General features: G+C 69.2%; 94 protein-coding genes, 1 tRNA gene, 2 pseudogenes and 1 riboswitch. Of the genes and pseudogenes, 52 read left to right on the top strand and 45 right to left on the bottom strand.

What is annotated here, in order from left to right; all coding sequences use genetic code 11:
- A pseudogene (locus VKQ35_RS04880) lies at nt 1-226 on the bottom strand (DUF350 domain-containing protein); the annotation flags it as partial.
- A gap of 72 nt (nt 227-298) precedes the next feature.
- On the bottom strand, nt 299-1468 hold the full coding sequence (gene rlmN, locus VKQ35_RS04875; RefSeq protein ID WP_324359100.1) for a 23S rRNA (adenine(2503)-C(2))-methyltransferase RlmN: 1170 nt from the start codon (nt 1466-1468) through the stop codon (nt 299-301).
- A 138-nt stretch (nt 1469-1606) separates the two neighbouring features.
- On the opposite strand from rlmN, the gene VKQ35_RS04870 reads away from it, so the two are divergent.
- From VKQ35_RS04870 to VKQ35_RS04850, 5 genes are all read left to right on the top strand, one after another.
- Nucleotides 1607-2164, top strand: coding sequence for a TetR-like C-terminal domain-containing protein (locus tag VKQ35_RS04870; RefSeq protein ID WP_324359098.1), 558 nt, complete (start codon nt 1607-1609; stop codon nt 2162-2164).
- 68 nt (nt 2165-2232) lie between these two features.
- On the top strand, nt 2233-3063 hold the full coding sequence (locus VKQ35_RS04865) for a transporter (RefSeq protein WP_324359096.1): 831 nt from the start codon (nt 2233-2235) through the stop codon (nt 3061-3063).
- A 109-nt stretch (nt 3064-3172) separates the two neighbouring features.
- A complete protein-coding gene (locus VKQ35_RS04860) occupies nt 3173-4174 on the top strand; it encodes an NADPH:quinone oxidoreductase family protein (protein WP_324359094.1) in 1002 nt (333 codons plus the stop codon).
- Between the two features lie 53 nt (nt 4175-4227).
- Nucleotides 4228-5079: a glucose 1-dehydrogenase gene (locus VKQ35_RS04855; protein WP_324359092.1), complete on the top strand. Its 852-nt coding sequence runs from the start codon at nt 4228-4230 to the stop codon at nt 5077-5079.
- Nucleotides 5080-5180: 101 nt separating this feature from the next.
- On the top strand, nt 5181-5960 hold the full coding sequence (locus VKQ35_RS04850) for an SDR family NAD(P)-dependent oxidoreductase (RefSeq protein WP_324359090.1): 780 nt from the start codon (nt 5181-5183) through the stop codon (nt 5958-5960).
- Here VKQ35_RS04850 and VKQ35_RS04845 read toward each other — a convergent pair.
- Complete coding sequence (locus VKQ35_RS04845) at nt 5957-6925, bottom strand: alpha/beta hydrolase family protein (protein ID WP_324359088.1); 969 nt, start codon at nt 6923-6925, stop codon at nt 5957-5959. The two genes, VKQ35_RS04850 and VKQ35_RS04845, sit on opposite strands and share 4 nt — an antisense overlap.
- A gap of 64 nt (nt 6926-6989) precedes the next feature.
- Between VKQ35_RS04845 and VKQ35_RS04840 the strand changes: the two genes are divergently transcribed.
- The 3 genes from VKQ35_RS04840 (at nt 6990) to VKQ35_RS04830 (ending at nt 13912) form a co-directional block, all read left to right on the top strand.
- A complete protein-coding gene (locus VKQ35_RS04840) occupies nt 6990-7589 on the top strand; it encodes a TetR/AcrR family transcriptional regulator (RefSeq protein WP_324359086.1) in 600 nt (199 codons plus the stop codon).
- 84 nt (nt 7590-7673) lie between these two features.
- Entirely contained in the window at nt 7674-8840 is a 1167-nt protein-coding gene (locus VKQ35_RS04835; protein ID WP_324359084.1) for an AI-2E family transporter, read from the top strand.
- Between the two features lie 233 nt (nt 8841-9073).
- Nucleotides 9074-13912 (top strand): NAD-glutamate dehydrogenase, encoded by a 4839-nt coding sequence (locus VKQ35_RS04830; RefSeq protein WP_324359081.1) that lies wholly within the window; start codon nt 9074-9076, stop codon nt 13910-13912.
- On the opposite strand, the gene purH is transcribed toward VKQ35_RS04830, so the two are convergent.
- The 4 genes from purH to VKQ35_RS04810 all read right to left on the bottom strand — a co-directional run bounded on the left by purH (nt 13909) and on the right by VKQ35_RS04810 (nt 19424).
- Entirely contained in the window at nt 13909-15501 is a 1593-nt protein-coding gene (gene purH / locus VKQ35_RS04825; RefSeq protein WP_324359079.1) for a bifunctional phosphoribosylaminoimidazolecarboxamide formyltransferase/IMP cyclohydrolase, read from the bottom strand. The genes VKQ35_RS04830 and purH overlap by 4 nt on opposite strands.
- A 23-nt stretch (nt 15502-15524) precedes the next feature.
- Nucleotides 15525-15612, bottom strand: a riboswitch (ZMP/ZTP riboswitch).
- Between the two features lie 5 nt (nt 15613-15617).
- Entirely contained in the window at nt 15618-17372 is a 1755-nt protein-coding gene (locus tag VKQ35_RS04820) for a heparinase II/III family protein (protein ID WP_324359077.1), read from the bottom strand.
- A gap of 20 nt (nt 17373-17392) precedes the next feature.
- Nucleotides 17393-18061, bottom strand: coding sequence for a ribulose-phosphate 3-epimerase (gene rpe, locus VKQ35_RS04815; protein ID WP_324359075.1), 669 nt, complete (start codon nt 18059-18061; stop codon nt 17393-17395).
- A 46-nt stretch (nt 18062-18107) separates the two neighbouring features.
- The gene (locus VKQ35_RS04810) at nt 18108-19424 is read right to left on the bottom strand and encodes an RsmB/NOP family class I SAM-dependent RNA methyltransferase (RefSeq protein ID WP_324359073.1); all 1317 of its coding nucleotides are present in this window, start codon (nt 19422-19424) and stop codon (nt 18108-18110) included.
- Between the two features lie 76 nt (nt 19425-19500).
- Between VKQ35_RS04810 and VKQ35_RS04805 the strand changes: the two genes are divergently transcribed.
- The gene (locus VKQ35_RS04805) at nt 19501-19698 is read left to right on the top strand and encodes a DUF1674 domain-containing protein (RefSeq protein ID WP_324359071.1); all 198 of its coding nucleotides are present in this window, start codon (nt 19501-19503) and stop codon (nt 19696-19698) included.
- Between the two features lie 7 nt (nt 19699-19705).
- Here the strand turns inward: VKQ35_RS04805 and pyrF are convergent, their stop codons facing one another.
- Nucleotides 19706-20428 (bottom strand): orotidine-5'-phosphate decarboxylase, encoded by a 723-nt coding sequence (gene pyrF / locus VKQ35_RS04800; RefSeq protein WP_324359069.1) that lies wholly within the window; start codon nt 20426-20428, stop codon nt 19706-19708.
- Nucleotides 20429-20503: 75 nt separating this feature from the next.
- Between pyrF and VKQ35_RS04795 the strand changes: the two genes are divergently transcribed.
- A complete protein-coding gene (locus VKQ35_RS04795) occupies nt 20504-21187 on the top strand; it encodes a MarC family protein (protein ID WP_324359067.1) in 684 nt (227 codons plus the stop codon).
- Nucleotides 21188-21225: 38 nt separating this feature from the next.
- On the opposite strand, the gene VKQ35_RS04790 is transcribed toward VKQ35_RS04795, so the two are convergent.
- Entirely contained in the window at nt 21226-22026 is an 801-nt protein-coding gene (locus tag VKQ35_RS04790) for an SDR family oxidoreductase (protein WP_324359065.1), read from the bottom strand.
- A gap of 188 nt (nt 22027-22214) precedes the next feature.
- On the opposite strand from VKQ35_RS04790, the gene VKQ35_RS04785 reads away from it, so the two are divergent.
- From VKQ35_RS04785 to VKQ35_RS04775, 3 genes are all read left to right on the top strand, one after another.
- Entirely contained in the window at nt 22215-24134 is a 1920-nt protein-coding gene (locus VKQ35_RS04785; RefSeq protein ID WP_324359063.1) for a potassium transporter Kup, read from the top strand.
- Nucleotide 24135: 1 nt separating this feature from the next.
- Entirely contained in the window at nt 24136-24468 is a 333-nt protein-coding gene (locus VKQ35_RS04780; protein WP_324359062.1) for a hypothetical protein, read from the top strand.
- Between the two features lie 90 nt (nt 24469-24558).
- Nucleotides 24559-25788 carry an argininosuccinate synthase gene (locus VKQ35_RS04775; RefSeq protein ID WP_324359060.1) on the top strand — a complete coding sequence of 410 codons (1230 nt, stop codon included), beginning with the start codon at nt 24559-24561 and terminating at the stop codon, nt 25786-25788.
- On the opposite strand, the gene VKQ35_RS04770 is transcribed toward VKQ35_RS04775, so the two are convergent.
- Nucleotides 25789-25995: a KTSC domain-containing protein gene (locus VKQ35_RS04770; protein ID WP_324359058.1), complete on the bottom strand. Its 207-nt coding sequence runs from the start codon at nt 25993-25995 to the stop codon at nt 25789-25791. It lies immediately after the preceding gene.
- Between the two features lie 138 nt (nt 25996-26133).
- Here VKQ35_RS04770 and VKQ35_RS04765 point away from each other — a divergent pair, with 138 nt between their 5' ends.
- Complete coding sequence (locus VKQ35_RS04765) at nt 26134-26541, top strand: MAPEG family protein (RefSeq protein ID WP_414692309.1); 408 nt, start codon at nt 26134-26136, stop codon at nt 26539-26541.
- 112 nt (nt 26542-26653) lie between these two features.
- The gene (locus tag VKQ35_RS04760; RefSeq protein ID WP_324359056.1) at nt 26654-27235 is read left to right on the top strand and encodes a CC0125/CC1285 family lipoprotein; all 582 of its coding nucleotides are present in this window, start codon (nt 26654-26656) and stop codon (nt 27233-27235) included.
- A 3-nt stretch (nt 27236-27238) separates the two neighbouring features.
- Here VKQ35_RS04760 and VKQ35_RS04755 read toward each other — a convergent pair whose 3' ends face one another.
- The 5 genes and pseudogenes from VKQ35_RS04755 to VKQ35_RS04735 form a co-directional block, all read right to left on the bottom strand.
- A complete protein-coding gene (locus VKQ35_RS04755; protein ID WP_324359054.1) occupies nt 27239-27805 on the bottom strand; it encodes a DUF4337 family protein in 567 nt (188 codons plus the stop codon).
- Between the two features lie 149 nt (nt 27806-27954).
- Nucleotides 27955-28056, bottom strand: a pseudogene (locus VKQ35_RS22025) (PEPxxWA-CTERM sorting domain-containing protein); the annotation flags it as partial.
- 783 nt (nt 28057-28839) lie between these two features.
- Nucleotides 28840-28914 (bottom strand) — tRNA-Gly (locus VKQ35_RS04745).
- Between the two features lie 90 nt (nt 28915-29004).
- Nucleotides 29005-29757 (bottom strand): DUF6065 family protein, encoded by a 753-nt coding sequence (locus tag VKQ35_RS04740; RefSeq protein ID WP_324359106.1) that lies wholly within the window; start codon nt 29755-29757, stop codon nt 29005-29007.
- 141 nt (nt 29758-29898) lie between these two features.
- Nucleotides 29899-30582: a PEPxxWA-CTERM sorting domain-containing protein gene (locus VKQ35_RS04735; protein WP_324359050.1), complete on the bottom strand. Its 684-nt coding sequence runs from the start codon at nt 30580-30582 to the stop codon at nt 29899-29901.
- A 106-nt stretch (nt 30583-30688) separates the two neighbouring features.
- On the opposite strand from VKQ35_RS04735, the gene VKQ35_RS04730 reads away from it, so the two are divergent.
- The 5 genes from VKQ35_RS04730 to VKQ35_RS04710 all read left to right on the top strand — a co-directional run bounded on the left by VKQ35_RS04730 (nt 30689) and on the right by VKQ35_RS04710 (nt 33583).
- A complete protein-coding gene (locus VKQ35_RS04730; RefSeq protein WP_324359048.1) occupies nt 30689-31198 on the top strand; it encodes a prolyl-tRNA synthetase associated domain-containing protein in 510 nt (169 codons plus the stop codon).
- 84 nt (nt 31199-31282) lie between these two features.
- The gene (locus VKQ35_RS04725; RefSeq protein ID WP_324359046.1) at nt 31283-32185 is read left to right on the top strand and encodes a co-chaperone YbbN; all 903 of its coding nucleotides are present in this window, start codon (nt 31283-31285) and stop codon (nt 32183-32185) included.
- A gap of 9 nt (nt 32186-32194) precedes the next feature.
- The gene (locus VKQ35_RS04720; protein WP_324359044.1) at nt 32195-32854 is read left to right on the top strand and encodes an LON peptidase substrate-binding domain-containing protein; all 660 of its coding nucleotides are present in this window, start codon (nt 32195-32197) and stop codon (nt 32852-32854) included.
- A gap of 29 nt (nt 32855-32883) precedes the next feature.
- Complete coding sequence (locus VKQ35_RS04715; protein WP_324359042.1) at nt 32884-33099, top strand: Trm112 family protein; 216 nt, start codon at nt 32884-32886, stop codon at nt 33097-33099.
- Nucleotides 33089-33583 carry a hypothetical protein gene (locus VKQ35_RS04710; RefSeq protein WP_324359040.1) on the top strand — a complete coding sequence of 165 codons (495 nt, stop codon included), beginning with the start codon at nt 33089-33091 and terminating at the stop codon, nt 33581-33583. The genes VKQ35_RS04715 and VKQ35_RS04710 overlap by 11 nt, the downstream gene beginning before the upstream one ends.
- 98 nt (nt 33584-33681) lie before the next feature.
- On the opposite strand, the gene VKQ35_RS04705 is transcribed toward VKQ35_RS04710, so the two are convergent.
- Both VKQ35_RS04705 and VKQ35_RS04700 read right to left on the bottom strand, forming a co-directional pair.
- Nucleotides 33682-34956, bottom strand: a complete 1275-nt coding sequence (locus VKQ35_RS04705) for a UbiH/UbiF/VisC/COQ6 family ubiquinone biosynthesis hydroxylase (RefSeq protein ID WP_324359038.1) — start codon at nt 34954-34956, stop codon at nt 33682-33684.
- 4 nt (nt 34957-34960) lie between these two features.
- Nucleotides 34961-35782 (bottom strand): enoyl-ACP reductase, encoded by an 822-nt coding sequence (locus VKQ35_RS04700; RefSeq protein WP_324359036.1) that lies wholly within the window; start codon nt 35780-35782, stop codon nt 34961-34963.
- 128 nt (nt 35783-35910) lie between these two features.
- Here VKQ35_RS04700 and VKQ35_RS04695 point away from each other — a divergent pair, with 128 nt between their 5' ends.
- On the top strand, nt 35911-37689 hold the full coding sequence (locus tag VKQ35_RS04695) for a chloride channel protein (protein ID WP_324359034.1): 1779 nt from the start codon (nt 35911-35913) through the stop codon (nt 37687-37689).
- A gap of 174 nt (nt 37690-37863) precedes the next feature.
- Here VKQ35_RS04695 and fabB read toward each other — a convergent pair whose 3' ends face one another.
- The 3 genes from fabB to VKQ35_RS04680 form a co-directional block, all read right to left on the bottom strand.
- The gene (fabB, locus tag VKQ35_RS04690; protein WP_324359032.1) at nt 37864-39075 is read right to left on the bottom strand and encodes a beta-ketoacyl-ACP synthase I; all 1212 of its coding nucleotides are present in this window, start codon (nt 39073-39075) and stop codon (nt 37864-37866) included.
- A gap of 26 nt (nt 39076-39101) precedes the next feature.
- Nucleotides 39102-39617, bottom strand: a complete 516-nt coding sequence (gene fabA, locus VKQ35_RS04685) for a 3-hydroxyacyl-[acyl-carrier-protein] dehydratase FabA (RefSeq protein ID WP_324359030.1) — start codon at nt 39615-39617, stop codon at nt 39102-39104.
- A gap of 76 nt (nt 39618-39693) precedes the next feature.
- Nucleotides 39694-40227 (bottom strand): SH3 domain-containing protein, encoded by a 534-nt coding sequence (locus VKQ35_RS04680; RefSeq protein ID WP_324359027.1) that lies wholly within the window; start codon nt 40225-40227, stop codon nt 39694-39696.
- 141 nt (nt 40228-40368) lie between these two features.
- Between VKQ35_RS04680 and VKQ35_RS04675 the strand changes: the two genes are divergently transcribed.
- The gene (locus VKQ35_RS04675; protein ID WP_324359025.1) at nt 40369-41355 is read left to right on the top strand and encodes a D-glycerate dehydrogenase; all 987 of its coding nucleotides are present in this window, start codon (nt 40369-40371) and stop codon (nt 41353-41355) included.
- Nucleotides 41356-41504: 149 nt separating this feature from the next.
- The gene (locus VKQ35_RS04670) at nt 41505-43469 is read left to right on the top strand and encodes a S9 family peptidase (RefSeq protein WP_324359023.1); all 1965 of its coding nucleotides are present in this window, start codon (nt 41505-41507) and stop codon (nt 43467-43469) included.
- On the opposite strand, the gene VKQ35_RS04665 is transcribed toward VKQ35_RS04670, so the two are convergent.
- Entirely contained in the window at nt 43466-44206 is a 741-nt protein-coding gene (locus tag VKQ35_RS04665) for a molybdopterin-synthase adenylyltransferase MoeB (RefSeq protein ID WP_324359104.1), read from the bottom strand. The genes VKQ35_RS04670 and VKQ35_RS04665 overlap by 4 nt on opposite strands.
- A gap of 133 nt (nt 44207-44339) precedes the next feature.
- Here VKQ35_RS04665 and VKQ35_RS04660 point away from each other — a divergent pair, with 133 nt between their 5' ends.
- Entirely contained in the window at nt 44340-45200 is an 861-nt protein-coding gene (locus VKQ35_RS04660; protein WP_324359021.1) for a DUF4440 domain-containing protein, read from the top strand.
- On the opposite strand, the gene VKQ35_RS04655 is transcribed toward VKQ35_RS04660, so the two are convergent.
- Nucleotides 45197-45670, bottom strand: coding sequence for a DUF2244 domain-containing protein (locus tag VKQ35_RS04655; RefSeq protein ID WP_324359019.1), 474 nt, complete (start codon nt 45668-45670; stop codon nt 45197-45199). The two genes, VKQ35_RS04660 and VKQ35_RS04655, sit on opposite strands and share 4 nt — an antisense overlap.
- 82 nt (nt 45671-45752) lie before the next feature.
- Here VKQ35_RS04655 and nth point away from each other — a divergent pair, with 82 nt between their 5' ends.
- The 7 genes from nth to VKQ35_RS04620 all read left to right on the top strand — a co-directional run bounded on the left by nth (nt 45753) and on the right by VKQ35_RS04620 (nt 50558).
- The gene (nth, locus tag VKQ35_RS04650) at nt 45753-46448 is read left to right on the top strand and encodes an endonuclease III (RefSeq protein ID WP_324359017.1); all 696 of its coding nucleotides are present in this window, start codon (nt 45753-45755) and stop codon (nt 46446-46448) included.
- A 72-nt stretch (nt 46449-46520) separates the two neighbouring features.
- A complete protein-coding gene (locus tag VKQ35_RS04645) occupies nt 46521-47510 on the top strand; it encodes an adenosine kinase (RefSeq protein ID WP_324359016.1) in 990 nt (329 codons plus the stop codon).
- Entirely contained in the window at nt 47511-48101 is a 591-nt protein-coding gene (hisB, locus tag VKQ35_RS04640; RefSeq protein WP_324359014.1) for an imidazoleglycerol-phosphate dehydratase HisB, read from the top strand.
- A 9-nt stretch (nt 48102-48110) separates the two neighbouring features.
- Nucleotides 48111-48749, top strand: a complete 639-nt coding sequence (hisH, locus tag VKQ35_RS04635; RefSeq protein ID WP_324359012.1) for an imidazole glycerol phosphate synthase subunit HisH — start codon at nt 48111-48113, stop codon at nt 48747-48749.
- Nucleotides 48746-49468, top strand: a complete 723-nt coding sequence (gene hisA, locus VKQ35_RS04630; protein WP_324359010.1) for a 1-(5-phosphoribosyl)-5-[(5-phosphoribosylamino)methylideneamino]imidazole-4-carboxamide isomerase — start codon at nt 48746-48748, stop codon at nt 49466-49468. The genes hisH and hisA overlap by 4 nt, the downstream gene beginning before the upstream one ends.
- Nucleotides 49468-50238: an imidazole glycerol phosphate synthase subunit HisF gene (gene hisF, locus VKQ35_RS04625; RefSeq protein ID WP_324359008.1), complete on the top strand. Its 771-nt coding sequence runs from the start codon at nt 49468-49470 to the stop codon at nt 50236-50238. Before hisA ends, hisF begins: the two co-directional genes overlap by 1 nt.
- Entirely contained in the window at nt 50235-50558 is a 324-nt protein-coding gene (locus VKQ35_RS04620) for a phosphoribosyl-ATP diphosphatase (protein WP_324359006.1), read from the top strand. Before hisF ends, VKQ35_RS04620 begins: the two co-directional genes overlap by 4 nt.
- Here the strand turns inward: VKQ35_RS04620 and VKQ35_RS04615 are convergent.
- Genes VKQ35_RS04615 through timA form a run of 3 tightly spaced genes read right to left on the bottom strand, consistent with a single transcriptional unit; the run spans nt 50555 to nt 52816 of the window.
- Nucleotides 50555-51061 carry a Smr/MutS family protein gene (locus VKQ35_RS04615; protein ID WP_324359004.1) on the bottom strand — a complete coding sequence of 169 codons (507 nt, stop codon included), beginning with the start codon at nt 51059-51061 and terminating at the stop codon, nt 50555-50557. The two genes, VKQ35_RS04620 and VKQ35_RS04615, sit on opposite strands and share 4 nt — an antisense overlap.
- Entirely contained in the window at nt 51058-52191 is a 1134-nt protein-coding gene (locus VKQ35_RS04610) for an MltA domain-containing protein (RefSeq protein ID WP_324359002.1), read from the bottom strand. The genes VKQ35_RS04615 and VKQ35_RS04610 overlap by 4 nt, the downstream gene beginning before the upstream one ends.
- Before the next feature lie 7 nt (nt 52192-52198).
- The gene (timA, locus tag VKQ35_RS04605) at nt 52199-52816 is read right to left on the bottom strand and encodes a TIM44-related membrane protein TimA (RefSeq protein WP_324359102.1); all 618 of its coding nucleotides are present in this window, start codon (nt 52814-52816) and stop codon (nt 52199-52201) included.
- A gap of 185 nt (nt 52817-53001) precedes the next feature.
- On the opposite strand from timA, the gene secB reads away from it, so the two are divergent.
- Entirely contained in the window at nt 53002-53493 is a 492-nt protein-coding gene (secB, locus tag VKQ35_RS04600; RefSeq protein WP_324359000.1) for a protein-export chaperone SecB, read from the top strand.
- A gap of 294 nt (nt 53494-53787) precedes the next feature.
- Here secB and dnaQ read toward each other — a convergent pair whose 3' ends face one another.
- From dnaQ to VKQ35_RS04575, 5 genes are read right to left on the bottom strand one after another with little or no spacing between them, the layout of a single operon-like run.
- Nucleotides 53788-54495, bottom strand: coding sequence for a DNA polymerase III subunit epsilon (gene dnaQ / locus VKQ35_RS04595; protein ID WP_324358998.1), 708 nt, complete (start codon nt 54493-54495; stop codon nt 53788-53790).
- Nucleotides 54496-54552: 57 nt separating this feature from the next.
- Nucleotides 54553-55170, bottom strand: a complete 618-nt coding sequence (gene coaE, locus VKQ35_RS04590; protein ID WP_324358996.1) for a dephospho-CoA kinase — start codon at nt 55168-55170, stop codon at nt 54553-54555.
- The gene (locus VKQ35_RS04585) at nt 55167-56015 is read right to left on the bottom strand and encodes a shikimate dehydrogenase (RefSeq protein WP_324358994.1); all 849 of its coding nucleotides are present in this window, start codon (nt 56013-56015) and stop codon (nt 55167-55169) included. The genes coaE and VKQ35_RS04585 overlap by 4 nt, the downstream gene beginning before the upstream one ends.
- Nucleotides 56012-56623 (bottom strand): Maf family protein, encoded by a 612-nt coding sequence (locus VKQ35_RS04580; RefSeq protein WP_324358992.1) that lies wholly within the window; start codon nt 56621-56623, stop codon nt 56012-56014. Before VKQ35_RS04580 ends, VKQ35_RS04585 begins: the two co-directional genes overlap by 4 nt.
- Nucleotides 56620-57471, bottom strand: coding sequence for a pyruvate, water dikinase regulatory protein (locus tag VKQ35_RS04575; RefSeq protein WP_324358990.1), 852 nt, complete (start codon nt 57469-57471; stop codon nt 56620-56622). Before VKQ35_RS04575 ends, VKQ35_RS04580 begins: the two co-directional genes overlap by 4 nt.
- Nucleotides 57472-58001: 530 nt before the next feature.
- On the opposite strand from VKQ35_RS04575, the gene hemE reads away from it, so the two are divergent.
- From hemE to rho, 4 genes are all read left to right on the top strand, one after another.
- Nucleotides 58002-59051, top strand: coding sequence for a uroporphyrinogen decarboxylase (gene hemE / locus VKQ35_RS04570; RefSeq protein WP_324358988.1), 1050 nt, complete (start codon nt 58002-58004; stop codon nt 59049-59051).
- Nucleotides 59048-60085 carry a ferrochelatase gene (gene hemH / locus VKQ35_RS04565; protein WP_324358986.1) on the top strand — a complete coding sequence of 346 codons (1038 nt, stop codon included), beginning with the start codon at nt 59048-59050 and terminating at the stop codon, nt 60083-60085. Before hemE ends, hemH begins: the two co-directional genes overlap by 4 nt.
- The gene (locus VKQ35_RS04560) at nt 60082-60540 is read left to right on the top strand and encodes a CopD family protein (protein ID WP_324358984.1); all 459 of its coding nucleotides are present in this window, start codon (nt 60082-60084) and stop codon (nt 60538-60540) included. Before hemH ends, VKQ35_RS04560 begins: the two co-directional genes overlap by 4 nt.
- A 231-nt stretch (nt 60541-60771) precedes the next feature.
- A complete protein-coding gene (gene rho, locus VKQ35_RS04555) occupies nt 60772-62223 on the top strand; it encodes a transcription termination factor Rho (RefSeq protein WP_324358982.1) in 1452 nt (483 codons plus the stop codon).
- A gap of 90 nt (nt 62224-62313) precedes the next feature.
- Here rho and VKQ35_RS04550 read toward each other — a convergent pair whose 3' ends face one another.
- Nucleotides 62314-63282, bottom strand: coding sequence for a quinone oxidoreductase (locus tag VKQ35_RS04550; RefSeq protein ID WP_324358980.1), 969 nt, complete (start codon nt 63280-63282; stop codon nt 62314-62316).
- Complete coding sequence (locus VKQ35_RS04545) at nt 63282-63992, bottom strand: dienelactone hydrolase family protein (protein WP_324358978.1); 711 nt, start codon at nt 63990-63992, stop codon at nt 63282-63284. The genes VKQ35_RS04550 and VKQ35_RS04545 overlap by 1 nt, the downstream gene beginning before the upstream one ends.
- 94 nt (nt 63993-64086) lie before the next feature.
- Between VKQ35_RS04545 and VKQ35_RS04540 the strand changes: the two genes are divergently transcribed.
- The 7 genes from VKQ35_RS04540 to VKQ35_RS04510 all read left to right on the top strand — a co-directional run bounded on the left by VKQ35_RS04540 (nt 64087) and on the right by VKQ35_RS04510 (nt 70554).
- Complete coding sequence (locus tag VKQ35_RS04540; RefSeq protein ID WP_324358976.1) at nt 64087-64326, top strand: DUF6489 family protein; 240 nt, start codon at nt 64087-64089, stop codon at nt 64324-64326.
- Nucleotides 64323-65627: a tRNA uridine-5-carboxymethylaminomethyl(34) synthesis GTPase MnmE gene (gene mnmE, locus VKQ35_RS04535; RefSeq protein WP_324358974.1), complete on the top strand. Its 1305-nt coding sequence runs from the start codon at nt 64323-64325 to the stop codon at nt 65625-65627. The genes VKQ35_RS04540 and mnmE overlap by 4 nt, the downstream gene beginning before the upstream one ends.
- A 218-nt stretch (nt 65628-65845) precedes the next feature.
- The gene (gene mnmG / locus VKQ35_RS04530) at nt 65846-67696 is read left to right on the top strand and encodes a tRNA uridine-5-carboxymethylaminomethyl(34) synthesis enzyme MnmG (RefSeq protein WP_324358972.1); all 1851 of its coding nucleotides are present in this window, start codon (nt 65846-65848) and stop codon (nt 67694-67696) included.
- Nucleotides 67671-68351 carry a 16S rRNA (guanine(527)-N(7))-methyltransferase RsmG gene (rsmG, locus tag VKQ35_RS04525; protein ID WP_324358970.1) on the top strand — a complete coding sequence of 227 codons (681 nt, stop codon included), beginning with the start codon at nt 67671-67673 and terminating at the stop codon, nt 68349-68351. Before mnmG ends, rsmG begins: the two co-directional genes overlap by 26 nt.
- A gap of 7 nt (nt 68352-68358) precedes the next feature.
- Nucleotides 68359-69147 carry an AAA family ATPase gene (locus VKQ35_RS04520; protein WP_324358968.1) on the top strand — a complete coding sequence of 263 codons (789 nt, stop codon included), beginning with the start codon at nt 68359-68361 and terminating at the stop codon, nt 69145-69147.
- Between the two features lie 11 nt (nt 69148-69158).
- Nucleotides 69159-70022, top strand: coding sequence for a ParB/RepB/Spo0J family partition protein (locus VKQ35_RS04515; RefSeq protein ID WP_324358966.1), 864 nt, complete (start codon nt 69159-69161; stop codon nt 70020-70022).
- Between the two features lie 10 nt (nt 70023-70032).
- On the top strand, nt 70033-70554 hold the full coding sequence (locus VKQ35_RS04510) for a GNAT family protein (protein ID WP_324358964.1): 522 nt from the start codon (nt 70033-70035) through the stop codon (nt 70552-70554).
- A 160-nt stretch (nt 70555-70714) separates the two neighbouring features.
- Here VKQ35_RS04510 and VKQ35_RS04505 read toward each other — a convergent pair whose 3' ends face one another.
- The 5 genes from VKQ35_RS04505 to VKQ35_RS04485 form a co-directional block, all read right to left on the bottom strand.
- Nucleotides 70715-71815, bottom strand: a complete 1101-nt coding sequence (locus VKQ35_RS04505) for a hypothetical protein (protein ID WP_324358962.1) — start codon at nt 71813-71815, stop codon at nt 70715-70717.
- Between the two features lie 84 nt (nt 71816-71899).
- On the bottom strand, nt 71900-72952 hold the full coding sequence (holA, locus tag VKQ35_RS04500; protein WP_324358960.1) for a DNA polymerase III subunit delta: 1053 nt from the start codon (nt 72950-72952) through the stop codon (nt 71900-71902).
- 8 nt (nt 72953-72960) lie between these two features.
- Entirely contained in the window at nt 72961-73551 is a 591-nt protein-coding gene (gene lptE, locus VKQ35_RS04495) for an LPS assembly lipoprotein LptE (RefSeq protein ID WP_324358958.1), read from the bottom strand.
- The gene (leuS, locus tag VKQ35_RS04490; protein WP_324358956.1) at nt 73552-76149 is read right to left on the bottom strand and encodes a leucine--tRNA ligase; all 2598 of its coding nucleotides are present in this window, start codon (nt 76147-76149) and stop codon (nt 73552-73554) included.
- Between the two features lie 87 nt (nt 76150-76236).
- Nucleotides 76237-76689, bottom strand: a complete 453-nt coding sequence (locus VKQ35_RS04485; RefSeq protein WP_414692308.1) for a DUF3576 domain-containing protein — start codon at nt 76687-76689, stop codon at nt 76237-76239.
- Between the two features lie 298 nt (nt 76690-76987).
- Between VKQ35_RS04485 and VKQ35_RS04480 the strand changes: the two genes are divergently transcribed.
- Nucleotides 76988-77407 carry an NtrZ family periplasmic regulatory protein gene (locus tag VKQ35_RS04480; protein WP_324358952.1) on the top strand — a complete coding sequence of 140 codons (420 nt, stop codon included), beginning with the start codon at nt 76988-76990 and terminating at the stop codon, nt 77405-77407.
- Here the strand turns inward: VKQ35_RS04480 and VKQ35_RS04475 are convergent.
- Entirely contained in the window at nt 77397-77999 is a 603-nt protein-coding gene (locus tag VKQ35_RS04475; protein WP_324358950.1) for a thiamine phosphate synthase, read from the bottom strand. The two genes, VKQ35_RS04480 and VKQ35_RS04475, sit on opposite strands and share 11 nt — an antisense overlap.
- A 16-nt stretch (nt 78000-78015) precedes the next feature.
- On the opposite strand from VKQ35_RS04475, the gene VKQ35_RS04470 reads away from it, so the two are divergent.
- Nucleotides 78016-78672, top strand: a complete 657-nt coding sequence (locus tag VKQ35_RS04470; protein WP_324358948.1) for a YggS family pyridoxal phosphate-dependent enzyme — start codon at nt 78016-78018, stop codon at nt 78670-78672.
- Here the strand turns inward: VKQ35_RS04470 and VKQ35_RS04465 are convergent.
- Together VKQ35_RS04465 and VKQ35_RS04460 are read right to left on the bottom strand one after the other, a co-directional pair.
- Nucleotides 78669-79115, bottom strand: a complete 447-nt coding sequence (locus tag VKQ35_RS04465) for a hypothetical protein (protein WP_324358946.1) — start codon at nt 79113-79115, stop codon at nt 78669-78671. The genes VKQ35_RS04470 and VKQ35_RS04465 overlap by 4 nt on opposite strands.
- A gap of 229 nt (nt 79116-79344) precedes the next feature.
- A complete protein-coding gene (locus VKQ35_RS04460; protein WP_324358944.1) occupies nt 79345-79851 on the bottom strand; it encodes a L,D-transpeptidase family protein in 507 nt (168 codons plus the stop codon).
- A 60-nt stretch (nt 79852-79911) separates the two neighbouring features.
- On the opposite strand from VKQ35_RS04460, the gene VKQ35_RS04455 reads away from it, so the two are divergent.
- The 3 genes from VKQ35_RS04455 to VKQ35_RS04445 are packed head-to-tail and all read left to right on the top strand — an operon-like array spanning nt 79912 to nt 81463.
- Nucleotides 79912-80595: a response regulator transcription factor gene (locus VKQ35_RS04455; protein WP_324358942.1), complete on the top strand. Its 684-nt coding sequence runs from the start codon at nt 79912-79914 to the stop codon at nt 80593-80595.
- Nucleotides 80596-80651: 56 nt separating this feature from the next.
- The gene (locus VKQ35_RS04450; protein ID WP_324358940.1) at nt 80652-81059 is read left to right on the top strand and encodes a DUF7662 domain-containing protein; all 408 of its coding nucleotides are present in this window, start codon (nt 80652-80654) and stop codon (nt 81057-81059) included.
- Nucleotides 81056-81463: a type II toxin-antitoxin system VapC family toxin gene (locus VKQ35_RS04445; protein ID WP_324358938.1), complete on the top strand. Its 408-nt coding sequence runs from the start codon at nt 81056-81058 to the stop codon at nt 81461-81463. The genes VKQ35_RS04450 and VKQ35_RS04445 overlap by 4 nt, the downstream gene beginning before the upstream one ends.
- Here VKQ35_RS04445 and xth read toward each other — a convergent pair.
- The 3 genes from xth to VKQ35_RS04430 all read right to left on the bottom strand — a co-directional run bounded on the left by xth (nt 81460) and on the right by VKQ35_RS04430 (nt 83931).
- A complete protein-coding gene (xth, locus tag VKQ35_RS04440; RefSeq protein WP_324358936.1) occupies nt 81460-82266 on the bottom strand; it encodes an exodeoxyribonuclease III in 807 nt (268 codons plus the stop codon). The two genes, VKQ35_RS04445 and xth, sit on opposite strands and share 4 nt — an antisense overlap.
- A gap of 244 nt (nt 82267-82510) precedes the next feature.
- Complete coding sequence (locus VKQ35_RS04435) at nt 82511-83170, bottom strand: outer membrane lipoprotein carrier protein LolA (RefSeq protein WP_324358934.1); 660 nt, start codon at nt 83168-83170, stop codon at nt 82511-82513.
- Between the two features lie 68 nt (nt 83171-83238).
- Nucleotides 83239-83931, bottom strand: coding sequence for a ribonuclease T2 family protein (locus VKQ35_RS04430; protein ID WP_324358932.1), 693 nt, complete (start codon nt 83929-83931; stop codon nt 83239-83241).
- Nucleotides 83932-83994: 63 nt separating this feature from the next.
- On the opposite strand from VKQ35_RS04430, the gene VKQ35_RS04425 reads away from it, so the two are divergent.
- Nucleotides 83995-84327, top strand: a complete 333-nt coding sequence (locus VKQ35_RS04425) for a metalloregulator ArsR/SmtB family transcription factor (RefSeq protein WP_324358930.1) — start codon at nt 83995-83997, stop codon at nt 84325-84327.
- Nucleotides 84320-84769, top strand: coding sequence for an SRPBCC family protein (locus tag VKQ35_RS04420; protein WP_324358928.1), 450 nt, complete (start codon nt 84320-84322; stop codon nt 84767-84769). The genes VKQ35_RS04425 and VKQ35_RS04420 overlap by 8 nt, the downstream gene beginning before the upstream one ends.
- A gap of 195 nt (nt 84770-84964) precedes the next feature.
- Here the strand turns inward: VKQ35_RS04420 and VKQ35_RS04415 are convergent, their stop codons facing one another.
- Nucleotides 84965-87310 carry a DNA translocase FtsK gene (locus VKQ35_RS04415; protein WP_324358926.1) on the bottom strand — a complete coding sequence of 782 codons (2346 nt, stop codon included), beginning with the start codon at nt 87308-87310 and terminating at the stop codon, nt 84965-84967.
- A 138-nt stretch (nt 87311-87448) separates the two neighbouring features.
- Here VKQ35_RS04415 and VKQ35_RS04410 point away from each other — a divergent pair, with 138 nt between their 5' ends.
- The gene (locus VKQ35_RS04410) at nt 87449-87838 is read left to right on the top strand and encodes a hypothetical protein (protein ID WP_324358924.1); all 390 of its coding nucleotides are present in this window, start codon (nt 87449-87451) and stop codon (nt 87836-87838) included.
- On the opposite strand, the gene VKQ35_RS04405 is transcribed toward VKQ35_RS04410, so the two are convergent.
- Nucleotides 87835-88710, bottom strand: coding sequence for a dienelactone hydrolase family protein (locus tag VKQ35_RS04405; protein WP_324358922.1), 876 nt, complete (start codon nt 88708-88710; stop codon nt 87835-87837). The genes VKQ35_RS04410 and VKQ35_RS04405 overlap by 4 nt on opposite strands.
- 344 nt (nt 88711-89054) lie before the next feature.
- Here VKQ35_RS04405 and VKQ35_RS04400 point away from each other — a divergent pair.
- Nucleotides 89055-89738 (top strand): Hsp70 family protein (locus VKQ35_RS04400; RefSeq protein WP_324358920.1); only part of this gene is annotated, 684 nt, incomplete at its 3' end.

Raw genomic sequence — 89738 nt, 5'->3', positions numbered from 1 at the left:
AGCGACACCGCCAGCGGTATGGCGAGCCCCACCAGCACCCCGCCCAGGGACACGGCCCGGCGGTGTTGCCGTCGCGGATCAGGGTGATCTCCTTGTGCGGCGTCAGCATGACGTAGACCGCCGCGGCGGCGAACAGGATGGTCACAGTGATCGCGGCGTGCAGCAGGGTCACCGGGAAGCCGGTGGCGAAGGCCTGGATTTCCGGCGACTGGAGAGGAAGGGTCATGGCGGGCGGCTCCGGTGGGCGGCCCTCCTCGATAGCACGTCGCGGCGCCGCAACAACGGGCGGGCGCGCGACCTAGTCCGCGTCGGCCTGCGCCCGCTCGGCCCGGCGCCGCGCGCTGGCCCGGACCTTCTCGCTCTCGCTCTTCAGCTGGCCGCAGGCGGCGAGGATGTCGCGGCCGCGCGGCGTGCGGATCGGGCTTGCGTAGCCGCCGCGGTTGAGGATCGCGGCGAAGGCCTCGATGGTCCCCCAGTCGGAGCATTCGTAGGGGCTGCCCGGCCAGGGATTGAACGGGATCAGGTTGATCTTGGCCGGAATGCCCTTGAGCAACTGGACGAGCGCCTTGGCCTCGGCCGGGCTGTCGTTGACGCCCTTCAGCATGACGTATTCGAAGGTCACTCGCTTGGCGTTCGAAAGCCCCGGGAACGCCCGGATGCCGGCCATCAGCTGCGCCAGCGGATACTTCTTGTTGAGCGGCACCAGCTCTTCGCGCAGCGCGTCATTCGTTGCGTGTAGAGATATGGCCAACATGGCCTGGGTCCGCTCGCCCAAGGCCTGCAACTCGGGCACGACGCCGGAGGTCGAAACCGTGATCCGCCGGCGCGAGATGGCGATGCCTTCGTTGTCGGCGATGATGTCGATGGCGCCGGCGACGCTGTCGAGATTGTAGAGCGGCTCGCCCATGCCCATGAAGACGATGTTGGAGAGGCGGCGATCCTCCTTGGGCGAGGGCCATTCCCCCAGGTCGTCGCGGGCCACCTGCACCTGGGCCACGATCTCGGCGGCCGTCAGGTTGCGGACCAGCGCCTGGGTGCCGGTGTGGCAGAAGGTGCAGTTCAGCGTGCAGCCCACTTGCGACGAGACGCACAGGGCGCCGGCGCGGCCGACGTCGGGGATGTAGACGGTCTCGATCTCGATGCCCGGCGCGGTGCGGATCAGCCACTTGCGCGTGCCGTCCTTGGAGACCTGTCGCTCGACGATCTCGGGCCGGGCGATGGTGAAGGCCTCAGTCAGGCTGGCGCGCATCTCCTTGGCTACGTCGGTCATCTGACCGAAGTCGGTGACCCCGTAGTGGTGGATCCAGCGCCACAGCTGGCTCGCCCGCATCCTGGCCTTTTCCGGCCGCACCACGTCGGCGGCGACCAGAGCGTCGGCCAGCTCGGCCCGCGTCAGCCCCGAGAGGTTCGGGACGGCGGCCGGGCGCGGGCGGGCCTGCGCGTGCGAAAGGTCGAGGGTCACGCCCACGGGGACAACATCCTGTCTGGAGATCCCGCTATATAGGCGAGACCCGCACGCGGGCCAAATCGACCGCTTGCCGCAGGCGCTTCGCGCCCGGCGTTGGCGGGTCTATAAACGCAAATAAGTTTGCATTAAGGAGTGCTTTTGCCTGCGAGAACCCGTCCCGGCGGCCGCAGCGCGCGCACCAAGGCCGCGGTCTTCGAGGCCGCCGCCGCCTTGGTCGCCGAGCAGGGTTGCGAGGCCATCGCCATGACCGACATCGCGGCGCGCGCCGGCGTCGCGGCGACCAGCCTCTACCGCCGCTGGGGCGACGTGCGGACCCTGCTGCTGGAGGTGGCTGAGGCGCGGCTGACGGCGGAGGCGGCGCTGCCGGACACCGGCTCGCTGCGCAGCGACCTGCGCGCCTGGGCGCGGCGGATCGCGGCCGGCCTGCGCGCGCCCGGCGGCTCGCCGTTCTTCCGCGCGATGATCGCGACCCGTCCGCCGCCTGGGCGGGACGACCTGCAGCAGGTCGCAGCGTTCGGGCCCCGGGCGCAGCAGATCGCCACCATGCTCGACCGCGCCGCAGCCCGCGGCGAGGCCGTCCCGCCCTTGATGGACGTTATCGACCACCTGCTGGCGCCGCTCTACATGCGCGCCCTGTTCGGCGGCCCGATCAGCGCGGCCATCGCTCACGACCTGGCCGATCGCCTGCTGGCCTGAGCATCGAACAGCCACGCCGGCTTCCCAGAATTAATCGGTTCTTGACCGGCGCGGTTTTGAACAAGGCCATGCGAACCGTTCTCCTCTCCGTCCTCGCCCTGCTGGCCGCCGGCGCCACGCAAGCTCAAACCCAGGCGCCGGCGCCGGCGGCGCCCGCCGCCTCGGCGGACGCGCCCTCCGACGGCCGCGACTTCTGCGCCCAGCGCCCCGGCCGCGTCACACCGCCCTGCGTCATCGACGCCGGCCGCCTGCAGATCGAGACCGGCCTCGTCGACGCGGTCTTCCAGCACAGCGACGGCGTGCATTCCGACCTCTACGCCGTGGGCGCCACCGAACTGCGGCTTGGCGTCGCCAAGCGCGTCGAACTCGAGGCGTCCTGGACGCCGGTGGTCGTCAACCAGACCCGCGGCCAGCCGCACGAGAGCGGGACCGGCGACGCCAGCCTCGCCGTCCTCGTCGCGCTCACCGATCCCGACAAGATGGGGGTCGCGGTCTCGGCCCAGCCCTTCGTCACCTTGCCGACCGCCACCCATGGCCTGGGCGCCGGCGGCTGGACGGGCGGTGCGCGCCTGCCGATCGCCGTGCCCCTCAACGACGGCTTCGCCCTGGGCCTGACGCCGGAGGTCGACGTGCTGCGCAACGCCGGCGGCGGCGGAACACACGCCGCCTGGATCGGCGCCGCCAGTCTCAGCCGCGGCTTCGGGCCCCTGACGCTCGGCGCCGAACTCTGGGGCCAGGTCGAGGACGATCCCGCCGGGACCGTGCGTCGCGCCACCGCCGACCTGATCGGCGCCCTGATGGTCGGCAAGACCCTGCAGTTCGACGCCGGCGCCAACTTCGGCCTCAACCGGCAGACGCCCGCCGCCGAGGTCTATTTCGGCATCTCAAAGCGGTTCTGACCGCCCAAACCTGACGATTTCAAACGTCCGTTAGGTTTCCGCCTTCCGCCTCCGGAGCCGCTGGGCTAGCGTCCCGCAACTTCGAAGAGACGACACCGGGAGAGCGGACATGAAGGCGCTGTTGAGCAAGGTCGTTGGCGGGCCCGACAGCCTCGTCCTGGAGGACGTGCCTTCGCCCGTGGCCAAGCCCGGCCACGCGGTGATTTCGGTCAAGGCGATTGGCGTCAATTTCCCCGACGTGCTGATCATCGAGGACAAGTACCAGTTCAAGCCGGAGCGGCCGTTCGCGCCGGGCGGCGAACTCTCCGGCGTGGTGAAGTCGGTGGGCGAGGGCGTGACCAACGTCAAACCGGGCGACCGCATTCTCGCCAACACCGGCTGGGGCGCCATGGCCGAAGAGGTGGCGCTGCCGGCCAACCGGCTGTGGAAAATCCCGGACGCCATGCCGCACGACGTGGCCGCGGCCTTCATCCTGACCTACGGCACCTCCTATCACGCCCTGCATGACCGGGGTCACCTGAAGGCCGGCGAGACCCTGCTGGTGCTGGGCGCGGCGGGCGGCGTCGGCCTCTCGGCGGTCGAGCTCGGCAAGGCGGTCGGCGCTCGCGTCATCGCCGCCTGCTCCACGCAGGAGAAGGTCGACCTAGCGATCGCGCACGGCGCGGATTCCGGCGTGGTCTATGGCCGCGGCCCCTTCGACAAGGAGGGCCAGCGGGCGCTGAGCGCGCTGTTCAAGGAAGCCTGCGGGCCAGGCGGCGCGGACGTGATCTATGACGCCGTCGGCGGCGACTACGCCGAGCCGGCGCTACGGGCCATCGCCTGGGAAGGCCGCTATCTGGTGATCGGCTTCGCGGCGGGCGAGATCCCGAAGATTCCGCTGAACCTCGCCCTGATGAAGGGCTGCGACATCGTCGGCGTGTTCTGGGGGACTTGGACGCAAAAGAACCCGGCCGCCTTCGCCGCCAGCATCGACGACCTCCTGGCGCTCTACGCCTCGGGCAAGATCAAGCCGCATGTCTCGGCCCACTTCCCGCTGGAGAAGGGCGCCGACGCCATCGCCCACCTGGGCGGACGCCACGCCATGGGCAAGGTCGTCATCACCGTCGACTGACCCAGCGGCGCCGGGCCCTGGGGCCTCGCTTCCAAGTACTGAGGAGAGCATGCATGGCGGGACGTCTGGACGGCAAGGTCGCCGTCATCACCGGCGGCGTGTCCGGAATTGGCCTGGGAACTGTCGAGCTGTTCGTCGCCGAGGGCGCCAAGGTCATCGCCGCCGACATCCAGGACGAGAAAGGCCGCATGCTCGAGCAGCGGTTTGCGGGCGCGGTCCGCTACGCCCGCTGCGACGTCACGGTGGAGGCCGACATCGCCGCCGCCGTCGGGCTGGCCAAGGACGAGTTCGGCGGGCTGGACGTGCTGTTCAACAACGCCGGCATCTCCGACATGATGCGCGAGATCGCCGACATCCAGGCCGAGACCTGGAGCTGGATCTTCGATGTCCTGGTGCGTGGCCCGGCGCTCGGCATGAAGTACGCCGCCCCGCTGATGGTCGAGCGCGGCGGCGGTTCGATCGTCAACACCGCCTCGATCGCGGGCCTGCAGGCCGGCTGGGGCCCGATCGCCTATTCGTCGGCCAAGGCCTCGGTGATCCACATGAGCCGCTGCGCCGCCGCCCAGCTCTCGCCGCAGAAGATCCGCGTCAACGCCATCTGCCCGGGCCTGATCGCCACCTCGATCTTCGGGGCGTCGCTGGGCCTGCCGCGCGCGGTCGCCGACCAGATGGCCGCCCGCGTCGCCGAGACCGGCGCCAAGGTCCAGCCGATCCCCAAGGCCGGCGCGCCCGACGACATCGCCAAGGCCGCCCTCTATCTGGCCAGCGACGATTCCGTCTTCGTCACCGGAACCCACATCGTCGTCGACGGGGGCATCACCATCGGCAGCCGGCACAGCTGGGACACGTCGGGCCCGTCGCCGTTCGCCGAGCTGTTCAGCGAGTTCGGCGCTCCGGAGGGCTGAGCCCAAGTTTCCGTTTACGTAAGGTGACGCTTTTTCGCGCCCGCGCTTGGGGCTAAAGGCTCGCCCAAGGACACACACCTCAGAACCGGGAGCGCTACGCCATGCAACTCAATTCCTCCGTCGCCGCGGTCGTCACCGGCGGCGCCTCGGGCCTGGGCGGCGCCACGGTGCGCGCGCTGGCCGCCCAGGGCGTCAAGGTCGCCATCTTCGACATGAACGAAGAGAAGGGCGAAGCCATGGCCAAGGAGGTCGGCGGCGTCTTCTGCAAATGCAACGTCACCAGCGAGGAAGAGGTCGACGCGGCCTTCGCCAAGGCCCGCGCGGCCAACGGCCAGGAGCGCATCCTGGTGAACTGCGCCGGCACCGGCAACGCCATCAAGACCGCCAGCCGCGACAAGCAGACCGGCGAGACCAAGCACTTCCCGCTCGACGCCTTCAACCTGATCATCCAGATCAACCTGGTCGGCACCTTCCGCTGCATCGCCAAGTCGGCGAAGGGCATGCTGGACCTGGAGCCGATCGACGGCGAGCGCGGGGCCATCGTCAACACCGCCAGCGTCGCGGCCGAGGACGGCCAGATGGGCCAGGCGGCCTATTCGGCGTCCAAGGGCGGCGTGGTCGGCATGACGCTGCCCATCGCCCGTGACCTGGCCGGCGACGGCATCCGGGTGAACACCATCCTGCCCGGCATCTTCAACACCCCCTTGATGCAGTTCGCCCCGCCGCAGGTGAAGGACGCGCTCGCCGCTTCGGTGCCGTTCCCCAAGCGCCTCGGCAACGCCGAGGAATACGCCCAGCTGGCGCTGACCATGATCACCAACGGCTACTTCAACGGCGAGGACGTCCGCCTCGACGGCGCCATCCGCATGGCGCCGCGCTAGGAGCCCAGCGTCGTCCGGAAGAACCGGACGACGTCTGAGTTGAAGGTCTTGTGGAAGGCCGTGCGGTCGATGTTGTCGACGCAGATCGACGGCGCGACCTTCGCGAGGTTGGCGCTGCACGGCGCCATGAAGTCGAAGTGCTCGGCGGCGGGGACCACATGGTACTCCGCCTTGGGCAGCAGGCCGTGGACCGCCTGCGCGTAATAGGGCTGCGGCAGGACCGTGTCCCATTCGGCGCGCCAGAGCTGCACGGGGATCGCCACCCTGGAGAGGCCGTTTGGCGCGAAGGCGAAGCCAAGGGCCGGGGCTGCGACCACCGCGGCCTTGATGCGCGGATCGTGCGCCACCGCCGCGGGATTGGCCGGCGTGGCCGCGGCGCCGCCCAATTGGCGTTGCAGGGCGCAGTCATAGAAGTGCGGATGCTCGGCGCAGTGCCGTGCGAGCGTCGTCAAGTCCGGCTCGCCGCCGATGGCCGCCAGCACCGTGAAGCCGCCCGACGAGAAGCCGAAGGCGCCGATCTTCGCCGGATCGACCGCGTCATGGCCGCGCCAGTCGCGGGTCACATAGTCGATCACCCGCGACAGCTCCGCCGGGCGCTCGGTGATCCGCATGGAGCGGCTGCGGTCGCCCTGGGTGTCGCCGGTGTGGGTAAGCGCGGCCACCACGAAGCCCGCCGCGGCCAGGGCGCGGGCCGTGTCGTAGTGGTCTGCGTTGGCGCCGCCGGTGCCGTGCGAGATCACCACCAGGGGATGGCCGTGGCCCGCGGGCGCCGCGCCGGTGGCGACGGACTGGACGTAGAGCGAAAGCGGGACGGCGCGCTCCGGCGCGTCGGTGGGATACCAGATCGTCAGCGCCAACGGCTTGTCGCTGGCGACAGGCGCGCTCGCCGTCTCGAACCCCACATTCGCCGCGCGCGCCTGGCCCGCAAGAGCCAGGATCGCCGCCATCGCCGCGAGAGCTTTCATGGTCGCCTCCTATGTAAGCGGCACTTACATTGCGACTCGATGTTAGCTGTGTCAACATTCCGGCATGGCGAAGCGTGGCGGCTATCATCATGGCGACCTGCGGGCGGCCCTCGTCGCCGCGGCGCAGGCAGCTATCGAGACCGGCGGGCCGGACGCGGTCTCGCTGCGCGACCTGGCGCAGTCGCTTGGCGTCTCGACCGCCGCGCCCTACCGGCATTTCCCCGACCGCCGCGCCCTGCTCTCGGAGGTCGCGGCCCGCGGCTTCGCCGACCTGGGCGAGGCCTACGCCCGCGCCCAGGCCGCGGCGCCCGATCCCCTGACCGCGCTCCGCGAAACCGCCCGCGCCTACCTCACCCTGGCCTTCGGGCGGCCCGGCCTTTTTCGGCTGATGTTCGCCAGCGACCTGGTCGACGCCGCCGACGCGCCCGCCAGCCTGCTGCAGCCGGCGGCGGCGGCCTGGGAGGGCCTCTACCGCGCGGTGGCCGCCGCCGATCCCGGCGCGGACCTGGCGACCGTGAAGCGGCGCGCGATCACCGGCTGGTCGACGCTGCACGGCTTCATCACCCTGGTGCAGGGCGCCCGTCTGAAGGGTTTCATGACCGAGCCCCTGACCGAGGCCGAGCTGCTGGAGGCCGTCCTCGACAAGACCCTGAAGCCGGACTGAAGCGCGCCTCAAGCGTAACCGGGCCCCAAGCCTCTCCCCTTCGCGGTCGAAGCGAGGTAGGGATCGCGGACGCGAAAGCTCCGCATGACCGCCTCTCCATCCCCGCCCGAGCCCACGGTCGCCCGCAACGCCCAGGTCGTCCTGGCCGTGCTCGGGGGCGGCACCGCGCTCTACTATCTGGCCGGCATCCTGACGCCGCTGGCGCTCGCCATGTTCCTGGCGGTGATGATCGACGGATTCGCGCGGGTGCTGGAGCATCGCCTGCCGCACGTCTCGCGCAAGGCGGCCCTGCCGCTGGCGATCCTGCTGTCGCTCCTCTTGTTCGGCGGCACGGCGATGTTCGTGACCATGAACGGCGCGGGCTTCGTGACCCAGCTGGTGACCTATGGCCCCAAGCTCGACGGGATCATCGCCCAGGTCGCCACCATGGCCCACATCAAGGACCCGCCGACGGTGGTCTCGATCGTGCGCGGCCTCGACGTCAGCAAGTACCTGGGCCTGGCCGCCCGCGCCCTGCAGGACTTCGCCTCCACCGCGCTCTTCGTGATCGTCTACCTGGCCTTCATCATCGCTTCCCGCCGCGGCTGGGAGCGCAAGCTCGTGGGCCTGTTCCCGCAGCGCGAGGAGCGGCAGGAGGCGATGGTCGCCTTCCTGCGCATCCGCGACGGGGTGGAGCAGTATCTGTTCGTCCAGACCATCACCGGCCTGATGGTCGCGGTGCTGTCCTGGATCGCCATGGCCGCCGTCGGCCTGCACGACTCGCTGTTCTGGGCCTTCCTGATCTTCCTTGCGGTCTACATCCCGGTGGCCGGCGGCGTCTTCGCCGGCGTCGCCCCGCCGATCTTCGCGCTCGTCCAGTTCGACGGCTATGGCCACGCGCTCGTGCTCTTCATCCTCCTGCAGCTGATCGGCGTGATCATCGGCAATGTGGTCTATCCGCGGATGCAGGGCCGCAGCCTGAATATCGACCCGGTGATGATCCTGCTGTCGCTGGCCTTCTGGAGCGGCATCTGGGGCCTGACCGGCGCCTTTCTTTCGACGCCGCTCACCGTCATGGCCATGGTCATCCTGGCGCAGTTCGACGGCAGCCGCTGGATCTCCGTCATCCTCTCGGCCGACGGCGATCCCCAGCAGCTGAAAAACAAGCGCCCCAACGAGCCGCCCGACCAGAAGCTGCCGCCGACCTCCAAGTCGGCTCTGGCCCGGCGGCGGCTAGCCAAACTCATGGGCCGCCGCGCCAAACAATCCTGATCCGCCTAACCTCAGCTGAGGGTCTTCAAGTTGCGAAATCTGTTCCTATCTATGTTTGGCCCCGGGCGCTTTCAGTCCGGCGGCTGGGTCCGCAACCCCCCAAGCCAGCGGGCCCGGCGAGCAGAGAGCGTTCCGCCGCCCCCCCACGGCGGAACCACACGGCGCCGGACACTCTCCTCCGGCGCCGTCCTCGTATCTGAAGCCTCCGCGTCCGACATCTGGGGAGCCGCCCGATGACCCGCGTGCTCAACCCTTCGCTGCAGAAAGCCATTCTCTCCTCCCTGAAGGGCGACCTCGCGGCGAAGGCCGCGAGAAGCTTCGCCGACCAGTCCGCCGCCGACGCCGCGCCGGACGAACTGCCCGACGTGTCACCGGCCCAGTTGGCGGCCAACCTCGCCGACTTCTGGCGCTTCGGGGAACGCCGCCGCGGCCGTGGCGCCACCATTCGGGTGACCCCGGTGATCGGCCACGAGAAGCGGCTCGACCGGCTGGAGATCATCCAGGACGACGCGCCCTTCCTGGTCGACTCGATCATGGGCGAGATCGCCGATCAGGGCCTGTCCGTCCGCGCGCTCTTCCATCCGATCGTCGAGGTGCAGCGCGACCGGGCGGGCCTGCGCGGATCCACCGGCGCGCCGCAGCGCGAGTCGATGATTCAGGTCATCCTGGATTCCGTCGGCGGCGACCGCGAAGGCGCGCTGGTCGCCGGCGTCGGCGAGACGCTGAAGGACGTTCGCGCCGCCGTCGAAGACTTCCCGGCCATGCTCGAACTGATGGCCAAGACGCTGGCGGAGCTGAAGCTGAGCGGCGAGAAGGCGCGGCCCGAGGAGATCGACTTCCTCACCTGGCTGCAGGCCGAGCAGTTCGTCTTCCTGGGCGGCCGCGTCTACGAATATCCACGCACCAAGAAGGGCGACTACGCCGCCGAGGAGCCGCTCTATCAGCCGAAAGACGGCCTGGGCGTGCTGCGCGACCCGAGCCGCCACGTCCTGCGCCGCGCCAACGAGCCGGCGATCCTGCTGGCCGACGTCAAGGACCGGCTGCTGTCGGACCCGGCCCTCACGGTCGCCAAGTCCAACGTCAAGAGCCGGGTCCACCGCCGCGGCTACATGGATTACGTGGGGATCAAACGCTACGACCAGCACGGTCGGCCCTGCGGCGAGGTCCGCTTCGTCGGCCTGTTCACAGCCGAGGCCTACGACGAGCCGGCCACGCTCGTGCCGCTGATCCGCGAGAAGGTGGCCAACGTCCTGGCGCGGGCCGAGACGGCGCCGGGCAGCCACAACGAAAAGCGGCTGCGCAACATCGTCGAGAACTATCCGCGCGACGAACTCTTCCAGATGAGCGAGGACGAGCTGCTGAGTCAGGCGCTCGGCATCCTGCACCTTTACGACCGGCCGCGCGTGCGGCTGTTCGAGCGCAAGGACCCCTTCGAGCGGTTCGCCTCGATCCTGCTGTTCCTGCCGCGCGACCATTACGACTCGGAGCTGGCGGCGCGCGCCGGCCGCATCCTGGCGAGCGCCTACCGCGGCCGGGTCTCGGCCAGCTATCCTAGCTTCACCGACGCGCCGCTCGCGCGCATCCACTACATCATCGGCTTCGCGCCGCGGGACCACGAAACCCCCGACCTGAAGGCGCTGGAAGCGGCGATCGCGGAGGCGGCGCGCACCTGGGAAGACCGCTTCGAGGACGCCGTTCGCGCCTCGGGCCGCGCGCCCGGCGACGTCGCCGAGACGTTGGGCCGCTACCGCGAGGCCTTCCCCGCCGGCTACCGCGACCGCTTCTCGCCCGCCGAGGCGCTGGCGGACCTCGCGGTGATCGACAGCATGGCGCCGGACCAGCAGATCTGCGTTCGCGCCTATCGCCTGCCCAGCGATTCGAAGCTGCAGTTCCGCTTCAAGCTCTATCGCCAGGGGCCGCCGGCGCCGCTCTCCGACGTCCTGCCGATCCTCGACAACATGGGGCTCAAGGCGATCGCCGAGGCCGGTTTCCCGGTCTGCCGCCCACGCACGCCGGCGGTCTGGGTGCACGACTTTGAGATCGAGGACCCCAACGGCGCGCGCCTGGTCTTCGCCGACCTGAAGGCCGCCTTTGAGGACGCGGTGGTCGCCGTCTGGACCGGCAAGACCGAGAACGACGGCTTCAACCGCCTGGTGCTCGAACTCGCGCTCCCCTGGCGCGAGGCGGCGCTGATCCGCGCGCTCGCCAGGCACCGCCAGCAATCGGGCCTCGACCCCAGCCAGCGGGTGCAGGAAGAGGCGCTGGCCGCCCATCCCGAGGTCGCCCGACTGATCCTCGACCTCTTCCGGGCCAAGTTCGATCCGGCCACCAGGGTCAGCCTGGACACGCGGCGGCGCGACGCCGACGCCCTGATGGTCAGGATCGTCGAAGCCCTGCAGGAGGTCGAAAGCCTCGACGAAGACCGCGTCCTGCGCCGCCTCGCCCTACTGGTCCAGGCGACCCAGCGGACCAATTTCTACCAGCCGGGCGCGGACGGGAATCCCAAACCCTACATCTCCTTCAAGGTCGCCTCGGGCGAGCTGGCCGACCTGCCGGCGCCCAAGCCCTACCGCGAGATCTTCGTCTGGGGGGTCAATGTCGAGGGCGTCCACCTGCGCTTCGGCCCGGTCGCGCGCGGCGGCCTGCGCTGGAGCGACCGGCGCGACGACTTCCGCACCGAGGTGCTGGGCCTGGTGAAGGCGCAGCAGGTCAAGAACGCGGTCATCGTGCCGGTCGGCTCCAAGGGCGGCTTCTATCCCAAGCAATTGCCCAAGGGCGGGTCCCGCACCGAAGTGCAGGCCGAGGGGATCAACGCCTACAAGACCTTCCTCTCCGGCCTCCTGGACATCACCGACAACCTGTCGCCCGACGGCAAGGTGATCCCGCCCAAGGACGTGGTTGTCCATGACGGCGACGACCCCTATCTGGTGGTGGCCGCCGACAAGGGCACGGCGACCTTCTCCGACATCGCCAATTCCATGGCCGAGGCCTACGGCTTCTGGCTGGGCGACGCCTTCGCGTCCGGCGGCTCGGCCGGTTACGACCACAAGGTCATGGGCATCACCGCCCGCGGCGCCTGGGAGGCGGTGAAGCGCCATTTCCGCGAGCTCGGCAAGGACATCCAGACCGAGCCCTTCACCGTCGTCGGCTGCGGCGACATGTCGGGCGACGTGTTCGGCAACGGCATGCTGCTGTCGCAACAGACCAGGCTGCTCGCCGCCTTCGACCACCGCCACATCTTCTTCGATCCGGACCCCGATCCGGCCACCTCGTGGGCCGAGCGGGCGCGGATGTTCGCCCTGCCGTCGTCCTCCTGGGACGATTACAACAGGAAGCTGATCTCCAAGGGCGGCGGCGTCTTCGCCCGCACCCTCAAATCGATCCCGCTGACCCCGCAGGTCCGCGCCATGCTGGGCGTCACCGCCGAGGCCATGGCGCCCACCGACCTGATCCACGCCATCCTCAAGGCGCAGGCCGAACTGCTCTACCTGGGCGGCATCGGCACCTATGTGAAGGCTGAGGGCGAGGCCAACGCCGACGTGGGCGACAAGGCCAATGACGCGGTGCGCATCAACGGCAAGGAGCTACGGGTCAAGGTGGTGGGCGAGGGCGCGAACCTGGGCCTGACCCAGGCCGGGCGCATCGAATACGCGCTCGCCGGCGGCCGTATCGACACCGACGCCATCGACAACTCCGCCGGCGTCGACACCTCCGACCACGAGGTGAACATCAAGATCCTCACCGGCATGCTGGAGCGCACCGGCGAACTCACCCGCAAGAAGCGCGACACCCTGCTGCAATCGATGACCGACGACGTGGCGCGCCACGTGCTGGCGCACAACTACGACCAGACGCTGGCGCTTTCGCTGATGGACATGGACGCGGCGGGCGAGCTTCTGCCCTACGCCCTGTTCATGGCCGACCTGGAGGCCAAGGGCCGGCTCGACCGGGTGGTCGAGGGCCTGCCGGACGGCAATCAGATCGCGGAGAGGGCCCAGGCCGGCAAGGGCCTGACCCGGCCGGAACACGCCGTGCTGCTGGCCTACGGCAAGCTGGAGCTGAAGCGCGAGATCGTCGCCAGCGACGCGCCGGACGATCCGTTCTTCGAGCGCCTGCTGGAGGCCTATTTCCCCAAGCCGATGCGGAAGTGGGCCGAGCCCATGCGCCGCCACCGGCTGCGCCGCGACATCATCGCCACCGTCGTCGCCAACGACATCATCAACCGCTGCGGGCCAAGCTTCCCCAGCCGGTTGATGCCGGCGGCGGGCGCCGACGCCCAGGCCTTCACGGCGGGCTATGAGGCGGCCAAGGCGGTGCTGGGCATCCCGGCGCTGTGGGACAGCGTCGCCGCCCTGGACGGCAAGGCGCCGGCGGCGGGGCAGATGGCGCTGTTCCGGCGGATCGCCGCGGCGCTGCGCGGCTCGACCTTCTGGCTGACCCGGCGGGCCGCCCGGGACAAGCTGGATGTCGATGCCCTGGTGACGGCCTACGGGTCCGCCTTCCAGGGGCTGCTGAAGCTGATGCCCGGCATATTGTCGCCGATCGAACAGGCCTCGGTCGAGGCGCGCATCCGCCAGCTGACCGAAGCCGGGGCGCCGGCCGACAAGGCCCGCGCCGTCGCCATCCTGCAACCCATGACCATCGCCGGCGACCTGGTCGACCTGGCCGAAGCCTCGAGCTGGCCGCTGGCGAATGTGGCCCGGCTCTACCACGCGGTCGGCGAGGCCTTCGGCTTCGACCGGGTGCGCCAGGCGGCCGGCGCCTATGCCGTGGGCGACAACTTCGAGCGGATGGCGCTGCGCCGGCTAATCGAGGACCTGCTGTCCCAGCAGGCGGACCTGACCCGCACGGTGATGGCCTTCGCCGGCGGCCCGCAGGCCGGCGATGACGCCGCGCACGCCCGCGACGCCGCCCAGTCCTGGACGACGCTGCGCCGCGACAAGGCCGAGGTCGCGCGCCGCACGGTGGACGACATCGAAGCCTCCGGCGGCGCCTGGACCTTCGCCAAGCTCACCATCGCCAACGCGGCGCTCCGCGAACTGGCCACGGAGGGCGCCAAGCGGAAGCGTTAATGCCGGAACACCCGCACGCCGGTGAAGACCATGGCCATGCCGCGTTCGTCGGCGGCCTCGATCACCGCCTTGTCGCCGATGGAGCCGCCAGGCTGGATCACCGCGGTGCAGCCGGCGTCGGCCGCCTGGATCAAGCCGTCGGGGAAGGGGAAGAAAGCCTCGGACGCGCAGGCTGAGCCCTTCAGGTCCAGGCCGAAGTCGGCGGCGCGCAGGGCCGCGATGCGGGCGCTGTCCTTGCGGTTCATCTGCCCCGCGCCGACGCCCAGGGTCTGGCCGTTCTTGGCGTAGACGATGGCGTTCGACTTCACGTGCTTGGCGACAGTGAAGGCGAACAGCATGTCGCGCACCTCCTCGTCGGTGGGCGCGCGCTTGGTCACCACCTGCAGATCGGCCGGCGTCAGGCGCGCGTTGTCGCGGCCCTGGATCAGGAAGCCGCCGGCCACCGACTTGAAGGTCAGGCCCGAGGCCATCGGGTCGGGCAGGCCGCCGGTGGTGAGCAGCCGCACGTTCTTCTTTTTCTTGAACATCGCCACGGCGTCGTCATCGGCCTCGGGCGCGATCACCACCTCGGTGAGCAGCTTCAGGATCTCTTCCGCCGTCGCCGCGTCCAGCTTGCCGTTCAGGGCGATGATGCCGCCGAAAGCGCTCACCGGATCGCAGGCCAGCGCCCGCTCATAGGCCTCCAGCATGGTCTTGCCGGTGGCCAGGCCGCAGGGATTGGCGTGCTTGATGATCGCGCAGGCCGGGCCCGCCTTGGGATCGAACTCGGCGATCAGCTCGAAGGCGGCGTCGGTGTCGTTGATGTTGTTGTAGCTGAGCGCCTTGCCCTGCAACTGGGTGGCGGTGGCCACGCCGACGCGGGGGTTGGCGAACCTGTAGAAGGCCGCCTTCTGATGCGGGTTTTCGCCATAGCGCATGGTCTGGACGAGCTCGCCGGCGAAGGCGCGCCGTTTGGGCGCCTCATCGCCCAGAGCCTCGGCGAACCAGGCGCTGATCGCGGCATCATAGGAGGCGGTCCGGGCATAGGCCCGCGCCGCCAGCGTCTTGCGAAGGTCCAGGCTCGTCGTCCCATCCGCTTGCAGCTCGGCCAACACCTCTTCCAGATCGGCGATCTCGGTGCAGACGGCGACGTAGCCGTGGTTTTTGGCCGCCGAGCGGATCATCGCCGGGCCGCCGATGTCGATGTTCTCGACGCAGGTCGCGAAATCGGCGCCCGACGCCACCGTCGACTCGAAGGGGTAGAGGTTCACATAGACCAGATCGATGCCGCCGATGGCGTGCTCAGCCATGGCCTTGGCGTGCTCCGGCGCGTCGCGCACGCCGAGCAGACCGCCGTGCACCACCGGGTGCAGGGTCTTCACCCGACCGTCCATCATCTCCGGGAAGCCGGTAAGCTCGGAGATGTCCTTCACCGGCAGGCCGGCATCGGCGATCGCCTTGCGCGTGCCGCCGGTGGAGACCAATTCGACACCGAGGCCGGCCAGCACGCGGGCGGCGTCGATGAGGCCGGTCTTGTCGGAGACGGAGATCAGCGCGCGTTTGACAGGCGCGCGGTCGGGAGCGGCGGGGAAATCTGGAGCGGCGGGCACGGCATTCTCCTCATAGGGTTTGAGAGAAATGCCCAGGCGAGCGGCGTAGACTATGGTTCCGCGCTCCCCGGTGGTCGCCCACCTGTAGTTTCGCCAGTCACGCGGAATGGGCCCGCTTAGGCCGACCCCGGCGCTTCGTCAACGTTCGCGGGCTCAGTACGATCCTGTGACGCAGCCGACAACTTCCAGCGCAGCTTGGCGCCGGTGTCGAGGCGGGCCTGGCCGCGCAGCACGAGCTGCTGGCCGTGGCGGATCACGCCATCCTGGTGCTGGGTCGAGGGCGCGAGCGTCACCTCCAGCGCGTCGGTGCGCAGCCACCAGCCGGCGCCCTCGCCCTCGGCCTTCAGCAGGGCGCTCTTGCGGTCCTGGGCGATCAGGGCGCTGACCTTGGGCGGTAGGTGGAAGCGCACGACGAACGGCACGAAGCGGCGGCCGTCCCGCCGGCCTTTCGGGCCCACCGGGGTCAGGGCATCCTCGCCACGCAGCTCGTCGCCCTCGACGTCGAGGAACAGCTTGCGGTCGTGGCGCAGGCCGAAACGCCGCGCCCAGCCATCGTGACTGGCTTCCAGCCATGTTGCGCCGCGGGAGTCGTCCTGGCGGTGGACATCGCTGACGGCGTAGGCGTCGCGCAGCCGCGGGCCGAGCGCACGCGCCGCGAACCCGCTCAGGGGCGCGCCGCAGGACGCCTCGGACACCGACGCCGTCGACGCGGCATCCACCAGGCGCAGCGCCTGCGGCCCGTGCGCCTCGGGCGACCAGCCGGCTCCGACGATCAGCGGCTCTCCACCGGCCAGGACGGTGATCGCCAGCGGCTGAGCGCAGGCCGTGACGCTCCAGGGTCCCGGCGCCGGCGAGGCGGCATCGGCCATCACCTGCAGCGAGCGGCCTTCCATCCGGTGATAGCCGCCCCGGGTGACCGGTGCGGCCCGTTCGCCCGCCTCGTCCATCACCCGCGCCGCGGCGACGTAGGGCGCGGCCTGTGACGCGCCGCCCTGGAAGCCCGCGAGGCGCCCATCGCGCAGGGTGAAGAACCGCACGGCCCCGGCCAGCCGATCGAGCGCGCGGGCCATCTCCTCCGGCGCGGCGACGCCGAGCTGGGCAAGCGCGTCGTCCAGCGCGGTCAGGTCGAAGAACAGCTCCAGCGCCGCCTGCGGGCTGCGGCTCGCGTGGCCGCCGTCCGGCGTCACCGTTTGCTCGAGCGCGGACGACAGGTGGCCGAGCGCCCGCTCCAACAGGCCCTCGCCCGCCACGCCGCCCAGCGCCGCGCCCGCCACCGCCGCGGCGGCCGCCCGCTCCGCGGCCCGGGCCGGACCCTCGTCCATCGCCAGCAGGCAGCGGGCCTGCAGCGCCAGGTCGCCGGCGATCTGGTCGGCCTCGGCGTCGGACGCCGGCCCGGAGATAGCCGAGATGGCACAGGCCAGGTTGAACACCCGGCGCTCCAGCACCGGGGGGCTCCAGGAAAAGCTGTTCCAGCGCCCGAAGAGCCTGCGCCACGCGAGCGTCAGCCGCAGCCCTTCCCAGGCGCCGGCGTCGCCATGCGCCGTCAGGTCCTTCAACCAGGAAAAGCCGTGCAGTTGCTCGGCGAACCGGCGGCTGGGGCTGGCCCGGTCCCAGGGATCGCCGCGCGGACCCATGGCCAGGCTCTCACCGGCGAACACGAAGCCACCCGCCAGGATGCGCCGGCCGGCCTCGGGATCGGCGGGCCGCAGGTCCCTTGGCGTCGCGGCGAGGCCATCGGGCGGCGGCTGGCTGTAGAGCAGGCGGTTGAGGCGGGAAGCGCGCCACTCGATGGCGGGACGGCGCACCGCCGTCCGCACCGCCGCGAACAGGGGCCAGGCGCCGGGGATATTGTCGAGAGCCGAACCCGGCATCGGCGCCCCGCTTTTGCCGCTCAGACGCCGCGCAGGGCGGCGATGTTGGCGGCGTAGGCGCTGGGTCCGCCTCGGAACACCGCGGTGCCGGCCACCAGCGCCGTGGCGCCTGCCGCCACGCAGAGCTTCGCCGTCTCCGGGTTTACCCCGCCATCGACTTCCAGCGAAATGTCACGCCCGCTGGCGTCGATCATCTTGCGGAGCGCGGTGATCTTGGCGAGCTGCGAGGGCATGAAGCTCTGGCCGCCGAAACCGGGGTTGATGGTCATCACCAGCACATGGTCGACGTCGTCCATCATCCACTGGATGACGCTGGGATCGGTCGAGGGATCGAACACCACCCCGGCCTTCGCCCCGATCGAGCGGATGTGCTTCAGCGACCGGTTGAGATGCGGCCCGGCCTCGGGATGGATGCTGATCATGTCGGCGCCCGCATTGCGGAAGGCGTCGAGGTAGGGGTCGGCCGGCGCGATCATCAGGTGCACATCCATCGGGATCGAGACGTGCGGCCGCAGCGCCTTGACCACGTCCGGCCCGATGGTGATGTTCGGCACGAAGTGGCCGTCCATCACATCGACGTGCAGCCAGTCGGCGCCGGCGTCCTGCACCGCGCGCGCCTCCTCGCCCAGCCTGGCGAAGTCCGCCGACAGGATCGAGGGCGCGATGATCGGGGTCGTGCGGGCGGCCATGGCGTCCGCATAACGTGATGCGGCCTTTCGGGCCAGAGGGTGGGTCTCAGGCCTTCCTGAACCGCGCCACGTAGAACCCGTCCGTCCCGCCCTCGATATGATGCGGCAGGATGCGAAGCGTCCCGTCCCGCCGCACGCTGGCGTCCGGCGCGCCGCCTTCGCCCGCGGCGATCGGATCGAGCGTCATCCCGGGCGTCCGGCCCAGGAAGGCCGCGACCTGGCCCTCGCCCTCTTCCGGCTCCAGGGAGCAGACGCAATAAACCAGCCGCCCGCCCGCCTTGGTGCGGCGCGCCGCGGCGTCGAGCAGCTTGGACTGCACCGCGGCCATGCCCGCCACATCGCTGGGCTTGGCGGCCCAGAGCACGTCGGGATGGCGGCGGAAGGTGCCTGTCGCCGAGCAGGGCGCGTCCAGCAGGACAGCGTCGAAGCTGCGCTTGTCCGGCCAGGTCGCCGCGTCGGTCGCCGCCACCTCGGCGGTGAGTTCCATACGCGCCAGGTTCTCGGCCACCCGTTTCAACCGCACGGCGGAGCGGTCCAGCGCCACGGTCTTCGCGCCCGCCGCCGCCAGCTGCAGGGTCTTGCCGCCGGGCGCGGCGCACATGTCGAGGGCGGTCTCGCCGGCCCGCACGCCCAGCAGCCGCGCGGGAATCGCGGCGGACGCGTCCTGCACCCACCATGCGCCCTCGGCGAACTCCGGCCATGTGGCGAGGTCGCCGCGCCGTTCGGTCCGCAGGGTCCCGCCGGGCAACACCTTGGCCTCCAGCTTGGCGGCGAGCGCCTCGCCGCGCGCGGGGTCCTTCAGCGACAGATCGGTGGCCGGCTCTTGGGCGATCACCGCGGCGATCTTGCGCGCCTCGTCCGGGCCGAACGCCGAGCGCCAGCGGGCGTAGAGCCAGCTCGGCGCCATCGACTCCGGGTCATCAAGTTGCGGCGGCTCGCGCAGCAAGCCGCGCAGGACTGCGTTCACCAGTCCCTTGAACATCTGCAAGGATCGGTCCTGCGCCACCAGGTCGACCGAGGTCGTCACCGCCGCATGCGCAGGGGTCTTCAGCACGAAGGCCTGGGCGACGCCGAGCCGCAGGATCTGCACCACCTTGTCCGGCGGCGGCTTCTTGACGCGCGCCTGCAGGGCGGAATCGATCGGCCCCAGATGGCGCAGCGTCGCCATGACCAGCGCGCGGGCGAAGGCGCGGTCGCGGCCGTCGAGAGCGGCCAGCGCCGGATGGCTCAGGCCCTCGTCCATGCCGGCGCGGCCGCTGAGCGCGGCGGTCAGGAGGTCGAGGGCGGCGGCGCGGGCCGGCAGGCCGCCTACATCACGAAGGGGCGCGTCGTTGGGGGTCGCTTGGGAGGAAATATCGGTCACGCGGCGGGGCGTGCCCTTATCGGAGACCCGACGCAAGCAGTTTGCAGGGTCCGCGGCGGCGGCCTACATCAGGGTCATGGACGATCTCCCGCCCAACGCCGCGCCTGATAAGCCGCTGACGCCCGCCGCCCGCCGCGCCCTGGAAGAGGCCGCCCAGCGGCATGCGCAGGAGGCCCAGGACGCCCAGCGTCCGCCCGAGCAGGGCGGTCCCAAAGGCCTCGAACCCACCCGCTTCGGCGACTGGGAACGCAAGGGCATCGCCAGCGACTTCTAGCCGGCTCCTAGCCGGCCTGCGCCATCTCCGCCGCCACGCGCAGGGCCGCGGCGTGGGGATCGTTGGCGGCGGTGATCGGCCGCCCGCAGACGATGTGCGAAGCGCCGGCCTTCAGCGCGTCGAGCGGAGTCGCGGCGCGGGCCTGATCGTTCTTCGCCGACCAGTCCGGCCGCACGCCAGGTGTCACCACCAGGAAGTCCTTGCCGCCGAGCGCGCGCGCCAGGGCCGCCTCGTGCGGGCTCGCCACCACCCCGTCGCAGCCGGCGGCGATCGCCTGGTGGATGCGTCGTTCGACGAGCGCGCGGGCCGTTTCGGCGTAACCCATCTCTTCCAGATCGGCGTCGGTCAGGCTGGTGAGCACCGTGACGCCCAGAATCTTCATCGACGAGGCGCCGCGCCCGCGCACGGCGGCGGCCATCACCTGGGGCTCGGCGTGGACTGTGATGAAGTCGCAGCCGGCCTGGGAGATGGCGGCAGCCGCCCGCTGCACGGTGGTCCCGATGTCGTGCAACTTCCAATCGAGGAAGACTTGCTTGCCCTGGCCTTTAAGCTCGCGGGCCAACGCCATGCCGTCCGTGGCGAAGAGTTCCAGGCCCACCTTGTAGAAGCTGACCGCGTCGCCCAGCCCCGCAACCACCGCGCGGGCTTCGTCGGCGGTGGGGAAGTCCAGTGGCACGATCAGGCGGCGATCGGCCTTGGTCTCGGGTTCGGCGAGCACAGCTTCAGCCATGGCGAAGACTCCGGGCAGGCGGTCGCGCAAAGCCGGGGGGTCGGCTGGCGCAGCGATTTGGGCTAAGGCCCGTGGATGATCCATTGGGACTTCGCGGTCAACTTCTTCGTGGCGCTGTTCGCCCTGCTCGATCCCATTGGGAACGTGCCGGTGTTCGTCGCCTCGACGGCGGGCGCCAAGAGCGGCGAACGCGCGCAGATCGCGCTGGTGATCTCGCTGTTCGTCATGGGCTTCCTGACCTTCTTCTATTTCTCGGGTCTGAGCCTGCTGACCTTCTTCGGCATCTCGCTGCCGGCCTTCCGCATCGCCGGCGGGGTGATCCTGTTCGTGCTGGGCCTGAAGATGCTGGGCGACGACTTCACCGCCGGTTTCGCCGACGCCGCCGAGAACGCCGACGACAAGCGCACCTATGTGCGCCGCCGCGTCGAGCAGATGATCGTGCCCTTCGCCATGCCGCTCCTGATCGGCCCGGGCGCGATCTCGACGGTGATCATCTACGCGAGCCAGGCCAAGGAGTACGGCCTGCCCGGCGCGGCGCTCGGCATCGGGGCCATCGCGGCGGTGTCTGTGGCGACCCTCTTGTCATTCCTGGCCACGCCGATCATCGGCAAGCTCTTGGGCAAGATCGGGCTGTCGATCATCGTGCGCGTCCTGGGCCTGATCCTCTGCGCCATGGCCGTGCAGTTCCTGCTGGCCGGCATCGCCGATTCCACCCACGGGCTGATCCGGCCCGAGGCCGCCTGGCCTTACGCCAAGTGAGCGCGTAGCGACCCATCCCCGCGAAGGCGGGGATCGGCCTACAGCTTACGAAACCGCGGCCCCTGTGACGCCATCAGCGCCAGCGCCCAGTCGTCCGGGATCAGCTTGACGGCCGCGGCGATGGCCTTGTTGGGCGCGCCCGGTACGCAAATCGGGCGGTTCGCCTCGACAGCCTCGTAGCCGGCGGCGGCCACTTCGTCGGCGCCGAGCCACAGCCAGGGCGGCGTCGACTGGGTGATCTGGGCCCGCGTGCCAGCCACGTCGTGGAACTCCGAGAAGGTGAAGCCGGGGCAGAGCGCGCTCACATGGACGCCCTGGCCCTGCGTCTCCAGGTGCAGGCTCTGCGAGAACCGCACCAGGAAGGCCTTCACCGCCCCATAGAGGGTGTGGCCCGCCGCGCCCGGCACCAGACCCGCCAGCGAGGCCACATTGACGATCCGCCCGAAGCGGCGGTGCAGCATCCCCGGCAGCACCCGGTGCGCCAGCTCGGCCGGCGCGGTCATCATCACCTGGATCACCGCGCGCTGATCCTCCCAGCGGGTGTCGGCATAGGCGCCGGGCAGGCCGTAGCCGGCGTTGTTGACCAGCGCATCGACCGTGCGGCCATGCGCGGTGAGGAAGTCGAGGATCTGGCCCGGCGCCTCTGGTTCGGCCAGGTCGGCGGTGACGCTCAACGCCTCGACGCCGTAGCGCAGGGAAATCTCCTCGGCGAGCTGGTCCAGCCGCTCGGCGCGGCGCGCGGTGAGCGCCACATCGTAGCCGTGGCTCGCCAGGATGCGGGCGAACGCCGCTCCGATGCCGGCCGAGGCGCCTGTCACCAGCGCCAGTCTGCGGTCCATGCAAGGCCTCCACGTCGTCCCGGTGAAACTAGGGCCGACGCCCAGCCATTCAAGGAAAAGCGTGGCTGCGGCCACAACGCCTAAGGTGGCGTGCTGTTGAATGGGGTATTGATTGGGTGTATCGCCGCCGCCGCGAGACGGCATCGGGCCGGCAAAGGCGCCAGTGTTGATGTCGCCGGAGAGATTGGATGGCTGATACGGCCGGCGGCGCCCCCGAGGCGTCCGAGGAGTCGCATCACTCCCCGCATTCCGAGAGTTTCTGGGCCCTGGCCCTGGGATCCATGGGCGTTGTGTTCGGCGATATCGGCACCAGCCCGCTTTACGCCATGCGCGAGGCGCTGCGTCACACGCGCGCGACGGTCTCGCCGGAGCTCGCGGTGCTGGGCGTCGTCAGTCTCGTGGCCTGGGCGCTGATCCTCATCGTCACCGTCAAGTACGTCGTCTTCCTGATGCGGGCGGACAACAAGGGCGAGGGCGGCACCCTGGCGCTCATGGCGCTCGCCCAGCGGTTCGTGCCGCGCAGGTCCGGCTGGGTGCTGCTCTTGGGCATGGCCGGCGCGGCCCTGTTCTACGGCGACGGCATCATCACGCCGTCGATGACCGTGCTCTCGGCGGTCGAGGGCGTGCGCGACGCGCCCGGCGTGCCGCACGAGATGGCGAGCCTCACCGTGCCGATCTCGGCCGGGATCCTGATCGCGCTCTTCCTGGCGCAGGCGCGGGGCACCGCCAGCGTCGCCAGGCTGTTCGGGCCGGTCTGCGCGGTCTGGTTTCTCGTCCTGGCGGGGTTGGGCGTCTATCATATCGCCGAGGACCCGACGATCTTTCGGGCGCTCTCGCCGCACTACGGGATCGTCTTCCTGTGGGACAACGGCTTCCTGGGGTTCGTGATCCTGGGCAGCGTCTTCCTGGCGGTCACCGGGGCGGAAGCGCTCTATGCCGACATGGGCCACTTCGGCCGCAATCCGATCCGCGCGGCCTGGCTGATCTTCGTGCTGCCGGCGCTGCTGCTCAACTACCTGGGCCAGGGCGCGCTGGTGATCCACCACCCGGCGGCGCGCGGCAATCCGTTCTTCGAGATGATCCCGCAGGCGGTCTATTGGCCGGTGCTGATCCTGGCCACCCTGGCGGCCATCATCGCCAGCCAGGCGGTGATCACCGGCGCCTTCTCGCTGACTCAGCAGGCGGTGCAGCTCGGCCTCTTCCCGCGCATCGCGATCCTTCGGACGTCGGAGACCCAGGCTGGCCAGATCTATGTGCCGCAGGTGAACCGCGCCCTGATGATCGGGGTGCTGGTGCTGCTGTTCGTGTTCCGCAAGTCCGACAACCTGGCCGCCGCCTACGGCATCGCGGTGACCGGGGCGATGTTCGTCGACACCCTGCTGTTCTTCGTCATCGTGCGCTGGATGTGGAAGCGGCCGCTATGGCAGGCGATCGGCGCGGCCAGCGGGTTCGCCATCCTCGACATCACCTTCATCTCCTCGAACCTCTTGAAGATTCCGGACGGCGCCTGGATGCCGCTGGCGCTGGGCGCAACGATCGTGGTGATCATGTGGACCTGGACCCGCGGCGCGCAGATCCTCACCGACAAGACGCGGCGGGATTCAGTGCCGCTGATCGAGCTGTCGGAGATCCTCAAGGCCCGCGCACCATACCGCGCGCCGGGCACCGCGATCTTCCTGACCTCGGACGCGTCGATGGCGCCGGTGGCCTTGATGCACAACCTCAAGCACAACAAGGTCCTGCACGAGAAGAACATCATCCTGACCCTGGAGACCACCGAGACCCCGCGCGTCCCCGACAGCCAGCGGGTGCGGATCGAGCCGGTGAACGACGACTTCAAGAAGATCATCGTCTCCTACGGCTTCATGGAGAGCCCGAATCTGCCCAAGGCGCTGGGGCTGTGCCGCAAGCTGGGCCTGAAGTTCGACATCATGGCGACGAGCTTCTTCCTCGGCCGCCGCTCCGTGGTGCCGTCCGCCCAGTCCGGCATGCCGCTTTGGCAGGACAAGCTGTTCATCTTCCTGATGAAGAACGCCGCCAACCCCACCGACTTCTACAAGATCCCGCCGGGCCGGGTTGTGGAGCTCGGCACTCAGGTGACCATCTAGCGTGCTCGACAGCGTCTCCTGGCCGACGATCTTCGCCTATGTGGGCGACGCCATGTGGGTGATCGCGCTGGCCATCATGTTCGGCGCCTCGCGGCAGGCCTGGGGCCAGACGGAGGGCCGCGAAAAGCTGCCGTTCCTGGGCGGGCGGATGTCGCGGCCGGTCGCCTTGTGGTTCCTGCCGGTGACCGCCTTCATCGCCAGCCTCTGGCTCGCCTTGCAGGCCCGCGACGGCGACCCCGACACCTCGATGATCGTCTTCGGCGTGCGCGCCGTCAGCGCGCCGCTGCTGGCGCTTCTGCACCTGCGATGGCTCAAGGACGCGCTCAGGCACTAGGCCGCGCGACGCTAGACTTGAAACTGTCGCCCGTTCGCCCTTAAAGGCGCGAACCTTTTCTCCTCCAACTTCGTCAGGACGCTTTGCGCCATGGCCGACAAGCCCATCAAGAAGGTCGTGCTCGCCTATTCCGGCGGCCTGGACTCTTCGACCATCGTCAAGTGGCTGCAGACCGAGCTCGGCGCCGAGGTGGTGACCTTCACCGCGGACCTCGGCCAAGGCGAGGAGATCGAGCCGGCCCGCCAGAAGGCCATGACGCTGGGCGTGAAGCCCGAGAACGCCTTCGTCGAGGACGTGCGCGAGGAGTTCGTCCGCGACTACGTCTTCCCCATGTTCCGCGCCAACACGGTCTATGAGGGGCAGTACCTGCTCGGCACCTCGATCGCCCGGCCGCTGATCGCCAAGAAGCAGATCGAGATCGCGCGCAGGACCGGCGCCGACGCCGTCGCTCACGGCGCCACCGGCAAGGGCAACGACCAGGTCCGCTTCGAGGTCGCCTACTATGCGCTCGAGCCCGACATCCGGGTCGTGGCGCCCTGGCGCGAATGGAGCTTCAAGAGCCGCGAGGCCCTGCTGGAGTTCGCCGAAAAGCACCAGATCCCGATCACCAAGGACAAGCGCGGCGAGGCGCCGTTCAGCGTCGACGCCAACCTGCTGCACTCCTCCTCGGAGGGGAAGGTGCTGGAAGACCCCGCGGTCGAGGCGCCGGAGTTCGTCCACCAGCGCACGATCTCGCCGCAGGACGCCCCGGACAAGCCGACCGTCTTCACCATGGACTTCGAACAGGGCGACCCGGTCGCCATCGACGGCGTCAGGCTGACGCCCGCCGCGCTCCTGACCAAACTCAACCAGCTCGGCCACGACAACGGCGTCGGCCGCCTCGACCTGGTGGAGAACCGCTTCGTCGGCATGAAGTCGCGCGGGGTCTACGAGACCCCCGGCGGCACGATCCTGTTGGCCGCGCACCGGGGCATCGAGAGCATCACGCTCGACCGCGGCGCCATGCACCTGAAGGACGAGCTGATGCCGAAATACGCGCAGCTCATCTACAACGGCTTCTGGTTCTCGCCGGAGCGCGAGATGCTGCAGGCGGCCATCGACCTCTCCCAGAAGATGGTCACCGGCCAGGTGCGGGTGAAGCTCTACAAGGGCAACGTCACCGTCATCGGCCGCACCAGTCCCTACTCGCTCTACGACCAGGAACTGGTGACCTTCGAGGAAGGCGCGGTCGCCTACGACCATCGCGACGCCGCCGGCTTCATCAAGCTGAACGCGCTGCGCCTGCGCGTGGCCGCGCAACGGGACAAGCGGGTCAAATAGCTAGCCGTCGAGGCGGTTGAACGGATAGCGGTTGCGGATTTCCGCCTGGAAGAAGCGGCCTTTCGAGTCCGCTTCGACGAAGGAGCGGTGGACCTCGCCCGGCACGCCCACATAGACGTAGCGTTCGCCACTGACGAAGCGCACCAGCAACTTCGTGCGCTCGGCGTCGTAGTCGATGTCGCTGATCGCGGTGGAGTCCACGTCCATGGGCGTCTCCCGAAGTCTGCGCACCCGGTCTCGCCGCTCTTAACGTGCGTCCGCGCATAGGCGGTTCCCGGCGAACCCCGATACGTGGCAAGCTCACCCCCAAGGCGAAGCTTCGTTCGCCACTGAGGGGAAACTCACATGATGATGGAACATCGCTGGACCGCGGTGGTCAGCCTTCTGGCGCTGCTGGCCTATTTCTGGATGGGCCTCAACGTCGGCCGCGCGCGCGGCAAGACCGGCATCGCCGCGCCGGCCATGACCGGCGATCCGATCCTGGAGCGCGCCGTGCGCGTGCAGTCCAACACCCTGGAATGGCTGCCGATTTTCCTGGTGAGCCTGTGGCTGTTCGCGATCTACTGGAGCGAGCTGGTCGCGGCCGCGGTGGGCGTGGTCTGGATCGTCGGGCGCCTGGTCTACGCCACAGGCTACATGGCCGATCCCGGCAAGCGCAGCACCGGCTTCCTGATCCAGCTGGCGGCCGTCGCGGTCCTGCTGTTCGGAGCGCTCGGCAAGATCGTCTGGAGCCTGGCAACTGGCGGGACGTGACCTTGCCTTTGCCCGGCTTCGCACCTCAAAGGCCGGGCAACCACATTTCAGGCCATGTGTTGTGCGGACTGGGAGGGGAGCCCCGGGCGGGCCGCCCCTATGAGACCGCACGATGAGCAAGCTTGCCTTTGCCGCCGCCGCCGTGGTTCTCGCCGCCGGGATCTCGGGCTGCGTTTCGCCGACGCCCTACCAGCCGCTGACCCGCGGCCACGCCGCGCAGGGCGGCTATTCCGAGATCCGCATCGAGCCGGACCGCTGGCGCGTGACCTTCGCAGGCAACGCGGTGACGTCGCGCGAGACCGTGGAGGGCTACCTGCTCTACCGCGCCGCCGAACTGACGCTGCAGAACGGCGGCGACTGGTTCGCCATGGTCGACCGCCAGACCGACCGCGACGCGCGCACCTACGTCGACCCTGACCCCTTCTATCGTCCCTGGTATGGGGCCCGGTTCACCTACTGGCGGCCGGCCTGGCGCTATCGCGGCCGGGGTTTCGGCTGGCGCACCTGGGACCCGTTCTTCGGCGATCCGTTCTTCGCCGACACCGTCGACGTCCACACCATCGAGACCTTCGAAGCCTCCGCCGAGATCGTCACCCACAAGGGCGCCAAGCCGGCCGACGACCCGCGCGCCTTCGACGCCCACGCCGTGGCCGAGACCCTGAAGCCGAAGATCCTCTATCCGGCCAGCCGATAGGCCCTAGAGGACGAAGCCGACCGCGGCGACCACGAGCCCCACTGCGCCCAGGCCCATCGAGCCCAGCCAGAAGGCCTTGCGCCGCGTGATGATCGCCACGGTGCAGATGGCGATGCCGATCTCCAGCAGGGTTGCGCCGGCGGTCAGCCAGTGGTGGTGGTGCTCGTGCGAGCGGCTGGCGGCCAAGAGCTTGTCGCGCTCGGCCTCATTCTCCGTCGCCTGCTTCTTGACCTCCGCCTGCTTGGCGACCTGCTCCTTGGCGGTGTCGGCGTATTTCTGGGCCTTGGGACCGCCCGCGTCGGCGGCGATGCCGTAGATGTGCTTCTTCAGGCTGTCGGCCTGGTACTCGTCCCAGGCGTCGGTGGCCTTGTCCTGGCTCAGCACAGCCTCGCTGGACGAGGTGATGGCGCCGCCCGCCTCGATGGTCTCCAGACTGCCCACCGCCGCCGCCAGCACCGCCAGCACCGCGATGGTGATCGAGACCCGGTTGATGAACGGGTCGTGCTCGTGGGCCGCGTGTTCGGCGTGCTCGGCATGTTCGTGGGCTTCGAGCGCTGGATCGTGGGTCATGAGAGTTCCCTTGGGCGGCCTCTGCAAGCTGTCGGCGGCTGGTGTAGCCGACCCGCGCGGTTCGAAAAACACCCAAGAAAAAACCCTGGCCGCTCGCGCGGACCAGGGTTCGTTCTCATCGCGAGGGCCCGAGTGCCCCGGCGCGCGGTCTAGGCGGTGAGCGCCAGACGGCGCTTGCCGCGCAGCATGGCGCCCGCCGCGCCGAAGCCCACGATCATCAGGGCCCAGGTCGCCGGCTCCGGAACGGAGATCCCGGCTAGGTTGTCGAACTCGAACGATCTGCTGGTTGAAGCGAACGTCAGCGAATGAACCGTGTTCGGCGCGAACTGGTAGGTCACGAGAAAGCCAGTGCTCTGATCACCGTGGAACTCGCCGCCGCCCCAGATATCGGTTCCGTTGAGGACGATAGGGTTGAGGCCGCCGTTAATTGTCAGGGCTACTTGGTTATAGTCGTCGGGGGAGCCCATATAGAAACTGATCGCCGTCAAGGCGCCGTGGGTGTCGATCACCGTGAACGGATTGTTGCTGTCTTCCACGGACTCAAAACTCGTCGTGTCGCCGGGCGGCTCCGCGTCGCAGCAGCTGGCGCCGGGGGCGGGGATTATATTTCCACCCGAAACCAGGAAACCGGCCGCAGCCGGCGAGTCAAAGTCGTCGATCATCGTAAAGCCGGCGGGCATGAGTTCGGACGCGAAGCCCGCAAAAGGCGGGTTCGGCTGCAACTGCACAGAGCTGATCGTCACGGACTCGGTGTTGTCCGAATTATAGATGGTGGTGGACGCTAGCGCCGAGCTGGCGCTCAGAGCCATCGCCCCGAAAGCCGCGGCTGTAACAAGCTTGGTCTTCATCACAATCCCCCATTGGACAGCACTCTCCAAATGCGAGCGCCGACGTCAGACTAAGCATTAACCTTTATGGGAACGCTATGGGGAGTCGATTCGCCTGTTACGCGAATCTTATTTACGCCGTCAGGCCAACCTCGGCCGCCGCCGGCCAAAGCCGGGGCGCCTAGTGTCTGGAATCGTGCGGAAATTTGGAGCGGGCGAAGAGATTCGAACTCTCGACCCCAACCTTGGCAAGGTTGTGCTCTACCACTGAGCTACGCCCGCGCTCCTCGAGGCCGAAAGACGCCCCGAAAATTCGAGAGGCGGCTTATGGCAGACGCCCCACCCCTTTGCAATGGGGCATCGCAACGCGCTTCAGCGCCTGAATCTCGGTTCCTTCAGGCGGCGCTTGTTGACGTGGTCTTCGCGCGCGGGCGCGATCTCCTCCGGATACTCGCCCTTGAAGTAGTAGCGCTGCCAGGCCTCCTTGGTGGCCTCCGGATCCTGGCGGAAAATCCGCTGGTTGAACTCGGTGCGGTGCTTCTCCCAGACCCCGTACTGGTGGGCGAGCTCGGGGTTGGAATCGAGCTGTTTGATCACCGGCTGGATGTCGTGCAGGAACTTGTCCTGGATCAGCGTGATGAAGCAGAAGGGCTCGCCCTTCTCGAAGCGCACCTTGCCCGGACGGGTGAACAGCCAGTTCATCGTGAAGGGAAACGGCAGCCAGTCGGTCTCCACCACCCCCGACAGCGCCTGGATGCCGTCCTTGATGTGGTTAGGCGACCCCATAGCCATCATCGACCAGCCCGGCGGCGTCTTGAACATGTAGCCGGTGTGCATGGTCACCACGCCATGGCTGAAGTGGCTCTTGGCGAAGCGGCTGAAGTGCGGGTGCGGCGTGTCGGTGGAGAGCTTGATGTCGTCCTGGTGGATGCCGCCGTTCCATTCGGCGGTGAAGGCCATCGGGCAGAGGATTTCCCAGCCCGAGGTGTTGGCCATGTTCATCGGCAGGCAGCGGTAGGCGTGGCGGGCGTGGAAGGCGTCCATCCAGGCGCGCGGCTGGCGGCCCGGCACGATCTCCGGCGGCGTCACGCCCGGCTCGACCGTCGGATAACACTCCAGTTCCAGGGGCGGCATGGTTCGGTTCGACCTCGTCGGGGCAGGCTCGCCAAGACCTAAAGCAGCGGCCCGCCGCAAAGAAAAGCCCCGGCCGCACGTGGCGGCCGGGGCATGAGGTCTTCCGTCTAACCGTTCGTGGCCGAAGAGGCCTTAGGCGGCGATGGTGCCCGCCATGCGCCGGCGGCCGCGCAGAGCCGCGCCGGCCCCGCCGAAGCCGATGATCATCAGGGCCCAGGAGGCCGGTTCCGGCACGCCGCCGGCCAGCTTGTCGAACTCGAAGGCGTTCTGATTGCCCGAGGTGAAGTTCACCGTCTTCACCGCGTCGTTGAAGTGGTAGCTGACGGTGAAGCCTTGCGACTGGTCGCCGTTGCCGTCGGGGTTGCCGCCCCAGATCGCCTTGCCCTGCAGGGTCAGCGGCGTGGCGCCGTCGGCGAAGGTGAAGACGACGCGGTTATAGTCGTCGGGCGAGCCCATATAGAACTGGAAGTTGTAGATGCCGGTGTCGGCGGTCAGGGTCGCCGAACCGCCGTTGCCCAGCACGGTCTCGTAGAAGGCGCCGGGAACGAGGTTGTCGGCGGGCGGCGGGGCGCTGACGCCAGAGGCCAGGCCCAGGCCGCCGTCGCGGGTGAACGCCAGGCCCTCGGGGCCCTGGTCGAAGGAATAGCCGGGCGCGAGCGCAAGCCCGCCGCCGTCGGCGCTGTTGAAGTCGGTGATCAGCGGCTGGCTGATGTGCACGCCGGCCAGGGTGCTGATCGAATAGGTAGCCGCCGAAGCGCCGCTCGCCACGAGGGCGGTCGCAGCGGTCGCGGCCAGGGCCAGGAGGCGAAGCTTCATAGGTCCAGACTCTCGAATTGGGCCGGGCAGGGCGAAACCGTCCCGCCTTGATGCAAAACGGCGCAGGGGTTTGCCGCCGTGGCCCAAGCTGTGCAATCGAGGGGCCATGAAGAGCCGCGCCGACCTGATGGCCCTGCTGGCGAGCCTGGGCGCCGAAACCACCACCGTCGAGCACCCGGCGGTCTTCCGGGTCGGCGAGGGCGAAGAGATCAAGGCGGCGATCGCCGGCGCCCACACCAAGAACCTGTTCCTGAAGGACGCGAAGGGGCAGCTGTGGCTGATCTCGGCCGCCGACCGCACGGCCATCGACCTCAAGCGCCTGCATCATGTGATCGGCTCGGCCAGGCTGTCGTTCGGCTCGGCCGAGCTGATGGAAGAGACGCTGGGCGTCACTCCCGGCTCGGTCACCGCGTTTGCGCTGGTCAACGACCAGGCCGGCCACCGCGTGCGCTTCGTGCTGGACCAGGTGCTGGCGCAGGCCGGGCGGGTCAACTTCCATCCCCTGACCAACACCGCGACCACCGGCATCGGTCAGGCGGACTTCCGCAAGTTCCTCGCCGCGGTCGGCGTGACGCCGCTGGTGGTGGATTTCTCGGCTATGGCGGTCGTCGGTTAGCCGCCGGACGTTGAAGCCGTCGCGCGACGGGACCATCTTGGCGCGCAACACGTTGTTTGACTGCAGTTCGAGGACTTGGACGCCATGAGCCTGATCGGGGAAACCGCCGGACCGCCGGCCGGCGACATCATCAAGGACGCCACCGACGCCAGCTTCATGGCCGACGTGGTCGAGGCGTCGCGCGAGACGCCGGTGATCGTCGATTTCTGGGCGACCTGGTGCGGCCCCTGCCGGCAGCTCGGCCCCGCGCTGGAAAAGGCGGTCGCCGCGGCCAAGGGCAAGGTCAAGCTGGTCAAGGTCGATATCGACAAGAACCCGGCCTACGCCGGGCAGCTGCGCGTGCAGTCGATCCCCGCGGTCTTCGCCTTCATCGATGGCAAGCCGGTGGACGGCTTCATGGGCGCGCTCCCCGACAGCCAGGTGCGCGACTTCGTCGACAAGCTCGCCAAGGCCGGCGCGGGCGGGCCCTCGCCGATCGACGAGATGCTGCAGATGGCCAAGGAGTCGCTGGAGTTGGGCGACATGGGCGGCGCGGCCCAGGCCTACGCCCAGGTGCTGCAGGCCGATCCGCAGAACGCCAAGGCGCTGGGTGGGCTCGCCAAGGTCTACATGGCCTCCGGCGACGCCGAGCGGGCCGGGGAGGTTGTCGCCATGGCCGCGCCGGACGCCAAGGACGCCGACCTCGACAGTGTCCGCGCGGCCCTGGCGCTGGCCGCCGAGGCGCCCTCGGAGACCGCCGCGTTCGAAAAGCGCCTGGCCGCCGACCACGACGACCACGAGGCTCGCTTCGAGCTCGCCAAGGCGCTGGCCGGCAGCCACCGGCTGGCCGACGCCGCCGATCAGCTGCTGACCATCATCGAGAAGGACCGCGCCTGGAACGACGAGGCGGCCCGCAAACAGCTGCTCACCGTCTTCGAGGCCGCCGGCCAGATGTCGGAAATCTCCCGCAACGGCCGCCGTCGCCTCTCCGCCATCCTGTTCAGCTAAGGTCGCCACATGGCGCCCTACCGCCGCATCGCCGATCTGCCGCAGATGATCCCGGTGTTTCCGCTGGACGGCGCCCTGCTGCTGCCGGGCGGCGACCTGCCGCTGCAGATCTTCGAGCCGCGCTATCTCAACATGATCGACGATGTCATGGCCGGCGACCGGATCATCGGCATGATCCAGACCCGGCCCGGCGGCGACCGCGAGCGGCCGAAGCTCTCCGACGTCGGCTGCGCGGGCCGGGTCACCAGCTACGCCGAGACCTCGGACGGGCGCTACCTGATCACGCTGACCGGCGTCTGCCGCTTCGACGCCGGCGCTGAGCTGACGATCCTCACGCCCTACCGGCAACTCCGCGCCCGGTATGACCGGTTCGAGGCCGACCTCGCCGAGGACGAAGCCGCCCAGGCGCCGGCCGCGGCGCGCAGCCGCTTCGCCAAGGCGCTCAAGCGCTACCTCAACCGCCGCGAACTCGACATCGACTGGGAGACCGCCCAGTCCGCCCCGCTGGAGGCGCTGGTCAATTCGCTGGCCATGGGCTTGCCCTTCGAGCCGGCGGAGAAACAGGCCCTGCTGGAGGCCCCCGACCTCGCGGGCCGCTTCGAGACGCTCTCGACCCTGCTGGAGATCGACGGCGAGGACGGCGATGACGAAGGCCATTCCTTGCAGTAGCTCTTGGCCGTGCAGTAGGACTGCGCCCCATGAGTGAGCCCGTCGCGCCAGCCGCCCCCGACAGCCCCGATGTCGATCCGCGCCTGCTGGAAATCCTGGTCTGTCCGGTGACCCACGGGCCGCTGGAGTACGACCGCGCCAAGGCCGAGCTCGTCAGCCGCGGCGCGCGCCTGGCCTATCCGATCCGCGACGGCGTGCCGATCATGCTGCCGGAAGAGGCGCGAGAGCTGGGCGATGGCGAATAGGCCGCGCGACCGGGACCCGCGGGACCTGAAGGGCAAGGCCGGCTTCAGCATGGTGCATGTGGTCAGCGCCGTGGTGGTGCTGACCGCCGGCGCGGGCCTGATCACCTTCCAATTGATCAAGGACCGCCAGTCCTCCGTAGCGATCGCCAAGGCCTGGGAGGTCAAGGGCGCGCCCTGCCCGGCTTTAAGCGAGGCCGACTTCCAGGCCAAGCGCGAGACGGCGCCCAAGACCTTCGACTATGACGGGACCACCATCGGCCGCTACGCCGGCGACGCGAACTGCCAGGACGTCAAGTCCGGCGGCGGCAAGGGCTTTTCCACCGACAAGGTCTGCCAGTTCACCAGCCCCGCGACGCTCACCGTCAGGTCCAAGGCCGGCATGTATTATTTCGTGCCGGGCGTCGGCCAGCCGGCGAGCCTCTACATCCACCACGATGTGCCGCGCTGCATCATGGCCTCGAACTTCACCCTGCAGACCGAATAGGGCGGCGGCAGAGGCGCGGCTTCGATAGCCGTTCCCTCCCCCTCGCGGGAGGGGTCAGGAGCGGGGACGTCAGATGACCAGATAGGAGGGGCCTGGCGCTACAGCGCCTCGCCCCGCAGCAGCCGCGGCAAATCCCCCACCGCGCCGCCCGCCTCCTGCATGAAGAACCGCCGCGCCGGCCCGATCCGGTTCACCGCCGCCATGCCGGCGCCTCGCGCCAGGCGCAGGAGCGGATGGTCGTTGGAGAACAGGCGGACGAAGGCGTCGGCGGCCAGCGAGATGCTGACGGTGTCCAGCCGCCGCCAGGCCGCGTAGCGCTCCAGCACCACCTCCGAGCCGATGTCTTCGCCCAGCCGCAACGCCTCGACCAGGGTCTCCGCCAGCGCCGCGGCGCCCTTCAAGCCAAGGTTCAGCCCCTGGCCGGCGATCGGGTGGATGCCGTGGGCGGCGTCGCCCAGCAGGGCCGCGCGGGGCGCCGTGAAGCGCTCGGCGAGCTGCAGGCTGAGCGGATAGGTGAACACCGGTCCCTCGACGCGGACCTGCCCTAAGAAATCGCCGAACCGCCGGTCCAGGTGCGCCTGGAAGATCTCCGGCCGGGCGGATTTCAGGGCGGCGCCCCGCGCGCGGCTCTCGGTCCAGACCAGGCTCGCGCGGTTGTCGGTCAAGGGCAGGATGGCGAAGGGGCCGCCGGGGAGGAAATATTCGTGCGCCACGCCCTCGTGCGGCCGCTCGAGGCGCACGGTCGCCACCACGCCGGTCTGCGGATAGTCCCAGCCGACCGCGCCGATCCCCGCCTCGCTGCGGATCACCGAACCCCGGCCCTCCGCGCCCACCGCCACCGGCGCGCTCAAGGTCCGGCCGTCGGCCAGCGTCACCACCGCCTCGCGCGACCCGAACGCGGCGCGCGCCACCTTGGCCGGCGCCAGGACCGTGATGCCCGCGTCGATCACGCCCTTGGCCAAGGCGGCGCGGATATGGCGGTTCTCCAGCAGGTAGCCGAGCGGTTCGCCATCGGAGCTGTCGGCGATCTCACCTGAGTCGAAGCGCAGGAAGAACGGTCCGGTCCCGTGGCTCGCCGCGCCCGGCGTCTGGCCGTCGGTCACCAGGATCTGCTCGATCCGCTGGGCGTGCGGCTCCAGCGCCGCGCCGACGCCCAGCGCCTTCCACTGCCGAAAGGCGGCGTAGGCGATGGCCGAGGCGCGGCCGTCGAAGGTCGGCGCCACCTGGGCGTCGAAGACGATCGGGTCGATCAGAACCGGCTTGAGGCCGGCCTGGTGCAGGGCGAGCGCCAAGGTCGCCCCGGGGATGCCGGCCCCGGCGATGATGACGTCGATGTCTTTCGGGATGTCTTTCGGGACCTCGCCGGCCGCCATGCGTCTAGCCCTCCGCCGCCTCGTCCTCGCGGAAGCCCATGATGTGGAAGCCCGCGTCCACGTGCACCACCTCGCCGGTGGTCGAGAGGCCGAGGTCCGACAGCAGCCAGAGCGCCGCGCCGGCGACGCCCTCCATGGAGGTGTCCTCCTGCATGGCGCTGAGCGCGCGGCCCTTGGCCAGCATGCCGCGGCCGCCGGAGATGCCTGCCAGCGAGAGCGTCTTCATGGCCCCGGGCGACAGCGCGTTCACCCGGATGCCCTTGGGCCCCAGGTCGCGGGCCGCGTAGCGCACGGCGGCCTCCAGCGCGGCCTTGGCCACGCCCATGGTGTTGTAGTTCGGGATCGCCCGCTCCGAGCCCATGTAGGTCAGGGTCAGGATCGAGCCGCCGGTCTCCGGCATCATCGCCGCGGCGCGGCGGGCGCAGTCGACGAAGCTGAAGGCCGAGATTTCCATGGCCCGCAGGAAGCTCTCGCGGCTGGTGTTGTCGACGAAGGAGCCTTTCAGCTCGTCCTTGTTGGCGAAGGCGATGGCGTGGACGAAGAAGTCGATGGTCCCGAACGCCTTCTCGACCACCCCGAACGCCTGATCCATGGCCGCGTCGTCGGTCACGTCGACCGGGGCCAGAACCTTCACCCCGATGCTGTCGGCCAGCGGCTGCACGCGCCGCTCCATGCCCGGCAGGTGCAGGAAGGCCATCTCCGCGCCCTGGGCGGCCAGCTGGCTGGCGATGCCCCAGGCGATCGACTGGTGGTTGGCGACGCCGGTGACGATCCCGCGCTTGCCGCGCATGAGCTCGCCCTTGGGCATCTGGTAATCTTCGGCCACGTCAGCGTCTCCCTCGCCGTTTTCGCCATCCGGGAGAGGGTTGTGGCCGCCCGTCTCGCCTTAGGCAAGCCGCCATCCGGCCCTTCATTTTTGGCGCAGGCGCGCTCATACCGGTCGCCGGAGCCTGGATGATCGACGTTTCCCTCCTTGCGCCGCCCAGGCGGTGGCCAGTGCGGCTGCTGAGCGCGCTTCGCCGGCGGCTGAGGACCAGCGAGCTGTGGCTGATCCTGCTGTCGGTGGCGGTGGGGGCCGCGGCCGGCCTGCTGGCGGTCTTCCAGAGCCGCATCGCGCATGCCATGCAGAGCGCCCTCTACCATATCGGCCCGAACGACCACTTGAGCGCGGTCGCGGCCATTTCGCCCATGCGCGCGCTTTGGCTGGCGGTCGGGGGCCTGGCGCTCGGGCTCTTCACCTGGGCGGTGAGCCGGCGGCGTTCCACCCGCCTGGTGGACGTGGTCGAGGCCAACGCCCTGCACGGCGGCGTCTTAGGGCTCGCCGACAGCGTCATCGTCTGCATCCAGACCATCATCTCCAACGGCTTTGGCGCCTCGGTGGGGCTGGAGGCGGCCTACGCCCAGGCCGGCGGCGCGGCGGCCTCCTACGCCGGCGGGCGGCTGAAACTGCGCCGCCACGACATGCGCATTCTGGTGGGCGCGGGCGCGGGCGCCGCCATTGGCGCGGCGTTTGGGGCCCCGCTCACCGGCGCCTTCTACGCCTTCGAGATCGTCATCGGCTCCTATACGCCCTCCGCAATCGCCCCGGTGGCGGCGGCCTGCCTGACCAGCGTCATGGTCGCCAAGGGGGTCGGGGGCCTCCCCTATTCCATCGAGATCAAGGCGCAGCATTCGCCCGACGCCATCGGCTATGCGCTCTACTCGGGTCTCGGCCTGATCTGCGCCCTGGCGGGCGTGGCGATCATGCAGCTGGTGGCCGGCGCCGAGCGGCTGGTGCGCCGTTCGCCGATTTCGCAGGCGATGCGCCCGGCGGTCGGCGGGCTTTTACTGGGCGGCCTGGCGCTCGTCTCGCCGCAGACGCTCTCGGCCGGTCACGGGGCGCTGCACCTGGACCTGGCGGTCGGCATGCCGGTCGCCCTCCTGGCCGTCGTGCTGTTGCTGAAGACCAGCGCCTCGATCGTCTCGCTCGGCTTCGGCTTCCGGGGCGGCCTGTTCTTCGCCTCGCTGTTCCTGGGCTCGCTGCTGGGCCAGATCTATGCGGGCCTGTTGGACCTGACGCCGCTCACCGAGAAGCTGACGCCGGAGAACGCCGCCTTGGTCGGCATGGGCGCGCTGGCGGTCTCCATCGTCGGCGGGCCGCTGACCATGAGCTTCCTGGTGCTGGAAACCACCAGCGACTTCGGCGTCGCCGCGGCGACCTTGGCCGCCGCCCTGATCGCCTCGACCGTGGTGCGCGAGCGGTTCGGCTATTCCTTTTCCACCTGGCGGCTGCACCTGCGCGGCGAGACGATCCGCAGCGCCCGCGACATCGGCTGGATGCGCGCGCTGACCGCCGGGCGGATGATGCGGCCCGACCCGCAGACCGTGGCGGCGGCGACCCGGGTCGAAGCCTTCCGCCAGCGTTTCCCGCTGGGCTCCACCTCGCGGGTGATCCTGCTGGACGCCGACGCCCGCTATCAGGGAATCCTGGTCACCTCCGACGTCTTCGCCGAGGGCGTCGACCCGCAGGCCGAGGTGGCGACCCTGGCCATCAGCAAGGACCTGGCGCTATCGCCGGAGACCGATGTCGCGGCGGTGATGAAGATCTTCGAGGCCAGCGGCACGGACGAACTCGCCGTCATCGACGCCGAGCGCCACGTTCTGGGCCTGCTGGCCGAAGCCTATGTGGTGCGCCGCTACGCCGGCGAACTCGAACGCCAGCAGCTCGAATTCTACGGCGAAAGCCGGGAGTAAACCGGCGAAGCGGCAATTTCCGACTTCGACACGAAGGACACGAAGACCACAAAGATCACGAAGACGCTCGCCCTGCCGCGCCGCGGCTCGACCGGTCCCTTCGTGATCTTCGTGTCCTTGGTGGTCTTCGTGTCAAAGATCGAGCCTCCGCCACGCGAAGTCTCGAAAAATGGCTCAGACCCGCGCCATCACCAGGCAGCCGTTCGTGCCGCCGAAGCCGAAGCTGTTGGACATCACCGTTTCCAGCGGCCTGTCCGACCGCTCCAGCAGGATCGGCAGGTCGGCGAATTCGGGGTCGAGGTTTTCGATATTGGCGCTCTTGGCCGCGAAGCCGTTGTTGAGCATCAAGAGGCAATAGATCGCCTCCTGCGCGCCCGCCGCGCCCAGGCTGTGGCCGGTCAGCGACTTGGTCGACGAGATCAGCGGCGGCTTGCCGCCAAAGACGCCGCGCACCGCCTCCATCTCGCGAGAGTCACCCACCGGCGTCGAGGTGCCGTGCGGGTTCAGGTAATCGATGGTCCGCCCGCCGATCGTCGACATGGCGAGCTTCATGCAGCGCACCGCGCCCTCGCCGGACGGGGCCACCATGTCGTAGCCGTCGGAATTGGCCGCATAGCCGATGATCTCGCCATAGATCTTGGCCCCGCGGGCCTTGGCGCGTTCGTATTCTTCCAGCACCACGATCGCGCCGCCGCCGGCGATCACGAAGCCGTCGCGGTCCTTGTCGTAGGCGCGGCTGGCGACCGCCGGGGTGGCGTTGAAGTTGGAGCTCATGGCGCCCATCGCGTCGAACATGACGCTCAAGGTCCAGTCCAGCTCCTCGACGCCGCCGGCGAAGACCACGTCCTGCTTGCCCATCAGGATCTGCTCGTAGCCGACCCCGATGCAGTGGGCGGAGGTGGCGCAGGCCGAGCTGATCGAGAAGTTCAGGCCCTTGATCTTGAACCAGGTGGCCAGCACCGCGCTCGCGCCCGAGCTCATCGCCTTGGGGACGGCGAACGGGCCGACCCGCTTGGGGCCCTTGGTGCGGGTGATCTCGGCGGCCTCGACGATGGCGCGGGTGGAGGGGCCGCCGGAGCCGACGATCAGGCCGGTGCGCTCGTTGGAGACCTCGGCCTCGTCCAGGCCGGAATCGGCGATCGCCTGCTCCATGGCCAGATGCCCAAACGCGGTGCCCTGCGCCAGGAACCGCGCGGCGCGGCGGTCGACCATCGACTCCCAGTCGATCTGCGGCGGCGCGTGCACCTGGCAACGGAAGCCGAGCTCGGCGTATTCCGGCGCGGCCACCACACCCGAGCGGGCGTCGCGCAGGGAGGCCAGCACTTCATTGGCGTTATTGCCGATCGAGGAGACGACACCCATCCCGGTGACGACGACGCGACGCATGGTTTCCTTCCGAATACGCGGCCGTCTCAGGACCGCTGAAAGAGGCCGACGCGGAGATCGAGCGCCGTATAGATGGGGGTTCCGTCGGCTTCCAGAACCCCGTCGCCGATTCCCATCACCAGACGTCGGTTTATGACGCGCTTCATGTCGATCTTGTAGGTGACCTTTTTTATGGCCGTGGTCACCTCGCCGCCGAACCTGGCTTCACCGCAGCCGAGCGCCCGGCCGCGGCCCTTGCCGCCGATCCAGCCCAGGTAGAAGCCGACCAGTTGCCAGAGGGCGTCGAGGCCCAGACTGCCCGGCATGACCGGATCGCCGATGAAGTGGCAGTGGAAGAACCAGAGGTCGGGATTGATGTCGAACTCGGCTTCGATGTAGCCCTTGCCGTGGGCGCCGCCGTCGTCGTTGATCTGGGTGATGCGGTCGAACAGCAGCATCGGCGGTGACGGCAGCTGGGCGTTGCCCAGGCCGTACATCTCGCCACGCGCGCAGGTCATCAGCTCATCGAAGCTGAACTGGTGCTGGGCCTTGGGGTCGCTCATCTGCGGTTCCGATTCTTCTTGAGGTTGGCCCTAGCAGAGCCGCTCCCGCCGCTCAATGGCGACCGCCGGCCCGCGTTCAAGACCCGCCCTGGCGGCATTGCGGGCCGTCCGTGGTTCCCCAGAGCGCGCCTTCGCGCACCCAGCCGGAAGCGTGGTCCGCCTTGACCTTGCACCAGCCCTTGTCGCAGCGGTCCAACGTGGCCAGCGCCTTGGGGTTCAAATAGGCCGCCGCCTTGAAGCCTTCCTTGGGCCGTTTCAACAGCTCGACCGGTCGAGTGGACATGTTGATCGTGGTGCGTCGTCCGTCGGTCACCCGCTTGTGCACCCAGGCGAGCGCGCCCTCCGGATCGCAGACCCGGCGCCACTCGCTGGTCTCGGCGATCACCTGCAGCGGCAGGCCGCGCACGCGGTAGACGAACAACAGCTTGTGGTCGTCGCCGGGCCCGGCCCGGGCATTCACCTTGTCGAACTTCAGCGAGACATAGCGTGGCACCGGCATGCCTGACGGCGTCTGGCGCTCGGCGGCCTTATCCGGCGCCTTGGGCCCCGCTTCGGCCTGCGCCGCCAGCATCACGACGACCGTCAGACCCAGCGCCGCGTTTTTTAGCAAACCACGCTCCACCCCTGCCAATTGCCGCGCCTCGCTTGGCCGTACCTGACGCCTTTGCTAGAGGTTCTAGCAACACGGAAGCGCCGGTGAAGCGGCGTTTGGAAACGCGCCCTCTTCACGGCCCCCAATCTCAAGTCACACATGGCCGCCCGCAAGCCGAAAGTCATCGTCACCCGCAAACTCCCCGATCCGGTGGAGACGAGGATGCGCGAGCTGTTCGACACCGAGCTCAACCATACCGACGAGCCGATGAGCCGCGCCCAACTGGCCGACGCCGTCTCCCGCGCCGACGTGCTCGCGCCCACCATCACCGACAAGATCGACGAGGCCCTGCTGGAAAAGGCCGGGCCGAAGCTGAAGCTGATCGCCAGCTTCGGAGTTGGCGTCGACCACATCGACGTCCCCGCCGCGAACGCCCGCGGGATCACCGTCACCAACACGCCGGGCGTGCTGACCGAGGACACCGCCGACCTGACCATGGCGCTGATCATGGCGGTGGCGCGCCGCATCGTCGAAGGCGCCAACGTCGCCGAGGCCGGCGATTTCCACGGCTGGACGCCCACCTGGATGATGGGCCACCGGATCACCGGCAAGCGGCTGGGGATCATCGGCATGGGCCGGATCGGCCAGGCGGTCGCCCGCCGCGCCCGCGCCTTTGGCCTGCAGATCCACTATCACAACCGAAAGCCGGTCTCCTCGCGCATCGCCGACGAGCTCGAGGCCACCTACTGGGAAAGCCTCGACCAGATGCTGGCCCGGATGGACATCGTCTCGGTCCATTCGCCGCACACCCCGGCCACCTATCACCTGCTGTCGGCCAGGCGCCTGAAGCTGCTGCAGCCGCACGCGCTGCTGATCAACACCGCCCGCGGCGAGATCATCGACGAGACGGCGCTGGCCGACCTGTTGCGCTCTGGGGCCATCGCGGGCGCCGGCCTCGACGTCTTTGAGTTCGAGCCGAAGATCAATCCCAAGCTGCTCGGTCTGAACAACGCTGTCCTGCTGCCTCACCTCGGCTCGGCCACCATCGAGGGCCGCATCGACATGGGCGAAAAGGTGATCATCAACATCCGCACCTGGATGGACGGCCACAAACCGCCGGACCGCGTCATCCCGTCGATGATGTGAGCGCCTAGCGACCGATAGCGGCGGCGGCCGGAGCCAGCCCGTTGACGCCTGAGGCTGTCACGGACACAACAATCGCATTGGTTGCAGCATTGGGGGCGAGGGTGCGACTGACACGCCGGATTCTGCTGGCTGCCGGCGCGTGCGCGCCGTTGACGGCCCCGGTCTTGGCCTACGCCGAGAGCACCGAGGCGGCGACGCCTAGCGTCGACGAGCTGTTGGGCGAACCCGACGTGCTGGATGTGGACTTGTCGCCGAACGGGCGGCAGCTGGCGATCCTGCGCCAGGACATCAAGGACAAGACCCGCACCGCCTACGTGACCCTGGCCAAGGTCGACGATCTGAGCGCCACGCCGGCGGTGGTCTCGCTGGGCGACCGTCAGGTCGACGGCGTCAAATGGGCCAACGATGAGCGTCTGCTGGCTTGGCTGACTTTCTGGAAGGATGAGAAGGGCCGCCCGAACGGCTATTGGATAGGCGACTATTTCGTCCACCTGCCGGTGAAGCGGGTTCTGTCGATCGGGGTCGACGGCAAGAACGCCATCGTCCTGTTCGGCCAGAACAAGGCGATCACCAACGCCGATTTCGACACCTCGCTCGTCGTCGACTACCTGACTGATGAGCCGGGCCATATCCTGATGCAGGTCTGGGACGCGCGGCACAACGCCTTCGCCCTGCACAAGGTGGATGTCTACACCGGTGCTTCGACCCTGGTCGAAGTGGGCGTGCCCGCGACCGACTTCTGGCTCACCCAGCGGGGCGTGCCTGTGCTGCGGATGGATTCCAATAGCCGTGGCACGGTTGGCTCGGTCTACGGCCGCGCGCCCGGCGCGACGGAATGGAAGCTGATCCGCCAGTCCCGCCTCAACGAGATGAAGAAGCTGCCGGACTTCGACATTGTCGCCATGACGGCCAAGGCCGGTGTCTTCCTGGTCTCCACCCGCGCCGACGGCCTCGACGCCAAGGCGATCCGCGCCTTCGACATCGCCAGCATGCAGTTTGGCGAAACCCTGGGCGAGCAGCCGGGCCACGACATGGATGGCGCCTTCGTGGATCAGGACAACAAGCTCGTGGCCACCGCCTTCTATGGCGATCGGCTGGAATACAAATTCACCGAGCCGGCGCTGGCGGCCCACTTCAAAGGCGTGAACACCTACTTCCGCAACGAGTGCAATGTCCAGATCGTCAACATCGACACCGGCCACAACCGCTTCGTCTTCAAGGCGAGCGGCCCGCGCGACCCGGGCTCGTACCACCTCTACCACCGCGAGGCGGCGCGGCTGGAGCAGGTGGCGGCTCGCTATCCTTCGCTGACCTCCGATCGCCTCGCTCCGATGTCGGCGATCAAGATAAAGACCCGCGACGGCGGCGAAATCGGCGCGTACCTGACGCGCCCCAGGGGTGTCGAGCCGAGCACGATGACCCCTCTTGTGGTCTATCCGCATGGCGGCCCGGAAGTGCGCGACCAGTTGGATTTCGATCCCCACATCCAGGCCATGGCCGCGCGCGGCTGGTCGGTGCTGCAGCCTAACTTCCGCGGCTCAGGCGGCTACGGCAAGGCCTTCGCCGACGCAGGCCGCCGCCACTGGGGGGACCGGATGCAGGAAGACGTCGAGGATGCCGTGGCGCAACTCATCGCGTCGGGACGGGCCGATCCGAAACGCATCGCGATCTGCGGCGGGAGCTATGGCGGCTATGCGGCCTTGATGGGCGCGGTGCGTCAGCCCGGCCTCTACAAGGCGGTCGTCGCCATCGCCGGCGACTGCGATCTCGTCGAGACCCTGGCCTTCGCCAAGCGCGAGGAAGGCGACGACTCGCCGGCCTATGCCTATTGGTTGGCCTCGATCGGCGACCCCAAGAGCGACCAGGCCATGCTGGCCGCGGCCTCTCCGGCAAAACGCGCCCGAGAAATCGCCGCGCCGGTCCTGCTGATCCACGGTACGCGCGACATCATTGTCGACCCCCAACAATCCAAGATCATGGCGAAGGCCCTGAAGGACGCGGGCAAGCCCTTCCAATACCTCGAACTCAAGGGCGAAGGTCACCGCAACTGGGCGAAGGAGACCTGGAAGACGGTGATCGAAACCTCAAACGACTTCATCGGCCAGCACATCTAGCCGCCGCCACACACCGGACACTCCGGATCGGCCCCGACCTTCACGGTCCGCGTCTCCGCCGCCAGCGCGTCGTAGATCAAGAGCCGCCCGGCCAGCGGCTCCCCCGCGCCGACGAGCAGCTTGACGGCCTCGACCGCCATCATCGAGCCCACCACGCCGGCCAGCGCGCCGACCACGCCGACCGCCACGCAGGTCTCGGCGTCGGGCGGTATCTCGGGCACCAGGCAGCGGTAGCAGGGCTTGGACCCGAACACGCCGACCTGGCCCGTCCAGCGGCCGATGGCGCCGGAGACGAGTGGCTTGCCGTGCCGCACGCAGGCGGCGTTGACCTCATAGCGGACGGCGAAGTCGTCGGTGCCGTCGAGGACGAGGTCGACGCCCTCGCACAGTTCGTCAGCGGTCGAAGCGTCGAAGGTGCCGCTATAGCCGGCCACGAAGATGTGCGGATTGAGCGCCGCCAGCCGGTCGGCGCCCGCCTCGGCCTTGGGCCGGCCGAGGTCGTCCTCGGTGTAGAGCACCTGGCGCTGCAGGTTGGAGAGCTCGACGCTGTCCGGGTCGACGAGGATCAGGGTTCCGACGCCGGCCGCCGCCAGGTAGAGCGCGGCGGGCGAGCCCAGGCCGCCGGCGCCGACGATCAGCGCGCTGGCGGCTTTGAGCTTCTGCTGCCCCGGACCGCCGACCTCGCGCAGCACCAGATGGCGGGCGTAGCGCTCGATTTCCGTGTCGTTGAACAGCATGGCCGGCATCTTGGCCTTAAGCGGCCTCGTCGCAAGGGGGCGGCTGTTCGTCGCTCTGGATCGCAGGGGGCTGGATCGCGACGGCCTGGCTGGGTTAGGCCATAGGCAGCCGAGATGCCGTCGGGGTAAAGCCGTGCCGAAGATGATCTGGGCGTTCGCCGCCCTTAGCCTGTTCGCCATCCCGGTTCAGGCCGCGCCCGCGAACCGCGCCGATCCGGCCCCGGTGATCGCCGCGGAGCGGGCCTTCGCCGCCCGCGCCGGCGTCGTCGGCGTCGCGCCGAGCTTCCTGGAATACATGACCGACGACGCCATCGTCTTCTCGCCCGACCCCCTGCTGGCCAAGGCGGTCTACAGCGTGCGTCCGCCGCCGAAACTGCCGAAGGACGGTGGGACACTGCTCAACTGGTGGCCGGTCTTCGCCGGCGTTTCGCGCTCCGGCGACCTCGCCTTCACCACGGGACCGGCGACCGTCAACGGCGGCAAGCCCGGGATCTTCTATTTCACCGTCTGGAGCCGCCAGAAGGACGGCGGCTGGAAATGGGTCTTCGACGGCGGCGTCGATGCCGATGGCGCTTCAGCGCCCGGTCCAGAGGTCACGCCGCTCGCCCTGCCGCCGGGGGACGCCAAGCCGCTAGCGCCCGACGTCGCCATGAACCAGGTGCGCGCCGCGGAGATCGCGCTCGCCGCGCAAGCCAAGACCGGGACGGCCGCCGCCTACAGGACCGTGCTGGCCAAGGACGCCCGCGTTCAGGGCTCGCCCGCCGCGCCGGCCGCGAGCCCAGACGCCGTGGACCGGGAACTCGCCACCCGCGCCAGGACCATCGCCTTTGGCCCGCTCGGCGGCAGCGCGTCCAAAGCCGGCGACCTCGCCTGGACCTACGGCGACGCGCGCTGGGAGGGCGGCCGCGGCCACTATGTGCGCATCTGGCAGCGCCGGGCCGGCAAATGGGCGCTGGTCTTCGATCAGATCGTCGCGGTGGAGAAACCGGGCTAGCCCCGCTCGCGCCGGGCTTCCCAGATCGCCTTTTCCAGCGCCTTGGCGAACTCGCCCCGTTCGCGCGGCGAGAGCGCCTGGGCGACCGACACCTCCTTGCCGGAGAGCGCCAGGCGCAGGCCGACCGTGCGGTCCTCCTCGCGCACCACCGCGACGCGGGTGAAGGCGGTCGGGCTTTCCCAGACGGTGCGCGTCCAGTTGGGCGCCTCGTGGGTCACCACGACCTCGCGCGCGGTGATGGTCACCCGCTCGATGCGGCGCGCGGCCCGGTAGCTGACGATGAAGGCCACCAGGATCGCGGCGACGTCGATGCCGAGGAAGAACGGCACATAGATCGCGCCCATGTGCACGAACACCGCCGCCGAGCAGCAGTTGGCGAGCGTCACCACGGTGATCAGGATGATGAACCCGCGCTCGGACAGCGAGCGGTGCGGGGTGATCACCGCGTCCATGTAGGTCTGGCCGAGCATGCGGGCTGAACCATAGGCCCAGAAAGCGCTTCGATGAAACCGCCTTGGCGGAAGGGGCCTCGACCGCCATCTTGCGCACCGCATGGCCAAGCCTCCCGTCCGCAAGAAACCCAGCCCCCGCAAGAAGCGCCTCGCGCCCGCCGAACAGGCGCGGATCGCCGAGATCTTCCGACGCTTCGAGGATCAGGAGAGCGACCCGCGCACCGAGCTCGACTACGCCAGCCCCTATGAGCTGGTGACCGCCGTCGCGCTCTCCGCCCAGGCGACCGACGTCTCGGTGAACAAGGCGACGGCGAAGCTCTTCAAGGTCGCCGACACACCGCAGAAGATGCTGGCGCTGGGCGAGGCCGGGCTGAAGCCGTTCATCTCGTCCATCGGCCTCTACAACATGAAGGCCAAGAACGTCATCGCCGCCGCCCGCATCCTGGTGGAGCAGTACGGCGGCGAGGTGCCGCTGGACCGCGAGAAGCTGCAGGCCCTGCCCGGCGTCGGGCGCAAGACCGCCTCGGTGGTGCTGAACGAACTGCGCATCGAGCCCGCCATCGCCGTCGACACCCACGTCTTCCGGGTTTCCCATCGCCTGGGCCTGGCGAGCGGCAAGACCCCGGACCAGGTCGAGGCCGAACTGATGGCCATCGTCCCCGACCCCTTGAAGACCCGCGCCCACCACTGGCTGATCCTGCACGGGCGCTATGTCTGCGTCGCGCGACGGCCGAAGTGCGAAGAGTGCGTGGTGGCGGACCTTTGCCCCAGCCGCCATCTGTTCATCGGGCGCTAGCGAAGACGCTGGTATTTCGCTAAGCCCCCTTCGCCCAACTGGGCCTCACCGTCGCCGCCTGAAAGCCCAGCAATGCCAGACCTCTACGACGTCGCCGCGATCGGCAACGCCATCGTCGACGTGATCGCCCCGGCCGACGACGCCTTCCTGATCGCCAACGGCCTCGACAAGGGCGCGATGATGCTGGTCGACGCCGAGCGCTCGGCGGCGCTCTACGGCAAGATGGCCAAGGGCGTGGAAGCCTCCGGCGGCTCGGCCGGCAACACCATCGCAGGCGTCGCCTCCTTCGGCGGCAAGGCGGCCTATCTGGGCAAGGTGGCCGAGGACCGGCTGGGCGCGACCTTCACCAAGGAGATGCGCGCCATCGGCGCCCATTTTGAGCCGATCCCGCTGGTCGGCGGCCCGGCGACGGCGGTCTCGATGATCAACGTCACGCCGGACGGCCAGCGCACCATGTGCACCTTCCTCGGCGCCTCGGTGGAATTCACCGACGCCGATGTGACGCCCGCCGTCATCGAGGGCGCCAGAATCGTCTACCTGGAAGGCTACCTGTTCGACGCCGAACCGGCGCGGAAGGCCTTCGCCAAGGCCGCGGCCCTGGCGCGCGGCTCTGGCCGGATGCTGGCGATCACGCTGTCGGACGGCTTCGTGGTCGACCGCCACCGCGCGGGCCTCTTGGCCTTCATCGAAAGCCAGGTCGACCTGGTGTTCGCCAACGAGGTGGAGATCTGCTCGCTGTTCGAGACCGACAGCTTCGAAGCCGCCATGGGCGAGATCACCCTGCGCGCCAAGCTGGCGGCGGTGACCCGCGGCGAGCAGGGCTCGGTCATCGCCACCAACGCCGAGACCTATGCCGTCCCGGCCTATCCGGTGGAGAAAGTCGTGGACACCACCGGCGCCGGCGACCAATACGCAGCCGGGTTCATGTTCGGCCTCGCCCGCGGCCGGCCGCTGCCGGATTGCGCGCGGCTGGGATCGCTGGCGGCGTCGGAGGTGATCTCGCACTATGGGCCGCGCCCGCAGGTGTCGCTGCAGGCCCTGGCCGGGGAAAAGGGACTTTAGATGAGCCGCAAGGCGGAGGTTGTCCGCAACACCAAGGAGACCCAGATCCGGATCGTGCTCGATCTGGACGGGACGGGTGAATCCAAGGTCTCCACCGGCATCGGCTTCTACGACCACATGCTGGAGAGCTTCATCCGCCACGGCGGGTTCGACGCGACGATCGAGACCAAGGGCGACCTGCACATCGACATGCACCACACGGTGGAGGACACCGGCATCGTGCTCGGCCAGGCGTTCAACCAGGCGCTGGACGGCTTCAAGGGCGTGCGCCGCTTCGGCCACGCCTATATCCCGATGGACGAGACCCTGACGCGCTGCGCCATCGATCTCTCCAACCGGCCCTACCTGATCCACAACGTGGCCTACAAGACGCCGAAGGTCGGCGACATGGACACCGAGCTCTTCAAGGAGTTCCACCACGCCTTCGCCATGAACTGCGGCGCCTGCGTGCACCTGGAGACGCTCTACGGGGTGAACTCGCACCACATCGCCGAGAGCGGATTCAAGGCCCTGGCGCGGGCGCTGCGCCACGCGGTCGAGCTCGACCCCAAGACGGGCGGCCATGCCCCGTCCACCAAGGGCGTGCTCTAGGGTTTTCCCATGCAGAGCGTCGCCCTGATCAATTACGGGTCGGGCAACCTTCGCTCGGCCGAAAAGGCCCTGATCCGCGCCGCGGACGGGAAGAGCGAGATCGTGGTCACCGACGACCCCGACGTCATCGCCAACGCCGACCGCATCGTGCTGCCGGGCGTCGGCGCCTTTGCCGCCTGCATGGCCGCCTTCGAGGCCCGGCCCGGCGTGTCGGAGGCGCTGACCGAGGCGGTGCTGGGCAAGGGCGCGCCGTTCCTGGGCATCTGCGTCGGCATGCAGCTGCTCGCCTCGCGCGGCCTGGAGTTCGGCGAGACGCCGGGGCTCGACTGGATCGCCGGCGATGTGCGCAAGCTGAGCGACGGCGGCGACCCGGCCATCAAAATCCCGCACATGGGCTGGAACAGCCTCACCGACGTGGCCGACCATCCGGTGTTCGGGGGCCTGAGAAACGGGCAGCCGATCTATTTCACCCACTCCTTCGCCTTTTTCCCCAAGGACGAAGGCGACGTGGCGGCCTATGTGGAGCACGGCGAGCGGTTCCCCGCGGCCGTGGCGCGGGGCAATGTGGCCGGCGTACAGTTCCACCCGGAGAAATCGCAGGCCGTGGGCCTCGACCTCCTCGCGCGCTTCCTGGAGTGGCGACCTTGATCCTCTATCCCGCCATCGATCTGAAGGACGGCCAGTGCGTGAGGGTGGTCCACGGGGACCTCTCCACCGCGACGGTGTTCAACACCTCGCCTGGCGCCCAGGCCCGCGCCTGGGCCGACGGCGGCTTCCACTGGATCCATGTGGTCGACCTGAACGGCGCGGTCGCCGGCGCGGCGGTGAACCAGGCCGCCGTCGAGGAGATCCTCAACGCCGTCTCGGTGCCGGTGCAGCTGGGCGGCGGCATCCGGACCCTGGCCGACATCGAAGGCTGGATCGAGGCCGGCGTTTCGCGGGTGATCCTGGGCACGGTGGCCGTGCGCGACCCGAAGATCGTACTGGAGGCCGCCAAGGCCTGGCCCGAGCAGATCGCGGTCAGCGTCGACGTGCGCAAGGGCAAGGTCGCCGTGCAGGGCTGGACCGAGGACAGCGACCTGGAGGCGATCACCGTGGCCAAGCGGTTCGAGGACGCCGGCGTCAGCGCGCTGATCATCACCGACATCGACCGCGACGGCACGACCATGGGCTTCAACGTCGAGGCCTTCGGGGCCATCGCCGACGCGGTGGCGATCCCGGTGATCGCCGCGGGCGGCCTCGCCACCGTCGACGACATCGTGCGGCTGAAGGCCCGCAAGGGGACCAAGATCGCCGGCGCCGTGCTGGGCCGCGCCCTCTACAATGGCGACATCGTGCCCGGCGCGGCCCTGAAGGCCGCCGCCTGATGTTGAGGGTGCGCGTCATCCCGTGCCTGGACGTCAAGGACGGCCGGGTGGTGAAGGGCGTGCAGTTCGTCAGCCTGCGCGATGCGGGCGATCCCGTGGAGCAGGCCCGCGCCTACGACGCCGCCGGCGCCGATGAGCTGATGTTCCTCGACATCACCGCCAGCCACGAGAACCGCGGCACCATCCTCGACGTCGTGGCCCGCACGGCCGACGTCTGTTTCATGCCGCTGTCGGTGGGCGGCGGCATCCGCAAGGTCGAGGACGCGCGCCGCCTGCTGCTGGCCGGGGCCGACAAGATCTCGATCAACACCGCCGCCGTCGAGAACCGCGACCTGATCGCCGCCTGCGCCGACGCCTTGGGCAGCCAGGCGACCGTGGTGGCCATCGACGCCAAGCGGGCGCCGGATGGCCAGTGGCGGGTGTTCACCTACGGCGGGCGCACCGACACCGGCCTGAACGTGGTCGACTACGCCGTCGACGCCGTGCAGCGCGGCGCGGGCGAGATCCTGCTGACCTCCATGGACCGCGACGGCGCCAAGACGGGCTATGACCTGGAGCTGTTGAAGGCGGTCAGCTCGGCAGTCTCCGTGCCGGTGATCGCGTCCGGCGGCGCCGGCAAGGCGCAGCACATGGTCGACGCCGTCACCCAGGGCGGCGCGGACGCGGTGCTGGCGGCCTCGATCTTTCACTTCGGCGAGGTGTCGATTGGCGAGGTCAAGCGCGCCTTGGCCGACGCCCGCATTCCGGTCCGCCTGACGGAGGCCGCATGAGCCGTTTTGCCGAGGTCCTGGAGCGCCTGGTTTCGACCATCGAAAGCCGTAGGGGTGGAGACCGGTCGACGTCCTATACTGCCAAGCTGCTGACAGACCCTTCGCTTGCGGCCAAGAAGCTCGGCGAGGAGGCGGTCGAGGCGGTGATCGCCGCGACGCAGGGCGACAAGGATGCGCTGGCCGCCGAGAGCGCCGACCTGATCTACCACTGGCTGGTGGTGCTGGCCGCGGCCGGGGTGTCGCTGGACGAGGTGGCAGCCAAGCTCGCGGCCCGCGAGGGGACCTCGGGCCTGGCCGAGAAGGCCTCGCGGAAGCCCTAACTCCGCGCCTTGCGCTTCAGCGCCACATAGAGCGCGCCTTCGCCGCCATGGTGACGGGCGGCGTCGGAGATGCCGGCGACGATGTGGGCGAGATGCGGAGCGGCGAGCCATTCGGGCGCCCGGCGCTTCAGGATTCCGTCGCCCTGCACGCCCTTGCCGGTGATCACCAGCACCGCGCGCCAGCCTTCGTGGAAGGCGTTGGCGAGGAAGCCTTCCAGCACCGCGCGGGCGCGGACCTGATCCATCCCGTGCAGGTCGAGGCGGGCGCCGATGTCCTCGCGCTCGCGGGCGATGCGGTGGCGGCGGTTGGGCTCGATGGCGTCGAGCTGTTCCCGCAGCCTGGCCTTGAGTTCAGAGGGCTTGGGCGGGGCGATGCGCGCGGCGGTTTCGTGCTTGGCGGCTTCCTGGCTGGCGGTTGGCGTGCCGCGCCCGGGCAGCGGGTGGACGGTCGAGGAGACCATGCCCCAGATGTGCCGCTCCTCGGGTTTCAGGGGCCGCTTCATGGCGCGGCGTCCTTGGGCACCAGGCGGTAGAGTTTGAGCGTATGGCGCACCCGCCCGGCCTCGGCGCCCGCGGCCTGGCCCTGGCCCATGAACAGGTCGGCGCGCACGTCGCCCTTGATCGCGCCGCCGGTGTCGAGCGCCAGCGCCAGGCGCCGATAGGCCGGGAAGGCGCCGGCCAGGATCGGCGACGAGGCGTCGACCCAGTAGAGCTCGCCCATCTGGTGGAAGCCCGGATCGATGGCCAGCGACCGGCCGCCGGGCAGGGGAACGTTGGCCGAGCCGACCGGGGGCTTGCCGTCGTCGAGGCCGAGGCTGAAGAAGGCGTATCGCGGATTGAGCCGCATGATGGCGTCGGCGTCCGGGCCGCGATGGGCGGCGAGCCAGGCGCGGATCGCCTCGGCGGAAATCCCGTCGGCGGGCAGCAGCCCCTTGTCGCGCATGGGATTGGCGACGCCGACGAAGGGGCGGCCGTTGTTGCCGGCGTAGAGCGCCTTCATGCGGCGGCCGTCATCGAAGGTCAGCACGCCCGAGCCCTGGATCTGCAGGAAGAACAGGTCCTCCGGCCGCATCCAGGCGAGCGGCTTGCCGGCCGGCAGCGCCTCGATCGCCGTGCGGTCGAGATAGGGCGTCTGGCTGGTGTCGCCCAGATCGGCGGGCCTGGCGCGCACCGGGGCGGTGAACTCGTCGTCGGCCTTATGGCGGGCGGGATATTCCGGGGCGAAGTAGGCGGTCAGCACGCCCTCGCCATGGGTCTGCTCGGCGCGGAAGTGGGCTTCGAAGAAGCGCTTCGACTGGTCGCGGTCGAGCGGGCCGATGGCGCGGGCGTCGCGGCAGATCTGCGCCAGCGCCGGATCGCGCGCCGCGCCGCACGCATCGCGGAAGGCGGCGAGCGCCGCGGCATGGTCCTCGCCCTCCCAGCCGCGAAGCCCGGTGAGCGGCAGGACGCGGTCGGTGGGAACCTCGGGTTCGGCGGAGCGAGGCGTGGGCGGTGGACGATAGGCCGGCGGACGAGACGCCGTCCGCTGTTCGGTACGGGGTTCACGGACCGGGGCTGGGCCCAGTGGCGGTGTCGAGGCGCAGGCGGTGACGATGAGCGCGGCGAGGCTCGCGCCAAGAACGCCCCCTCGCATCCGGCCTCTAAGCCTCCGCGGCGTCGACGTGGATCAGCAGCCAGTTCGGATCGCGGCTCTTGAGGTGGCGCTCGAAGGTCCAGAGCTCGGCGGTGCGCCGGTCCTCGACGCCCTCGCCTTCCGGGCCCTTGGTGCGGCTGCGGAACTCGGCCAGGAAGCGCACGGTCACGCGGGCGAGATCGGAGCCCACCACCTCGGCCTTTTCCAGGTCGGCGCGGGGCGGATGGTTGAATTCCACGGTCTCGGTGCGGTTTTCGGCCTCGCGGGCGGCGATGGCGGTGTCGAACCCGGCCATCACCGGCGGGGCGAGCAGGCTGCGCAGCTGGGTGCGGTCGCCGGCGGCGAAGGCCTTGACGATCATCTCGTAGGCGCCCTTCGCGCCGCCGAGGAAGCGGCTGACGTCGAAGCTGGGGTCGGTGGCCTTGACGGCGGCGAGCCCGCTCAGCGCGACGCCTTCGGCGGCTTCCGCCTGCTGACCGGTCTCGCTGGCGCGTTCGATCGGCGTGGCGGTGGCCGGCACGGCCGGGCTGTCTTCCGGCTGGCGGCCCACGCGTCGGCCCAGCACCGCATAGAGCTGGTAGAGGACGATGGCGGCGAGGCCTGCGAGGATGATCAGCTCAAGCACGGGCAACGATGGGCCTTCCAAGGTTCGGCGGACGCGCCGCGGCGGCCAATATAGGCGCAATCCCCATATAGACCGAAGCAACGCCCGCGTCAGGGGCGGCGTTGCATCGAGGGGGGCGCCATGTTAGCCCGCCGCCCGACAAGACGCGTACCCTTCGCAGTCTCACCACGGATTCAAGCCGAACTATGACCGATACCGACGCTGGCGCCGGCGCGCCCGAGACCACCGCTCCGCAAGAAGGCGGCGGCATTCGCATCCTCGCCCAGTTCATCCGCGACCTCTCTTTCGAGAACCCGCATGCGCCGGAATCCCTGCGTGGCGGCGCGGCCCAGCCGCAGATCGACCTGGGCGTCGAGATGAACGCCCGCAGCCGCGAGGACGGCTTTTTCGAAGTCGACCTGAAGCTGTCGGCCAAGGCCAACCGCGAGGAGGGCGCGATCTTCGTGGTCGAGCTGCTCTACGGCGGCGTCTTCCAGATCGCCGGCGTCGCGGCCGAGGACCTGGAGCCGGTGCTCCTGATCGAGTGCCCGCGCTATCTGTTCCCCTTCGCGCGCAAGATCATCGCCGACGTGACCTCGGACGGCGGCTACCCGCCCTTCATGCTCGATCCCATCGACTTCGCCGGCGTCTACACCGCGCGCAAGGCGCAGGAAGCCGAGCAGATCGGGCACGCCTAGGAGGCGGCGTTCCCCACCCTCCTCCCCTTGTGGGAGGAGGTGGCCTGCGAAGCAGGTCGGAGGTGGGGTCGCGCCAGCCTCTCCGACGCCGCGCAGCGGCAACGCCGATTTGGAACCACGGAAAGACACGGAAAGAGCACGGAAGGCGGGCCGATCCCCTTTCCGTATCTTTCCGTGTTTTTCTTTTCTTCCGCTTCGCGGAATCGCGCGGATGGCGGAGTGTGACCCCACCTCCGTCAGCCTTCGGCCGACACCTCCTCCCACAAGGGGAGGAGGCTGCCTAGAGCCCGGCGCCTAGACCGCGAATTTCTCCCAGAGCGCCTCGCTCTTGACCACGTCGCGGATGAAGGCGGCGTGGATCGCGCGTTCTTCCTCGGTCGAGCGCGGCGCGAGCGGTCTCGGGCGCGCGCCATATTCGTTGCGGGTCGCGGCGTGGACGGCGGCGGCCCTGGCGACCGAGCTGGTCAGCTCCAGCCGGCGCTCGCGGCCGCCCTTCAGTTCCAGATAGACCGCGGCCAACAGCTTGGCGTCGACGAGCGCGCCGTGCTTCTCGCGCTCGCTGAGCGAGATCTTGAAGCGCTTGCAGAGCGCATCGAGCGAATTGTGCATCCCCGGAAACCGCACGCGGGCCAGGCCGAGCGTATCGATCCAGCGGTCCTCGTGCAGCGGATGGCGGTTCACCACGCCCAGCTCGTGATTGATGAAGTTTCGGTCGAAGGCGGCGTTGTGGGCGATCAGCGGCGCGTCGCCGACGAACTCCAGGAAGGCGTCGACCACCTGCGGATGTTCGAACTTCGGCTTCCCTTTCAGGAAGGCGCCCGACAGCCCGTGCACCCGCTCGGCGTCCGGCGGCATGTCGCGGCAGGGGTCGATGTAGGTGTGGAAGCTGCGCCCGGTCGGGATGAAGTCGTCGATCTCCAGGCAGGCGATTTCCACCAGGCGGTGGCCTTGCGTGGGCTCGAAGCCGGTGGTTTCCGTGTCGAGAACGATCTCGCGCGCCATGACCCTTCATGTGCCCGTTCGGGCGCAGGTTTCAACCGCGCGGAGCGTCGCGGCGTCCTATTGGCGGGGAGAAGCCGGCCTTTGCTGTGGATCGCGCATGACCGCGATGATCTCGGCGACTTGCTGCCGCGCCGGCTCCAGGCCGCGCGAGGTGTCGACCACGAAGTGGGCGCGGGCGCGCTTTTCGGCGTCGGCCATCTGCTGGGCGAGGATGGCGTCGAGGCGTTCCGGGGTCATGCCGTCCCGGGCCAGCACCCGCTCGCGCTGCATCTCCGCGGGCGCGCTGGCCACCACCACGGCGTCGACATTGGCGTGGCCGCCGGTCTCGAACAGCAGCGGGATGTCCAGCACCACCATGTCGGCGCCGTCGGCCTGCGCCTTCGCGAAGAAGCCGACCCGGTCGCGGCCGACCAGCGGGTGGACGATGGCGTTCAGGCGCTTCAGTTCCTCGGGCTTGCCGAGCACCGCATTCCGCAGCGCCTCGCGGTCCACCCGGCCGGCCTTGACCACGCCCGGAAAGGCCGCGCCGACCGGTTCCACCGCCGCGCCGCCTTGGTCATAGAGATCGTGCACCGCGGCGTCGGCGTCATAGACCGGCACGCCCGCCTCGCGGAACATGGCCGCCGTCGTCGACTTCCCCATGCCGATGGAGCCGGTGAGGCCGATCAGGATCACTGGCCGAGCGCCTTCAGCGCGATGGCGCGGACGTCGAGGTCGGCCGGCGGCGGCGCGCCATAGAAGGCCTCGAACGAAGGCCGCGCCTGGCCGATCAGCATGGCCAGGCCATCGACGGTCGGGCGGCCGAGCGCCTGGGCCTGGGCCAGGAACGGGGTGATCAGCGGCTTGTAGACCATGTCCATGACGACACAGCCGTCAGGCGTCGCAGCCAGTGGCAGGTCGAGCGTCTCGCCATTCGCCACGCCCGCCGAGGTGGTGTTGATGACCGCTGTCGCGCCGAAGAAGACCGCTTCCGCGTCCCGCAACTCGTAGGCTTCACCCCCAAGTTCAGCCGCGAGCGCCTCGGCGCGAGCCGGCGTGCGGTTCATGATGCGGATTTCCGGGCAGCCGGCGTCGAGCATGGCGCCGAGTGCGCCGCGAGCCGCGCCGCCTGCGCCGACAATCACCACCGGTCCGGCCTTTGGATCGAACGCCGGCGCCTGCTCGGCGAAAGCCGCCAGGAGGCCCAGACCGTCTGTGTTGTCGGCCCGGATCACGCCGTAGTCATCGAAGGTCAGAAGGTTCGCGGCCTTCGCGCGCCGCGCCCTGGGGTCGGCGTCGTGGGCTGCGGCGAGCGCGGCTTCCTTATAGGGCAGGGTGACGTTCAGCCCAGCCAGAGAGGTGGCGCGCAGGCCGTTGATGAAGTTGGCGAAGCCCAACGCATCAACCTCCAGCGCCACATAGACCCCGTCGATGCCGGCCGCTTCCAGCCAGGCGTTGTGCAGGATCGGGCTGAGCGAGTGGGCGATCGGGCTGCCCACGACACCAGCCACGGCGGTTTTTCCGGTGATGGGGCGGCTCATGGGGTCAGGATCCCGCGCCGGCGCAGCAGATCGAGCAGGCCCATCAGCGGCAGGCCCAGGATGGTGAAATAGTCGCCCTCGATCTTGGAAAACAGCTGCACGCCCAGGCCTTCCAGGCGGTAGCACCCCACCGAGCCCAGCGCCGCCTCGCCCTCGGCGGCGAGGTAGTCCTCGAGAAAGCCGTCGGAGAAATCCCGCATTCTGAGCGTCGCGCTCTGAGTCTCGCGCCAGGTCACCGCGCCGCCCTGGGCGACCACCACCGCCGAATGCAGCATGTGCGGCTTGCCGCGCAGCAGTTTCAGCCGCTCCCGGGCGGCCTCGACGGTTTCAACCTTGTCGTAGAGCCCGCCCTGGAACTCCAGCGTCTGGTCGGCGCCGATCACCAGCTGCGGCCGCCCAACCGACACCGCCAGCGCCTTGTCCTCCGCCAGCGCCTCGGCGATCTGGCGCGGATTGGCCTTTTTCGCGAACAGCGCCGCCTTGGCGACGTCCTCGTCGACGCCGGAGCCCACGGCTTCATAGGCCACGCCCGCGCCGTCGAGCACCGCGCGCCGGGTCGCGCTCTTCGAGGCCAGGATCAGGCCAAGGCTCCCCTGTGTGGGACTCACCCCAGCACCTCGACCTGGCCATGCCCGCCATGCAGCAAATTCAGCACCGCCGCAGCGGTCTCCTCGACGGAACGGCGGGTCACGTCGATCACCGGCCAGCCCTGGCGCTCGTAAAGGCGCCGGGCCTGGACGATCTCATCGCGCACCGCGTCGACGTCGATGTAGGTCGACTCGCGGTTTTCCTTGAGGCTGAGCAGGCGGTTGCGGCGGATCTGGATCAGCCGGTCCGGCGAGATCGACAGGCCCACCACCAGGGTGCTGTTGAGGTTGAACAGCTTTTCCGGCGGCGGGCGGCCCGGCACCAGCGGCACATTGCCGGCCCGCACGCCGCGGTGCGCCAGGTAGATGCAGGTGGGCGTCTTCGAGGTCCGCGAGACGCCCACCAGGATCACGTCGGCCTGTTCCAGGTCCTGGCCGCCCTGGCCGTCGTCGTGGCCGATGGCGTAGTTGAGCGCGTCCATGCGGTTGAAATAGTCGTTGTCGAGCCGCAGGTGCGCGCCGACCCGGGTGGTCGTCGAATAGCCGAGATAGCGCGACATGGCCGAGACCAGGGGGTCGAGCGCCGGGATGCAGGGCATGTCGAGCTTGCGGCAGCCTTCCTCCAGCGCCTCGCGCAGGCCGTCGTCGACGATAGTGTGGATGACGACGCCCGGCGCCTCTTCGATGTCGCCCAGCGCGCGGTCGAGCTGGCGCTGCGAGCGGACCAGCGCATAGATGTGCTCGATCGGCAGGACATTGTCGAAGCGGGCGCAGACCGCGCGCGCCATGGCGTTCAGGGTCTCGCCGGTGGAGTCCGACACCAGGTGGACGTGGAAGTAGGTGGCGAGCCTTGGGGCGGTCGTGGTCACGGGCGGCCTTGCTGAAACGCTTGGGCTCGAAAGAAAGCCTGGGGACGATTCCTGTGGAGCAGTCTTAGCGAACACCGGCCGGAATGGGGATAGATCGCGTGCGCGGGCGGCGCGCGCACTATCCCCATGTATGGGCGGGACGAAAAGGGCCGTTAACGGAGCATTAACCCACCGGCGCGCGGACCGGTGGAAAGCGTCATCCCCGGTTGTCGACAGGATCGCGCGCGGCGTCCGCGGCGCCCCGCGTCGTCCCCGAAGGTCTTAACGAAAGCTTAATTCCCTCAAGGGGGTTTGGGCGGACATCCCCGCTATCCACACCCTTGGTATAACCCGGTAGGGCCGCGGCGGACGGCCTGGGGAGAAGGCCGGAAACGCCACGGCGCCCCGCCGGTCATCCACCGTCTCGACAGGCTCTACCGCCACCTTCGCCACCTATTTTCTAGATTCTTAGAATGAAGAAGAAGGGCAGACCGGGTGAAGGGTTGGGCCGCGCACTTGAGACTTGGGCCGAGAGGCGATTTAAGGCCTGCATGAGCGAGACCCCGCGCCTCTTGAGAGCCCTGGCCGGCGAAACCCTGGACCGTCCGCCGGTCTGGTTCATGCGCCAGGCCGGCCGTTCGCTGCCGGAATACCTGGAGCTGCGGACCCGGGCGAAGGACTTCATCTCCTTCTGCCACAATCCGGAGATGGCGGCGGAGGCGACGCTGCAGCCGATGCGGCGGTTTCCGATGGATGCGGCCATCGTCTTCGCCGACATCCTGCTGATCCCGGGCGCGCTGGGCCAAAAGGTCTGGTTCGAGGCCGGCGAGGGCCCCAGGCTCGGCGAGTTGCCCGACATCGCGCGGATGGCCGACGAGGTCGAGGCCTCCACCGGACGGCTCGCGGCGATCGGCGAAACCCTGGCCCGGGTCCGCGCCGAGCTGGAGCCGGAGCGGGCGCTGATCGGCTTCGCGGGCGGGCCTTGGACGGTGGCCACCTATATGATCGAGGGCCGCGGCTCGCAGCGCGAGGAAGCCCGCACCTTCGCCTACGAGCATCCGGAAAAGCTCGACGCCCTGCTGCAGGTGCTGGTGGATTCCACGGCCCGCTATCTGATCATGCAGGCAAGGTCGGGCGCCCAGGCGCTGAAGATCTTCGAAAGCTGGGCCGAAAGCCTGGCCGAGGACGTGTTCGAACGCCTCGTCATCGCGCCGCACCGGGCCATCGTCGAACAGGTGCGGGCGGCCGGCGTCACCGCGCCCTTCATCGGCTTCCCGCGCGGCGCCGGCGCACTGGTGGAAAACTACGCTCGCGCCGTGCCGGTGGAAGGCGTCGCGCTCGACACCCAGGCCAGCGCCGCGCTCGGCCAGCGCCTGCAGGCCGGCGGCAAGACCATCCAGGGCGCGCTCGACAACCTCTTGCTGCGCGCCGGCGGCCCGGCGCTCGACGCCCGGGTCGAGACCCTGCTCGAGCAGTGGGGCGACCGGCCTTACATCTTCAATCTCGGCCATGGGGTGATCCCCGACACGCCGATCGAGAACATCGCCCGCGTGGTGGCGCGTGTGACCGGCAAGCCGGTGAAGGCGATGGCCGCGGAGTGACCAAGCTTGCGGTGGTCCTGTTCAATCTCGGCGGGCCGGACAGTCTGAAGGCCGTAAAGCCGTTTCTTTTCAATCTGTTCCGTGATCCGGCCATCATCACCCTCCCAGCGGTGGCGCGCCTGCCGCTGGCGGCGATGATCTCGACGACGCGGGCGCGGATGGCGCAGGCCAACTACGCCATGATGGGCGGCGCCTCGCCGCTGCTGCCGGAGACGCAGGCTCAGGCGCGAGCGTTGGAAGCCGAGCTCAAGGCCATGGACCTCGACGTCGAGGCCCGCTGCTTCATCGCCATGCGCTACTGGAAACCGTTTGCGAAGGAGGCGGCGGTGCAAGTCGCGGCGTTCGGCCCCGACGAGATTGTGCTGCTGCCGCTCTATCCGCAGTATTCGACGACGACGACGGCCTCGTCGCTGAAAGACTGGCTCGCAGTCTATAAGGGGCCGGGCCGCACGCGCACGGTCTGCTGCTATCCGACGGCGATGGGCCTCATCGACGCGCACGTGGCGGCGATCCGCCGGGTTTGGGAGGACGCCGGCAGACCTGAGGGCCTACGCCTGTTGTTCTCCGCCCACGGCCTGCCGCAGCAGATCGTCGACGATGGCGACCCCTACGAAGCGCAAGTCGAGGCCACAGCGGCGGCGATCGCGCAGCGCCTGCCCGAGTTCGCCGACTGGCGGGTCTGCTACCAGAGCCGGGTCGGGCGGCTGAAGTGGCTGGGACCCTCGACCGACGACGAGATCCGCCGGGCGGGGTCCGAGAGCAGGGGCGTGCTGATCGCGCCCATCGCATTCGTCTCCGAGCACGTGGAGACGCTCGTCGAGCTCGACCACGACTACGCCAAGGTCGCCAGGGCGGCGGGTTGCGCGCCCTACCTGCGCGCGCCGACGCCCGGCGTGCAGGAGGCCTTCATCGCCGAGTTGGCCCGCGCGGCGCTCGACGCGGCCGGCCGGGACGCGGGGCCCGCGCCGCACGGGCCTTGGCGCTGTCCCGCGGGCCATGCGAAATGCGCGCTCCGGAGCGGGAGCGGGGCATGACCGGCGCCTACAATCTGCTGATTGGCCTGCACATCGTCGCGGTCATCGCCTGGATGGCCGGGCTGATGATGCTGCCGAGGCTCTTCGCCTACCATACCGAGACCGCGCCGCCCGGCAGCGAGTTCGACGCCCATTTCACCCGCTGGGAAGGTAAGGTGATCAAGATCATCCTGCTGCCGGCCATGGGGCTTGTCTGGGGCCTGGGTCTTTCGCTGATCTATGTGGATAGCCAGATAAGGGGCGTCGGCTTCCTCGCCGAGCCCTGGATGCTGACCAAGATCGCCGGCATCGTCTTCGTGACCGGCTGGCACGGCTTCATCAGCGACGCCCACAGGGGCTTCGTCGCCGGCCGCCGCGACCGGACCGCGAAGTTCTGGCGGATGACCAACGAGCTGCCGTTCCTGGTCGCCATCGTCATGGTGCTCGCCGTCACCACCAAGTTCGGCAACCACTAGGCCGCACCCGGCCATCGGGCTGGAATCCTTGACCCGAAGCGGTCTTCGTGGTTCGGATCACCTCGCGTGTTCCCGACAAGGACACGTCCCGCCTTATCTCCGGCCCTCGCGTGCGTCTCGCCGCAAGCGGTCCGGCTCCCAAAGAAGACGAACCACAACGGCGTCCGCGCCCACATCTTAAGACCAGCCCGCGCCCGGACTCCGTCCGGCTCCGTGGGCGAACACGAGTGAATGCCCATGCAAGACGAAAACGAAACCCCCACCGAAGACAACATCGGCGAAGACGCCGCGCCTGAAACCGCCGCGCCGGACCTGGAGGCCGCTGAGGCCGAGGCTGCCGAAGCCATCGCCGAGGACGAGGCCGCCCACGAGCCGGAAGAGCCCTCCGAGGTCGCCAACACCATCGCCAAGATGGGGCTGACCCGGATGAGCCTGCAGGAGCTGAAGGACAAGGCCCCGGCCGACCTCCTGGCCTTCGCCGAGCTCTTCGAGATCGAAAACGTGAACTCCATGCGCAAGCAGGACATCATGTTCGCGATCCTCAAGGTGCTGGCCGAGGAAGGCGTCGAGATCTCAGGCTCCGGCACGCTAGAAGTGGTGCAGGACGGCTTTGGCTTCCTGCGCTCGCCGGAAGCCAACTACCTGCCGGGCCCCGACGACATCTACGTCAGCCCCTCGCAGATCCGGAAGTTCGGCCTGCGCACCGGCGACTCGGTCGACGGCGCCATCCGCGCGCCCCGCGAGGGCGAGCGCTACTTCGCGCTCGTGAAGGTCGACCTGACCAACTTCGAGAACCCGGAGAACGTCCGGCACAAGGTGCTGTTCGACAACCTGACGCCGCTCTACCCGGACCAGCGCCTGAAGATGGAGATCGACGATCCCACCCTGAAGGACCGCTCCGGCCGGGTGATCGACATCGTCGCGCCGCTCGGCAAGGGCCAGCGTTGTTTGATCACCGCGCCGCCCCGCGTGGGCAAGACGGTGATGCTGCAGAACATCGCCAAGTCGATCGAGACCAACCACCCCGAGTGCTACCTGATCGTGCTGCTGATCGACGAGCGCCCCGAGGAAGTCACCGACATGCAGCGCACGGTGAAGGGCGAGGTCATCTCCTCGACCTTCGACGAGCCGGCCACGCGGCACGTGCAAGTGGCTGAAATGGTTATCGAAAAGGCCAAACGCCTGGTCGAGCACAAGCGGGACGTGGTGATCCTGCTGGACTCCGTGACCCGCCTGGGCCGCGCCTACAACACCGTGGTGCCGTCGTCCGGCAAGGTGCTGACCGGCGGCGTCGACGCCAACGCCCTGCAGCGCCCCAAGCGCTTCTTCGGCGCGGCGCGGAACATCGAGGAGGGCGGCTCGCTGACCATCATCGCCACGGCGCTGATCGACACCGGCAGCCGGATGGACGAGGTGATCTTCGAAGAGTTCAAGGGCACCGGTAACTCGGAAATCGTGCTCGACCGCAAGGTCGCCGACAAGCGCGTCTATCCGGCCATCGACGTGATCAAGTCCGGCACCCGCAAGGAAGAGCTGATCACGCCCAAGGAACACCTGACCAAGACCTACATCCTGCGCCGGATCCTGGGCCCGATGGGCGCCCAGGACGCCATCGAGTTCCTGCTCGACAAGCTGCGGTCTTCGAAGACCAACGATGAGTTCTTCCAGTCGATGAACACCTAGAGCGGGCGGCGCTACCGGCGCTACCAGTTCTACTTGTGTTTCACGTGAAACAAGCGCCGTCGCTTCAGCCGAAGCGGCGGTGCTTTTCGTTCAGGGAATGAGCAGACTGGAGCCCGTCGTGGCCCGGCTCTCCAGCGCCTCGTGCGCCTTGGCCGCGTCGGCGAGGGGGAAGGTCTGGCCGATTTCGATCGTGACCTTGCCCGAGCCGATCATCTCGAACAGCGCCGCGGCGCTGGCGTCCAGCTCCTCGGTGGTCAGCTGATAGTCGGCCATGGTCGGGCGGGTGAAGAACAAGGAGCCGTTGATCATCAGCTGGCGGCCCTCCACCGGCGGCGGCGGGCCCGAGGCGTTGCCGAAGCTCACGAAGACGCCGCGTTTGCCAAGGCTCTTCAGCGTACCCTCGAAGGTGTCCTTGCCCACCGAGTCGTAGGCCACCGGCACGCCCTTGCCTTCGGTGATCCGGCGGACCTCCGCGGCCACGTCCTGGTCGCGGTAGAGGATGACGTGGTCGGCGCCCAGCTCACGCACGCGCGCCGCCTTCTCCTCCGAACCGACGGTGGTGATCACCGTCGCGCCCAAGGCCTTCAGCCACTGGACCGCGATCTGCCCGACCCCGCCGGCGCCGGCATGCCAGAGCACCGTTTCGCCGGGCTCGACCTTGTGCAGCCGCCGCACCAGGAATTCGACCGTCATCCCCTTGAGCAGGGCGGCCGCGGCGGTCCTGAGGTCGACGCCATCGGGAACCGCCACCGCGCGCTCGGCGGCGACGACCGACTTCTCAGCGTAGGAGAAGGTGGTCCCGGCGGCCGCCACCCGGTCGCCGACCTTGAAGCGGGTGACGCCGTCGCCGAGGGCCTCGACCACCCCGGCCGCCTCGCCGCCCAGGCCGGAGGGCAGCTTCATCGGATAGAGGCCGGAGCGCAGGTAGGTCTCGATGAAGTTGATGCCGATCGCCTCGTGGCGGATCAGCAGCTGGCCAGCACGGGGCTGCGGGGCGTCGATCTCGACGAGCTTCAGGACCTCAGGCCCGCCGGTCTGTTCGAAGCGGATCGCGCGCATCAGCCCTCTTCCCCAGCTTTCAGGGTCCGTTGGAAGAAAGTGAGGGTGCGGCCGTTGGCGAGCTTGGCGGCCGCGGCGTCATAGTGCTCGCCGCCTTCGCGGGCGAAGGCGTGGTCGCAGCCCGGGTAGGTGTGGATCTCGATCTGCGGATGGTCCTTGAGTGCGGCGAGGATCACCGCCTGCGCCGGCTTGGGCACGAACTGGTCCTCCTCGGCGATGTGCATCAGCAGCGGGTGGGTCAGCTTCTCCGCCTCTGCCACCCGGTTTTCCAGGCCCACGCCATAGTAGGAAACGCTCGCGTCGGCGTCGGTGCGGGTGGCGGTCAGGAAGGCGAGCTGCCCGCCCAGGCAGTAGCCCACCGCGCCGACCTTGCCGTTGCAGCCGGCATCCTTGCGGATGTGGGCGATGGTGGCGGCGATGTCGCCGACGCCGGCCTCCACGTCGAAGGCGTTGAACAGTTCGAAGGCCCGTTTCCACTCGGCTTCCGACTTGTCGGTGATGTCGATGTCGGGCTCGATCCGCCAGAAGAGGTCGGGGCAGATCGCCAGATAGCCCTGGGCGGCCAGGCCGTCGGTGATGTCGCGCATCACCTGGTTCACGCCGAAGATTTCCTGGATCACAACGACCGCCGGCGCGTCAGGCTTGGCGGGTCTGGTGACATAGGCGCTGAAGGTCCCGTCCGTTGTCGCAATCGTCGTCCGCTCGCCCATGGTCGTCTCCGGTTTCCGTAAGCTTCGATGTCTGCGCTACTAGCGCGCGGGGCCGTCACGCGGCCATATGCAATCCGAAGCGGGAGCTTGCGGCATGAAGATGACGATCGAGGTGGACTGCACGCCCGAGGAGGCCCGCCGGTTCATGGGCCTGCCGGATGTCAGCGCGCTGAACGAGCACCTGGTCAATGAGATGAAGGGCCGGATCGAGGCCAACATGTCGATGATCTCGCCCGACGAGCTGGTGAAGAACTGGATGAGCTTCGGGGCCGGCGCCCAGGAGCAGTTCCGCAAGCTGATGGAAGTCGGGATGAGCGCCGCGACCCGCAAATGACCGACAGCATCTTCGCGCCCGCGACGGCGGCGGGCCGCGCGGCGGTGGCGGTGGTGCGGCTTTCGGGACCTGAGACACGGGCGGCGATCCGCGCGCTGGCCGGGCGGCTGCCGGCAGCGCGGCGGGCCAGCCTTCGCTGGCTGAAGGATGCGCAGGGCAGGGCGATCGACGAGGCCCTGGTGCTCTGGATGCCCGCGCCCGCGAGCTACACCGGCGAAGACAGCGCCGAATTCCACGTCCACGGCGGCCCAGCCGTGGTCGCCGCCCTGGTCGAGGCGCTCGCGGGCCTCGGCCTGCGGCTGGCCGAGCCCGGGGAATTCACGAGGCGCGCCTTCGAGCACGGCAAGCTGGACCTCGCCCAGGCCGAGGGGGTCGCCGACCTGGTGGATGCCGAGACGGAGGGCCAGAGGCGCCAGGCGCTCGCCCAGCTGGGCGGGCGGCTCTCCGGCGTCCAGGCCCGCTGGCGCGACGGGCTCGTGCGCGCCTCGGCGATGCTGGAGGCGGCGGTCGATTTCCCCGACGAGGAGCTGCCGGCCGACGTGGCGGGGCGGGCGCGGCCGATCCTGGAGATCCTGGCCGACGAACTGGAGGCCGCCGCCGCCGACGTGGCGCGGGGCGAGCAGGTGCGGGAAGGCTTCCGCATCGCGCTGCTGGGCGCGCCCAACGCCGGGAAGAGCACGCTGTTGAACGCGCTTGCCAAACGCGAGGCGGCCATCGTCTCGGCGACGCCGGGAACGACGCGGGACATCATCGAGGTCCCCATGGTGCTGGGCGGCTACAAGGCAGTCATCGCCGACACCGCGGGCCTGCGCAAAACAGACGACGAGATCGAGGCGGAGGGCGTGCGCCGCGCCGAGGCCTGGGCGGAGAGCGCCGGCCTGCGCGTCTGGCTGGTCGACGGCTACGGCGACCCCGACCCCGAGGTCCCGGCCTCGCTGCGCAAGGGCGACATCGTGCTCCTCACCAAGCGCGACCTGGGCGAGGGCCTCGACGGCCTGCCGGGCGAGCCCTTCACCGCCAGGAGCCCCAACGACGTCGCCTGGCTGGAGCGGTCCCTGACTGAAACGGTCGTCGAGTCACTCGGCGGCTCCGAATTCCCCGCGGCCACCCGCCTGCGCCATCGCGAACTGCTCACCGAGGCGGCCACTCGCCTGCGCCACGCGCTCGCCGAGGACAACGCCCTCGAACTGGCGGCGGAGGATGTCCGCCTGGCCGCCCGGGCGCTCGACCGCATCACCGGCCGGATCGACCCGGAGGAGGTGCTGGGGCGGATCTTCGCGACCTTCTGCATCGGGAAGTGAGCGCGCCTCGTTGTTTCACGTGAAACACCCAGTTCCTCACCCGCTTCAGCGGGGGAGGGGGACCACGAAGTGGCGGAGGGGGCGCTGGTCCAGGCTCTGAGCACGACCCCAGCGCCCCCTCCGTCAGGTTCGCTGCCACCTCCCCCGCACGCTGCCGCTACGGGGGAGGAACTGGAGGCCGTGACCCCAGCGCTTCGATCCCTTATATGCAGCCGCCTATGACCTGGGACGTGATCATCATCGGGGGCGGGCACGCCGGCTGCGAGGCCGCGGCGGCCGCGGCGCGGTTCGGCGCGCACACCCTGCTGCTCACCCACAAGCTCGAGACGATCGGCGAGATGAGCTGCAACCCGGCGATCGGGGGCCTGGGCAAGGGGCATCTGGTCCGCGAGATCGACGCGCTCGACGGGCTGATGGGCCGGCTGGGCGACCAGGCCGGGATCCAGTTCCGCCTGCTCAACCGCTCCAAGGGCGCCGCCGTGCGCGGGCCGCGCTCACAGATCGACCGCAAGCTCTATCGCGAGGCCATGCAGGCGGAGCTCGCCGCCACGCCGAACCTGGAGATCGTCGCGGAAGCCGTCGAAGACCTGATTCTCGACGATGGCGTCGTCGTGGGCGTGCTGGGCCAGAGCGGGACGGCCTATCGGGCCGCCCGGGTGGTGCTGACCACCGGCACCTTCTTCAAAGGGGTGATCCACCGGGGCGACGAACGGATTCCCGCCGGCCGAGTGGGCGATGCGCCCGCCATCGGGCTTTCCGACCGGCTCTATGCGTCTGGCCTGAAGATGGGCCGGCTGAAGACCGGCACGCCGGCGCGGCTGGACGGCCGCACCATCGCCTGGGACCGGCTGGAGATGCAGGCGGCGGACGCCGAACCCGTGCCGTTCTCCTTCCTGACCGAGCGCATCGACGTCCCGCAGATCGAGTGCGGCATCACCTACACCACCGCCGAGACCCACAAGATCATCGCCGAGCGCCTGGGCGAGAGCGCGGTCTATGGCGGCAAGACCACCGGCATCGGCCCACGCTACTGCCCCTCTATCGAGGACAAGGTGGTTCGCTTCGCCGACAAGACCAGCCACCAGGTGTTCCTGGAGCCCGAGGGCCTGGACGATCCGACCGTCTATCCGAACGGCGTCTCCACCTCGGTGGCCGAGGACACCCAGGACCTTTTCCTGCGCACCATGCCGGGGCTCGAAGCCGTGCAGGTGTTCCGCTACGGCTACGCCATCGAATACGACTATGTGGACCCCCGCGAGCTCTATCCGACCTTAGAGGCCAAGCGGCTGCCGGGTCTGTACCTGGCCGGCCAGATCAACGGCACCACCGGATATGAGGAGGCGGGCGCCCAGGGGTTGGTGGCGGGCCTGAACGCGGCCCGCGCGGCCTCCGGCGCCGATCCGGCCGCCTTCGCCCGCGACGAGGCCTATATCGGCGTGCTGATCGACGATCTGGTCACCCGCGGCGTCACCGAGCCCTATCGGATGTTCACCAGCCGCGCCGAGTTCCGCCTGATCCTGCGCGCCGACAACGCCGACCAGCGGCTGACCGCCAAGGGCGAGGCCCTGGGCGTGGTGGGGTCGATCCGCGCCAAGGCGTTCGGCGCGAAGGCCGCGGCCCTGGCCGAGGCTCGCGCGATGGCGATCAGCCTGACCCTGACGCCCTCGGCGGCCGAAAAGGCCGGCCTGCCGGTCAAGGCCGACGGCCAGCGGCGGAACCTGATCGAACTGCTGGCCTATCCGACGATCGGCTTCGACGATCTGGCCCGCATCTGGCCGCAGATCAGCGCCTGGGCGCCTGCGGTGCGCGAGCAGATCGAGATCGACGCCTCCTATGCCGGCTATCTCGACCGCCAGGCCGCCGACGTCGCCGCCTTCCGCCGCGACGAGGACCTGACCCTGCCGGCCGGCCTCGACTACGCGACGGTCGGCGGCCTTTCCAACGAGGCCCGCGAAAAACTCAATGCCGTCAAGCCCTTGACCTTGGGCCAAGCGGCCCGGATCGAGGGCGTGACCCCCGGCGCGCTCACCGCCCTGCTGGCCCATGTCCGCCGCCGCGCCGCCGCCTGATCTGGCGGAGAATGGGGCGCCCGCCGTCCCGCTGATGGATGCGGCCGGCTTTCAGGCCGTCAGCGGGGCTACGCCCGCCCAGATGGCCGACCTGGAGCGCTTCCGGCTGATGCTCGCCGAACGCAACGAGGTGATGAACCTGGTCGGGCCGGCGAGCCTGCCCGACTTCTGGTCGCGCCACGCCTGGGATAGCGCCCAGCTGCTCAAACTGGCCCCGCAGGCGCGCGCCTGGGCGGACCTGGGAGCCGGCGCCGGTCTGCCCGGCCTGGTGCTGGCCATACTCGGAAAAGGCGTCATCGGCTTCCACGTCGACCTCGTGGAGAGCATGACCAAGCGGTGCAAGTTCCTCTCCGAAGTGGTTGCGGAACTGCAGCTTCCGGCCACAGTCCACAACGCGCGTGCGGAAAACCTCGATCTAACTGTGGAGATCGTCACCGCGCGGGCTTGTGCGCCGCTTCACCGCCTGTTGGGGTATGCCCGGCCCTACCTTCAGGGCGGCGCCACCGGCCTGTTCCTCAAAGGACAGGATGTGGTAGCCGAGATGAAGGAAGCCGCTAGATATTGGGAATATGAGGCTGACGTCGTGCCATCCAAAAGCGACCCTCGGGGCCGCATCGTTCGCGTGAAAAGGCTCGGCCGTGCCCGCAAGGTCTGACCACCCGATGAGAGTGCTGGTCGTCGCCAACCAGAAGGGCGGCGTCGGCAAGACCACGACCGCGATCAACCTGGGGACCGCGCTGGCCGCCGTGGGCGAACGCGTGCTGCTGATCGACAGCGATCCGCAGGGCAACGCCTCGACGGGCCTGGGCATCGGCCGCGCGCTGCGCAAGCACACCCTCTACGACGTGCTGATGGGCGAAAAGACCCTGGCCGAGGGCGTGGTGAAGTCGACGGTGCCGGGCCTTGACGTCGTGCCGTCGGATCCAGACCTCTCCGGCGTCGAGATGGAATTGGCCCAGGAAGCGCGGCGTTCCTACAAGCTGCGCGATGCGCTCGACGCCGTGCGCGAGGCCCAGACCTACAGCTACGTCCTGATCGACTGCCCGCCGTCGCTGAACCTCTTGACCGTCAACGCCATGGCGGCGGCCGACGCGGTGCTGGTGCCCCTGCAGTGCGAGTTCTTCGCGCTGGAGGGCCTGACCCAGCTGATGCGCACCATCGACCTGGTCCACACCAGCCTCAATCCGAAGCTGGAGATCCAGGGGATCGTGCTGACCATGTTCGACCGCCGCAACGGTCTCTCGGCCCAGGTGGCCAACGACGTGCGCAACCACTTCGGCGAGACGGTCTATCAGACGGTGATCCCGAGGAACGTGCGGGTCTCCGAGGCGCCGTCGTTCGGCAAGCCCGCGCTGGTCTACGATCTGAAATGCGCGGGGAGCCAGGCCTACCTGCGGCTCGCCCGCGAGGTGGTGCTGCGCGAACGCGCCCGCCGCAAGCAAGCGGCGTAAGGGAGCTATCGATGGCCAGAGGTCTCGGCCGGGGGCTTTCCGCCCTGTTGGACGACGCGAGCGACGGCGACCCGCCCGGCGGCCCGGGCGAGGGTGTGCGCGAGATCCCCATCGAGCTGGTGCACCGCAATCCGGAACAGCCGCGGCGGCACTTCCCGGAGGCGGAGATCGCCGAACTCGAGGCTTCGATCCGCGACAAGGGCGTGCTGCAGCCGATTCTGGTGCGGCCCTCGCCCAAGACCCAGGGCGAATATGAGATCGTCGCCGGCGAGCGCCGCTGGCGCGCGGCGCAGAAAGCAGGCCTCAAGGCCATACCGGCGCTGGTGCGGGTGCTGGACGACGACAAGGCCTTCGAGATCGCCATCGTCGAGAACGTCCAGCGCGAAGACCTCAACGCCATGGAGGAGGCTCAGGCCTACCAGACGCTGATGCGGCGCATGGCCTACACCCAGGACAAGGCCGCCGCGGCGGTTGGCAAGTCGCGCAGCCACGTGGCCAACACCCTGCGCCTGCTGCAGCTGCCCGACAGCGTGCAGGACCACGTGCTGTTCGGCCGCCTGACCGCGGGCCACGCGCGGGCGATCCTCAGCGCCGCCTTCCCCGAGGTCCTGGCCCAAACCATTGTCGACAAAGGACTTTCCGTCCGCGACGCCGAGGCGCTCGCCAAGCGCAAGGACGGCGGGGCGGCCAAGAAGGCGTCCGGCCCGCGCCGCGCGGGCAAGAACACCGACACCGCCGCGCTGGAGGTCGATCTGGAGGATGCGCTGGGCATGAGCGTCGACATCGTCGACCGCGATGGCGCGGGGGAACTGCGGATCAAATACGCCACCCTCGAACAGCTCGACGAGCTCTGCCGCAGGCTGACCCGCCGATGATGCGCCTCTCATGATCCTGGCGAGCGGCAACCGCGTGCGTCTGCGCACCATCGGCGTGCGCGACCTGAAGGCCGCCACGGCGCACAGATATACGCTCTCGATCACCGAGCCGATGACCGATCCGGACCATGCGCGCCGCGCGCTGGACCAGACCGGCTTCTGGCAGCCCAAGGCCGGCGCCTGCGCCATCGAAAGCCTGGTCGAGGGCGACAATGGCCGCCTGATCGGCACCCTGCAGTTCTATGGCGCGGGGCCGGGCATCCATGGCCTGGAGATCGGCTATGTCCTGCACAGCGAGGACGACCGGGGTAAGGGCTATGCCTCTGAGGCGCTGCGGCTGTTCTCCGACCTGCTGTTCGCCGAGCACCCGGAGTGCCACCGCCTGCAGCTGATCATCGAGACTTGGAACGACGCTTCGGCGCGCCTGGCCGAGGCCTGCGGCTACGCGAGCGAAGGCATATTGCGCAAGGCCGGCTATTCCAGCCCCGACCAGCCATCGGATTGTTTCGTATATTCAAGGGTTAGGGACTAGCTCCCCGGTGTCATCCCGGTTTCGCGAAGCGAAGACCGGGACCCAGGATCACCGAGCCGCCGGAAGAACGCGACCGCGCCGCAGGCTCAAATCCCACGGCGGAGATCATGGGTCCCGGACAAGCGCTAGGCGCTTTCCGGGATGACCCAAGGCCGGGTGATCAGCCCTCGCCGTCGTCGTCGGCGGCCTTGGCCTTCTGGTCGATGTTGGTGGGCGCGGTCTTGTGGCCGGTGCGGTCCTCTTCGCGCGCGCCCTGCAGGATGCCGACGAGGCCGTAGTTCCCTTCGTGGCAGGCGTATTCGTAGACCTGGCCGGTGATCTTGGAGAACTCGTACTCGCCGCCCCAGGGCTGGGCGAAGACGGTGGGGTCCTCCACCCAGAACGAATAGTGCAGGCGGTCCTTGGCGGTGCGCGTGAAGCGCTCAGTGACCTTCAGGTGCTCCGACGCGCCGCGGAACACCTGTTCCGGGTTGAAGTTGGTGGTCTCGACCACCAGCGAATTGCCCTCCCAGTGGCCGATGGAGTCGCCCATCCAGGGCCGCACGGACGCCGGGATATGGGTCGAGGTGTTCAGCCGGATGTGGCGGATGTCGTGGACCATCTCCACGTCGATGGCGACCTCGTCCTTGGTCTGCACGAACTGGTAGGTGTTGTTGTAGAGCCCCGGCAGCATCACCGGGCCTGAGGAGTTGCCGAACGAGAGCAGGCAGCGCTCCCCGAGCGCGCGGGTCTCGGGATTATCGCTGGGGCCGGCGCCGGGCTTCAGCGTGCGCTGGCCGAACTGATTGACCTTCACGTCCTTGCGCATCGGCACGCGGCCGTCGGAGGTGGTGGTGATGAAGCCGTTGCGGGGCTGGCCGTTCACCCGCATGACCACGCTGCCCGGGTCGGTCCAGGCGGCGTTGTAGTTGCAGTTGGTGCCGCGGCCGCCGGAGCAGTCGGCCGGCAGGTCGGTGACCTTGGCGTTGGGATCGGTGGGCTTGTTGCCGAGATCGATCTGGGCCTTGGTCTTGCCCTCGATCTTCTGGGTCTGGGCCTCGGTCAGCACCAGGCTCGCCCCGTCGCGCGGGTTGCGCTCCAGGCGGGTGACCGTGGCGCTGGTCCAGACGCCCTGCAGGTCGGGATGGCCGTCGGCGGCCAGCGGCGCCTTGTAGCCGGTCTTCGGTGGCGTCGGCGGCTGGGCCGACGCCGGGGCCGCGGGCAGGACCAAAGTTCCCAGAACCGTCGAAAAGACTAACGCCTTCAGTCCCTTGGCCGACATGACACGCTCCCGGATGTCTTTGCAGTCATTGCTGCTTATGGGCGCAAGTATCCGGGCCTTCGGCGCTCACCGCAAGTGCGGCGCTTACAGCCCCAGCCGCCGCGCCCTGGCGGCCACCGCCAGCGCCAGCCGCTCGGCGATCAGCTGGTCCGGCGAGCCCGCGGTCTTGCACAGGCGGTCGGCGTTGAGGATCTCCGGCTGGATGCGGTCGAGCTCGTCGAGGTTCCACGACCGCGCCTGACGCAGGAACTCCCGCTCCTGCTTCCAGAAGACGCCCGCCGCCTTCGCCGCCTCCTGCATCCCGGCGCCGTTCTTGGCCAGCGTCAGCGCGCGGCGCAGGCGGCCCAGGTGCATGCCCATGGCGCGCACCGCCGCGGGCCCGCCTTCGCCCTCCTGCGCGGCGCGCCGCAGGCCCGCCTGCGCTTCGCCCAGCCGTCCGCCGAAGGCGTCGACGGCGGCGTCGGAGAGCGAGGCCTCCGGCTCGACGCCCAGGAACGGCTCCAGATCGGCCGGCGTCGCCGTCGCCCCGCTGCCGGGGCCGAGGTAGAGGGCCAGGCGCTCGATCTCCTGGCGCGCGACGCCGCGCTCCTTGGGCATCCGCGCCACGAACATCGCCAGCGCCTCGCCGGTCAGCGAGAGGTTGTCCTTGGCCAGGCTGTCCCGCACCTGGCGCGCGACATCGCCGGGTTCGTCCTCGTAGCAGGGGATGGTCGCGACGCCATTGGCCTTCTCCGCCGCCTTGCGCAGCGCCGAGTCGCGGCCAAGGGCGCCCGCCTCGATCAGCAGGAAGGCGTCGGGATTGAGCTCGCCGGCGGCATGCCTGGTCAGGGCCTCGGCGGCCAGCTTGTCGAGGGCCGCCTTCTCGGTGGCGAACCGCAGGCGCACCAGCCGCCGGCCGCCCATCAGCGACTGTGCCGCAAGTTCGCCCTCAAGGCGGCCCGCATCGGCGTCCAGGTCGCCGTCGGTGAGCTGGGCCACGTCGAAGGGATCGTTGGGGTCCTTGGCGATCTTGCCGGCCAGCTGCTGGCCGCGCTCGCGCACCACGCCGAGGTCACGGCCGTAGATCAGGGCGGCGCGGACGTCGCCGTCAGGTCGGCTCAGGAACCGCTCGATGTCCGGGCGCTTGCCGAGGATCATCTTGAGCCTCAGTCTCCGGTGGGCAGGCCCGTCGGGGTCACCGAATTGGCCGGCGGCGGGACCACCTTGGGCGCGGTCTTGGCGTGCGGCTCGCCGGTCGCCAGCCAGGCGGCGACCTCCAGCTGGATACGGCGCGCGGCCTCCTGCGCCACCCGGTCGGCGGCGTCCTGCTCCTCGGCGATCGAGCCGTAGGGCTGGTCGGGGGAATCGTAGGTGACCTCGGCCCGGACCCGGCCCTTCTTGACGATCTCGCCGGACGGCATACTGGCCAGCGTATAGTCGGCGGTCAGCACATATTCGTAGCGGCTGGCGACGTTGTCGGTGCGGATGCCGCGCGGGTAGCGCGCCTCGGACATGGCCAGGCGCATGGTGTAGGCGGCCGGCGCGTTGTGGTCCTTGGCGAAGGCGTCGTCGAGGTGCTGGCGGATCAGGAAGCCGGTGCGGCCCTGCGGCGCCACCACATTGATGCTGGCCAGCTTCGAATTGACCCCCGGCGCGGCGTAGAGCGGCGTGAAGCCGCAGCCGCCGAGCAGCAGGCTCGCGCCGAGCGCGGCGCCAACCGCCAGGAGCGTGCGGGCATGTTTGCGGACGGGGGCCACCTAGGCGGCCACGATATTGACGATGCGGTCGGGCACCACGATCACCTTGCGGATAGTCAGGCCCTCTAGGCGCCGCGCAATCTCGGGATCGTCAAGCACCATCTTCTCCACATCGGCCGCCGAGGCCCCGGCGGGCGCCGATATTTCGCCCCGCCGCTTGCCGTTCACCTGTACCGGCAGGGTGCGCATGGCGTCCTCAGTGAGCGCCGGATCGAAGGCCGGCCAGGGGGCCATGGCCGCCATGCCCTGGCCGCCGACGCGGATCCAGCACTCCTCCGCCAGGTGCGGCGTGAAGGGGGCGATCAGCCGGGCGAAGGCCGACAGCGCCTCGTGGCGGGCGGCCAGCAGGGCGGGCGAGGCGCCCGCCGCGGGGTTGGCCTTCAGCAGGTTCAGGAACTCGTACAGCCGGGCGATGCCGGAGTTGAAGCGGAAGCCGTCGATGGCCTCGGTGACCTGCTTGGTCAGCTTGTGGGTGGCGCGGCGCACGGCGGTGGCCGCGTCATCGTCGCCCCCCTTGGCGTTCTCGGCGCCGGCCTGCGCGCCCGCCGGCTGGCTCTCGAACTCTTCCCAGACGCGGTTGACGAACCGCCAGGCGCCCTGGACGCCGGCGTTGGACCACATGGCGTCGCGCTCCGGCGGGCTGTCGCTCAGCACGAAGAGGCGCGCGGCGTCGACGCCGTAGACGTCGAAGATCTCCTCCGGCGCGACGGTGTTGCGCTTGGACTTCGACATCTTCTCGACGTCGCCGATCACCACCTCGGCGCCGGTCTCGATCAACTTGGCGCGGCGCGACTTGCCCTCCGCGACGATCTCGACGTCCTTGGGCTCGACCCATTCGCCGCTCTGCTTGCGGTAGGTCTCGTGGGTGACCATCCCCTGCGTGAACAGGCCCGCGAAGGGCTCGCGCATGCTCAGCTGGCCGTCGTCGGCCAGCGCCTTGGTCACGAACCGCGCATAGAGCAGGTGCAGCACCGCGTGCTCGATGCCGCCGATGTACTGGTCGACCGGCAGCCAGTAGTCGGCCGCGGCCTTGTCGATCGGCTGGGCGAAGTCCGGATTGGCGAAGCGGGCGAAGTACCAGGACGAGTCCACGAAGGTGTCGAGCGTATCGACCTCCCGCGTCGCCGGTCCGCCGCAGGCCGGGCAGGTGGTGTGCTTCCAGGTCGGGTGGCGCGCCAGCGCATTGCCGGGCTTGCCGAACTCCAGATCGTCGGGCAGCGCGATGGGGAGCGCCGATTTCGGCAGCGGGACGACGCCGTCCCTGTCGCAATGCACCACGGGAATCGGGCAGCCCCAGGCGCGCTGGCGGGCCACGCCCCAGTCGCGCAGGCGGAAGACCGTCGCGCCGACGCCCTGGCCCTGGGCTTCCATCTGGGCGATGGCGGCGGCCTTGGCGGCCTCCACGTCCAGGCCGTCCAGGAACTGCGAGTGAAAGATGGTCCCCGGGCCCACATAGGGCTCGTCGCCGATGGCGAAGGTGGCGGGATCTTCCCCAGGCGGCAGCACCACCGGGATCACCGGCAGCTTGTATTTGTGGGCGAAATCCAGGTCGCGCTGGTCGTGCGCCGGGCAGCCGAAGAGGGCGCCCGCGCCATAGTCCATCAGCACGAAGTTGGCGATCCAGACCGGCAGCTCCCAGCTGGGATCGAAGGGGTGCTTGACCCTAACCCCGGTGTCGAAGCCCAGCTTCTCGGCGGTGTCGATCTCGGCCTGGGAGGCCCCGCCCTTGCGGCATTCCTCGATGAAGGCCTGGGCGGCGGCGTTCTTCGCCGCGACCTGCTGGGCTAGCGGGTGATCGGCGGCGATGGCCACGAAGCTCGCGCCGAACAGGGTGTCGGGCCGGGTCGTGTAGACCTCCAGGCCGTCCGCGAAGCCCACGGGCGGCTCGCCGGCGAACGCGAACGAGAACGTCAGGCCCTTGGAGCGGCCGATCCAGTTCTCCTGCATGACACGGACCTTCTCCGGCCAGCGCTCCAGGGTCTCCAGGTCGTCGGTCAGCTGGTCGGCGTAGTCGGTGATGCGGAAGAACCACTGGTTCAGCTTGCGCTTCTCGACCACGGCGCCCGACCGCCAGCCGCGGCCGTCGACCACCTGCTCGTTGGCCAGCACGGTCATGTCGACCGGGTCCCAGTTCACCATCCCCTCGCGGCGATAGACCAGGCCGCGCGCATAGAGGTCCAGGAACAGCGCCTGCTGCTGGCCGTAGTAGTCGAGGTCGCAGGTGGCGAACTCGCGGGACCAGTCGATGCTGAGGCCCAGCTCCTTCAACTCGGACCGCATGCGGGCGATGTTGTCGTAGGTCCAGCCCTTGGGATCGACGCCGCGCTCCATGGCGGCGTTTTCGGCGGGCAGGCCAAAGGCGTCCCAGCCCATGGGATGCAGGACGGAGAAGCCGCGGGCGCGCTTGAAGCGGGCGATCACGTCGCCCAGCGCATAGTTGCGCACATGGCCCATGTGCAGACGCCCCGACGGATAGGGGAACATCTCCAGCACATAGTACTTGGGCTTGTCCGGATCGATCACCGCGCGGAAGGCGTCGGCGTCCGCCCAGGCCTTGCGCCACTTGGGCTCGGTCTCTTTGGGATTGTAGCGGGCCATCGTCAGGGAGGCTTTGGACTGGAGTTGAAGGTCCGGTCAACGCCTCTTGGGAAGACGCGCCGACTCACGAAGGATCAGAGGGGCTGATTAGCCCTTGATGTTCGAAAGTCGAAGCTGGCGCGCGCGGGTCAGGATGGCGTTTTCGAGGTCCGTCTCGGTCTGGCTGGCCGAGGGGGCGTCGATCCATTGACCGTCGGGGGCCTTGTTCTGCTTGAACACCGCCACGTTCAGCCCGTCGGCGCGCAGGCGCGCGTCCAGGATGTAGACGGTGACCTTCAGACGCTCGTTCGGCGCTTCCGGGTTCGCATACCAATCGGTGATGATCACCCCGCCGTAGGGATCGGCCGAGGCCAGCGGCAGGAAGGACAGGGTGTCCAGGGTCGCCCGCCACAGATAGCCGTTCACGCCGATGGAGGCGGCCGAGTCAGGATTGGTCACCTGTTTCGGGCCGTCGCCGCCGCCGAGCGGATGCATGATGTGGGAACAACCCGCCACGCCCAACGCGGCGCAGGCCAAGGCGCTCACCGCAACGCCACGCATCCAGGTACCGCGTACAAACGGCATATGTATCCGTCTCCAAAGAATTCCGTCGCGCCCAAGCCAAGCGCTAAGGCGCCGCCCCGCGCCGGGGTCTCTATAACAACGCCGTGTCAGTCGCCAAACAGGAATCGCGTGGCCCAGCCGCCACAGGAGGCGAGGTTCTTGGCTGCATTAAGGCTTAACAGGCCCGACTTTAGTTGACCTTAACCGCGGTGGTTCTCTAATCGGCCTCCACCGTAGCGACGCCTGGGGGAATCCTGGGGGTGCGTAGGCTGCGCGCAGGGGCTATATGTTGGGCATGTCCGTCCGCGGTATCGCAATGCTGGTCGCTACGACCGCCCTCGCGGGCGGCGTGTGCGGCGTTGCGCAGGCGGCTCCGGCCACTGTGGCCGCCGTCGCCGCGACCCCGGCCGCCGCCGCCAAGCCGCTCGATTTCACGGTGCATGCCGAGAGCTCGCCGGCCATTCCGGGCGTCCAGACGCTGAAGTGGGACGCGGCAAAGGGTCACTGGGGCGTCACCTTCAACATGCGTCAGCCCGACACCCGCGAAACCACGCTCAACGACATCCAGGCCGGGGCCTACTACAAGATCACGCCGGCGCTGCGGGTCGGCGGCGCCTTCGCCTTCGGCAGCGAGCAGGTCGCGCCGGGTCCGAAGCCGAACGCCCCGGACCCCACTCAGCCGCGCGTGCAGCTCGAGACCAAGTTCAAGTTCTAGGGTTCGCAAGGCCCTCCACCGCCGCCAGACCGACCAGGCCCGTATCCTTCAGGAGGCGGGCTTTTTTGTTGCCGACGCCGCCCAGGCCGTAGACCGGACCCTTCACCCGCCGGACCAGCAAGGCCAGGCGGACCGCGCCTATCGGCCGGCCCGCCGACGCGCTGCGGCTGGCGAACACCGCCGAGGCCACCACCGCGTCCGCGCCGGCGGCCAGCCCTCGCCGCGCGGCCAGCGTCGAGTGCGCCGCGGCGGTGACGAGCCAGCGAGGGTGCGCCGCCTTCAGCCGCCGCGCCCGGTGCGCCAGCCGCTCCGGCAGATGGACGCCATCGGCGCCGATCCGCGCAGCGAGCGCCGCGTCCTGCCCGACAAGCAGGATCAGTCCGCGCGTGCGGGCGACGGCCCTCAGCCGCGCGCCCCGCTCGGCGGCGTCAGCGGCCCCGAAGGCCCGGAACACCACGCCGGCCCCGCGCGGCAGGGTGGCGGCGATGGCTTCCGGGTTGGGCGTCCGCTCGGGATCGGTGAAGAACAGCAGGGCGGGCAGGGCCTTTCGCGCGCCCGCACGGCGCCCTAGGAAGGCCGCGGTTCTCGCCAAGGTCCAGAAGCCCGAAATGGCCGTCTCTCCGTCAGCCTATGCCGATGTCGTGGCCCGGATCGGCCGTGCGGCGCAAGCCGCCGGACGCTCACCCGCTGATGTCACTCTGGTCGCGGTCTCGAAGATGCAGCCGTGGGACGCGGTCGCCCCGGTGCTCGCCGCCGGCCAGCGGGTGTTCGGCGAGAACCGCGTGCAGGAGGCCGAACAGCGCTGGGGCGGCAAGAACGCCGGCCTGACCCTGCACCTGATCGGCCCGCTGCAGACCAACAAGGCCGCCGACGCGGTGGCCTTCTTCGATGTCATCGAGACCCTGGACCGTGAAAAGCTGGCCCGCGTCCTGGCCGACGAGGTCCAGAAGCAGGGCCGATCCCCCCGCTTCTACGTCCAGGTGAACACCGGCGAGGAGCCGCAGAAGGCCGGCGTCGTCCCGGCCGACGCCGACGCCTTCATCGCGATCGTCCGCAAGACCTACGGCCTGGAGCCGGAGGGGCTGATGTGCATCCCGCCCGCCGATGAGCCCGCCGGCCCGCACTTCGCGCTGCTCGCCAGAATCGCCGCGCGCAATGGGCTGGCCAGGCTGTCCATGGGCATGAGCGACGATTTCGAGACCGCCATCGCCTTTGGCGCCACCAGCGTGCGGGTCGGCTCGGCGGTGTTCGGCGCCCGAACCTAGGCGGCCTGCGCCGGATCGAAGACCGCCAGGTCCGGCTCGATCCAGCTCCGGCGGGCCTCGACAGAAAACAGCCGGTCCTTCGACCAGAAGGCCAGCAGCCAGTCCGGGCGCCCGAGGCGCGAGGCCATCAGCGCGTCGACCACCTCGTGCAGGGGCAAGGACGCACGCGCCTCAAGGAACGCCCGCGCCGCGGCGATGGAGGCCAGCGTGATGGTCTCGTGGTAGCCGCCATCGTCGGTGTTGGCGACGCCGGTGGCCTCGTTGTAGGCGCGGATCATCGGCGGCATGCGTCGTCGCACCACCGCCTCTGGCTCGTGGCGCAACAGCCAGAGCGCGGCGGCGAAGTGGCCGGCGTGGGTCCACTCGGCCTTGGGCAGCGAGCGGTCGATCAGTCCAAAGCCCAGGCGGGCGACGGCGGCGTCATCGGGAAAGTGGCGGGTCATTTGAGGGCTCTTTCGAAGGAAAGGCCCGGCCCGGAGGAGGTCTTGGCGCATGAAAAACCCCGCCGGCCGGGCGGGGTTGGCAGCTCGTTCGAGGGGTCGAAAGACCTATCCCGGAACGCGCACGCGCACCCCCGCCGCGAAGCGACGATTCTGCTGCTGGGTGCATTTGCGGCAACGAGCCATGCGCCCTCCTAAGGGCCCCAACGCGCAGCTGTCAACGCAACCGTCGTTACGCCAGGCGGATTTCCACGGCGTCGCCGGGCTTCGCGGCGGCCAGCAATTCTTCCATGTCGGCGCGGGTCACCGCCACGCAGCCCTCGGTGGGCAGATAGCCATCGCGGGCCAGGTGCAGGAAGATGCAGGAGCCCATGGGCGCGACGGGCGGCTCGTCGTTGTGCCCTAGCACCACCACCAGATCGTAGAGGTGGTCCTCGCGCCACATCCGCTCGGCGCCGGCCGGGTGGGGCAGCTTGACGGGGCGGTTATAGGCGGGGTCGCCCGGCGCATCGCACCAGCCATCGTCCGGCGCCAGGGGCGAGCTTGGCAGAGAGGTCCTTGGCGTCGCGCCCCGGTCCGGCCGGTAGAGCAGGCGGCGGATCGGCCAAATCCCGGCCGGTGAGGCGAGGTCGCCTTCGCGCTTGTCCGCAGCCGGCCTCACGCCGTTTTTGCCGAGCGCGCAGCGCACGCGCCGGCTCCCCAGATCGAGGAAACCGTCGGCGGTGGCGATGAAGTTCACGCAGGGGCTCCCCAAATACCTTTGCTCCCATCCGGCAACACGGTGCATGTTCTAGCGGTCATGGCTCAACGCAAGACCCTCCTCATCGTCGATGACGACGCGGACCTGCGCGGGGCCGTCGCCGAGCAGCTGCAGGCCGAGGACTTCTCGACCATCGAGGCCGCCAACGCCGCGGACGGCGTGCGGCTGGCGCAGACCGAGCGGCCGGACCTGATCCTGCTCGACGTCGACCTGCCCGATTTCGACGGCCGCGAGGCCTGCCGCCGCATCCGCGCCAGCGGCGTCGCCACCCCGGTGATCATGCTCACCGCCGCGTCCGAGGACGACGACACCGTCCAGGGCCTCGACGCCGGGGCCAACGACTACGTCACCAAGCCCTACAAGTTCGCCGTCCTGCTGGCCCGCATCCGGGTGCAGCTGCGCGACTACGAGCATTCCGAGGGCGCGGTCTTTCGCCTGGGCGCCTACGAGTTCCGCCCCGCCGCCAAGATGCTGATCGATCCGCAGGCGCGAAAGATCCGCCTGACGGAGAAGGAAACCAACATCCTGAAATACCTCTACCGGGCCGGCGAAAAGCCGGTGTCGCGCGAGGAGCTGCTGGCCGAGGTCTGGGGCTACAACGCCGGGGTCACGACCCACACCCTGGAAACCCACGTCTACCGCCTGCGCCAGAAGATCGAGAGCGATCCGGCCAACGCCAAGTTGCTGCTGACCGAAGCGGGCGGGTATCGGCTGGCGCCTTAATAACTTTACAGCTTACTGCAACTTTTATAAGTTGCGTGACGCTGTGAGGATGGCCCATGGGCAAATACGATCCCCTTAAGACGTTCCTGCTGGCTCAGGCCGGCGACGCCGTGCCGATGACGTTCGTCGAAATTGAGCGGGTGTTGGGGACGACGCTGCCGCGCTCGAAACGATATCCGGCGTGGTGGAGCAACAACCCGTCGAACAACATGATGACCGACGTCTGGCTGGACGCCGGCTTCATGACCGAACAGGTGGATATTGCCGGAGAGCGGCTGGTCTTCCGCCGCAAGCCTTCCGACCTCGCGGCGTCCGGCGTGGCCGAGGCCGCCCCGGCCTTCTTGGGCGGGCGGGCGGGATGGCTAGGCCGGCTGCGGGCGCAGATGCGCGGCACCGTGCAGGTCGCGCCGGGCTGGGACCTTACGCAGCCGACCGGCGAGGTGTGGGATGCCGAGCGCGAATGACCCGGCCAATCCTGCTCGACACTTGCGCCCTCATCTGGTTCGCGAACAACGACATCCTGTCGCGCGCCGCGGAGGACGCCCTGGTCGCCGCCGACGCTAGCGGTGTCGCCGTGTCCCCGATATCGGCGTGGGAGATCGGCATGCTGGTCGCCAAGGGCCGTCTGCGGATGACGAGCAGCCCCATGGATTGGTTTCAGCGGGTGATCGATCTTGGCGTGGCGCTAGCCCCCTTGCCGCCGGCGATATTGATCGCGAGTTCATCGTTGCCCAGCGACAGGCTGCGTGATCCCGCAGACCGGATCATCGCCGCGACTGCGCGCGCCTTGAACTATCGCCTGATGACCCGCGACAAGCCCCTGCTCGACTTCGCCGCCGACGGCCACATGACCGCGATCGCCTGCTAGAGCACCAGGTCCGCGCTGACCGGCGCGTGGTCGCTGGGGCGTTCCCATTCGCGCACGTCGTCGTGGATCCGCGCTGCCGCCGCGCCCAGCCGGAAGGCGGCGTCGCGCAGGCCGGGCGTCACCAATATGTGGTCGAGCCGCAGGCCGCGGTTCGACTGGCGGAAGTCCTGGGCGCGGTAGCTCCACCAACTCGCCAGCTTCTGCGGTTCCGGATGGGCCTCGCGGACCAGGTCGGTGAACTGGCCCGCGCGGTGCAGCGCCCACATGGCCTCGACCTCCACGGGCGTGTGGCTGACGATCTTGGACATGTACTTGTGGTTCCAGACGTCGTTCTCGCCGGGCGCCACGTTCAGGTCGCCGACGATGGCCAAGGGCGCCTTGGGATCGCGCCTGGCCATCTCGGCGGTCAGCTTCTCGTAGAAGTCGAGCTTGTGGTCGAACTTGGGGTTCTCCACGCGGTCGGCCACGTCGCCGCCGGCCGGGATGTAGAAGTTCTGGATCTCCACGCCGGCCACCTTCGCGCCGACGCAGCGGGCGTGGCCTTCGCGGCAGACGTCCAGCGGCGCCGGATCCTCGATGGGCAGGCGCGAGGCGATGGCGACGCCGTGCCAGCCCTTCTGCCCGGCGATCTTCAGGTGCGGCAGGCCCATGTCGATGAAGGCCTGTTTCGGGAACTCGCCCTCGCGGCACTTGATCTCCTGCATGCACAGCACGTCGGGCGCCTGTTCGGCCACGAAACGGGCGGCCTGTTCGGCGCGCAGGCGGACGGAGTTGACGTTCCAGGTGCAGATACGAAGGCGCATGCGCTCCCTTAAGCGGCCCGGATCGCAATGGGAATTGGGGATCGGGAGGGCGGGATAAAGGAACGCCCGGGCACTGGAGAAGCCCGGGCGTTTTAGTTGTCTCTCATGCCGCCGCCGGGAGGGGATAGGTTCCGGCACGGATTCCATCGGCGCGTGCGCCGCGCCAATGGCCTAGTGGCACTGAAGACACAGGTAAGACGAAAGTCAAGAGTTTCGGAGTTAGCGCTTGCTCGTGGCGAATTCGTCACAGACGGCCCGGATCGGACGGCTTCGGGCGGGTGTCCTTGAGCACGAACAGCGCGGGATCCAGGCCCGCCGCCGGCGCGAGGCCGGTGATGCGGATATTGGTGGCGCGTCCCTGCGCGTCGGTCACCGTCCAGCCGATCAGGGCCATGGGCGCGCTGGTGAAGGTGAGCGCGATCTGGCCGGCGGTTTCCTTCTTGCCGTCGCGGGCGGTGATGGTGAAGCCGTCGGCGGCATGGGCGACGTGGATCACCTGGACGCCCTTGTCGAGCCGGATGGTCTTGGCCAGGAACAGCGACAGCGGCGTCGCGCCTAAGGGGTAGGCCGTGAAGCTGTTCAGCCGCTTGTCCTGCACGATTACCCGGCCGCCGTCGGAGACCACCAAGAGGCCGGACGGCGGATCGTAGGCGAAGCGGGCCTTGCCGGGGCGTTTGAGGAACAGCTCGCCGGTGGTGGTCGCGCCGCGGGCGTCGGTCTGAGTGAAGCGGCCGTGGGCCTCGCCAAGCCCCTGCAGATAGGCCACCGCCTTGTCGACCAGCGCCTGATCGGCGGCGGAGACGCCCGATCCTTGCTGGGCAGGCGCGGGCTGGGCGAGCGCGCCGAGCGGCGGCGCCAGGGCGATGACGGCGCAAAGGGCGATCAGGTGGCGGCGTGTGGTCATGGCGGCAGATTGCTCAGCTTTCTTGTCTGTAGAATGGCGCGGCAGGATGGCTCTAACGCGTCCGGGCCTCAGAAGGCGCCTGTGCGGCTGGGCGCCAGCGTCAGGCGGGCGCGGTCCGGCGCGCCGTTGCCGCCGGGACAGCCGGCCGGCTGGAACTTCAGATCGTAGCAGACCCGCACCTCGGAAAGCGCGTCGTCGCTGCGCCGGCTCTGGACGAAGATCTCGTCGGCGGTGAGCCAGGGATTCCTGGCGACGAAGGCGGCGCGCACCGCGCCGGCGGTCAGCTCGCCGGGCGCGATGGCCTCGATCTTCGGGATCGCGATGCGGTCGTACAGCTTCGCGGACTGGGCGAAGAAGGCCCTGGCGTCGGGCCAGGCGGCGCAGGTCCCATGCTTCTGCCATTCGTGCTGCAAGAGGACCGCGGACGGCGTGCGCCGCCACATTTCGCGCACCAGCGAAATGTCCAGCGGGCCGGTCGGCTTGCAGAAGCTCGGGTAGGGCGGATGCGCGCCGTCCGGCCACAGGCCGTGCAGGGTGAAGCCCAGCGGGCGGACGCACTCCATCTCCTTCGCGCTCGCCCCGCTGCCGCCCGATCGGCACCACTCCGGCGTCCAGCTCAGCGCCAGCACATAGTAGGCGATCGGCACGCCGGTCACGACCTCGTCGGGCCGCGGATTGAGCGCCGGCGCGGGCTTCAGATCGGCGGGCGGCGCGGCCGAGAGCGCGAACACGGCGGTCAGGACGGAAGCGGGCAGGATCATGCCGCGAGCCTATCGCGCGCCGGCTGCGATTGACAGGCAAGTAATTACTTGCATATTGACGCCATGACCGACGACACGGACAAGGTCTTCAAGGCGCTGGCGGATGCGAGCCGCCGCGCGTTGCTGGACGACCTCTTCCGGGAACCCGGCCAGACCCTGGGCGCGCTGGCCTCGCGCCTGGAGATGACCCGGCAGGGCGTCAGCCAGCACCTTAGCGTTCTGGAGGCCGCCAACCTGGTCGCCACCGTCAAACGCGGCCGCGAGAAGCTGCACTACCTCAATCCCGTGCCGATCCACGAGGTCCAGGCCCGCTGGATCGCGAAATTCGAACGGCCGCGGCTCGACGCCCTGGCCGCGCTCAAGCAACGCCTCGAAGGAGACGTAACCGATGGATAAGCCGAGCTTCGTCTATGTGACTTACATCGCCACCACCGCCCAGAAGGTCTGGGACGCGATCACCGACGCCGAACAGAGCGCCTGCTACTGGATGCGCAGCAATGTCTCCGACTGGAAGGTCGGCTCGACCTGGGCGCACAAATTCCCCGACAAGGCCGCCGACCTGATCGGCACGGTGCTGGAAAGCGATCCGCCGAAGCGGCTGGTGCTGACCTGGGCCGGTCCCGCCCACGTCGACAATCCCGAGCGGGTCAGCCGGGTCGCCTTCGATATCGACCAGATGGGCGACAAGGTGCGGCTGACCATGAGCCACACCGAGCTGACGCCGGCGGGCCTGAAGGACGTCGCCGCCGCCTGGCCCGCGGTGCTGTCGAACATGAAGACCTACCTGGAAACCGGCGGCGTCATCCCCGACGCCTTCGGCGGCATCCACGACGAATAAGAGGATGCGAGAAGAAGAACCACGAACCCACACAAACACCACGAACGCGCCCGAGAGAGCCTGCCGGCCGCAGGCCAGTCCTGAAACTTCAGAGCCAGGAGAACTTGGCTAGCGGCGATTCAGCCCGCACGGCGCGTTCGTGGTGTTCGTGTGGGTTCGTGGTTGAATCTTGAAAGCCGCTTCGCGGGGCAGGTCCTACGGCGCCGCGCTCACCAAAATCTCGCGCTTGCCGGCGTGGTTGGCGGCGCCCACGACGCCCTCCTGCTCCATGCGCTCCATCAGGGATGCGGCGCGGTTGTAGCCGATCTGCAGGCGGCGCTGGATGTAGCTGGTGGACGCCTTGCCGTCGCGGGTGACCACGGCCACGGCGCGGTCGTAGAGGTCGTTCGACTCGCCGCCCTCGCCGCCGAAACCCAAGTCGCCCATCTCGCCGTCCTCTTCCGGCGCGGCGGTGACCTCTTCCAGATATTGCGGCTGGCCCTGCTCGCGCAGGAACTTGGCCACCGCTTCCACCTCTCCATCGCTGACGAAAGGTCCGTGCAGGCGGGTGATCCGCCCGCCGCCCGCCATGTAGAGCTGGTCGCCCTGGCCGAGCAGCTGTTCCGCGCCCTGCTCGCCCAGGATGGTGCGGCTGTCGATCTTGGAGGTGACCTGGAAGCTGATCCTCGTCGGGAAGTTGGCCTTGATGGTGCCGGTGATCACATCGACCGAGGGGCGCTGGGTGGCCATGATCAGATGGATGCCGGCCGCCCGCGCCATCTGCGCCAGGCGCTGGACGGCGCCTTCGATGTCCTTGCCGGCCACCATCATCAGGTCGGCGACCTCGTCGATGATCACCACCAGCATCGGCATCGGTTCGGGGGTGATCTTCTCGCTCTCGTAGATCGCGCGGCCGGTCTCGTCGAAGCCGGTCTGGACGGTGCGCTCGAAGTGCTCGCCCTTGGCGGCGGCCTCCTTGGCGCGCTCGTTGTAGGAGGCGACGTTGCGCACGCCGATCTTCGACATGCGGCGGTAGCGGTCCTCCATCTCGCGCACGGTCCACTTCAGCGCGACGATGGCCTTCTTCGGATCGGTGACGACCGGCGCCAGCAGGTGCGGGATGCCGTCGTAGACGGAAAGCTCCAGCATCTTCGGGTCGATCATGATCATCCGGCACTGGTCCGGCGGCAGGCGGTAGAGGATCGACAGGATCATGGCGTTGACGCCCACCGACTTGCCGGAGCCGGTGGTGCCGGCGATCAAGAGGTGGGGCATGCGCGCCAGGTCGGCGATATAGGGCTCGCCGCCGATGGTTTCGCCAAGCGCCATGGGGAGCGTCTGGCCGCCGCGCTCGTATTCTGGGCTGGCCAGCAGGTCGCGCAGATAGACCGTCTCGCGCTTCTGGTTGGGGAGCTCGATGCCGATGGCGTTGCGGCCGGGCACGACCGAGACGCGGCAGGCCGCGACGCTCATGGAGCGGGCGATATCGTCGCTGAGCGCCACCACGCGGGCCGATTTCACCCCGGCGGCCGGCACCAGCTCGTAGAGGGTGACGACGGGGCCCGGGCGGATCTGGTCGATGGTCCCCTTCACGCCGAACTCGGCCAGCACGCTTTCCAGCAGCTGGGCGTTCTGGCGCAGCGCGCCCTCATCGAACTGGGCGGCGCGGGGCTTGGGTTTGGCCAGCATGGAAAGCTCAGGCAGCGCGAAGCCGCCGGGCCGCAGGAACTCGAAGGTCGATTGCGCCTCCCGCTGCTCGCGCGGGCTTTCCTTGGGCGCCGCCTTGGGCGCCTTCACCTTGGGGCCGTCCCCCGGCTCCAGCGCCGCGACAGGCGCGGCGTCGAAGGCCGTGTCCGGAATGCCTTCGCCGCGGCGGGCGGCGATGCGCGCGGCGCGCTCCGGCTTGACCGTCTTGGCGAGCGGCTTGGGCTTGGGCGTCAGCACGACCGACAGCCACTCGCCCAGCGTCCGCAGCTCCGCGCGGCGCAGGCCGATGGCGTAGCCCAGCGTCCCCAGGCCGGCCGCCAGGAAGACGCCGGCGGCGATCGGCCGGGCGATCGGCACGTGGGCGTAGGCTAAGAGGCCCGCCAGGCCCGACAGCAGCGCGTCGCCCCACAGCCCGCCCAGCCCCTTGGCCAGCGGCCAGTTGGCCGGCGGCGCGGGCCAGGCCAGCGCCGCGGCCAGCGCCAGGACGCCCAGGACGCCGACCAGGGCGCGCAGGCGCAGGTGACCGCGGCTGGCGGCCGGCTCGCTCGCCGCGGCGCGGCAGAGGCCGAGCACGATGACGGTGAGCGCCCCAAAGGCGCAGGCGAGCCCCAGCGACTGCACGCCCAGGTCGGCGAGCACGGCGCCCGGACCACCCAACGCATTGGTCGCCGCCGCGGGGCTGGCGGCGTTCAGGCTGGGGTCGGCGGCGTTGTAGGTCAGGAAGGCCACGGCCAGCGCCGCGCCAGCCGCGGCGGTGACGCCGCCCCGCAGGCGCGCGGTCGCTGGATGGCTCCAGGCGAGGTCGGCGATGTGCCAGACCAAGGCCATGCCGGTCTTCCGCGCCGTCCGCGCCATACGAGAACCACTCCAGCTTACAAATCAGCCGGCTATGTTTCGCGCGGGGATGGTTAACCGGCATTTACTTTGAAGGGGCCGCGATCGCGATTTGCGGGCGGTCCGCCCGCGCATTAGGGTCGCGCCATGCAGTGGTCCATGCCCCGTCGCGTGCTTCAGGTGGTCGCCGTCCTGATCGGCCTGATCTCCGTCTCCGCCTTCGCCGCCGGGATCATCAATGCGCCGTCGCGCGGCCGGATGCCGGGCGAGAAGGTCGCCGGCCAGGCGGGCGGCGCGGCGCTGGTCGCCACCGACGCCACGCCGCTGGGCGCCGACCGCATCGAGGGCCTGGCGCCCCGCGAGCTGACGCCCGAGGAAAAGGAAAAGCTCGAGGCCGACAAGGAAGCCAAGGAGGAGGCCGACGAGGCGGTCAAGGCGGCCGCCGCCACGGCCCCGCCCGGCGTCAGCGTCCCGGCCGCCCCGTCCTCACCGGCCGCCGTCGCCAGCGAAACCCCGCCGGCCCCGCCGCCGGACGAGGCCCCGCACTAAGCCACCCCGTTCGCCTTGAAGAAGGCCAGCATCTTGGCCCAGCCGTCCTTGGCCGCGTCGGCGTTGTAGCTGGAGCGGTAGTCGGCCAGGAAGCCGTGATCGGCGTTGGGATAGACGATGATCTCGTCGTTCTTGCCCGCGGCCTTGAGCGCCGCGCGCATGTCCTCGACATCCTTCTGGGAAATGCCCTTGTCGAGGGCGCCGTAGAGGCCGAGCACCGGGCACTTGAGGTCCTTGACCAGATCGATCGGCGGGGTGCGCGGGTAGGCCCCGGCCTTCAAGGGGCCGTACCAGGCGACGCCGGCCTTGAACTCGCCGAAGCGTTCGCAGCAGAGCCAGGTCGCGCCGCCGCCCCAGCAGAAGCCGGTGACGCCCAGACGCTTCATGTCCGCATAGGGTTGGGCGGCGAGGAAGGCCAACGAGGCCTTGGTGTCGGAGGTGACCTGGTCGCCCGGCGTCGCCTTGACGATATCCATGATCACCTTGAAGTCGGTGGTCTTCGACGGATCGCCCGCACGAACGAACAGGTCGGGGGCGAGCGCCACGTAGCCGGCCTTGGCGAGGCGGCGGCAGATGTCCTTCACCCACTCGTGCACCCCGAAGATCTCGGAATTGACGAACACCACCGGGTGTTTCCCCTTGCCGGCGGGCCTGGCGAGATAGCCGGGGATCTTGCGGTCGGCGGCCTGGATCTCGACGGTTTCGGCGACCAGGCCTTGCGTGTCGGTGGTGATCGGCTCGGCGTCGGCGGAGTAGGCGGCCACGGCGTAGCCGCCGGCCAGCGCCAGCGCGATGGTGCGGCGGGTGAGTTCCGGTTCGGCCACCCAGTTGCCGTCGGCCCGGATGTGGGGTGCGCGGGAGCGAGTGAGCAAGGGAAGCCTCCGTTAGGGTAATTGTGGTTGTTAAGCCGACACTGCGGCGCCACGACACAGGGAGTCAAAGCCGCGGCGTATGTGGATGAGCCTCTTCAAGGCCCCGCTTTCGGAGCCCGACGGGGCGTCATTTGACTCATGTGCTTGGCGCGATTGGAGACTTTCACCCTTGCGAGCGCCCGCAATTTCCCCATATCGGCTGGCGACAACGGGCTTGGCGCGAAGACATCTTCGCTGTGGGGTCCTTGTTAAGACCAGATCGAACCGGGGACGTTGCAAGACCGGGGCGCTTCACCTGAAGGCCTCCCGTAGCGTCCGCCAACAAGGAGCGAGCTAGACTCTCAATGAGCAAGATTATCGGTATTGACCTCGGCACGACCAATTCCTGCGTCGCCATCATGGATGGCAAGACGCCGAGGGTGATCGAAAACGCCGAGGGCGCGCGCACCACCCCCTCGGTGGTGGCCTTCCTGGAGGATGGCGAGCGCCTGGTGGGTCAGCCGGCCCGCCGCCAGGGCGTGACCAATCCGACCAACACCCTCTTCGCCATCAAGCGCCTGATCGGCCGCCAGATGAACGATCCGATGGTGGAGAAGGACAAGGGCATGGTGCCCTACGAGATCGTCAAGGGCCCGAACGGCGACGCCTGGGTGCGCGCCCACGGCACGGACTATTCGCCCCAGCAGGTCTCGGCCTTCATCCTGCAGAAGATGAAGGAAGCCGCCGAGCAGCATCTCGGCGAAAAGGTCGAAAAGGCGGTCATCACCGTCCCGGCCTATTTCAACGACGCCCAGCGCCAGGCGACCAAGGACGCGGGCAAGATCGCGGGCCTGGAAGTCCTGCGGATCATCAACGAGCCGACCGCCGCGGCGCTCGCCTATGGCCTGGAGAAGAACGACGGCAAGAAGATCGCCGTCTACGACCTGGGCGGCGGCACCTTCGACGTCTCGATCCTGGAGATCGGCGACGGCGTCTTCGAGGTGAAGTCGACCAACGGCGACACCTTCCTGGGCGGCGAGGACTTCGAC

The organism is Phenylobacterium sp. (assembly GCF_035309685.1).
In the GTDB taxonomy this organism is placed as follows: domain Bacteria; phylum Pseudomonadota; class Alphaproteobacteria; order Caulobacterales; family Caulobacteraceae; genus Phenylobacterium.
Note: the sequence above shows the minus strand (reverse complement) of the source record. Positions and strands in the feature narration are given on the sequence as shown.

Bases quoted from the DNA above. Each gene is read 5' to 3' on its own strand.
- VKQ35_RS04865 (WP_324359096.1), top strand. From the start codon at position 2,233: ATGCGAACCGTTCTCCTCTCCGTCCTCGCCCTGCTGGCCGCCGGCGCC.
- VKQ35_RS04860 (WP_324359094.1), top strand. From the start codon at position 3,173: ATGAAGGCGCTGTTGAGCAAGGTCGTTGGCGGGCCCGACAGCCTCGTC.
- VKQ35_RS04855 (WP_324359092.1), top strand. From the start codon at position 4,228: ATGGCGGGACGTCTGGACGGCAAGGTCGCCGTCATCACCGGCGGCGTG.
- VKQ35_RS04850 (WP_324359090.1), top strand. From the start codon at position 5,181: ATGCAACTCAATTCCTCCGTCGCCGCGGTCGTCACCGGCGGCGCCTCG.
- VKQ35_RS04845 (WP_324359088.1), bottom strand. From the start codon at position 6,925: ATGAAAGCTCTCGCGGCGATGGCGGCGATCCTGGCTCTTGCGGGCCAG.
- VKQ35_RS04840 (WP_324359086.1), top strand. From the start codon at position 6,990: ATGGCGAAGCGTGGCGGCTATCATCATGGCGACCTGCGGGCGGCCCTC.
- VKQ35_RS04835 (WP_324359084.1), top strand. From the start codon at position 7,674: ATGACCGCCTCTCCATCCCCGCCCGAGCCCACGGTCGCCCGCAACGCC.
- VKQ35_RS04830 (WP_324359081.1), top strand. From the start codon at position 9,074: ATGACCCGCGTGCTCAACCCTTCGCTGCAGAAAGCCATTCTCTCCTCC.
- VKQ35_RS04820 (WP_324359077.1), bottom strand. From the start codon at position 17,372: ATGCCGGGTTCGGCTCTCGACAATATCCCCGGCGCCTGGCCCCTGTTC.
- rpe (WP_324359075.1), bottom strand. From the start codon at position 18,061: ATGGCCGCCCGCACGACCCCGATCATCGCGCCCTCGATCCTGTCGGCG.
- VKQ35_RS04805 (WP_324359071.1), top strand. From the start codon at position 19,501: ATGGACGATCTCCCGCCCAACGCCGCGCCTGATAAGCCGCTGACGCCC.
- pyrF (WP_324359069.1), bottom strand. From the start codon at position 20,428: ATGGCTGAAGCTGTGCTCGCCGAACCCGAGACCAAGGCCGATCGCCGC.
- VKQ35_RS04795 (WP_324359067.1), top strand. From the start codon at position 20,504: ATGATCCATTGGGACTTCGCGGTCAACTTCTTCGTGGCGCTGTTCGCC.
- VKQ35_RS04790 (WP_324359065.1), bottom strand. From the start codon at position 22,026: ATGGACCGCAGACTGGCGCTGGTGACAGGCGCCTCGGCCGGCATCGGA.
- VKQ35_RS04785 (WP_324359063.1), top strand. From the start codon at position 22,215: ATGGCTGATACGGCCGGCGGCGCCCCCGAGGCGTCCGAGGAGTCGCAT.
- VKQ35_RS04775 (WP_324359060.1), top strand. From the start codon at position 24,559: ATGGCCGACAAGCCCATCAAGAAGGTCGTGCTCGCCTATTCCGGCGGC.
- VKQ35_RS04770 (WP_324359058.1), bottom strand. From the start codon at position 25,995: ATGGACGTGGACTCCACCGCGATCAGCGACATCGACTACGACGCCGAG.
- VKQ35_RS04765 (WP_414692309.1), top strand. From the start codon at position 26,134: ATGATGATGGAACATCGCTGGACCGCGGTGGTCAGCCTTCTGGCGCTG.
- VKQ35_RS04760 (WP_324359056.1), top strand. From the start codon at position 26,654: ATGAGCAAGCTTGCCTTTGCCGCCGCCGCCGTGGTTCTCGCCGCCGGG.
- VKQ35_RS04755 (WP_324359054.1), bottom strand. From the start codon at position 27,805: ATGACCCACGATCCAGCGCTCGAAGCCCACGAACATGCCGAGCACGCC.
- VKQ35_RS04735 (WP_324359050.1), bottom strand. From the start codon at position 30,582: ATGAAGCTTCGCCTCCTGGCCCTGGCCGCGACCGCTGCGACCGCCCTC.
- VKQ35_RS04730 (WP_324359048.1), top strand. From the start codon at position 30,689: ATGAAGAGCCGCGCCGACCTGATGGCCCTGCTGGCGAGCCTGGGCGCC.
- VKQ35_RS04725 (WP_324359046.1), top strand. From the start codon at position 31,283: ATGAGCCTGATCGGGGAAACCGCCGGACCGCCGGCCGGCGACATCATC.
- VKQ35_RS04720 (WP_324359044.1), top strand. From the start codon at position 32,195: ATGGCGCCCTACCGCCGCATCGCCGATCTGCCGCAGATGATCCCGGTG.
- VKQ35_RS04715 (WP_324359042.1), top strand. From the start codon at position 32,884: ATGAGTGAGCCCGTCGCGCCAGCCGCCCCCGACAGCCCCGATGTCGAT.
- VKQ35_RS04710 (WP_324359040.1), top strand. From the start codon at position 33,089: ATGGCGAATAGGCCGCGCGACCGGGACCCGCGGGACCTGAAGGGCAAG.
- VKQ35_RS04705 (WP_324359038.1), bottom strand. From the start codon at position 34,956: ATGGCGGCCGGCGAGGTCCCGAAAGACATCCCGAAAGACATCGACGTC.
- VKQ35_RS04695 (WP_324359034.1), top strand. From the start codon at position 35,911: ATGATCGACGTTTCCCTCCTTGCGCCGCCCAGGCGGTGGCCAGTGCGG.
- fabB (WP_324359032.1), bottom strand. From the start codon at position 39,075: ATGCGTCGCGTCGTCGTCACCGGGATGGGTGTCGTCTCCTCGATCGGC.
- fabA (WP_324359030.1), bottom strand. From the start codon at position 39,617: ATGAGCGACCCCAAGGCCCAGCACCAGTTCAGCTTCGATGAGCTGATG.
- VKQ35_RS04675 (WP_324359025.1), top strand. From the start codon at position 40,369: ATGGCCGCCCGCAAGCCGAAAGTCATCGTCACCCGCAAACTCCCCGAT.
- VKQ35_RS04665 (WP_324359104.1), bottom strand. From the start codon at position 44,206: ATGCTGTTCAACGACACGGAAATCGAGCGCTACGCCCGCCATCTGGTG.
- VKQ35_RS04655 (WP_324359019.1), bottom strand. From the start codon at position 45,670: ATGCTCGGCCAGACCTACATGGACGCGGTGATCACCCCGCACCGCTCG.
- nth (WP_324359017.1), top strand. From the start codon at position 45,753: ATGGCCAAGCCTCCCGTCCGCAAGAAACCCAGCCCCCGCAAGAAGCGC.
- VKQ35_RS04645 (WP_324359016.1), top strand. From the start codon at position 46,521: ATGCCAGACCTCTACGACGTCGCCGCGATCGGCAACGCCATCGTCGAC.
- hisB (WP_324359014.1), top strand. From the start codon at position 47,511: ATGAGCCGCAAGGCGGAGGTTGTCCGCAACACCAAGGAGACCCAGATC.
- hisH (WP_324359012.1), top strand. From the start codon at position 48,111: ATGCAGAGCGTCGCCCTGATCAATTACGGGTCGGGCAACCTTCGCTCG.
- hisF (WP_324359008.1), top strand. From the start codon at position 49,468: ATGTTGAGGGTGCGCGTCATCCCGTGCCTGGACGTCAAGGACGGCCGG.
- VKQ35_RS04620 (WP_324359006.1), top strand. From the start codon at position 50,235: ATGAGCCGTTTTGCCGAGGTCCTGGAGCGCCTGGTTTCGACCATCGAA.
- VKQ35_RS04615 (WP_324359004.1), bottom strand. From the start codon at position 51,061: ATGAAGCGGCCCCTGAAACCCGAGGAGCGGCACATCTGGGGCATGGTC.
- VKQ35_RS04610 (WP_324359002.1), bottom strand. From the start codon at position 52,191: ATGCGAGGGGGCGTTCTTGGCGCGAGCCTCGCCGCGCTCATCGTCACC.
- secB (WP_324359000.1), top strand. From the start codon at position 53,002: ATGACCGATACCGACGCTGGCGCCGGCGCGCCCGAGACCACCGCTCCG.
- dnaQ (WP_324358998.1), bottom strand. From the start codon at position 54,495: ATGGCGCGCGAGATCGTTCTCGACACGGAAACCACCGGCTTCGAGCCC.
- VKQ35_RS04585 (WP_324358994.1), bottom strand. From the start codon at position 56,015: ATGAGCCGCCCCATCACCGGAAAAACCGCCGTGGCTGGTGTCGTGGGC.
- hemE (WP_324358988.1), top strand. From the start codon at position 58,002: ATGAGCGAGACCCCGCGCCTCTTGAGAGCCCTGGCCGGCGAAACCCTG.
- VKQ35_RS04560 (WP_324358984.1), top strand. From the start codon at position 60,082: ATGACCGGCGCCTACAATCTGCTGATTGGCCTGCACATCGTCGCGGTC.
- rho (WP_324358982.1), top strand. From the start codon at position 60,772: ATGCCCATGCAAGACGAAAACGAAACCCCCACCGAAGACAACATCGGC.
- VKQ35_RS04550 (WP_324358980.1), bottom strand. From the start codon at position 63,282: ATGCGCGCGATCCGCTTCGAACAGACCGGCGGGCCTGAGGTCCTGAAG.
- VKQ35_RS04545 (WP_324358978.1), bottom strand. From the start codon at position 63,992: ATGGGCGAGCGGACGACGATTGCGACAACGGACGGGACCTTCAGCGCC.
- VKQ35_RS04540 (WP_324358976.1), top strand. From the start codon at position 64,087: ATGAAGATGACGATCGAGGTGGACTGCACGCCCGAGGAGGCCCGCCGG.
- mnmE (WP_324358974.1), top strand. From the start codon at position 64,323: ATGACCGACAGCATCTTCGCGCCCGCGACGGCGGCGGGCCGCGCGGCG.
- mnmG (WP_324358972.1), top strand. From the start codon at position 65,846: ATGACCTGGGACGTGATCATCATCGGGGGCGGGCACGCCGGCTGCGAG.
- rsmG (WP_324358970.1), top strand. From the start codon at position 67,671: ATGTCCGCCGCCGCGCCGCCGCCTGATCTGGCGGAGAATGGGGCGCCC.
- VKQ35_RS04520 (WP_324358968.1), top strand. From the start codon at position 68,359: ATGAGAGTGCTGGTCGTCGCCAACCAGAAGGGCGGCGTCGGCAAGACC.
- VKQ35_RS04515 (WP_324358966.1), top strand. From the start codon at position 69,159: ATGGCCAGAGGTCTCGGCCGGGGGCTTTCCGCCCTGTTGGACGACGCG.
- VKQ35_RS04510 (WP_324358964.1), top strand. From the start codon at position 70,033: ATGATCCTGGCGAGCGGCAACCGCGTGCGTCTGCGCACCATCGGCGTG.
- VKQ35_RS04505 (WP_324358962.1), bottom strand. From the start codon at position 71,815: ATGTCGGCCAAGGGACTGAAGGCGTTAGTCTTTTCGACGGTTCTGGGA.
- holA (WP_324358960.1), bottom strand. From the start codon at position 72,952: ATGATCCTCGGCAAGCGCCCGGACATCGAGCGGTTCCTGAGCCGACCT.
- leuS (WP_324358956.1), bottom strand. From the start codon at position 76,149: ATGGCCCGCTACAATCCCAAAGAGACCGAGCCCAAGTGGCGCAAGGCC.
- VKQ35_RS04485 (WP_414692308.1), bottom strand. From the start codon at position 76,689: ATGCGTGGCGTTGCGGTGAGCGCCTTGGCCTGCGCCGCGTTGGGCGTG.
- VKQ35_RS04480 (WP_324358952.1), top strand. From the start codon at position 76,988: ATGTCCGTCCGCGGTATCGCAATGCTGGTCGCTACGACCGCCCTCGCG.
- VKQ35_RS04470 (WP_324358948.1), top strand. From the start codon at position 78,016: ATGGCCGTCTCTCCGTCAGCCTATGCCGATGTCGTGGCCCGGATCGGC.
- VKQ35_RS04465 (WP_324358946.1), bottom strand. From the start codon at position 79,115: ATGACCCGCCACTTTCCCGATGACGCCGCCGTCGCCCGCCTGGGCTTT.
- VKQ35_RS04455 (WP_324358942.1), top strand. From the start codon at position 79,912: ATGGCTCAACGCAAGACCCTCCTCATCGTCGATGACGACGCGGACCTG.
- VKQ35_RS04450 (WP_324358940.1), top strand. From the start codon at position 80,652: ATGGGCAAATACGATCCCCTTAAGACGTTCCTGCTGGCTCAGGCCGGC.
- VKQ35_RS04445 (WP_324358938.1), top strand. From the start codon at position 81,056: ATGACCCGGCCAATCCTGCTCGACACTTGCGCCCTCATCTGGTTCGCG.
- xth (WP_324358936.1), bottom strand. From the start codon at position 82,266: ATGCGCCTTCGTATCTGCACCTGGAACGTCAACTCCGTCCGCCTGCGC.
- VKQ35_RS04435 (WP_324358934.1), bottom strand. From the start codon at position 83,170: ATGACCACACGCCGCCACCTGATCGCCCTTTGCGCCGTCATCGCCCTG.
- VKQ35_RS04430 (WP_324358932.1), bottom strand. From the start codon at position 83,931: ATGATCCTGCCCGCTTCCGTCCTGACCGCCGTGTTCGCGCTCTCGGCC.
- VKQ35_RS04425 (WP_324358930.1), top strand. From the start codon at position 83,995: ATGACCGACGACACGGACAAGGTCTTCAAGGCGCTGGCGGATGCGAGC.
- VKQ35_RS04420 (WP_324358928.1), top strand. From the start codon at position 84,320: ATGGATAAGCCGAGCTTCGTCTATGTGACTTACATCGCCACCACCGCC.
- VKQ35_RS04415 (WP_324358926.1), bottom strand. From the start codon at position 87,310: ATGGCGCGGACGGCGCGGAAGACCGGCATGGCCTTGGTCTGGCACATC.
- VKQ35_RS04410 (WP_324358924.1), top strand. From the start codon at position 87,449: ATGCCCCGTCGCGTGCTTCAGGTGGTCGCCGTCCTGATCGGCCTGATC.